110 protein-coding genes, 4 tRNA genes and 1 riboswitch (2 of these 115 cut by a window edge) are annotated in these 112,180 nt (G+C 70.2%); of the genes, 79 read left to right on the top strand and 35 right to left on the bottom strand.

What is annotated here, in order from left to right; translation table 11 throughout:
• The 8 genes in view from SY2F82_RS10480 to nuoN are tightly spaced (at most 15 nt apart) and all read left to right on the top strand, a layout consistent with a single transcriptional unit that may run on beyond the window.
• Positions 1–359, top strand: partial view of an NADH-quinone oxidoreductase subunit G gene (locus tag SY2F82_RS10480; RefSeq protein WP_200418750.1) — the 3' end only. It extends 2,146 nt beyond the left edge of the window; only the last 359 of its 2,505 coding nucleotides appear in the window; the start codon falls outside the window, past its left edge; it ends in the stop codon at positions 357–359.
• Positions 356–1,720 carry an NADH-quinone oxidoreductase subunit NuoH gene (gene nuoH, locus SY2F82_RS10485; protein ID WP_200418751.1) on the top strand — a complete coding sequence of 455 codons (1,365 nt, stop codon included), beginning with the start codon at positions 356–358 and terminating at the stop codon, positions 1,718–1,720. Before SY2F82_RS10480 ends, nuoH begins: the two co-directional genes overlap by 4 nt.
• Positions 1,713–2,354 (top strand): NADH-quinone oxidoreductase subunit NuoI, encoded by a 642-nt coding sequence (nuoI, locus tag SY2F82_RS10490; RefSeq protein ID WP_200418752.1) that lies wholly within the window; start codon positions 1,713–1,715, stop codon positions 2,352–2,354. Before nuoH ends, nuoI begins: the two co-directional genes overlap by 8 nt.
• A complete protein-coding gene (locus SY2F82_RS10495) occupies positions 2,351–3,190 on the top strand; it encodes an NADH-quinone oxidoreductase subunit J (protein WP_200418753.1) in 840 nt (279 codons plus the stop codon). The genes nuoI and SY2F82_RS10495 overlap by 4 nt, the downstream gene beginning before the upstream one ends.
• The gene (gene nuoK, locus SY2F82_RS10500; protein WP_023547474.1) at positions 3,187–3,486 is read left to right on the top strand and encodes an NADH-quinone oxidoreductase subunit NuoK; all 300 of its coding nucleotides are present in this window, start codon (positions 3,187–3,189) and stop codon (positions 3,484–3,486) included. The genes SY2F82_RS10495 and nuoK (SY2F82_RS10500) overlap by 4 nt, the downstream gene beginning before the upstream one ends.
• Before the next feature lie 15 nt (positions 3,487–3,501).
• Entirely contained in the window at positions 3,502–5,448 is a 1,947-nt protein-coding gene (gene nuoL, locus SY2F82_RS10505; RefSeq protein WP_200418754.1) for an NADH-quinone oxidoreductase subunit L, read from the top strand.
• Positions 5,449–5,453: 5 nt separating this feature from the next.
• Positions 5,454–7,025, top strand: coding sequence for an NADH-quinone oxidoreductase subunit M (locus tag SY2F82_RS10510; RefSeq protein ID WP_200418755.1), 1,572 nt, complete (start codon positions 5,454–5,456; stop codon positions 7,023–7,025).
• The gene (gene nuoN / locus SY2F82_RS10515) at positions 7,022–8,671 is read left to right on the top strand and encodes an NADH-quinone oxidoreductase subunit NuoN (protein ID WP_200418756.1); all 1,650 of its coding nucleotides are present in this window, start codon (positions 7,022–7,024) and stop codon (positions 8,669–8,671) included. Before SY2F82_RS10510 ends, nuoN begins: the two co-directional genes overlap by 4 nt.
• Before the next feature lie 67 nt (positions 8,672–8,738).
• On the opposite strand, the gene SY2F82_RS10520 is transcribed toward nuoN, so the two are convergent.
• Entirely contained in the window at positions 8,739–9,341 is a 603-nt protein-coding gene (locus SY2F82_RS10520; RefSeq protein WP_200418757.1) for a Uma2 family endonuclease, read from the bottom strand.
• 197 nt (positions 9,342–9,538) lie between these two features.
• On the opposite strand from SY2F82_RS10520, the gene recQ reads away from it, so the two are divergent.
• Positions 9,539–11,527, top strand: a complete 1,989-nt coding sequence (recQ, locus tag SY2F82_RS10525; protein ID WP_200418758.1) for a DNA helicase RecQ — start codon at positions 9,539–9,541, stop codon at positions 11,525–11,527.
• 27 nt (positions 11,528–11,554) lie between these two features.
• Here recQ and SY2F82_RS10530 read toward each other — a convergent pair whose 3' ends face one another.
• From SY2F82_RS10530 to fahA, 7 genes are all read right to left on the bottom strand, one after another.
• The gene (locus tag SY2F82_RS10530; RefSeq protein WP_200419402.1) at positions 11,555–14,311 is read right to left on the bottom strand and encodes a fumarate reductase/succinate dehydrogenase flavoprotein subunit; all 2,757 of its coding nucleotides are present in this window, start codon (positions 14,309–14,311) and stop codon (positions 11,555–11,557) included.
• 32 nt (positions 14,312–14,343) lie between these two features.
• Positions 14,344–15,111 carry an ABC transporter ATP-binding protein gene (locus tag SY2F82_RS10535; RefSeq protein ID WP_200418759.1) on the bottom strand — a complete coding sequence of 256 codons (768 nt, stop codon included), beginning with the start codon at positions 15,109–15,111 and terminating at the stop codon, positions 14,344–14,346.
• On the bottom strand, positions 15,095–15,970 hold the full coding sequence (locus SY2F82_RS10540; protein WP_200418760.1) for an ABC transporter permease: 876 nt from the start codon (positions 15,968–15,970) through the stop codon (positions 15,095–15,097). The genes SY2F82_RS10535 and SY2F82_RS10540 overlap by 17 nt, the downstream gene beginning before the upstream one ends.
• The gene (locus SY2F82_RS10545; RefSeq protein ID WP_200418761.1) at positions 15,967–17,310 is read right to left on the bottom strand and encodes an ABC transporter substrate-binding protein; all 1,344 of its coding nucleotides are present in this window, start codon (positions 17,308–17,310) and stop codon (positions 15,967–15,969) included. Before SY2F82_RS10545 ends, SY2F82_RS10540 begins: the two co-directional genes overlap by 4 nt.
• Positions 17,311–17,325: 15 nt before the next feature.
• Positions 17,326–17,553: a ferredoxin family protein gene (locus SY2F82_RS10550; RefSeq protein WP_200418762.1), complete on the bottom strand. Its 228-nt coding sequence runs from the start codon at positions 17,551–17,553 to the stop codon at positions 17,326–17,328.
• Positions 17,554–17,603: 50 nt separating this feature from the next.
• A complete protein-coding gene (locus SY2F82_RS10555; RefSeq protein ID WP_200418763.1) occupies positions 17,604–18,395 on the bottom strand; it encodes a GntR family transcriptional regulator in 792 nt (263 codons plus the stop codon).
• A gap of 147 nt (positions 18,396–18,542) precedes the next feature.
• Complete coding sequence (gene fahA / locus SY2F82_RS10560) at positions 18,543–19,763, bottom strand: fumarylacetoacetase (protein WP_200418764.1); 1,221 nt, start codon at positions 19,761–19,763, stop codon at positions 18,543–18,545.
• Between the two features lie 251 nt (positions 19,764–20,014).
• Between fahA and SY2F82_RS10565 the strand changes: the two genes are divergently transcribed.
• The 3 genes from SY2F82_RS10565 (at position 20,015) to SY2F82_RS10575 (ending at position 23,640) form a co-directional block, all read left to right on the top strand.
• Positions 20,015–21,259 (top strand): ATP-grasp domain-containing protein, encoded by a 1,245-nt coding sequence (locus SY2F82_RS10565; protein WP_200419403.1) that lies wholly within the window; start codon positions 20,015–20,017, stop codon positions 21,257–21,259.
• A 95-nt stretch (positions 21,260–21,354) separates the two neighbouring features.
• Positions 21,355–22,557: an FAD-dependent oxidoreductase gene (locus SY2F82_RS10570; RefSeq protein ID WP_200418765.1), complete on the top strand. Its 1,203-nt coding sequence runs from the start codon at positions 21,355–21,357 to the stop codon at positions 22,555–22,557.
• 270 nt (positions 22,558–22,827) lie between these two features.
• On the top strand, positions 22,828–23,640 hold the full coding sequence (locus tag SY2F82_RS10575; RefSeq protein ID WP_200418766.1) for an HAD family hydrolase: 813 nt from the start codon (positions 22,828–22,830) through the stop codon (positions 23,638–23,640).
• 48 nt (positions 23,641–23,688) lie between these two features.
• On the opposite strand, the gene SY2F82_RS10580 is transcribed toward SY2F82_RS10575, so the two are convergent.
• A complete protein-coding gene (locus tag SY2F82_RS10580; protein WP_374707143.1) occupies positions 23,689–24,204 on the bottom strand; it encodes a transglycosylase SLT domain-containing protein in 516 nt (171 codons plus the stop codon).
• Between the two features lie 4 nt (positions 24,205–24,208).
• A riboswitch (cyclic di-AMP (ydaO/yuaA leader) is annotated at positions 24,209–24,407 on the bottom strand.
• An 871-nt stretch (positions 24,408–25,278) separates the two neighbouring features.
• Here SY2F82_RS10580 and SY2F82_RS10585 point away from each other — a divergent pair.
• From SY2F82_RS10585 to SY2F82_RS10600, 4 genes are all read left to right on the top strand, one after another.
• On the top strand, positions 25,279–26,289 hold the full coding sequence (locus tag SY2F82_RS10585) for a polyprenyl synthetase family protein (RefSeq protein WP_200418767.1): 1,011 nt from the start codon (positions 25,279–25,281) through the stop codon (positions 26,287–26,289).
• A gap of 307 nt (positions 26,290–26,596) precedes the next feature.
• The gene (locus SY2F82_RS10590; RefSeq protein WP_200418768.1) at positions 26,597–27,850 is read left to right on the top strand and encodes an outer membrane lipoprotein carrier protein LolA; all 1,254 of its coding nucleotides are present in this window, start codon (positions 26,597–26,599) and stop codon (positions 27,848–27,850) included.
• Positions 27,851–27,889: 39 nt separating this feature from the next.
• Entirely contained in the window at positions 27,890–28,888 is a 999-nt protein-coding gene (locus SY2F82_RS10595) for an ABC transporter ATP-binding protein (RefSeq protein ID WP_200418769.1), read from the top strand.
• On the top strand, positions 28,875–29,750 hold the full coding sequence (locus tag SY2F82_RS10600; RefSeq protein ID WP_200418770.1) for an ABC transporter permease: 876 nt from the start codon (positions 28,875–28,877) through the stop codon (positions 29,748–29,750). Before SY2F82_RS10595 ends, SY2F82_RS10600 begins: the two co-directional genes overlap by 14 nt.
• Before the next feature lie 57 nt (positions 29,751–29,807).
• On the opposite strand, the gene SY2F82_RS10605 is transcribed toward SY2F82_RS10600, so the two are convergent.
• A complete protein-coding gene (locus SY2F82_RS10605) occupies positions 29,808–30,350 on the bottom strand; it encodes an NUDIX hydrolase (RefSeq protein ID WP_200418771.1) in 543 nt (180 codons plus the stop codon).
• A gap of 2 nt (positions 30,351–30,352) precedes the next feature.
• Positions 30,353–30,892 carry a DUF6668 family protein gene (locus SY2F82_RS10610; RefSeq protein ID WP_200418772.1) on the bottom strand — a complete coding sequence of 180 codons (540 nt, stop codon included), beginning with the start codon at positions 30,890–30,892 and terminating at the stop codon, positions 30,353–30,355.
• A 250-nt stretch (positions 30,893–31,142) separates the two neighbouring features.
• Here SY2F82_RS10610 and SY2F82_RS10615 point away from each other — a divergent pair, with 250 nt between their 5' ends.
• Positions 31,143–32,816, top strand: a complete 1,674-nt coding sequence (locus tag SY2F82_RS10615) for a hypothetical protein (RefSeq protein WP_200418773.1) — start codon at positions 31,143–31,145, stop codon at positions 32,814–32,816.
• A 12-nt stretch (positions 32,817–32,828) separates the two neighbouring features.
• Here SY2F82_RS10615 and rarD read toward each other — a convergent pair whose 3' ends face one another.
• Entirely contained in the window at positions 32,829–33,815 is a 987-nt protein-coding gene (gene rarD / locus SY2F82_RS10620; RefSeq protein WP_200418774.1) for an EamA family transporter RarD, read from the bottom strand.
• A gap of 137 nt (positions 33,816–33,952) precedes the next feature.
• Positions 33,953–34,807, bottom strand: a complete 855-nt coding sequence (locus tag SY2F82_RS10625; protein ID WP_200418775.1) for an SDR family oxidoreductase — start codon at positions 34,805–34,807, stop codon at positions 33,953–33,955.
• A gap of 92 nt (positions 34,808–34,899) precedes the next feature.
• Between SY2F82_RS10625 and SY2F82_RS10630 the strand changes: the two genes are divergently transcribed.
• Entirely contained in the window at positions 34,900–35,310 is a 411-nt protein-coding gene (locus tag SY2F82_RS10630; RefSeq protein WP_200418776.1) for a helix-turn-helix domain-containing protein, read from the top strand.
• 13 nt (positions 35,311–35,323) lie between these two features.
• Here the strand turns inward: SY2F82_RS10630 and SY2F82_RS10635 are convergent, their stop codons facing one another.
• The 5 genes from SY2F82_RS10635 to SY2F82_RS10655 form a co-directional block, all read right to left on the bottom strand.
• Positions 35,324–36,403, bottom strand: a complete 1,080-nt coding sequence (locus tag SY2F82_RS10635) for a 2-oxoacid:ferredoxin oxidoreductase subunit beta (protein ID WP_200418777.1) — start codon at positions 36,401–36,403, stop codon at positions 35,324–35,326.
• A complete protein-coding gene (locus tag SY2F82_RS10640) occupies positions 36,396–38,324 on the bottom strand; it encodes a 2-oxoacid:acceptor oxidoreductase subunit alpha (protein WP_200418778.1) in 1,929 nt (642 codons plus the stop codon). The genes SY2F82_RS10635 and SY2F82_RS10640 overlap by 8 nt, the downstream gene beginning before the upstream one ends.
• Before the next feature lie 280 nt (positions 38,325–38,604).
• Entirely contained in the window at positions 38,605–39,264 is a 660-nt protein-coding gene (locus tag SY2F82_RS10645; RefSeq protein ID WP_308437764.1) for a response regulator transcription factor, read from the bottom strand.
• Between the two features lie 357 nt (positions 39,265–39,621).
• A complete protein-coding gene (locus tag SY2F82_RS10650) occupies positions 39,622–40,971 on the bottom strand; it encodes a sensor histidine kinase (protein WP_200418780.1) in 1,350 nt (449 codons plus the stop codon).
• Between the two features lie 140 nt (positions 40,972–41,111).
• Complete coding sequence (locus tag SY2F82_RS10655) at positions 41,112–42,308, bottom strand: sensor histidine kinase (RefSeq protein WP_200418781.1); 1,197 nt, start codon at positions 42,306–42,308, stop codon at positions 41,112–41,114.
• 361 nt (positions 42,309–42,669) lie between these two features.
• On the opposite strand from SY2F82_RS10655, the gene SY2F82_RS10660 reads away from it, so the two are divergent.
• The 12 genes from SY2F82_RS10660 (at position 42,670) to SY2F82_RS10715 (ending at position 54,059) form a co-directional block, all read left to right on the top strand.
• Complete coding sequence (locus SY2F82_RS10660) at positions 42,670–43,071, top strand: NADH-quinone oxidoreductase subunit A (RefSeq protein WP_103841246.1); 402 nt, start codon at positions 42,670–42,672, stop codon at positions 43,069–43,071.
• Positions 43,062–43,703 carry an NADH-quinone oxidoreductase subunit B gene (locus tag SY2F82_RS10665; protein WP_200418782.1) on the top strand — a complete coding sequence of 214 codons (642 nt, stop codon included), beginning with the start codon at positions 43,062–43,064 and terminating at the stop codon, positions 43,701–43,703. The genes SY2F82_RS10660 and SY2F82_RS10665 overlap by 10 nt, the downstream gene beginning before the upstream one ends.
• On the top strand, positions 43,700–44,896 hold the full coding sequence (locus SY2F82_RS10670) for an NADH-quinone oxidoreductase subunit C (protein WP_200418783.1): 1,197 nt from the start codon (positions 43,700–43,702) through the stop codon (positions 44,894–44,896). The genes SY2F82_RS10665 and SY2F82_RS10670 overlap by 4 nt, the downstream gene beginning before the upstream one ends.
• The gene (locus tag SY2F82_RS10675) at positions 44,893–45,861 is read left to right on the top strand and encodes a complex I subunit 1 family protein (protein WP_200418784.1); all 969 of its coding nucleotides are present in this window, start codon (positions 44,893–44,895) and stop codon (positions 45,859–45,861) included. The genes SY2F82_RS10670 and SY2F82_RS10675 overlap by 4 nt, the downstream gene beginning before the upstream one ends.
• Before the next feature lie 110 nt (positions 45,862–45,971).
• Positions 45,972–46,529, top strand: a complete 558-nt coding sequence (locus SY2F82_RS10680) for a 4Fe-4S binding protein (RefSeq protein ID WP_236041415.1) — start codon at positions 45,972–45,974, stop codon at positions 46,527–46,529.
• The gene (locus SY2F82_RS10685) at positions 46,526–47,158 is read left to right on the top strand and encodes an NADH-quinone oxidoreductase subunit J (protein WP_200418786.1); all 633 of its coding nucleotides are present in this window, start codon (positions 46,526–46,528) and stop codon (positions 47,156–47,158) included. The genes SY2F82_RS10680 and SY2F82_RS10685 overlap by 4 nt, the downstream gene beginning before the upstream one ends.
• Positions 47,158–47,523, top strand: a complete 366-nt coding sequence (nuoK, locus tag SY2F82_RS10690) for an NADH-quinone oxidoreductase subunit NuoK (protein ID WP_200418787.1) — start codon at positions 47,158–47,160, stop codon at positions 47,521–47,523. The genes SY2F82_RS10685 and nuoK (SY2F82_RS10690) overlap by 1 nt, the downstream gene beginning before the upstream one ends.
• Entirely contained in the window at positions 47,520–49,511 is a 1,992-nt protein-coding gene (locus SY2F82_RS10695; protein WP_200418788.1) for an NADH-quinone oxidoreductase subunit L, read from the top strand. Before nuoK (SY2F82_RS10690) ends, SY2F82_RS10695 begins: the two co-directional genes overlap by 4 nt.
• Before the next feature lie 6 nt (positions 49,512–49,517).
• On the top strand, positions 49,518–51,092 hold the full coding sequence (locus tag SY2F82_RS10700; protein ID WP_200418789.1) for an NADH-quinone oxidoreductase subunit M: 1,575 nt from the start codon (positions 49,518–49,520) through the stop codon (positions 51,090–51,092).
• Positions 51,089–52,588 carry an NADH-quinone oxidoreductase subunit N gene (locus SY2F82_RS10705; protein ID WP_200418790.1) on the top strand — a complete coding sequence of 500 codons (1,500 nt, stop codon included), beginning with the start codon at positions 51,089–51,091 and terminating at the stop codon, positions 52,586–52,588. The genes SY2F82_RS10700 and SY2F82_RS10705 overlap by 4 nt, the downstream gene beginning before the upstream one ends.
• 218 nt (positions 52,589–52,806) lie before the next feature.
• Positions 52,807–53,670 carry a zinc metalloprotease HtpX gene (htpX, locus tag SY2F82_RS10710; RefSeq protein WP_200418791.1) on the top strand — a complete coding sequence of 288 codons (864 nt, stop codon included), beginning with the start codon at positions 52,807–52,809 and terminating at the stop codon, positions 53,668–53,670.
• Positions 53,667–54,059, top strand: coding sequence for a YccF domain-containing protein (locus SY2F82_RS10715; protein ID WP_200418792.1), 393 nt, complete (start codon positions 53,667–53,669; stop codon positions 54,057–54,059). The genes htpX and SY2F82_RS10715 overlap by 4 nt, the downstream gene beginning before the upstream one ends.
• 95 nt (positions 54,060–54,154) lie before the next feature.
• Here SY2F82_RS10715 and SY2F82_RS10720 read toward each other — a convergent pair whose 3' ends face one another.
• Positions 54,155–55,417 (bottom strand): APC family permease, encoded by a 1,263-nt coding sequence (locus SY2F82_RS10720; RefSeq protein WP_200418793.1) that lies wholly within the window; start codon positions 55,415–55,417, stop codon positions 54,155–54,157.
• Between the two features lie 183 nt (positions 55,418–55,600).
• On the opposite strand from SY2F82_RS10720, the gene SY2F82_RS10725 reads away from it, so the two are divergent.
• Complete coding sequence (locus tag SY2F82_RS10725) at positions 55,601–55,867, top strand: GlsB/YeaQ/YmgE family stress response membrane protein (RefSeq protein WP_200418794.1); 267 nt, start codon at positions 55,601–55,603, stop codon at positions 55,865–55,867.
• Positions 55,868–55,950: 83 nt separating this feature from the next.
• Here SY2F82_RS10725 and SY2F82_RS10730 read toward each other — a convergent pair whose 3' ends face one another.
• Complete coding sequence (locus SY2F82_RS10730) at positions 55,951–56,439, bottom strand: YajQ family cyclic di-GMP-binding protein (RefSeq protein WP_200418795.1); 489 nt, start codon at positions 56,437–56,439, stop codon at positions 55,951–55,953.
• A gap of 224 nt (positions 56,440–56,663) precedes the next feature.
• Here SY2F82_RS10730 and SY2F82_RS10735 point away from each other — a divergent pair.
• The 4 genes from SY2F82_RS10735 to SY2F82_RS10750 all read left to right on the top strand — a co-directional run bounded on the left by SY2F82_RS10735 (position 56,664) and on the right by SY2F82_RS10750 (position 60,092).
• Positions 56,664–56,745 (top strand) — tRNA-Tyr (locus SY2F82_RS10735).
• A gap of 453 nt (positions 56,746–57,198) precedes the next feature.
• Complete coding sequence (locus SY2F82_RS10740; RefSeq protein WP_200418796.1) at positions 57,199–58,782, top strand: alpha/beta fold hydrolase; 1,584 nt, start codon at positions 57,199–57,201, stop codon at positions 58,780–58,782.
• Positions 58,783–58,982: 200 nt separating this feature from the next.
• A complete protein-coding gene (locus SY2F82_RS10745) occupies positions 58,983–59,654 on the top strand; it encodes an ester cyclase (protein ID WP_200418797.1) in 672 nt (223 codons plus the stop codon).
• Positions 59,655–59,879: 225 nt separating this feature from the next.
• The gene (locus SY2F82_RS10750) at positions 59,880–60,092 is read left to right on the top strand and encodes a hypothetical protein (protein WP_200418798.1); all 213 of its coding nucleotides are present in this window, start codon (positions 59,880–59,882) and stop codon (positions 60,090–60,092) included.
• Positions 60,093–60,141: 49 nt separating this feature from the next.
• On the opposite strand, the gene SY2F82_RS10755 is transcribed toward SY2F82_RS10750, so the two are convergent.
• The 3 genes from SY2F82_RS10755 to SY2F82_RS10765 form a co-directional block, all read right to left on the bottom strand.
• The gene (locus tag SY2F82_RS10755) at positions 60,142–60,516 is read right to left on the bottom strand and encodes a nuclear transport factor 2 family protein (RefSeq protein ID WP_236041341.1); all 375 of its coding nucleotides are present in this window, start codon (positions 60,514–60,516) and stop codon (positions 60,142–60,144) included.
• An 11-nt stretch (positions 60,517–60,527) separates the two neighbouring features.
• On the bottom strand, positions 60,528–61,184 hold the full coding sequence (locus tag SY2F82_RS10760; RefSeq protein ID WP_200418799.1) for an SDR family oxidoreductase: 657 nt from the start codon (positions 61,182–61,184) through the stop codon (positions 60,528–60,530).
• A gap of 122 nt (positions 61,185–61,306) precedes the next feature.
• Positions 61,307–62,581, bottom strand: a complete 1,275-nt coding sequence (locus SY2F82_RS10765; protein ID WP_200418800.1) for an amidohydrolase family protein — start codon at positions 62,579–62,581, stop codon at positions 61,307–61,309.
• Positions 62,582–62,782: 201 nt separating this feature from the next.
• Between SY2F82_RS10765 and SY2F82_RS10770 the strand changes: the two genes are divergently transcribed.
• From SY2F82_RS10770 to SY2F82_RS10795, 6 genes are all read left to right on the top strand, one after another.
• Positions 62,783–62,855: transfer RNA gene (locus SY2F82_RS10770), tRNA-Thr, on the top strand.
• Between the two features lie 46 nt (positions 62,856–62,901).
• Positions 62,902–62,974 (top strand) — tRNA-Met (locus SY2F82_RS10775).
• 89 nt (positions 62,975–63,063) lie between these two features.
• The gene (gene rpmG, locus SY2F82_RS10780) at positions 63,064–63,228 is read left to right on the top strand and encodes a 50S ribosomal protein L33 (protein WP_067397031.1); all 165 of its coding nucleotides are present in this window, start codon (positions 63,064–63,066) and stop codon (positions 63,226–63,228) included.
• Between the two features lie 183 nt (positions 63,229–63,411).
• On the top strand, positions 63,412–63,867 hold the full coding sequence (locus SY2F82_RS10785; RefSeq protein ID WP_200418801.1) for a MaoC family dehydratase N-terminal domain-containing protein: 456 nt from the start codon (positions 63,412–63,414) through the stop codon (positions 63,865–63,867).
• A 5-nt stretch (positions 63,868–63,872) separates the two neighbouring features.
• The gene (locus tag SY2F82_RS10790) at positions 63,873–64,301 is read left to right on the top strand and encodes a MaoC family dehydratase (protein WP_200418802.1); all 429 of its coding nucleotides are present in this window, start codon (positions 63,873–63,875) and stop codon (positions 64,299–64,301) included.
• Positions 64,302–64,396: 95 nt separating this feature from the next.
• On the top strand, positions 64,397–65,452 hold the full coding sequence (locus SY2F82_RS10795) for a UDP-N-acetylmuramate dehydrogenase (protein WP_200418803.1): 1,056 nt from the start codon (positions 64,397–64,399) through the stop codon (positions 65,450–65,452).
• A gap of 44 nt (positions 65,453–65,496) precedes the next feature.
• Here the strand turns inward: SY2F82_RS10795 and SY2F82_RS10800 are convergent, their stop codons facing one another.
• Positions 65,497–66,561, bottom strand: coding sequence for an adenosine deaminase (locus SY2F82_RS10800; protein WP_200418804.1), 1,065 nt, complete (start codon positions 66,559–66,561; stop codon positions 65,497–65,499).
• Positions 66,562–66,692: 131 nt separating this feature from the next.
• Positions 66,693–67,919 carry a pyridoxal phosphate-dependent aminotransferase gene (locus SY2F82_RS10805; RefSeq protein ID WP_200418805.1) on the bottom strand — a complete coding sequence of 409 codons (1,227 nt, stop codon included), beginning with the start codon at positions 67,917–67,919 and terminating at the stop codon, positions 66,693–66,695.
• 259 nt (positions 67,920–68,178) lie between these two features.
• On the opposite strand from SY2F82_RS10805, the gene SY2F82_RS10810 reads away from it, so the two are divergent.
• From SY2F82_RS10810 to SY2F82_RS10855, 10 genes are all read left to right on the top strand, one after another.
• Positions 68,179–68,251, top strand: a tRNA-Trp gene (locus tag SY2F82_RS10810).
• Positions 68,252–68,361: 110 nt separating this feature from the next.
• Positions 68,362–68,649, top strand: coding sequence for a preprotein translocase subunit SecE (gene secE / locus SY2F82_RS10815; protein ID WP_055493151.1), 288 nt, complete (start codon positions 68,362–68,364; stop codon positions 68,647–68,649).
• Positions 68,650–68,729: 80 nt separating this feature from the next.
• Positions 68,730–69,569, top strand: coding sequence for a transcription termination/antitermination protein NusG (gene nusG / locus SY2F82_RS10820; RefSeq protein WP_200418806.1), 840 nt, complete (start codon positions 68,730–68,732; stop codon positions 69,567–69,569).
• A gap of 220 nt (positions 69,570–69,789) precedes the next feature.
• A complete protein-coding gene (rplK, locus tag SY2F82_RS10825) occupies positions 69,790–70,224 on the top strand; it encodes a 50S ribosomal protein L11 (protein ID WP_023547415.1) in 435 nt (144 codons plus the stop codon).
• Positions 70,225–70,317: 93 nt separating this feature from the next.
• Entirely contained in the window at positions 70,318–71,043 is a 726-nt protein-coding gene (rplA, locus tag SY2F82_RS10830; RefSeq protein ID WP_200418807.1) for a 50S ribosomal protein L1, read from the top strand.
• A 162-nt stretch (positions 71,044–71,205) separates the two neighbouring features.
• Positions 71,206–72,075 carry a hypothetical protein gene (locus SY2F82_RS10835; protein WP_200419406.1) on the top strand — a complete coding sequence of 290 codons (870 nt, stop codon included), beginning with the start codon at positions 71,206–71,208 and terminating at the stop codon, positions 72,073–72,075.
• A gap of 393 nt (positions 72,076–72,468) precedes the next feature.
• Positions 72,469–72,999, top strand: coding sequence for a 50S ribosomal protein L10 (gene rplJ, locus SY2F82_RS10840; RefSeq protein WP_103841197.1), 531 nt, complete (start codon positions 72,469–72,471; stop codon positions 72,997–72,999).
• Positions 73,000–73,116: 117 nt separating this feature from the next.
• Positions 73,117–73,506 carry a 50S ribosomal protein L7/L12 gene (gene rplL, locus SY2F82_RS10845; RefSeq protein WP_103841195.1) on the top strand — a complete coding sequence of 130 codons (390 nt, stop codon included), beginning with the start codon at positions 73,117–73,119 and terminating at the stop codon, positions 73,504–73,506.
• A 1,248-nt stretch (positions 73,507–74,754) separates the two neighbouring features.
• A complete protein-coding gene (gene rpoB / locus SY2F82_RS10850; RefSeq protein ID WP_200418808.1) occupies positions 74,755–78,243 on the top strand; it encodes a DNA-directed RNA polymerase subunit beta in 3,489 nt (1,162 codons plus the stop codon).
• Between the two features lie 97 nt (positions 78,244–78,340).
• Positions 78,341–82,240, top strand: coding sequence for a DNA-directed RNA polymerase subunit beta' (locus SY2F82_RS10855; RefSeq protein WP_200418809.1), 3,900 nt, complete (start codon positions 78,341–78,343; stop codon positions 82,238–82,240).
• A 69-nt stretch (positions 82,241–82,309) separates the two neighbouring features.
• On the opposite strand, the gene SY2F82_RS39490 is transcribed toward SY2F82_RS10855, so the two are convergent.
• The 6 genes from SY2F82_RS39490 to SY2F82_RS10885 form a co-directional block, all read right to left on the bottom strand.
• Positions 82,310–83,854, bottom strand: a complete 1,545-nt coding sequence (locus tag SY2F82_RS39490; protein ID WP_200418810.1) for a M48 family metalloprotease — start codon at positions 83,852–83,854, stop codon at positions 82,310–82,312.
• Between the two features lie 27 nt (positions 83,855–83,881).
• Positions 83,882–84,424: a Pycsar system effector family protein gene (locus SY2F82_RS10865; protein ID WP_200418811.1), complete on the bottom strand. Its 543-nt coding sequence runs from the start codon at positions 84,422–84,424 to the stop codon at positions 83,882–83,884.
• On the bottom strand, positions 84,421–85,749 hold the full coding sequence (locus tag SY2F82_RS10870) for a PE-PGRS family protein (RefSeq protein WP_200418812.1): 1,329 nt from the start codon (positions 85,747–85,749) through the stop codon (positions 84,421–84,423). The genes SY2F82_RS10865 and SY2F82_RS10870 overlap by 4 nt, the downstream gene beginning before the upstream one ends.
• Positions 85,750–85,786: 37 nt before the next feature.
• Positions 85,787–87,919 carry a hypothetical protein gene (locus SY2F82_RS10875; protein ID WP_200418813.1) on the bottom strand — a complete coding sequence of 711 codons (2,133 nt, stop codon included), beginning with the start codon at positions 87,917–87,919 and terminating at the stop codon, positions 85,787–85,789.
• Positions 87,916–88,821 carry a hypothetical protein gene (locus SY2F82_RS10880; protein ID WP_200418814.1) on the bottom strand — a complete coding sequence of 302 codons (906 nt, stop codon included), beginning with the start codon at positions 88,819–88,821 and terminating at the stop codon, positions 87,916–87,918. Before SY2F82_RS10880 ends, SY2F82_RS10875 begins: the two co-directional genes overlap by 4 nt.
• 204 nt (positions 88,822–89,025) lie before the next feature.
• A complete protein-coding gene (locus SY2F82_RS10885; RefSeq protein WP_200418815.1) occupies positions 89,026–89,733 on the bottom strand; it encodes a Crp/Fnr family transcriptional regulator in 708 nt (235 codons plus the stop codon).
• 568 nt (positions 89,734–90,301) lie between these two features.
• On the opposite strand from SY2F82_RS10885, the gene rpsL reads away from it, so the two are divergent.
• The 6 genes from rpsL (at position 90,302) to SY2F82_RS10915 (ending at position 96,684) form a co-directional block, all read left to right on the top strand.
• On the top strand, positions 90,302–90,673 hold the full coding sequence (rpsL, locus tag SY2F82_RS10890) for a 30S ribosomal protein S12 (RefSeq protein ID WP_003948652.1): 372 nt from the start codon (positions 90,302–90,304) through the stop codon (positions 90,671–90,673).
• Between the two features lie 2 nt (positions 90,674–90,675).
• Entirely contained in the window at positions 90,676–91,146 is a 471-nt protein-coding gene (gene rpsG, locus SY2F82_RS10895; protein WP_003998848.1) for a 30S ribosomal protein S7, read from the top strand.
• A gap of 39 nt (positions 91,147–91,185) precedes the next feature.
• Positions 91,186–93,312 (top strand): elongation factor G, encoded by a 2,127-nt coding sequence (gene fusA / locus SY2F82_RS10900; RefSeq protein ID WP_200418816.1) that lies wholly within the window; start codon positions 91,186–91,188, stop codon positions 93,310–93,312.
• A gap of 157 nt (positions 93,313–93,469) precedes the next feature.
• Complete coding sequence (tuf, locus tag SY2F82_RS10905; RefSeq protein WP_103841183.1) at positions 93,470–94,663, top strand: elongation factor Tu; 1,194 nt, start codon at positions 93,470–93,472, stop codon at positions 94,661–94,663.
• 185 nt (positions 94,664–94,848) lie between these two features.
• Positions 94,849–95,202 carry a hypothetical protein gene (locus SY2F82_RS10910; RefSeq protein WP_200418817.1) on the top strand — a complete coding sequence of 118 codons (354 nt, stop codon included), beginning with the start codon at positions 94,849–94,851 and terminating at the stop codon, positions 95,200–95,202.
• A gap of 75 nt (positions 95,203–95,277) precedes the next feature.
• Positions 95,278–96,684, top strand: coding sequence for a S9 family peptidase (locus SY2F82_RS10915; RefSeq protein ID WP_200418818.1), 1,407 nt, complete (start codon positions 95,278–95,280; stop codon positions 96,682–96,684).
• An 80-nt stretch (positions 96,685–96,764) separates the two neighbouring features.
• Here SY2F82_RS10915 and SY2F82_RS10920 read toward each other — a convergent pair whose 3' ends face one another.
• The 3 genes from SY2F82_RS10920 to SY2F82_RS10930 all read right to left on the bottom strand — a co-directional run bounded on the left by SY2F82_RS10920 (position 96,765) and on the right by SY2F82_RS10930 (position 98,906).
• The gene (locus SY2F82_RS10920) at positions 96,765–97,112 is read right to left on the bottom strand and encodes a hypothetical protein (protein WP_200418819.1); all 348 of its coding nucleotides are present in this window, start codon (positions 97,110–97,112) and stop codon (positions 96,765–96,767) included.
• Positions 97,113–97,225: 113 nt separating this feature from the next.
• The gene (locus SY2F82_RS10925) at positions 97,226–98,218 is read right to left on the bottom strand and encodes a helix-turn-helix domain-containing protein (RefSeq protein WP_200418820.1); all 993 of its coding nucleotides are present in this window, start codon (positions 98,216–98,218) and stop codon (positions 97,226–97,228) included.
• A gap of 193 nt (positions 98,219–98,411) precedes the next feature.
• Positions 98,412–98,906: an ATP-binding protein gene (locus SY2F82_RS10930; RefSeq protein WP_200418821.1), complete on the bottom strand. Its 495-nt coding sequence runs from the start codon at positions 98,904–98,906 to the stop codon at positions 98,412–98,414.
• A 114-nt stretch (positions 98,907–99,020) separates the two neighbouring features.
• On the opposite strand from SY2F82_RS10930, the gene SY2F82_RS10935 reads away from it, so the two are divergent.
• Both SY2F82_RS10935 and SY2F82_RS10940 read left to right on the top strand, forming a co-directional pair.
• The gene (locus tag SY2F82_RS10935; RefSeq protein WP_200419407.1) at positions 99,021–99,896 is read left to right on the top strand and encodes a helix-turn-helix transcriptional regulator; all 876 of its coding nucleotides are present in this window, start codon (positions 99,021–99,023) and stop codon (positions 99,894–99,896) included.
• Positions 99,893–100,102, top strand: a complete 210-nt coding sequence (locus SY2F82_RS10940; RefSeq protein WP_200418822.1) for a DUF397 domain-containing protein — start codon at positions 99,893–99,895, stop codon at positions 100,100–100,102. The genes SY2F82_RS10935 and SY2F82_RS10940 overlap by 4 nt, the downstream gene beginning before the upstream one ends.
• 45 nt (positions 100,103–100,147) lie before the next feature.
• Here the strand turns inward: SY2F82_RS10940 and SY2F82_RS10945 are convergent, their stop codons facing one another.
• Positions 100,148–101,944, bottom strand: coding sequence for an Ig-like domain-containing protein (locus tag SY2F82_RS10945; RefSeq protein ID WP_200418823.1), 1,797 nt, complete (start codon positions 101,942–101,944; stop codon positions 100,148–100,150).
• An 803-nt stretch (positions 101,945–102,747) separates the two neighbouring features.
• On the opposite strand from SY2F82_RS10945, the gene rpsJ reads away from it, so the two are divergent.
• The 20 genes from rpsJ to rpmD form a co-directional block, all read left to right on the top strand.
• Positions 102,748–103,056, top strand: a complete 309-nt coding sequence (rpsJ, locus tag SY2F82_RS10950) for a 30S ribosomal protein S10 (protein ID WP_003948644.1) — start codon at positions 102,748–102,750, stop codon at positions 103,054–103,056.
• A gap of 18 nt (positions 103,057–103,074) precedes the next feature.
• Positions 103,075–103,719, top strand: a complete 645-nt coding sequence (gene rplC, locus SY2F82_RS10955) for a 50S ribosomal protein L3 (protein WP_200418824.1) — start codon at positions 103,075–103,077, stop codon at positions 103,717–103,719.
• Between the two features lie 8 nt (positions 103,720–103,727).
• Complete coding sequence (gene rplD / locus SY2F82_RS10960; RefSeq protein ID WP_200418825.1) at positions 103,728–104,381, top strand: 50S ribosomal protein L4; 654 nt, start codon at positions 103,728–103,730, stop codon at positions 104,379–104,381.
• The gene (gene rplW / locus SY2F82_RS10965) at positions 104,381–104,800 is read left to right on the top strand and encodes a 50S ribosomal protein L23 (protein ID WP_200418826.1); all 420 of its coding nucleotides are present in this window, start codon (positions 104,381–104,383) and stop codon (positions 104,798–104,800) included. The genes rplD and rplW overlap by 1 nt, the downstream gene beginning before the upstream one ends.
• A 40-nt stretch (positions 104,801–104,840) precedes the next feature.
• Entirely contained in the window at positions 104,841–105,677 is an 837-nt protein-coding gene (gene rplB, locus SY2F82_RS10970) for a 50S ribosomal protein L2 (RefSeq protein WP_200418827.1), read from the top strand.
• 12 nt (positions 105,678–105,689) lie between these two features.
• Positions 105,690–105,971, top strand: a complete 282-nt coding sequence (gene rpsS, locus SY2F82_RS10975) for a 30S ribosomal protein S19 (protein WP_039656232.1) — start codon at positions 105,690–105,692, stop codon at positions 105,969–105,971.
• A 43-nt stretch (positions 105,972–106,014) separates the two neighbouring features.
• A complete protein-coding gene (gene rplV, locus SY2F82_RS10980) occupies positions 106,015–106,362 on the top strand; it encodes a 50S ribosomal protein L22 (RefSeq protein ID WP_030601197.1) in 348 nt (115 codons plus the stop codon).
• Positions 106,362–107,180, top strand: coding sequence for a 30S ribosomal protein S3 (rpsC, locus tag SY2F82_RS10985; RefSeq protein WP_055706471.1), 819 nt, complete (start codon positions 106,362–106,364; stop codon positions 107,178–107,180). The genes rplV and rpsC overlap by 1 nt, the downstream gene beginning before the upstream one ends.
• A 5-nt stretch (positions 107,181–107,185) precedes the next feature.
• Positions 107,186–107,605 carry a 50S ribosomal protein L16 gene (rplP, locus tag SY2F82_RS10990; protein WP_103837549.1) on the top strand — a complete coding sequence of 140 codons (420 nt, stop codon included), beginning with the start codon at positions 107,186–107,188 and terminating at the stop codon, positions 107,603–107,605.
• On the top strand, positions 107,605–107,829 hold the full coding sequence (rpmC, locus tag SY2F82_RS10995) for a 50S ribosomal protein L29 (protein WP_018564811.1): 225 nt from the start codon (positions 107,605–107,607) through the stop codon (positions 107,827–107,829). Before rplP ends, rpmC begins: the two co-directional genes overlap by 1 nt.
• Positions 107,829–108,113, top strand: a complete 285-nt coding sequence (gene rpsQ / locus SY2F82_RS11000; RefSeq protein WP_200418828.1) for a 30S ribosomal protein S17 — start codon at positions 107,829–107,831, stop codon at positions 108,111–108,113. The genes rpmC and rpsQ overlap by 1 nt, the downstream gene beginning before the upstream one ends.
• A 334-nt stretch (positions 108,114–108,447) precedes the next feature.
• Entirely contained in the window at positions 108,448–108,816 is a 369-nt protein-coding gene (rplN, locus tag SY2F82_RS11005) for a 50S ribosomal protein L14 (protein ID WP_003998823.1), read from the top strand.
• A gap of 2 nt (positions 108,817–108,818) precedes the next feature.
• The gene (gene rplX / locus SY2F82_RS11010) at positions 108,819–109,142 is read left to right on the top strand and encodes a 50S ribosomal protein L24 (RefSeq protein WP_200418829.1); all 324 of its coding nucleotides are present in this window, start codon (positions 108,819–108,821) and stop codon (positions 109,140–109,142) included.
• A complete protein-coding gene (rplE, locus tag SY2F82_RS11015; RefSeq protein WP_030345436.1) occupies positions 109,142–109,699 on the top strand; it encodes a 50S ribosomal protein L5 in 558 nt (185 codons plus the stop codon). Before rplX ends, rplE begins: the two co-directional genes overlap by 1 nt.
• Positions 109,700–109,704: 5 nt before the next feature.
• Positions 109,705–109,890 carry a type Z 30S ribosomal protein S14 gene (locus SY2F82_RS11020; RefSeq protein ID WP_003956452.1) on the top strand — a complete coding sequence of 62 codons (186 nt, stop codon included), beginning with the start codon at positions 109,705–109,707 and terminating at the stop codon, positions 109,888–109,890.
• Between the two features lie 213 nt (positions 109,891–110,103).
• A complete protein-coding gene (rpsH, locus tag SY2F82_RS11025) occupies positions 110,104–110,502 on the top strand; it encodes a 30S ribosomal protein S8 (RefSeq protein WP_103837545.1) in 399 nt (132 codons plus the stop codon).
• A gap of 24 nt (positions 110,503–110,526) precedes the next feature.
• Positions 110,527–111,066: a 50S ribosomal protein L6 gene (rplF, locus tag SY2F82_RS11030; protein ID WP_200418830.1), complete on the top strand. Its 540-nt coding sequence runs from the start codon at positions 110,527–110,529 to the stop codon at positions 111,064–111,066.
• A 3-nt stretch (positions 111,067–111,069) separates the two neighbouring features.
• Positions 111,070–111,453 carry a 50S ribosomal protein L18 gene (gene rplR, locus SY2F82_RS11035; protein WP_028420764.1) on the top strand — a complete coding sequence of 128 codons (384 nt, stop codon included), beginning with the start codon at positions 111,070–111,072 and terminating at the stop codon, positions 111,451–111,453.
• Between the two features lie 39 nt (positions 111,454–111,492).
• Positions 111,493–112,098 (top strand): 30S ribosomal protein S5, encoded by a 606-nt coding sequence (rpsE, locus tag SY2F82_RS11040; protein WP_009190144.1) that lies wholly within the window; start codon positions 111,493–111,495, stop codon positions 112,096–112,098.
• A gap of 2 nt (positions 112,099–112,100) precedes the next feature.
• A protein-coding gene (gene rpmD, locus SY2F82_RS11045; RefSeq protein WP_009190145.1) for a 50S ribosomal protein L30 crosses the window boundary here: on the top strand, positions 112,101–112,180 show its 5' portion. The gene runs 103 nt beyond the window's last position; 80 of the gene's 183 nt are visible here — the first part of the coding sequence; its start codon is at positions 112,101–112,103; the stop codon falls past the right edge of the window.

Below are 112,180 nucleotides of genomic sequence, written 5' to 3' on the forward strand. Positions count from 1 at the left end.
CCCGCCCGGCCGCCGGGGAGGCCGTGCTCGCCGGCCACCGGCTGCTGCTCGACCAGGGCCGTCTCCAGGACGGCGACGAGGCGCTCGCCGGCACCCGGCACGCGGCACGCGCGCGTGTGTCCGCCGCCACTGCCGCCGAGGCGGGCGTCGAGGACGGCGAGCTGCTGGCCGTGCGCGGCCCGTCCGGGACCGTCGAACTCCCGCTGCAGATCACCGAGATGCCCGACCGCGTCGTCTGGCTCCCGATGAACTCCACGGGCGGCGGCGTCCCCTCCGACACCGGGGCGCAGCCCGGCACCCTCGTCCGCATCGGCCCGGCGACGCCCGCCGCCGAAGCCCCCAAGGAGGTGGAGGCATGAGCCCGTACCTCGCCGCTGAAGACCTCTCGATGTTCGGCCACGACCCCTGGTGGCTGGTCGTCATCAAGGCGGTGTTCTGCTTCGCCTTCCTGATGGTGACCGTGTTGTTCTCCATCGTCTGGGAGCGCAAGGTCGTCGCCTGGATGCAGCTGCGCATCGGCCCCAACCGGCACGGTCCCTGGGGCATGCTCCAGTCGCTCGCCGACGGCGTGAAGCTGATGCTGAAGGAAGACCTCATCGTCAAGCGCGCGGACAAGGTGGTCTACATCCTCGCGCCGATCGTCGCGGCCATCCCGGCCTTCATGGCGATCGCGGTGATCCCCTTCGGGCCCGCCGGCAACGAGATCTCGATCTTCGGGCACCGCACCACGATGCAGCTCACCGACCTGCCGATCGCGATGCTCTACATCCTCGCGGTCGCCTCGGTCGGTATCTACGGCATCGTGCTGGCGGGCTGGAGCTCCGGTTCCACCTATCCGCTCCTCGGTGGCCTGCGCTCCTGCGCGCAGATGATCTCCTACGAGATCGCCATGGGTGCCGCCTTCGCCTCCGTGTTCCTCTACTCGGGGTCGATGTCGACGTCGAGGATCGTCGAGGCGCAGCACGACCGCTGGTACATCCTGCTGCTGCCGGTGTCCTTCATCATCTACATCGTCACGATGGTCGGCGAGACCAACCGCGCCCCCTTCGACATGCCGGAGTCCGAGGGCGACCTGGTCGGCGGCTTCAACACCGAGTACTCGTCGATCAAGTTCGCGATGTTCATGCTCGCCGAGTACGTCAACATGGTGACGGTCTCGGCCGTGTCCACCACCCTCTTCCTGGGCGGCTGGCGCGCCCCGTGGCCGATCAGCACGGTCTGGGAGGGCGCGAACCACGGCTGGTGGCCGCTGCTCTGGTTCGTCATCAAGGTCCAGCTGCTGCTGTTCTTCTTCATCTGGCTGCGCGGCACGCTCCCCCGCGTCCGCTACGACCAGCTGATGAAGCTCGGCTGGAAGGTCCTCATCCCGGTCTCCGTGGTCTGGCTGATGCTCGTCGCGACCGTACGGGCGCTTCGCAACGAGAACTACGGTTTCGCCGACATCGCGCTGTACGTCGCGGGCGGAGTCCTCGCGCTGCTCCTGGTGTCGTTCGTCATCGACATGTTCCGCGCGAAGGCCAAGGAGGCCGAGCAGCCCGCCGAGGAGCCCGCCGCCTTCGACCCGATGGCCGGTGGATTCCCCGTGCCGCCGCTGCCGGGACAGACGCTGCCACCGGTGCCCAGGCGCCGCTCACGCCGGGAGCGGGAGCTGATTGTCAGTGGTGGACCGGACACTGTGAGTGACGGATCTTCGGATGGAAAGGAGGCGTCCGATGGCTGACGAGCCCAAGGACACCAAGCCGGGTTTCCAGAACCCGGTGGCCGGCTTCGGCGTGACCTTCAAGGCCATGTTCAAGAAGCGGCTCACCGAGCAGTACCCGGAGCAGAAGAAGACCACGGCTCCGCGGTTCCACGGCCGGCACCAGCTCAACCGCCATCCGGACGGCCTGGAGAAGTGCGTCGGCTGCGAACTGTGCGCCTGGGCGTGCCCCGCCGACGCGATCTACGTCGAGGGCGCGGACAACACGGACGAGGAGCGCTACTCCCCGGGCGAGCGGTACGGGCGGGTGTACCAGATCAACTACGCCCGCTGCATCCTGTGCGGCCTGTGCATCGAGGCCTGCCCCACGCGCGCGCTGACGATGACCAACGAGTTCGAGTTGGCCGACTCCAGCCGCGCCAACCTCATCTACACCAAGGAGCAACTGCTCGCCGGCCTCGAAGAGGGCATGGTGGACACGCCCCACGCCATCCACCCGGGGATGGACGAGCAGGACTACTACCGGGGCCTGGTGACGGAGGCCGCGCCCGGCACCGTGCGCCAGGTCGCCGTCTCGAAGGGCGAGGTCCCGCAGGAGGCCGTCTCCACCTTCGGCGAGGGCGAGCCGGCGTCGAAGAAGGTGATCGGCGGATGACTGATCTCGCGGCCTACTCCACCTCCACCGGAGAGGCCTTCCAGTTCTGGGTCCTCGGCACCGTCGCGGTGCTCGGCGCCCTCGGCACCGTCTTCATGAAGAAGGCCGTGCACAGCGCGCTGTGCCTCGCGGGCACCATGATCGTCCTGGCGGTGTTCTACCTCGCCAACGGCGCCTACTTCCTGGGGATCGTGCAGATCGTCGTCTACACCGGCGCGATCATGATGCTGTTCCTGTTCGTGGTGATGCTCGTCGGCGTCACCGCGGCGGACTCCCTGAAGGAGACCATCAAGGGGCAGCGCTGGCTGGCCCTCCTGTGCGGGCTCGGCTTCGGCATCCTGCTGTTCGCGGGCATCGCCAACGCCTCCCTGAAGGACTTCGCCGGCAGCGGCAGGGCGAATGCGGGCGGCAATGTGGAGGGTCTGGCGGCCCTCATCTTCACCAAGTACGTGTTCGCCTTCGAAATCACCGGTGCCCTGCTCATCACGGCCGCCGTCGGCGCCATGGTGCTCACCCACCGCGAGCGCACCGAGCGCGCCCGCACCCAGCGCGAACTCTCCGAGCAGCGGGTACGGGAGGGCAAGCACGTTCCGCCGCTGCCGGCCCCCGGCGTCTACGCCCGGCACAACGCGGTGGACATCGCGGGTCTCCTGCCGGACGGCACCCCGTCCGAGCTGACCGTCAACAAGACGCTGCGCGCCCGCGGCCAGATCCGCGACGTGTCCGACGAGGCGATCAGCGATCTCAAGGCGCTGGAGCAGCACGCCGCCGAGCGCCTGGAGCGCACCGAGGAGAAGCGGCCGGCGCTCAAGAGGACCGAGGAGGCGTCGAAGTGAACCCGGTCAACTACCTGTATCTCGCAGCCCTGTTGTTCACGATCGGCGCCACCGGCGTACTGATCCGGCGCAACGCGATCGTGGTGTTCATGTGTATCGAGCTGATGCTCAACGCGTGCAACCTCGCGTTCGTCACCTTCTCCCGGATGCACGGCAATCTCGACGGCCAGATCATCGCCTTCTTCACGATGGTCGTCGCCGCCGCGGAGGTCGTCGTCGGGCTCGCGATCATCGTGTCGCTGTTCCGTACCCGCCATTCGGCCTCGGTCGACGACGCCAGCCTGATGAAGCTGTAAGGGGTCGGGAGAATCGTGGAGAACCTGATTGCGCTGCTGATCGCGGCGCCCCTGCTCGGAGCGGCCGTGCTGCTGTGCGGCGGCAGAAGGCTGGACGCGGTCGGCCACTGGCTCGGCACGGTGCTCGCCGCCGTCTCCTTCGTGTTCGGTGCCGTCCTCTTCACCGACATGCTGGGGAAGGCCGCCGACCACCGGACCGTCACCCAGCACCTGTTCAGCTGGGTCCCGGTGGGCGGTTTCCAGGCCGACGTCACCTTCCGGCTCGACCAGCTGTCGATGACGTTCGTCCTGCTGATCACCGGAGTCGGCTCGCTCATCCACCTGTACTCGGTCGGGTACATGGAGCACGACGAGCGCAGGCGCCGCTTCTTCGGCTATCTGAACCTCTTCCTCGCGGCGATGCTGCTGCTGGTGCTCGCCGACAACTACCTGCTGCTGTACGTCGGCTGGGAGGGCGTCGGTCTCGCCTCCTACCTGCTGATCGGCTTCTGGCAGCACAAGCCCAGCGCGGCGACCGCGGCGAAGAAGGCGTTCATCGTCAACCGCGTCGGCGACATGGGCCTGTCGATCGCCATCATGCTGATGTTCACCACGTTCGGGACCTTCGCCTTCGGCCCGGTCCTCGGCCACGTCGGAGACACGTCCGAGGGCAAGCTCACCGCGATCGGCCTGATGCTGCTGCTCGCCGCCTGCGGCAAGTCGGCCCAGGTGCCGCTGCAGTCCTGGCTCGGTGACGCGATGGAGGGCCCGACCCCGGTCTCGGCCCTGATCCACGCCGCGACCATGGTGACCGCGGGCGTCTACCTGATCGTCCGCTCGGGAGCGATCTTCAACGCGGCGCCCGACGCCCAGCTGGCCGTCACCGTCGTCGGTGCCGTCACGCTCCTGTTCGGTGCGATCGTCGGTTGCGCGAAGGACGACATCAAGAAGGCGCTGGCCGGCTCGACCATGTCGCAGATCGGCTACATGGTGCTCGCCGCGGGCCTCGGCCCCATCGGCTACGTCTTCGCGATCATGCACCTGGTCACGCACGGCTTCTTCAAGGCCGGACTGTTCCTCGGCGCCGGCTCGGTCATGCACGGCATGAACGACGAGGTCGACATGCGCCGGTACGGCGGCCTCAGGAAGTACATGCCGGTCACCTTCGTCACCTTCGGCCTGGGCTACCTCGCGATCATCGGCTTCCCGGGCCTGTCCGGTTTCTTCTCCAAGGACAAGATCATCGAGGCGGCCTTCGCGAAGGGCGGCACCGAGGGCTGGATCCTCGGCGGCGCGGCCCTGCTGGGCGCCGCCATCACGGCGTTCTACATGACGCGGGTGATGCTGATGACGTTCTTCGGCGAGGAGCGGTGGCGCCACGCCCCGACTCCGTCCCCGGACGAGCCGAGCGTGGAGCCCGCCGCCGAGACCCGCGGCGAGCACGCGGAGCCGCACCCGCACGAATCGCCGGGCGTCATGACGATCCCCATGATCGTGCTGGCGGTCGGCTCCGTCTTCGGCGGCGCGTTCTTCAGCATCGGCGACCGCTTCCTGCACTGGCTGGAGCCGGTCACCGGGCACAGCGAGGGGCATTCGCCGGTCAGCGCCTGGACGGTCACCGGAGCGACCATGGTGTGCCTGGTCATCGGCGTGGCCATCGCCTGGGCGCAGTACGGCCGTAAGCCCGTTCCGGCCGTCGCCCCGCGCGGTTCCCTGCTCACCCGGGCCGCCCGGCGCGACCTGCTCCAGGACGACTTCAACCACGTCGTCCTCGTCCGGGGCGGGGAACACCTCACGCGCTCCCTGGTGTACGTGGACCACACCCTGGTCGACGGCGTCGTCAACGGCACGGCGGCCTCGGTCGGCGGCCTGTCCGGCCGGCTCCGCCGACTGCAGAACGGCTACGCACGGTCGTACGCCGTCTCGATGTTCGGCGGTGCGGCGGTGCTCGTCGCCCTGACCCTGCTGATGAGGGCGGTCTGATAGCGATGTCCTTTCCCCTGCTGACAGCGACGGCGGTGCTCCCGGCCGTGGGGGCGATCGCCACGGCCGCGGTCCCGGCCGCGCAGCGCACCGCCGCCAAGTGGCTGGCGCTGGTCGTCTCGCTCGCCACGCTCGCGCTCGCCGCGATGATCACGTTCCGCTTCGAACCGGGTGGCGCCCGGTACCAGTTCACCGAGTCCCAGGCCTGGATCAAGGACTTCGGGGTGCGGTACGAGCTGGGCGTGGACGGCATCGCGGTGGCACTCATCGCGCTCACCGCGCTGTTGATCCCGTTCGTGATCCTGGCGGGCTGGCACGACGCGGACCCGCTGGAGACCGGAAGCCGGCGCTGGCGGCCGACGCAGGGCTTCTTCGCCCTGATCCTGGCCGTCGAGGCGATGGTGATCATCTCGTTCGAGGCCACCGACGTCTTCCTCTTCTACATCTTCTTCGAAGCCATGCTCATCCCGATGTACTTCCTCATCGGTGGCTTCGGGGACCGCGCCCACGAGCAGGGCGAGAAGGCGGCGTCCACGCAGCGGTCGTACGCCGCCGTGAAGTTCCTCCTCTACAACCTGGCCGGCGGCCTGATCATGCTGGCCGCGGTGATCGGCCTGTATGTGCAGGCGGGCAATTTCTCCCTCCCGGAGATCGTGCAGGCGCGGGCCAACGGCTCGCTGCACATGGCGACCAGCACCGAGCGCTGGCTGTTCCTCGGCTTCTTCTTCGCCTTCGCGGTGAAGGCGCCGCTGTGGCCGCTGCACACCTGGCTGCCCAACGCCATGGGGGAGGCCACCGCCCCCGTCGCCGTGCTGATCACGGCGGTCGTCGACAAGGTGGGCACGTTCGCGATGCTGCGCTTCTGCCTCCAGCTGTTCCCGGAGGCCAGCAAGTGGGCGACACCGGTCATCCTCGTCCTGGCCCTGATCAGCATCCTCTACGGGGCGCTGCTGGCGGTCGGCCAGCGGGACATCAAGCGGCTGGTGGCCTACGCGTCGATCTCGCACTTCGGCTTCATCATCATGGGCATCTTCGCGATGACCAGCCAGGGCCAGTCCGGGGCGACGCTGTACATGGTCAACCACGGCATCTCGACGGCCGCCTGGATGCTGGTGGCGGGCTTCCTGATCTCGCGCCGCGGCTCGCGTCTGATCGCGGGGTACGGGGGCGTGCAGAAGGTCGCGCCCGTGCTCGCCGGCACGTTCCTGATCGGCGGCCTGGCGACGCTGTCCCTACCGGGGCTCGCGCCGTTCGTGAGTGAGTTCCTGGTGCTGGTCGGCACGTTCACGCGCCATCCGGTGATCGGCATCATCGCCACCTTCGGCATCGTCCTCGCCGCGCTCTACACCCTCGTCCTGTACCAGCGGACGATGACGGGCCCGGTGAAGGCGGAGGTCGCGGCGATGCCGGACCTGAGGGTCCGCGAACTCGTGGTGGTCGTCCCGCTGATCGCGCTGCTGATCTTCCTGGGCGTCTACCCGAAGCCGGTCACCGACCTGGTCAACCCGGCCGTCCAGCACACCATGTCCGACGTACACCAGACCGATCCCAAGCCCGCAGTGGAGGCGGCCAAGTGAGCGCAACAGCCGTCCACAGCCTGTGGACAACCGCGGCCGACCCGATCGCGAAGATCCAGGCGCCGAAGATCGAGTACGGGCAGTTGTCGCCGACCCTGATCGTCATCGGTGCCGCGCTCGTCGGGGTGCTGATCGAGGCGTTCGTGCCGCGCAAGTCCCGTTACTACGCTCAGGTGTTCGTGTCCGTCGTCGCGCTCGCCGCCGCGTTCGCCGCGGTGGTGGCGCTCGCGGCCGACGGATACGGCACCACCAAGGCCCACATCGCGGCGATGGGCGCACTCGCCGTCGACGGACCGTCCCTGTTCCTGCAGGGGACGATCCTGCTGGCGGGCCTGCTCGGCGTGTTCACCTTCGCCGAGCGGCGCCTCGACCCGGCGGCGCACGGCAACCGCGTGGACTCGTTCGCCGCGCAGGCCGCGTCCGTGCCGGGCAGCGAGAGCGAGAAGGCCGCCGTGAAGGCGGGCTTCACGACGACGGAGGCGTTCCCGCTGCTGCTGTTCGCGGTCGGCGGCATGCTGGTCTTCCCCTCGGCGAACGACCTGCTGACCCTCTTCGTCGCCCTGGAGGTCTTTTCGCTGCCGCTGTACCTGCTGTGCGCGCTCGCCCGGCGCAAGCGGCTCATGTCGCAGGAGGCCGCGGTCAAGTACTTCCTGCTCGGCGCCTTCGCCTCCGCCTTCACGCTGTTCGGCATCGCCCTGCTGTACGGCTACGCGGGCTCGGTGTCGTACGCGCGGATCGCCCAGGTCGTCGACGGCACGGTCACGAACGTCGACCCGGCGCTCGCCAACACCATGGGCAATGACGCGCTGCTGCTCGTCGGCGCCGCGATGGTCGTGATGGGCCTGCTGTTCAAGGTGGGAGCGGTGCCGTTCCACATGTGGACGCCGGACGTGTACCAGGGTGCGCCGACACCGGTGACCGGCTTCATGGCGGCGGCGACCAAGGTGGCGGCGTTCGGCGCGCTGCTGCGACTGCTGTACGTGGTCCTGCCGGGCATGCGCTGGGACTGGCGGCCGGTGATGTGGGCGATCGCGATCGTCACCATGCTGGGCGGCGCGATCGTGGCGATCACGCAGACCGACATCAAGCGGATGCTGGCGTACTCGTCGATCGCGCATGCGGGATTCATCCTGGCGGGTGTGATCGCCACCACGCGGAGCGGCGTGTCCTCGGTCCTCTTCTACCTGGCCGCGTACTCGTTCGTGACGATCGGTGCCTTCGCGGTCGTCACCCTCGTCCGCGACGCGGGCGGCGAGGCGACCCACCTGTCCAAGTGGGCCGGGCTCGGCCGCAGGTCCCCGCTGGTGGCGGCCGTCTTCGCGGTCTTCCTGCTGGCCTTCGCGGGCATCCCGCTGACCTCGGGCTTCGCCGGGAAGTTCGCGGTGTTCAAGGCGGCGGCGGAAGGCGGGGCGATCCCGCTGGTCGTGATCGGTGTGATCTCGTCCGCCGTGGCGGCGTTCTTCTACATCCGCGTGATCGTCCTGATGTTCTTCAGCGAACCGCGCCCCGAGGGCCCGACGGTGGCGGTCCCCTCACCGCTGACGATGACGGCGATCGGGCTCGGCGTGGCGGTCACCGTGGCGCTGGGTGTGGCACCGCAGTACTTCCTCGACCTGGCGAACCAGGCGGGGGTGTTCGTGCGCTGAGGCGCCCGCGCCGATTGCGCGACGGCCCGGCACCCGCTCGGAGGGTGCCGGGCCGTGCTGCTCAGGGTTACTGCCCGTCCTCTGGGCGTGCTTTGATCTCGGCGAGGTCCAGGTCGACCGGGAAGGGCACACTCACCTTCATCCGCTCACGAAAGATACCCACGCTGGTGTAGGTGCCGGTGGTCGGCTCCAGCTCAAAGGCGTGCACGGCCGCGCGACCCTTTTCGTCCTCGACGCGCCAGTAGTGGGGGATCTTGGCGCGGGCGTACTTCAGGGGCTTGGTCTCGCGGTCGCGGGCTACGGAGTCCGCCGAGACCACCTCGATAGCCAGCAGTACCGCTTCGGCTGGGAATCGGGTCTGGCCGGATTCCTTCCACGCTTCCCTGCGGAGCACGATCACATCCGGCTCGGGCCTGTTCTGCTGGTCGATGTCGATGGTGAATTCGCGGAAGACCTCGAAGTCCGCTGGGGCCAGTGAACGCAGCTGCCACTTGAAGAAGTCGACAGCGCGCTCGTGAAAGGCGGTCTGAGGACTCACGAAGACCAGGCTCCCGTCGATCAATTCCGTGTGCGGAGGCAGATTCGGAAGCCGGTCCAGGTCGTCGGCGGTCCAGCCGCCCTCCGGCGGGATCGGCCAGGTGGGCGTGGACGCCTTCGGTGCGACGCTCATCAGTGCTCCCATGGGACGGAGTCTCGCCGGTCCATTCAGACTATCGACCGCAAACGGGCAGGTCTCCCACGCACGTGTGAACGATGGCCGTGTCCTTGACCGAGCCGGCCAGGGGTCCTGTGGATAACTCGGAGGCTGTCGGCCCTGGCCCCTATCGTGGACGCAGTGGTCGAAGGACGACCGAGGGGGAACGGGCGATGGACGGGACGGCTGTGATGACCGAGGTGGGCGCGCCGGCGGTGGACGGTGGGAGCGAGGCGCTGGCCACGCTGCACCGGGTCTTCGGGTACGACGCCTTCCGCGGCGAGCAGGAAGCGGTCATCGAGCATGTGGTGGCCGGCGGCGACGCGGTCGTGCTCATGCCGACCGGCGGCGGCAAGTCGCTGTGCTACCAGATTCCGTCCCTGGTCAGACCCGGTACGGGAGTCGTGGTCTCCCCGCTCATCGCTCTCATGCAGGACCAGGTGGACGCCCTGCGGGCGCTCGGTGTGCGCGCCGGGTTCGTGAACTCCACGCAGGACTTCGACGAGCGGCGCGTGATGGAGGCGCAGTTCCTGGCCGGCGAGCTGGACCTGCTCTACCTGGCACCGGAGCGGCTGCGTCTGGAGTCCACCCTCGACCTGCTCTCCCGCGGCAAGATCTCCGTCTTCGCCATCGACGAGGCGCACTGCGTCTCCCAGTGGGGCCATGACTTCCGCCCCGACTACCTGGCGCTGTCGCTGCTCGGCGAGCGGTGGCCGGACGTCCCGCGGATCGCGCTCACGGCGACGGCCACGCGGGCGACGCACCAGGAGATCACCCAGCGGCTGAACATGCCGCAGGCCCGCCACTTCGTGGCCAGCTTCGACCGGCCCAACATCCAGTACCGGATCGTGCCGAAGGCCGACCCCAAGAAGCAGTTGCTGGCGTTCCTGCGCGAGGAGCACGCGGGCGACGCGGGCATCGTCTACTGCCTCTCGCGGAACTCGGTGGAGAAGACGGCCGAGTTCCTGACCCGTAACGGCATCGAGGCGGTGCCGTACCACGCGGGTCTGGACGCGGGCACCCGTGCGGCGCACCAGTCCCGGTTCCTGCGCGAGGAGGGCCTGGTGGTGGTCGCGACGATCGCCTTCGGGATGGGTATCGACAAGCCGGACGTGCGGTTCGTCGCCCACCTGGACCTGCCGAAGTCGGTCGAGGGCTACTACCAGGAGACGGGCCGCGCGGGCCGCGACGGACTGCCGTCCACGGCCTGGATGGCGTACGGGCTCAACGACGTCATACAGCAGCGCAAGCTCATCCAGTCCGGGGAGGGCGACGAGGCGTTCCGTCGCCGGGCCCAGGCGCACCTGGACGCGATGCTGGCGCTGTGCGAGACCGCCCAGTGCCGCCGCGGCCAGCTGCTCGCCTACTTCGGCCAGGACCCCCGGCCAGGCGGCTGCGGCAACTGCGACACCTGCCTGGAGCCGCCGGACACCTGGGACGGGACGATCGCGGCGCAGAAGGTGCTGTCCACGGTGTGGCGGCTGCACCGGGAGCGGCGGCAGAAGTTCGGCGCGGTGCAGATCGTCGACATCCTGCTGGGCCGGCGCACGGCCAAGGTCATCCAGTTCGACCACGACCAGCTGTCCGTGTTCGGCATCGGCGAGGAGCTGACCGAAGGCGAATGGCGCGGCGTCATCCGGCAGTTGCTGGCGCAGGGGCTGCTCGCGGTCGAGGGCGAGTACGGGACGCTGGTGCTGACCGAGGCCAGTGGGGCGGTACTGCGGCGGGAGCGCGAGGTGCCCCTGCGCAAGGAGCCGAAGAAGCCGGCGGCGGCTCCCCGGTCGTCGCCCTCCGCCCGGTCCGACCGCAAGCCGAAGGCGGCCGCCGCCGAGCTGCCCCCGGAGCTGGCCCCCGCGTTCGAGGCGCTGCGTGCCTGGCGCGCCGAACAGGCGCGGGAGCAGGGCGTCCCGGCGTACGTCATCTTCCACGACGCCACGCTGCGCGAGATCGCCACCGCCTGGCCCACGTCGGTGACCGAGCTCGGCGGTATCAGCGGAATCGGCGAGAAGAAGCTGGCCACCTACGGGGAGGGGGTGCTCGGCGTGCTCGCCTCGCTGGGCGGACCGCCGGCCGCCCAGCAGGCCGCGGCGCCGTCCGGCGGGACGGCGCCGGATGACTGGCCCGAGCCGGACGACGAGCCGGAGCCCGACGACTGGATATGAGGCGACGGCGTACGAGCCGTCCGGAGCTCACAGCGCACGTGCCGCGTACGCCCTGACGTCCGCGTCCGAGTCCGTCGTGGCCGTGGCGAGGGCCGCGCGGGCGCCGTCCGTGCGGGTGTGCCGGGTCAGCGCCAGGACGGCCGCCTTCCGGACGTCCGCGTTGGGGTCGGCGAGGGCCTTGGCGAGGGCGGGGACGGCCACCTCGGGGTCGGCGGCGGTGAGCGCGGTGGCGGCGCCGGCGCGGACCTGCCAGGCAGAGTCGGACAGGGCGGCCGTGGCGCGGTCGGCGAGTGGTGGCGGGCAGCCGACGGCGGCCAGCGCGCCGTAGGCGGCCGCACGGACCAGCGCGTCGGGGTCGCCGGTGAGGGCGGCGAGAGCGGACAGGACACTGTCCGCTCCGGTCGGCCCTCCGCCACCGGGGCCTGCCGCGTCCACCGTGCCCATGGCCTTGGCGAGCGCGACGCGAACCTCGCGTGACGGATCGGCGGTCGCCGCGCGCACCAGCGGCGCGACAGCGTCGACCGAGACGAGGGCGCGCACGGCCTCGATGCGAACTGTCGTGTCGGAGTCGGCGAGAGCCTCCGCGAACAGGTCGGCGTCGCCGAGCCGCAGCGCCCGCAGGACGTCCAGCGCAGCTGCGCGGACGACGGGGTCGGGCTCGGACACGGCAGCGGCGAGGCGGTCGCGCAGAGCAGGCTCGGGTGGCAGCGTCTCCACGAGTTCGCGCAGTGAGGCCGCCGCGGCGGCGCGCACGTCGGCATCGGCGTCGGAGAGCAGGCCGGCGAGGGCCGGCCCGGTGCATGGCGGCACCGTCTCGGTCAGGACCGTGACGGCGGTGCGGCGGACAGAAGGGTCGGGGTCGGCCAAGTAGGGCCCAAGGGCGTCGAGTTCGGGCTGCTCCTCCGCAAGGGCGAGGAGGTCGAGCAGGCGGGGTGAGGTCGGCGCGTCGGGGCCGGCCACGGGGCGGACATCCTCGTCGCCCGCCGCCGCCGACGTCCGTACCGCGGTGGGCGCCACCTCCCGCGCCCCGGCCGTCGCCACCTGCTCGGGACGCACCTCGCCGAGTCGTCGGGAGGCACCGCCCACGGGGGCGAAGCCCTCCACCGGAACCAGGTAGGGAGCCACGGGACGTGCCGTGAACTCCATCGCACCAGAGGGGGACTTGTGCAGATCGAGATGGTGGAACCAGGACGCGTCGTCGCGTTCCGGATGGTCGATGCGGTCGTGGTAGAGGCCCCAGCGGGACTCCGTGCGGGCCAGGGAGGCGCGGGCCGCCATCTCCGCGCAGTCGCGGATGAAGGTCACCTCCGCGCAGCGCATCAGTTCGTGCGGGCTGCGGGCGCCCATGGAGGCGATGTCGGCGTGCATCCGCTCGAACGCCTCCAGCGCCAGGGACAGCCGGGCACCGGACTTCGGCGGGGCCACGTAGTCGTTCACGAAGCGGCGCAGCTTGTACTCGACCTGGGTCTGCGGCGGGCCGTCCGGGTTGCGCAGCGGGCGGTAGATCAGCTCGTGCGCCTCGCGGAGCTGGTCGTGCGGCAACTCGCCTTCGTAGGCCTGGTACTGCGCGGCGTCCTCACCGGCCAGCTCGCCGAACACGAACGCGCCGATCATGTAGTTGTGCGGCACACAGGCCAGGTCACCGGCGGCGTACAGGCGGGGGACCGTCGTCCGGGCGTGGTCGTCGACGCGGACGCCCGAGGCCGAGTGGCCGCCGCACAGGCCGATCTCCGAGATGTGCATCTCCACGTCGTGGGTGCGGTAGTCGTGGCCGCGGCCCGCGTGGAAGGTGCCGCGCGTCGGGCGTTCCGTCGAGTGCAGGATCGACTCCAACGCCGAGATCGACTCCTCCGGAAGATGGCTCAGCTTGAGGTACACCGGGCCCCGGTCCGAGGCCACCTCCTGCGCGAACTCCGCCATCATCTGCCCCGACCAGTAGTCGGAGTCGACGAAGCGTTCGCCGTGCCGGTTGACCTGGTAGCCGCCGAAGGGGTTGGCCACGTAGGCGCAGGCCGGGCCGTTGTAGTCCTTGATCAGCGGGTTGATCTGGAAGCACTCGATGCCGGTCAGCTCGGCGCCCGCGTGGTAGGCCATCGCGTAGCCGTCGCCGGCGTTCGTCGGGTTCTCGTAGGTGCCGTAGAGGTAGCCGGAGGCGGGCAGGCCGAGACGGCCGCAGGCGCCCGTGGCCAGGATCACCGCACCCGCGCGGACGGTCACGAAGCGGCCGGTGCGGGTGTTGAAGCCCGCCGCGCCCACGGCCCGGCCCCCGGACGTCAGCACCCGTACGGGCATCACGCGGTTCTCGATCCGGATCCGCTCCCGCATCTCGCGCCGCCGCAGCTGCCGGTACAGGACCTTCTTGACGTCCTTGCCCTCCGGCATCGGCAGCACGTAGGAGCCCGACCGGTGCACCTGGCGGACCGCGTACTCGCCGTGCTCGTCCTTCTCGAACTTCACCCCGTACGACTCGAGCCGCTTCACCATGGCGAAGCCGCGGGTCGCGGTCTGCCGGACCGTGGACTGGTCGACGATGCCGTCGTTGGCGCGGGTGATCTCGGCGACGTAGTCGTCGGGCTCGGCGCGCCCGGGGACGACCGCGTTGTTGACGCCGTCCATGCCCATGGCGAGCGCGCCGGAGTGCCGGACGTGCGCCTTCTCCAGCAGGAGCACGTCCGCGCCGTGTTCGGCGGCCGTCAGTGCCGCCATGGTGCCGGCCGTGCCGCCGCCGATGACGAGGACGTCACAGGAGAGTTCCTCGGCGTCGATGAGGGCGGGGATCTCCATCGGGGTGTCCACCAGGGCTGCCTTTCGCGTGCTCAGGAACCGAGTGAGGAGAGGACGTCACGGCGCAGGGCGAGCCGCGCCGGGTCGGCGTGCGCCGCACGGTCGCGCGGACGCGGCACGTCCCGTACGGCGAGGAGCCGGCCCGTGCCGAGCAGCGCCAGCCGGTCGCCGAGGTACAGGGCCTCGTCCACGTCGTGGGTGACGAAGACGACGGTGGCGCCCGTGCCGCGCAGCACCTCCACCAGCAGGTCCTGCATGCCGGCGCGGGTCTGTGCGTCGAGTGCGCCGAAGGGCTCGTCCATGAGGACGGTGCTCGGGCCGGCGGCGAGGGCGCGCGCCAGCTGTGCGCGCTGGCGCTGGCCGCCGGACACGCGGTGCGGCAGGTGCCGTGCGCGGTCGGCAAGTCCCACCCGGTCCAGCCAGGCGTCGGCCTGGGTGCGGCGCTCGGTGCGCGGAACGCCCTTGACGGCGAGGGGAAGTTCGACGTTCGCGCGCAGGGTGCGCCAGGGCAGCAGGGCGTCCTCCTGGAACACCAGTGCCCGGTCCGCGGCGGGCCCGTTGAGGGGACGGCCGTCCTGCTCCACCGTCCCGGCGAGCGTCGGCAGCAGCCCGGCCAGCGTCCGCAGCAGGGTCGACTTGCCGCAGCCCGAGGGGCCGACGACGGTGAGGATCTCGCCGGGGGCGATGTCCAGGTCGACGCCCTCGAGGGCCGGTGCGCCGGGGCGGCCGAGCGTGGCTGCCCGCAGGGTGAGGCCGGCACCGGTACGGGACGGCGACACGACGTCAGACGAGCTGGTCATCGGGGACCTCCGCAACGGTTGTCTCGGTACTGCTCGGCATGGGCGCGGAGACGGCCGAGCGCTCCCGGGGAACGCGGTCCGCGGTGGCGTAGGAGGTCCGCGGGAGCCAGCGGGTCAGACGGCGCCCGAGCAGCTCCACCGCCGTGGACGTCACCCAGCCGAGCAAGCCGATCGTCACCATGCCGACGAAGACGTCCGGGTAGTCGACGACCGTGTAGTCCTGCCAGGTGCGGTAGCCGACGCCGTACTGGCCGGAGATCATCTCGGCGGAGATCACACAGATCCACGACACGCCGATGCCGACGGACAGGCCGCCGAAGATGCCGGGCAGCGCGCCCGGCAGGACGACAGAGCCGAGGATCCGCCACCGGCCGCCGCCCATGGTCCGCACCGCCTCCTCCCACACGGGGGTCAGCGCGCGGACCGCGTGCCGGGTCGAGACCAGCACGGGGAAGAAGGCGGCCGTGCAGGTGATGAAGACGATGCCTTGTTCGTTGCTGGGGAAGAGCAGGATCGCGACGGGAACCAGCGCGATCGCCGGGATCGGGCGCACCACCTCCAGCAGCGGGCCCAGCAGGTCCTCGGCGACGCGGGAGCGGGCCACGAGCACGCCCGTGGCCACCCCGAGGACCGCCGCCAGCAGGAAGCCTGTGAGGATGCGGGTCAGGCTGTCGGCCAGGTCCGTCCAGTAGTCGCCGCCGGAGAGCCGGCCGGCGAAGGCGCGGGCCACGTCGGTGACCGTGGGGAACTGCGAGAAGCGCAGCCACACGTTGACGTGCAGGCTGGTCAGCAGCTGCCACAGACCGAGGGCGGCGGCCAGGGACGCCACCCTCAGCGCATAGCGGCGGTACCGGCTCATGAGGCCCGCCCCAGGGCGTCGGCGTACGAGATCGTGCGCGCCCCCGGGTGCGCCGCCACGTACGCCTGCGCGGTGGCCGGCGCGACGAAGGGGAGCAGTCGGCTGCCGTCCACCACCCACACCGCCCTGTCGGCGAACCACAGGGTGCCGGTGGTGGCGTCGGGCACGTACGCGGCACGGATGTCCGAGCGGTGCTGCGCCACGTACTTCAGCAGCTCCTCGGGGGACTTGAAGGTCCGCGTGGTCTCCGCGTCCTTGGGCCACACCTCGCTCGCGGCCGGCGGAGGCGTCGCGGCGAGATCCTTCGTGTACGCCGAGCCGAGTGCCTTCTTCGCGTACTGGTCGTCGACGAAGGAGTCCACGTCGATGTCACCCGTCAGCTTCTCGGACTTCAGGATCGACACGTCCTGCTTCAGCGCGGACACCAGCTGTGGCCTGACGGCCGGGTCGAAGGTGGAGATGCCGTGGGCGCCGTTGTAGAGGTAGACGACCTCGGCGGGCAGGCCGGTGGCCTTCGCGACCTTCTCGGCCGCGGCCACGGGATGGGCGTTCAGGTAGTCGGTCGCCTGCGCCTGCGCCTTGAGGAAGGCTTCCAGGACGGCCGGACGCTGCTTCGCGAAGTCCTCGCGCGCGGTGACGCCGTGGAACGTCGGAAGGTCGAGCTGCGCACCGTCGTACAGCGCCTTCGCCTTGCCCTGGTAGGCGAGCAGGCCCGGCCAGGCCACGAACTGGCTCAGCGCGTCCGCACTGCCGGCGTCGAGCGCCGAGGCGCCCACCGCGGGCTGCTGGTTGAGCTTCTCGATGCCCTTGTCCGGGTCGATGCCGGCGCGCTGCAGGGCGCGTACGAGGGTGCCGTCCGCGGCGGAGCCGACGCTCGTGGAGACCTTCCTGCCCTTCAGGTCCTGCAGGGAGGAGAGCTTCGAATCAGGTGCGGTGACGATGGTGTTGAGGCCGCCGCGCAGGTTGTAGCCGGTGACGGAGACCAGGTGGGTGGGGCGGCCGAGCTGCTTTCCGCGGGCGGCGTTGATGAGGAGCGGGAAGTCGCCCATCGAGCCGATGTCGATCTTCCCTGCGGTCATCTGGGCGGTGATGGGGGCTCCGGTCGCGTAGTCCTGCCAGACGACCTTGTAGGTGTGGCCGTCGTGCAGGGCGCCCAGCTGCTGCTCGAAGTAGCCCAGGGAGCGCAGGAGGGTGCCCGCGGTGACGGTGTTGATGGTCTTGGACTGGTAGCCGACGGTGACGGTGATCGTGGAGCCGGTGCCCGCCTGCGCGCTCGTGCCGCAGGCGGCGAGCGGGAGGAGGAGGGCGACCGTGGCGAGGGGGACTGCCGTGCGTTTCATGGGGGTTCGGGCCTCTCAGCGGAGCAGGTAGGGCATGTTGACCGTGACCGCTCCGGTGGGACAGCGGGCCGCGCACGGTCCGCAGTACCAGCACTCGTCGACGTGCATGTACGCCTTGCCGGTGCCCTCGTCGATGGCGAGGGAGTCCAGCGGGCACATGTCCACGCACAGGGTGCAGCCGTCGATGCACTTCGACTCGTCGATGGTCACGGGCACGTCGGCCCGCTGGGGCGCCAAGGGCATGGCTGTCTCCAGGAAGGTGCCCGGACAGGGCGGAAGGGGGCGAACAGGGGTTACAGAGACCGGTGCAGCAGACCGCTCATGGTGATGCGGTCGCCGCGGAAGCGGATGAACTCCAGGTCGACGGGCCGGCCGTCGGCGAGGTGGGTGAGGCGTTCCAGCATCAGTACGGCGGCGCCGCGGGGGGCCTGGAGCACGGCGGAGGAGTGCGCGTCCGCGTTCACCGCTTCCAGGGTGATCTCGGCGTGGCCGAGGCGCTGGCCGGTGATGGCTTCCAGAAGGCGGAAGACGTCGGTGTTCTCCAGGTCGGCGTCGAGGAGGGCGGTGCCGATGTCGAGGGGGATGTAGGTGAGGTCCAGGGAGAGGGGGAGGCCGTTCAGTCTGCGCAGGCGTTCGATGTAGAGGACGTCGGCGCCGGGTTGGACGTGCAGGCGCTCCGCCACGGGGGCGGGCGCGGGTGCGGGGCCCAGGGTGCGGACCTCGTTGGTGACGCGGCCGTGTTCGTGCAGGGTTTCCGCCAGGCCCATCAGCCGGTCCAGTCCATGGGGGTACTTGCGGGCGGCGACGATCGTGCCGACTCCCGGCAGCCGGTCCACCAGGCCCTCGGCGCGGAGGAGGTCGAGGGCCTGGCGGACGGTGTTGCGGGAGGCGCCGTAGTCGGTGCCGAGGGTGGTTTCGTGCGGGAGCGTGCCGTCCGGGAAGCCGCCGGTGAGGATCTGGTGGCGGAGGAGATCGGCAAGCTGCCTGGCCTGGTCCGCACGCAGCCGACGACGCGTGCGGTGGGCGGCGACGGTGGTCGCGGCGCCTTGACCGGCGTGGTCTCGGATGCGGTCGGTGGGTGGCATGTCCGGAACCATACCGAGGCGGTAGGGAAAGCTGTGTTGCCGAATTGTTGCGCCATGTGCCGGGGCGTCACGTATGCCGCTGACCTGGGGTTCCGTTGGGCGGTGGGGCAAGATCTGCCACTGCCGGGTGAGCGGGCGCGGCGGTGGCTACGACACCGTGGTCGGCACCACCCGCCCCGTCACCTCCCCGAGACCCACCCGCGTCCCACCCGGACCCGGCGCCCACGCGGTCAGTGTCACGACGTCCCCGTCCTCCAGGAACGTCCGTTTCCCGTCCGGAAGTTCGAGAGGGTCCCGACCGTTCCACGTCAGTTCCAGCAGCGAGCCGCGTTCGTGCTCTGTCGGACCGCTCACCGTGCCGGAGCCGTAGAGGTCGCCCGTGCGCAGGGACGCGCCGTTCACCGTCATGTGCGCCAGTTGCTGGGCCGCCGTCCAGTACATGGTGGAGAACGGCGGCTCGGAGACCACATGACCGTTGATCGCCGCGGAGATGCGCAGGTCGTAGCCCCCCGGTTCCTCCTGCGAGTCGTCCAGGTACGGCAGCAGCGGATGCGTGCGCTCGGGCGGGGCCACCCGGGCCTCCTCCAGCGCGTCCAGCGGGGTGATCCACGCCGAGACCGACGTGGCGAACGACTTGCCGAGGAACGGCCCGAGCGGCACGTACTCCCAGGCCTGGATGTCCCGCGCCGACCAGTCGTTGAGCAGGCAGAGCCCGAACACATGGTCGCGGAAGGCCGTGAGCGGCACCGGTCGCCCCAGCCGCGACGGCACGCCCACCACGAAGCCCACCTCCGCCTCGATGTCCAGACGGACGGACGGCCCGAAGACCGGCGCCGGGTCCGTGGGAGCCTTGCGCTGCCCCGACGGCCGCACGACATCCGTGCCCGACACGACCACCGTGCCCGACCGGCCGTGATAACCGATCGGCAGGTGCTTCCAGTTGGGGGTCAGGGAGTCCGCCGCGTCCGGGCGGAAGATCTGCCCGACGTTACGGGCGTGGTTCTCGGAGGCGTAGAAGTCGACGTAGTCCGCGACCTCGAAGGGCAGGTGCAGCGTCACCTCGGAGAGCGGGTGCAGCAGCGGCTCCACGGTCTCCCGGTGCGCGGGCACCGTCACCCACGCCGTCAGCGCCCGTCGCACATCCGACCAGGTGGTGCGGCCCGCGGCCAGCAGCGGGTTCAGGGACGGACGCGCCAGCAGGGAGGCGTACGGGGAGCCGAGCGCCGTGGCCGCCGCGCCCGCGTCGAGCACGTGGTCGCCCAGGCGCACGCCGACGCGCCGCTCGTCGGAGCCGGCAGGGGAGAAGACGCCGTAGGGGAGGTTGTGCGGGCCGAAGGGGTCGCCCTCGGGGACGTCGAAGGGGGGCATGGGATGCTGCCTCGCTTTCGTGCACTTCGGATGTGCCGTGCATGGGGGTGCGTTCCACTGCGTTCCATGTGGTCGCCGCACACGTTACGGGTGAGTCATCTGTCTTGGGCAGTGTCTAAAGAGTTTGCAATGTCCGTATTGGTCTTGTCGGAGGGGGTAATTCCGGCTTAGCGTCCTTTGGGGGACACGGACGGGGTGGGTCCGGTCCGTAGGGGGGACACGTGGGGGGACCCGTGGCCAGGAGCACCGGTGTGCCGTTCGACGCGGACCGCGACGTGCCGGGGCTCATCGTCAAGTTGGGCGGCTATCCGCTGCACCACGGCGGGGTCGGGGCGATCCGCAGCCTCGGCCGGCTCGGCATACCGATGTATGCGATCACGGAGGACCGCTACACACCGGCTGCGGCCTCCCGCTATCTGCGGCGCGCCTTCGTGTGGCCGACCACCGGGACCGAGAAACCGGAGCGGCTCGTGGAGGGCCTGCTGCGCATCGGGCGCCGTATCGGTCGGCCGACAATCCTCGTCCCGACCGACGAGGAGGCAGCGGTCCTGATCGCCGAGCACCAGGACGCCCTGACCGGAGCCTTCCTCTTCCCGAAGGTGGATGCGGGGCTCCCGCGCCGCCTCGCCAGCAAGCAGGGCCTGCACGAACTGTGCGTGGAACACGGCATCCCGAGCCCGCAGGCCGCCTTCCCGCAGTCGTACGACGACATCCTGCGCTTCGCGGACAAGGCCCGCTTCCCACTCGTGGCGAAGAACCGCGAGGCGTTCGTGCGCCGCGAACGGCCCGCGGTGGGCGGCACGACGAAGATCGCCACCCGTGAGGGGCTGCTCAGGCTCGCCCGCGACTGGGGCGAGCACCCGGGCGTGATCCTCCAGGAGTACCTGCCGCGGGAGCAGGCCGAGGACTGGATCGTGCACGCCTACTTCGACCAGGACTCCACCCCGCTCGCCCTGTTCACCGGCGTCAAGGTGCGCTCCTGGCCGCCCCACGCGGGCATGACGGCGAACGCGTACGTCGTGGACAACCCCGAACTCGCCGATCTCGCCGCACGTTTCATCAAACAGATCGGCTTCACCGGCATCGTCGACCTCGACCTGCGCTTCGACCGGCGCGACGGACAGTACAAACTGCTCGACTTCAACCCCCGCATGGGCGCCCAGTTCCGGCTCTTCGAGAACGAGTCGGGTGTGGACGTCGTCCGCGCCATGCACCTGGACCTGACCGGCCGCACCGTACCGGAGGGGGAGCAGCGCGCCGGCCACCGGTACATCGTGGAGAACATCGACCTGCCCGCCCTGCTGGCCTACCGCCGCAGCGGCTACACGACACCGCACGCACCGGCCCGTGCGAGCGGCACGGAACTGGCCTGGTTCGCGGGGGACGACCCGCTGCCGTTCGTCACGATGCTCGCGCGCTTCGTGCGGCCGGGCGCGAAGCACCTGTATCAGCTGTGGCGGACCAACCGCCGCGGCAGCACGACCCGTACGTCGTAGGCGTACGGCCGGTACGTCGAGGCGTACGGCCGGTACGCCACCGGCGTACGCGCTCCACCACGAAGTAGGCACGCAGCGTCCTGGGGAGGGACTTCGTGATCCAACCGGTAGCAGTCATCGGCGCCGGGCCGTTCGGCCTGTCCACCGCCGCCCATCTGCGCGGGCGCGGTATCCCGGTCCGCGTCTTCGGCGAACCCATGGTCAGCTGGCGCGACAACATGCCCGCGGGCATGCTCCTGAAGTCCACCCCGGTCGCCTCGAACATCGACGCGCCCCAGCGCGGCCACACCCTGGCCGACTACTGCGACGCGGCGGGCATCCCCCGGCTGGTGACGGACGAGGACATCATTCCGGTCGAGACGTTCATCGCGTACGGGGAGTGGTTCCAGCAGAAGCTGGTGCCCGAACTGGAGCGGGTCCGGGTGGTCTCCGTGGACCGCCGCAAGGGCGGTGGCTTCGATCTCAAGCTGGACTCGGGCGAGTTGTTCACCGCTCGGGCGGTCGTGGTGGCGACCGGCCTGTCGGGCCTCGCGCACCTCCCGCCGGAGCTGGCCGCCGCGGCAGCCGACGGCCCCACGCCCACCGGTCCGGTCTCGCACAGCTCCCAGCACCACGACCTCAGCAGGTTCTCCGGCAAGGAGCTGCTGGTCGTCGGCGCCGGCCAGTCCGCGCTGGAGACGGCGGCGCTGGCGGCCGAGGCGGGCGCACGGGTGCGCGTGGTGGCGCGCGGGCAGGGCAGGGTCGCCTTCGGCGCGCCCCCGTGGGACCAGCCGAAGCTGCGCCCCGAGTCGCCCTTCGGCCGTGCCTGGTCCCTGTGGGCGCTGAGCTACTACCCCCACCCGTACCGCTTCCTGCCCGCCCAGACCCGCCACTACCTGGTGCGCCGCGTCCTCGGCCCGCTCGGCGCGTGGTGGCTGCGCGACCGCTTCCAGGAGAACGTGCAGGTGCGCGAGGTCGTCGGCATCCTCAGCGCGTCCGTGGCGGACGGCGGCCCGACCCTGACGGTCCGGACCCACACGGGCCGCACGGAGGAGATGACCGCGGACCACGTCGTCGCCGCGACCGGCTACCGCGTGGACATCTCCGCGATGGACTTCCTGGGCCATGAGCTGCGCACCCGCCTGGCGGTGAGCCGAGGCACCCCGAAGCTCGGCGCGGGCTATGTGTCCTCGGTCCCGGGCCTGTACTTCACGGGCCTGCCGGCGGCGGCCTCCTACGGACCGGTGATGAGGTTCGTCTGCGGCACGGAGTTCGCGTCGCCGCGCCTGGCGAAGCACCTGGCGACGGCCCACGGCTGACCCCGGCCGGCCACCGGACCACCGCGTGGCCCTTCCCCCTCGGAAGGGCCACGGTTGTCGGGACGGATGCCGAGCGGTTCTCAGCAGTGAGGACCGGAGGGCGGCCGGTCTCGAGGGGCGCCCGGAGGCCGGCCGGTTCTCGGCAAGGGACCGGAGGTCGGCCGTGGGTCAGTCGTAGGTCGGCCGTGGGTCGGCCGGTTCACGACGGGTGGCCGTACGTCGACTGGTTCGCGGTGAGTCGCGGGGGTGTTCCATCCGTATTCTCTGATCATGGCCGCACCCCTCGCATATTCACTCATCGCCACTGACCTGGACGGGACGCTGCTGCGCGGTGACGACACGCTCTCCGACCGGTCGAGGGACGCGCTGGCGCGGGCCGCCGCGGCCGGCGCGCAGCACCTCGTGGTGACGGGGCGTCCGGCCCCCAGGGTGCGGCCGCTGCTCGACGACCTGGGCGGCAGGGGGCTCGCGGTGTGCGGACAGGGCGCGCAGGTGTACGACGTCGGCGCGGACCGTCTGCTGTTTTCCGTCACCCTGGACCGGGAGCTGGCCGAGACGGCGCTCGGCAAGATCGAGGCCGAGGTGGGGCAGGTGTACGCGGCCGTGGACCAGGACGGCGTGGACGGGCTCACTCTCATCGAACCCGGCTACCGGATGCCGCACCCCACGCTGCCCGCGGTGCGGGTCCAACGGCGCGACGACCTGTGGTGCGCGCCCATCAGCAAGGTGCTGCTGCGCCATCCCGCCCTGACCGACGACGAGTTGGCGACGGCGGCGCGCAGCGCGGTCGGTTCGCTGGCGACGGTCACCATGTCCGGGCCCGGCACGGTCGAACTCCAGCCATGCGGCATCACCAAGGCGACGGGGCTCGCGCTCGCCGCCGAGTTTCTGGGCCTGGGGCCGTCCCGGACCATCGCGTTCGGCGACATGCCGAACGACATCCCGATGTTCGACTGGGCCGCGCACGGCGTCGCCATGGCGAACGCCCACCCCGAACTCAAGGCGGTCGCCGACGAGATCACGAAATCGAACGAGGACGACGGCATCGCCGTCGTCCTCGAACGACTCTTCGGGGGGCGCTAGACCTCGGCCTCGGCCTCCGCCTCAGCCCGGTACGCGCGGCGCGCAGCGTCAGTAAGCGCTGTGGACGTTGTCGATGGAGCCGTACCGGTGGGCGGCGTAGTTGCAGGCGGCCGTGATGTTCGCCACCGGGTCATAGATGTTCCAGGACGTGCCCGGCACGTGGTACGCGCGGAAGGTCGGGTCGATGACCTGGAGGAGGCCCTTGGACGGGATGCCCATCCGGGCGTTGGAGTCCCAGAGGTTGATGGCGGACGGGTTGCCCGACGACTCACGCATCACGTTGCGGTAGATGCCGTAGTAGGAGCCGGGGATCCTGTGCTGCCGCATGACGACCAGCGACTGACGGATCCAGCTGTCGAGGTGTCCGGCGCGCGTCGTCACCGTCTTGGCGGCGGCGGTCGTGGTCGTCGCGGAGGCGGGGGTCGCGGCGGAAGCGCTGGTCGCGCCCAGGACCGGAAGGGCCAGAACGGCGGCACCCGTCCCCGCGACAGCGAGGGCACGGGTGAGGCGCGCGGCCTTGGAGCGGCGGTCCCGACGGCGTGCGGGCAGGGCGAAAGCGGGCATGTCGTAGTCCTCTCCGGCGCCTGCGAGGTGAGCTGTCGGGTTCGGGCTGGGAGGTGCCCGGCCGTGTCCTCGGTGTCGAGGAATCGGCTTCACCCCAAGCCGTTCCGGCGCTGTGTCCGGTCCGGCGACTTACCTGGGTCCCCCGCTCCTGCCGTGGTGGTCAATGGATCGCGGGCGGCGGCAGGATTCGGCGTTCCGCTCGGATCGATTGGGAAGGTATGCGAGAGCACATGTCGGGAACAAGCCTGGAAGTCACACTCCGAGGCAAATGACCATGAAATGCGGGAATAGGGGATGTGATCCATTTTGTTGAACAGAGTTCAACTTGGCATAAGCAAAGGGGAAGTTGAGATTCCGCATGCTCCGCCCCGCCCGTCGGTGGCGTGAGCTAATTCACTCGCGCTCTCCTTGTCCGGCATACCCAATCCAGGGCCTTGGGGCGGCAATTCGGACAAAAGGTTCGGCGGGGGCCTTCAAGTGGCGGTCTGTATCGGGGCGGAATGTGGCAATTCGGACAAGGCTCGGGTCCACGGGGATCGTCACCCCGGACCGGAGGGTGTGACCGACGTCACTCGTCATGCCATCTGGTCATGTCATCTCGTCGCGCCCCATGGATCTGTACGCGCGCGTGCCTCGAGGTTCCGCGCGTCCCCGTTGAGGCCGAGTGTGCGCCCGGCCGGGTGATGGCGCCGGACGGGGCGGCCGGGGGCCGCGTGGCCCTGCGGGAGGCCTTGAGGGTGCCGCGCTGCTCCGGAGGCGGGACACGAGGGGGCGTTTCCGGGGACCGGTGCGCGTCGCCGGCCGCCGGGAGGGGCGGCTTTCCGCTGTGTCGCTCCAAACCCGCTCGTATCACCTGATCAAGAACATGCCTCTCGCGATCCGATACCGCCCGGCCTGGAACAGCGGGCACTCGTGGTGATCGAAACCCGACCGGATACGCTGACTTGAGTGATGGCGGCGACAGATCGACAAACTCGGTGAGCCGAGTCGTCCAGGCGACGCCATCGATCAAGTGACCGACCTCGATACCGACCGTGTGATCGTCAGCAGACGTCAGCAGACAGGAGACCTCACGTGACCGTCGTCGGGCCGTTCGGGCTGAGCGTGCGGGACCAGGCTCTGGAAGCCGATGTCCAGGCCGGATTGGCCGCTGTCGAGGAAGGGCTGCTCGACGCCACGAAGAGCGAGGTGCCCTTCATCACCGAGGCCGCGCAGCATCTCGTGCGCGCGGGCGGGAAGCGGTTCCGGCCGCTGCTCGTCATGCTCGCGGCACAGTTCGGTGACCCGTACGCGCCGGGGGTCGTCCCCTCGGCCGTGGTCGTGGAGCTCACCCACCTGGCCACGCTGTACCACGACGACGTGATGGACGAGGCCGATGTGCGGCGCGGAGTGGCCAGCGCGAACAGCCGCTGGGGCAACTCGGTGGCGGTCCTCACCGGCGACTTCCTGTTCGCCCGCGCGTCCCACATCCTGGCCGACCTCGGCCCGGAGGCGGTCCGTATCCAGGCGGAGGCGTTCGAGCGGCTCGTCACCGGCCAGATCCTGGAGACGGCGGGCCCGCGGGACGGCCGTGACCCGGTGGAGCACTACCTCGACGTCCTCTCCGGCAAGACGGGCTCCCTCGTGGCCGTGGCGTGCCGCTTCGGCGCGATGATGTCGGGCGCCGACGAGACGGTCGTGGACGTGCTGACGCAGTACGGCGAGCGTCTCGGCGTGGCGTTCCAGCTGGCCGACGACGTCCTGGACATCGCCTCCGACTCCCACGAGTCCGGCAAGACGCCGGGGACGGACCTGCGCGAGGGCATCGCGACGCTTCCGGTCCTGCGCCTGCGCGAGCGCGCCCAGCGGCACGGGCTGCCGGAGGACGTCGCCCTGTGCGAGCTGCTGGACTCGGACCTCACGGACGACGCCCGCCATGCCGACGCCCTCGCCCGCCTCCGGGTCCACCCGGCCCTCGAGCAGGCCCGGCGCGACGCCGTCCGCTACGCGGAGGACGCCCGCTCGGCCCTGGCCCCGCTGCCGGACTGCGGCGCGAAGGCGGCCCTGACGGACATGTGCGACGCGGTGGTGCACCGGGCGGGGTGACGCGCCAGGCGCCCGGAGCCCCGCGCCTCACGTGTGCCAGGTCACACGTCTTCCGGCGCGCCCGCACGACCCCTACGGGTGGGACGCCGTGTCCCGCCCGTCATGTCATACCCCAGGCGTACGCGGAGTTGGCCCCGCGGGCTGACGCTTCCCTCCCGGTGATTTGGTCATATGGAGAGGACCACCTCACAGGAGTCCGGGTGAAAATGGCGGCGTAGGGGGTGGGCGCACCTCCCTGCTCGAGCGAAGTCGAGAGCTCGGGGAGAGTGCACGGACAGCCGCCGCCGACGACGGAGGTAAGGCACACATGGCACCGTACGAATCCGACGACAGCACACCCGCCGGGGAGGTCGAGGACGTACGCGACGGGCGGCGCAGGGCCGCACGGTACGTCGTCCCGGTCACGGTCGTGGGCGTGGCGGCGGCGACCATCGGGCTCGTCCCGGCGTTCGCCGGTTCCGGGGACCCCGACCTGCCGAAGATCAGCGCGCAGCAGCTCATCGAGAAGATCGCCACGTCGGACGTCCAGCAGATGTCCGGCACGGTGACGATCAGCACGGACCTGGGCCTGCCCAACCTGGGCGGCCTCGAGGACAGCCTGGCCTCCGGCGCGCTCTCCCAGGGCGGGCAGGGCAAGGGCGACTCGGCCGCCGACCCGAGCTCCAAGCTGCTGGAGCTGGCCTCCGGCACCCACACCGTGCGGGTCGCCGCCGACGGCCAGGACAAGCAGAAGCTCTCACTCATCGAGAAGGCCGCCGAGTACAGCGTCATCCGCAACGGCGACCAGGTGTGGGCGTACGACAGCGCGTCCAACCAGGCGTACCACGCGACCGGCGCGGGCGAACACAAGAGCGGCGAGGCCGCGCCGAAGGACGTGCCCGCCACGCCCAGGGACTTCGCCGACCAGGCACTGAAGGCGGCCGACAAGACCACCTCCGTGACGGTCGACGGCACGGCCCAGGTCGCGGGCCGGGACGCCTACAAGCTGCTCGTCCGGCCGAAGCAGTCGGGTACGACGGTCGGCGCGATCAGCATCGCGGTGGACGCGAAGACCGGGCTGCCGCTGAAGTTCACGCTGACCCCGGCGAAGGGCGGCGCGGCGGTGCTGGACGTGGGCTTCACCCAGGTCTCGTTCGCCAAGCCGGCCGCGTCGACGTTCGACTTCACCCCGCCCAAGGGCACGAAGGTCACCCAGGGCGACGACCTGAAGGCCGGGCACGAGGAGGCCGGGCGCGAGAAGGCCGGGCACGAGGCGCAGCACAAGGACACCGGCGGAACGCCCTGGGGCGGCAGCGCGTCGAAGACCCTCGGCGAGGGCTGGAACGCGATCTACGTGTTCGACACCGGCAGCAAGGGCGGGGTGCCGTCCGGATCGCCGTCCGGTGACGGCGCGGCCTCCGGCTTCCTGAACTCGCTCGGCGAGCACGTCACCGGCAAGTTCGGCTCGGGCACGGTCTTCTCCACCCGCCTGGTCAACGCCCTGATCACGGACGACGGCAAGGTGTACGCGGGCGCGGTCACCAAGGACGCACTGGTGAAGGCGGCCGACGCGGGGAAGTGACCCCGTACGGCGTACGGACGAAGGGGAGCAGCAGAACCCATGGAGGAACTGCCCGCCGCGGAAGCGGAGTCGAACGACTCACCGGCGCGGGCGGCGAGTGACCCGGAGGCCCCGGTCATCGCCACCCGCGCCCTCACCAAGCGCTACCGCGGCGGGCAGCTCGCCGTGGACGGGCTCGATCTGACCGTCCCGGCGGGCAGCGTCTTCGGCTTCCTCGGGCCGAACGGCTCCGGCAAGACCACCACCATCCGCATGCTGATGGGGCTGATCGAGCCCACCTCGGGCTCGGCACGCGTGCTGGGGCAGCCCATGCCCCGGGCCACGCGCGCCGTGCTCCCGCACGTCGGCGCCCTCATCGAGGGCCCGGCGCTCTACGGCTTCCTCTCCGGCCGTGACAACCTCCTGCGCTACGACGCCGCCGACCCCACCGCCGACCCGTGCACCCGGCGGACCCGTGTCGCGGCCGCCCTCGACCGGGTCGGCCTCACGGCGGCCGCGGGCAAGAAGGCGAAGGCGTACTCCCTGGGGATGAAGCAGCGCCTCGGTCTCGCGGCCGCCCTGCTCCAGCCCCGCAGGCTCCTCGTCCTGGACGAGCCGACCAACGGCCTCGACCCGCAGGGCATGCGGGAGATCCGCGCCCTGGTCAGAGAACTTGCCTCCGACGGCACGACCGTCTTCCTCTCCTCCCACCTGCTGGACGAGATCGAGCAGGTCTGCACGCACGCGGCGGTGATGGCGCAGGGCCGGCTGATCGCGCAGGGCGCGGTGGGAGACCTGGTGGCCGGGGCGCGCGGACGCCTCGTCGTGACCACCCCGGACGTCACCGAGGCGGCACGTGTCCTGAAGGAACAGGGCGTGGCCGATGTGGTGGTGGAGGAGAACCGGGTGACGGCCGAGCCTGAAGACCGGGAACTTTCCGATGTGAACGCCGCGTTGGTCACGGCGGGAGTCCGCGTACGCGGCTTCGGCGTCGAACGTGCCTCCCTGGAGGACGCGTTCGTGGCGCTGACCGGGGAGGGGTTCGATGTCGCAGGCTGAGGCAGCCGGCGGGCCGCGCCGGACGAGCCCGCTGTGGACCTTCGGACTGCTGCGCAGCGAACTGGTGACCACGTTCCGGCGCTGGCGCACGCTCGCCCTGCTGGCCGTGCTCGCCGCCGTGCCGATCCTGGTCGGGATCGCCGTGAAGATGGAGACGAGCGACGGGTCCGGCGGTCGGGGCGGGGGCGGCGGCCCGGCGTTCATCGCGCAGATCACCAACAACGGCCTGTTCCTGGTGTTCACCGCGCTCGCCGCGACACTCCCGTTCTTCCTGCCGATGGCGATCGGCGTCATCGCGGGCGACGCGATCGCGGGCGAGGCGAACTCCGGCACCCTGCGCTACCTGCTGGTCGCCCCTGCGGGCCGTACCCGCCTGCTGCTCACCAAGTACGCCACGACGATCGCCTTCTGCCTGATCGCCACCCTGGTCGTCGCCGTCTCGGCGCTCGCGGTGGGCGCCCTGCTCTTCCCGCTGGGCGACCTGACGACGATCTCCGGTACGCGCATCAGCTTCGCCGAGGGCCTCGGCAGGGCCCTGCTGATCGCCCTGGTCGTCGCCGCGTCCCTGATCGGCGTCGCGGCCCTCGGACTGTTCATCTCCACGCTCACGGGCAGCGGCATCGCGGCGATGGCGACGACGGTGGGGCTGCTCATCACGGTCCAGATCATGGACCAGATACCGCAGTTGCACGCGCTCCAGCCGTACTTCTTCTCGCACTACTGGCTGTCCTTCGCGGACCTGATGCGCGACCCGGTCTACTGGCACGACCTGATACGCAACCTGGGCCTGCAGGCCCTGTACGCGGCGGTCTTCGGCTCGGCGGCATGGGCGCGGTTCACGGCGAAGGACATCACGGCGTAGGCGCGGGCCGCAGGGGCCGGCCGCGCCATCACGGTCCACCGTCCCCGCCACCCCGGGTCAGCCGCCCGGGCGGGGCCCGAGGTCGAGCAGCAGGGCCATCACGCCCACCAGCGTGGCGCTGCTGACGATCTCACCGCGTTCGATCATCGCCCGTACCTCCGGCAGCGGGATCCACTCCAGGCGGTCGGACTCGTTGCGCTCGGTCGGCTCGCCCACGCGCGTGGCGTCGTCCGTGCGGAACACGAAGTGCCGGGAGTCGGTGACCCCGGCCGCGGGCTGGGCGCACATCAGCGGTCGCAGCGAGCCCGGGCGCCATCCGGTCTCCTCCTCGAGTTCGCGCCCTGCCGCCGCGGCGGGCTCCTCGCCGTCCTCGACGAGGCCCATGGGCAGCTCCCAGGCCCATGTGTCGGTGACGAAGCGGTGCCGCCACATCATGAGCACGCGCTGTTCGCGGTCGACGGCCGCGGCGACGGCGACGTCCCGCAGCCGGACCACGTGGTACTCACAGCGTGTTCCGTCGGGCTGTGCGACGTCGAGCGCCCGCAGCCGCACCCAGGGCGTCTCGTACAGCGCCCGCTCGCCGTGCACGGTCCAGCGCATGCTCAGCGCACCCCCGATCCGCCGCCCGAGGGCGTGAACGGGCCGACCAGACGGGCCAGTCGGTCGCACTCGCGGGGTGGCCGGCCGCCCAGGTCGCCGGTGCGCCAGGCCGGTACCCAGGGCACGCGATGGACGCCGATCATCGACTCGATCGCCTTGACACGCTGGGCGAGCGGGCGCGGCAGCCGGCCCGGCGCGTCCGCGACCAGCACGACGGCGTCCAGGGCGAGGCCGGGCGGGGCCGCGCCGCGCCGGAAGACGTCGAGGCACTGCAGGGCGGACCCCAGGCCGGTCGCGTGGGTGCGGGCGACCAGCAGCACCGAGGAGGGTTCGCCGTGCTCGGGACGGGGCCAGCCGCGGCCCGCGTCGAAGCCGCCGAAGACGGTGGCGAGCGTCGAGGTGCCGGCGCCGCCGTGAGTGGCCACCCAGGCGAACCGGCGTGGGCTCGCGCTGCCGTAGGACGGCGGCCGTGCGCCGTCGACCACCGGCCCGCGGACCCAGATCTCCGGCCCACCGGGCCCCTGCCGCGCGATCGCCTGCATCGCCTCTCCTCGGTCGCTCCTCGCCCCTCGATCTTCACCTGCGGTGCGCGGGTTCGGTAACCGGGCTCCGGTTCCTGGGACGAGGCTGTGACGCGGCGGTGACGCGGGGACGAGCACGGAGGCGGGAGACTCAAGGGGGTGTGCCGTACGTCCCCGCACCCAGGGCCGGGGACGCAGACGAGGGGAGCCGACGCCGAATGGAGGCGGAGGACATCGGCGCCTTTCCCCGACCGACCCGAGTGAGGGAACGATGTCTCGACTCAGCCGCGGACAGAAGCGGGGCCGCTCCTTCGCGGGGGCCGCATCCGACGGGGGTGCGGGGTCCGGGGTGCCGCCGATCGAGGTCCGGGTGCCGGTGGAGGCCCGCGACGGGGCACCGGGCCCGGGGGCGACGGTGGGCGGGACGCCGGTGGCCGCGGGACCCGGGGAGCCGGTCCAGCAGGCCGTCCTGGACCACCTCCACCGCCTGGCCCGCGCCACGGGCCACCCGGTTCTCGCCTCGGTGCACGACGAACGGATCGGCTACGTCGTACCGATCCGGGTGCACGTCGACGGGTCCAGCGAGTTCGCGGGGGAGCCGGTACGCAGGGGAGCGGCGCCCGTGGCCGCGGAGCACGGTGGTACGGCTCAGGTGGCGCCCGGGGAGGCCGGGCCGCGCGACAGGGCCACGCACGACCTGCGCGCGGTGGACGCCCGGCAGCCGACCCCGGGCAGCACGGCCCCGACGGCCCTTCGGGGGGTCGTGCAGGACCCGTACGCGCCGTCGGAGTCCCCGGCGCCCCCGCCGAGCACGCCACCGGCCGAGATCGAGTCCGACACTCGCGTACTGCGTGCCCTGCGGGAGCCCGCCGAGCCCGCTCCCGCAGCCGCGCTCGCACCGCGCGCGGCTGCCGCGGAGTCCGCTCCTTCTCCCACCCAGGGCAAGCAGCCCGCCGCAGCCGCCTCCGCGCCCCCCGGCCGTACCGTCGCCCCGTTCGCTTTGCAGGCCGTGCCCGAGCAGGTCGCCTTCATCACCGCGACGTCCGGGCCTGCCCAGGCCCTGCCGGGTGCCCCGAACCACGGCGGCACCCCGCCGTCGCCCGCACCGCCGGTCCCCGGCACCGTCTCGCCGCCGACGGGAACGTTCGGCCCACCGCCGGTCATGCCGGCCGCGCCGTCCGTCGCCCCCGCCGCTCCCGCGGTCCCCGAGCCCACCACCCGGCCCGAGCCCGCCCTCTCCTCCGCGCGGACCCCCGAAGTCGCCGCGCCTCCCATCACGGAAGCGGAACCCGCCCCAGCCCCCGACGCCCACTCCGCCCCCGACCGGGAACCCGTCCCCGACCCCGCCCCGGTCCCCGAGACCGCCCCCGTCCCCGCCGACCTGGACGACGAGGTCAAGGAGCCGCCCGTGCGGGAGTTCGACTCCGTGGCGGAAGCCGTGCTCGGGGATGCGCCGGCCGGCGGCGCGGACGGGCCTGTCGCCGAGGCCACGGCCCGGATCAGCGCGGCCGTGAAACAGGGCCGTCTGGAGGAGGCGTCCGGACTGGCCGAGCAGGCCGTCACCGAGTCGGCCGCGACCCTCGGCGACGAGCACCCCGACGTCCTGCACCTGCGCGAACTCACCGCCTATATCGCCTACCTGGCGACGGACCCCCTGCGCTCCTTCCACCTGTCGCTGGACCTGGCCCGCATCCGGCACCGCCTCGGCGACCCGCGCGGGGCCTACGGCAACGTGCAGAGCGCGGCCGCCGCCTGGCGCGCCGTACGCGAACCGGTCCAGGGGCTGGACCTCGGCCGCGACCTCATCGCCGTATGGAGCGAACTCGCGGCCCAGGACGGCCCCGCCGCCGACGACCTCGACCAGCTCGAGAAGGCCCGCAGCCGCATGGGCCGCTTGGCCGAGCGCGCCCGCAAGGCGTCCGGCGAGCGGCCTGCCGCCCAGTAGGCGTTACGGCGGCTACGGCGTGGCGTCCACCGGGTCCGCGTCCGCGGCCCCGCTCACCGTCGCGGTGGCGGCGCGCGCACCCGGGATCGCCCCGCCGAGCGTCCGCGCGGCCCGCCGCGCGGTGCGCAACGCGTCCGCCGTCAGCAGCGACAGCGCCAGCCAGACCAGCGCGAAGCCCGCCCAGCGCTCGGGCGGCATCGCCTCGTGGAAGTAGAGGATGCCCAGGAGGAACTGGAAGACGGGCGCCAGGTACTGCAACAGCCCCAGAGTCGACAGAGGGACCCGTATCGCCGCGGCGCCGAAGCAGACGAGCGGCAGGGCGGTGACCACCCCGGTGGCCGCGAGCAGCGCCGCGTGCCCCGCCCCATGGGACGTGAACGTGGACTCTCCGTGTCCCGAGAGCCACAGCAGATACGCCAGCGCCGGCACGAACTGCACGGCGGTCTCCGCGGCCAGCGACTCGATGCCGCCGAGGCTGACCTTCTTCTTCACCAGCCCGTAGGTGGCGAAGGAGAACGCCAGGCACAGGGAGATCCACGGTGGACGGCCGTAGCCGATGGTGAGGACGAGCACGGCGGCGAAGCCGACTCCGACCGCCGCCCACTGCACCGGCCGCAGCCGTTCCTTCAGGAGCAGTACGCCCATGGCGATGGTGACGAGCGGGTTGATGAAGTAGCCGAGCGAGGCCTCCACCACGTGGCCGCTGTTCACGGCCCAGATGTAGACGCCCCAGTTGACGGTGATGACGGCCGCGGCGACCGTGATCAGCGCGAGCCGGCGAGGCTGCCGGAGCAGTTCGCCCGCCCAGGCCCAGCGGCGCATCACCAGCAGGACGAGGGCGACCAGGACGAGGGACCACGCCATCCGGTGGGCGAGGATCTCCATCGCCCCGGCGGGCTTGAGCAGGGGCCAGAACAGCGGGACGAGTCCCCACATCCCGTACGCGGCGAAGCCGTTCAGCAGACCTGTCCGTCGCTCACCCTTCGACTCCCCGGCCACGGGCCCTCCCTCACGCTCTCGGCTGCCCGGTGCAGCCTCCACGAAGGTAGCGCCAGGACCCCCGCCTGTCATGCCCGTATCGGCATACGGTCATGACAGGCCGGGGGTCGGGAAGCTCAAGGGCCCGAAGGGGGAGTTCAGCCCTTGAGCGCGGCGGTGATCGCCTCGGCGAGCGGGGTGGTCGGACGGCCGGCCAGGCGGGAGAGGTCGCCGGTGGTGACCTCCAGCTCGCCCTTCTCGATGGACGCGTCCACGCCGGCGAAGACCGCGGCGAGCGGCCCGGGCAGCCCGGCGCCCTTCAGGATCCCCTCGTAGGCCTCGACGGAGACGGCGTTGTACGTGATCTCCTTGCCGGTCTGCTTGCTCAGCTCGGCGGCGTAGTCGGCGAAGCCCCACGCCTCGTCGCCGCCCAGCTCGTACGCCTTGTTCTCGTGGCCCTCGCCGGTCAGCACGGCGACCGCGGCGGCCGCGTAGTCGGCGCGCGAGGCGGAGGAGACGCGGCCCTCGCCGGCGGCCTGGACGACGGCGCCGTGCTCGAGCACGGGGGCGAGGTTCTCGGTGTAGTTCTCGTGGTACCAGCCGTTGCGCAGCAGCACATACGGCACGCCCGAGGCCAGGATCGCCTGCTCGGTGGCACGGTGGTCGTCGGCGAGGGCGGCCTTCAGACTGCTGGGCGCGCCGGTGTAGGCGAAGAGGGCGACTCCGGCGGTCCTGGCGGCGTCGAGGACCACCTGGTGCTGCTGGACGCGGCCCTTGTCGAACTCGTTGCCGGAGATCAGCAGCACCTTGTCGCCGGCCGAGAACACGCCGTCGAAGGTCTCCGGGGCGTTGTAGTCGGCGACCGCGATCCGCACGCCGCGCTCCGCGAAGTCGGCGGCCTTCTCCGGGGTGCGGACGACCGCGGTGATCTGCTCGGCCGGAACCTTCTCCAGCAGCTGCTCCACCACATGACGGCCGAGGTGTCCGGTGGCTCCCGTGACGACGATGCTCATGACTTGGATCTCCTTGTGGGGTGCTTTCTGACACTCACCCTAGGAGGTGCGCTAACTAAGCGAAAGTACCCACTTTGAAGTAAGGTACTGGCATGGCAGTAAGTGATGAGGTCGTCGGCAGACGTGACGCCGCCGAGGCGATGTGCCCCTACCGCCTCGTCCTGGAACACGTCACCAGCCGCTGGGGCGTGCTCGTCCTGATCGAGCTCCTCGACCGCCCCTACCGCTTCAGCGAGTTGCGCCGGGCGATCGGGCGGACCGCCCGCGTCAGCGAGAAGATGCTCACCCAGACCCTGCAGACGCTGGAACGCGACGGCCTGGTGCACCGGGACGCCAAGCCTGTGATCCCGCCGCGTGTCGACTACTCCCTCACCGACCTGGGCCGCGAGGCCGCCGAGCAGGTGCGGGCGCTGGCGCTGTGGACCCATGACCGCATGGCGGACGTGCAGAGGGCCCGCCAGGCATACGACGAGGCCCGGGCGCTGTCCGCCCGGGCCTCGTGAACGGCGGTACCGCTCAGCCGACGACGGTCCAGGTGTCGCCGCCGGCGAGCAGGGCGGCCAGGTCGCCCTTGCCGTTCTGCTCGATGGCGGCATCGAGCTGGTCGGCCATCGCCGTGTCGTAGACGGGCCGCTCCACGGACCGGAACACGCCGATCGGGGTGTGGTGCAGGGTGTCCGGGTCGGCGAGGCGGGAGAGCGCGAAGGCCGTGGTGGAGGAGGCGGCGCGCGCGTCGTGGACCAGGATGTCCGCCTCGTTCTCCGGGGTGACGGTGACGACCTTCAGGTCGCCGGTCTGCCGATCCCGTACGACACCGCGCGCGCCGTTCGATCCGAACCGGATCGGCTGCCCGTGCTCCAGCCGGATCAGGGCCTCCTCGGCGCTCTGCTTGTCCTTGAGCGCGTCGAAGGCGCCGTCGTTGAAGATGTTGCAGTTCTGGTAGATCTCGATCAGCGCCGTGCCCGGGTGGGCGGCGGCCTGGCGCAGCACCTCGGTGAGGTGCTTGCGGTCGGAGTCGATCGTGCGGGCCACGAAGGACGCCTCCGCGCCCAGCGCCAGCGAGACCGGGTTGAACGGCGCGTCGAGGGAGCCCATCGGGGTCGACTTGGTGATCTTGCCGACCTCGGAGGTGGGGGAGTACTGGCCCTTGGTCAGGCCGTAGATCCGGTTGTTGAACAGCAGGATCTTCAGGTTCACGTTCCGGCGCAGCGCGTGGATCAGGTGGTTGCCGCCGATGGACAGTGCGTCACCGTCACCGGTGACCACCCACACGCTCAGATCGCGCCGCGAGGCCGCGAGACCGGTCGCGATCGCGGGCGCCCGGCCGTGGATGGAGTGCATGCCGTACGTGTTCATGTAGTACGGGAAGCGGGACGAGCAGCCGATCCCGGAGACGAAGACGATGTTCTCCCGCGCGAGGCCCAGCTCCGGCATGAAGCCCTGGACGGCGGCGAGGATCGCGTAGTCACCGCAGCCGGGGCACCAGCGCACTTCCTGATCGGACTTGAAGTCCTTCATGGACTGCCTGGCCACGGCCTTGGGGACGAGCGAGAGCGCCTCGATCGTGCCCGTGCCTTCCGTGGTCGTCTCAGCCATCGATGGCCTCCTTGAACGCCGCGGCGAGCTGCTCCGCCTTGAACGGCATGCCGTTGACCTGGTTGTAGGAGTGGGCGTCGACCAGGTACTTCGCCCGGATCAGGGTGGCGAGCTGGCCGAGGTTCATCTCGGGGATCACCACCTTGTCGTAACGTCCCAGCACCGCGCCCAGATTCCGTGGGAACGGGTTGACGTGCCGCAGATGGGCCTGCGCGATCGACTCCCCGGCCGCACGCAGCCGACGTACGGCCGCGGTGATCGGCCCGTACGTCGAGCCCCAGCCGAGCACCAGGGTGCTCGCGCCGTGCGGGTCGTCCACCTCCACATCGGGTACCACGATCCCGTCGACCTTCGCCTGGCGGGTGCGGACCATGAAGTCGTGGTTGGCGGGGTCGTAGGAGATGTTGCCCGTGCCGTCCTGCTTCTCGATGCCGCCGATGCGGTGCTCCAGACCGGGCGTGCCCGGGAGCGCCCACGGGCGGGCCAGGGTCTGCGGGTCGCGCTTGTACGGCCAGAACACCTCGGTGCCGTCGTCCAGGGTGTGGTTCGGGCCCTGCGCGAACTGCACCCTGAGGTCGGGCAGCTCGTCCAGCTCGGGGATGCGCCACGGCTCCGAGCCGTTGGCCAGGTAGCCGTCGGACAGGAGGAAGACCGGGGTGCGGTAGGTCAGCGCGATCCGGGCCGCCTCCAGGGCCGCGTCGAAGCAGTCGGCCGGGGTGCGCGGGGCGACCACCGGGACCGGGGCCTCGCCGTTGCGGCCGTACATCGCCTGCAGCAGGTCCGCCTGCTCGGTCTTGGTGGGCAGACCGGTGGACGGGCCGCCGCGCTGGATGTCGACGATCAGCAGCGGCAGCTCCAGCGAGACCGCGAGGCCGATGGTCTCGCTCTTGAGCGCGATGCCCGGCCCGGAGGTGGTGGTCACGGCCAGCGACCCGCCGAAGGCGGCACCGAGGGCCGCGCCGATGCCGGCGATCTCGTCCTCGGCCTGGAAGGTGCGCACACCGAAGTTCTTGTGCTTGGACAGCTCGTGCAGGATGTCCGAGGCCGGAGTGATCGGGTACGAGCCCAGGAACAGCGGCAGGTCCGCCTGGCGGGAGGCGGCGATCAGGCCGTACGCCAGTGCCAGGTTCCCGGAGATGTTGCGGTAGGTGCCCACCGGGAACGCCTTGACGGCCGGGGCCACCTCGTAGGAGACCGCGAAGTCCTCCGTCGTCTCCCCGAAGTTCCACCCCGCCCGGAAGGCGGCGATGTTCGCGGCGGCGATGTCCGGCTTCTTCGCGAACTTCGTCCTCAGGAACGTCTCGGTGCCCTCGGTGGGCCGGTGGTACATCCAGCTCAGCAGGCCGAGCGCGAACATGTTCTTGCTGCGCTCTGCCTCCTTGCGGGTGAGGTCGAAGTCCTTCAGCGCCTCGACGGTGAGGGTGGTCAGCGGCACGGGGTGGACGTTGTAGCCGTCGAGCGAGCCGTCCTCAAGGGGAGAGGCGGCGTAGCCGACCTTCTGCATCGCGCGCTTGGTGAACTCGTCGGTGTTGACGATGATCTCCGCGCCGCGCGGCAGGTCGCCCACGTTGGCCTTCAGGGCCGCCGGGTTCATCGCCACCAGCACGTTCGGGGCGTCGCCCGGGGTGAGGATGTCGTGGTCGGCGAAGTGCAGCTGGAACGACGACACACCCGGCAGCGTCCCGGCAGGGGCGCGGATCTCGGCGGGGAAGTTCGGCAGTGTGGACAGGTCGTTGCCGAAGGACGCCGTCTCCGAGGTGAAACGGTCGCCGGTGAGCTGCATACCGTCACCGGAGTCCCCCGCGAACCGGATGATCACCCGGTCCAGCCGGCGTACGTCCTTCGTGCCCGCCGGTTTGCGCTGTTCTCCTACGACGGTTCCGTCCGCCTGTCCCGCTGGACTGCTGACCTGGCTGGTCACTGAACTGGACCTCCCTCGAGGCGGCTGTCCGGGAGCGGCCGTCCCACCGGCCCTCCCAGGATCAACCCTACGTCGGTAAGGGTCGCCTTCCCTCGGCCGTTCGCATGATGGACACCATCGTGAGACGGTCGGGCGCCCCGACTTGTCATCATTTGTTCGCTCGCCCCCCGGGTGCTGCTCGTGAAAAGGCTCCCTGCTCGTCCTTGGGCCGGACTGGACGCGGCACCGGAGCCCGGTGGTGTCCGGATCCGGCAGCGCCGCCTGACACAGTCTCAGCTGTTCAGGAGTTGAGATAGGTGAGCACGGCCAGAACACGCCGGTGATCCCCGTCACTCGGGGACAGACCGAGCTTCAGGAAGATGTTGCTGACGTGCTTCTCGACGGCTCCGTCGCTCACGACGAGCTGCCGGGCGATCGCGGAGTTCGTCCGCCCCTCGGCCATCAGCCCGAGAACCTCCCGCTCCCGGGGGGTGAGCGCCGCCAGCACGTCCTGCTTACGGCTGCGCCCGAGCAGCTGTGCGACCACCTCGGGGTCCAGTGCGGTGCCTCCCTCTGCGACCCGCACGACGGCGTCCACGAACTCGCGCACCTCGGCGACCCTGTCTTTGAGCAGATAGCCGACGCCGCGACTGGAACCGGCCAGCAGTTCGGTGGCGTACCGCTCCTCCACGTACTGCGACAGCACGAGGACACCGAGTCCGGGATACGCCCGGCGCAGCTGGACCGCGGCCCGGACGCCCTCGTCCGTGTGGGTCGGCGGCATCCGCACGTCGGCGACGACGACATCGGGCAACCCGTCCTGGTCCGCCAGCTCGGTGATGGTCTTGATCAGCGCCTCCGCGTCCCCGACACCGGCGACGACGTCATGCCCACGGTCGGTCAGCAGCCGGGTCAGTCCCTCCCTGAGCAGCACAGAATCCTCGGCGATGACGACCCGCACCCTGTCCTCCACGATCCCCCGGCCCCCACAACCTGTCTCCGACCCGCACGACAGGCTCCAGCATTCCAGGATCGGGGCTTGCGCGGGGTGGCCGGCGGGGGAAAGGGGGGTGTGTCAGGCGGATGGGCGGGGTGGGGGTGGGGCTCGGCCCTCTAGCAGTGCTTCGGGGGCGCGGCGACAGGCCGATGGGCGAGGCCTGGGGGCGCGGCGTCGAGTCGGGCAGTGGGGCGGGGCGGTGTCCCGGGCAGGGGTCCAGGGGACGCAGTCCCCGGCGGGGGAGCCGGGGGCGGAGCCCCGGGGAGGGGACGGGTAAGGGCGGCGGGGGCGGAACCGTTCGGTGCCGCACCGCCGGGGGCCCTACGCCCGCCAGGGCAACTCCGCGGTGATCCGCGTGGGCCCCCCGACCGGCGAATCCACCACCAGCACCCCGTCCACCGCATCGAGCCGCCCCGCCAGTCCTGCCAGCCCCGACCCGCCGGAGGCGTCGGCACCCCCGACCCCGTCGTCGGACACCTGCAGCAGAAGCCGGTCCTCCGCCTGCCACACGTCCACCGCCGCCCGCGACGCCCGCGCATGCTTGCTGACGTTCTGCAGCAGCTCCGACACCGTGAAGTAGGCGATCCCCTCGATCGCCGCCGCCGGCCGCGACGGCAGGTCCACCTCCACCTCCACCGGCACGGCGCACCGCGACGCCACCGCCGACAGTGCGGCATCGAGGCCGCGGTCGGTGAGGACCGCCGGATGGATCCCACGGGCCAGGTCCCGCAGCTCCTGCAGCGCCGTCTTCACCTCGCCGTGCGCGTCCTCCACCATCCGCGCCGCCGCCTGCGGATCCTCCGTGAGCTTCTCCTTCGCCAGCCCCAGGTCCATGGCCAACGCCACCAGCCGTGCCTGTGCCCCGTCGTGCAGGTCCCGCTCGATGCGCCGCAGATCCGCCGCCGCCGTGTCCACCACCGCCCCGCGGTCCGACTCCAGCTCCACCACCCGGGTCGCCAACCGCGACGGCCCCAGCAGCCCGTGCACCAGCAGCCGGTCCACGGTCGTCAGCCCCCGGACGATCCAGGGCGTGGCCAGTGTGATCAGCAGCCCCACCAGCGCGGTCACCGTGATCTCGAACGGGCTGTCGAGGTACACGTGGTGCGTCTCGTCGCCGTACAGCTGGATCCCGCCCTGACCGACGTACACCGGGAACACCCAGAACCACAGCGGATACGTCAGCAGCGCCCACCCGCACGTCCAGAAACTCACCCCCACCGAGAACGAGAACACCGCCCACGGGAAATGCAGCACCGAGTACAGCATGTGCCGCCACGACGTCCCGCTCTTGAGCATCGCCCCCATCCACGCCATCGCCCCGTGCCCGTTCATCCGCAGCGGCTCGGGAGCGGCCACCTCCAGCCCCAGCAGCCCCCGCGCCCTGGCCCGCTCCAGCGCCCCGAACCCGCGGCACCCGGCGAGCGCCGCCGCGAGCACCGGGATGCCCAGGAACGTCACCAGCAGCCCGGCCCCGATCGAGAACATCGTGACGCCGTAGGTGAACATCGCGATCCCGATCGGCAGGTTCAGCAGCAGGTAGCAGAACTCGCCCCAGCTGCGCGCCTCGATCGGCGCCCGCAGCGCCACCGGAAGCCGGTGCGGCCGCCCCCCGGCTCCCTCGGATCCAGGGCCGCCCCACTCTCCGTACCCCTGCCCGTACTGCGTGGCCATCGGCTCGTCCGTTCTGCTGGTCGTCCACCCCGGTTCGTGCCTCCACCCTCCTGTGTCCGCGCCCGCCCGGCCATGCAGCGCGTCGGCGTCTTCATCCGGGGGTTTTCCCCACCCCGGACACGCCCCGGGACGTCTCTCCGCTACCTTCGCCGCCGTCCCTCGTCCCCGCGGTCCCGCCACGGCAGCTCCGCCGTGATCGTCGTCGGACCGCCCACCGGCGAGTCGACGACGAACAGGCCGTCGACCGCGTCCAGTCGCTCCGCGAGCCCTGCCATGCCCGTGCCGCCCTCGAGGCGCGCGCCCCCGCGGCCGTCGTCCGACACCTGGATGAGCAGCCGTTCGTCCGCCCGCCACACCTCCACGGAGGCGGACCTGGCCCGGCTGTGCTTGCTGATGTTCTGCAACAGCTCGGAGACCGTGAAGTAGGCGATGCCCTCGATCGCCGCGGCCGGTCTCGCATCGAGGTCCACGGTGACCTTCACCGGCACCGTGCAGCGCGTGGCGACCGACGACAGCGCGGCGTCGAGGCCGCGGTCGGTGAGGACCGCCGGATGGATGCCGCGGGCGAGGTCCCGCAGCTCCCGCAGAGCCAGCTTCACCTCGCCGTGCGCCTCGTCGACCATCGCCGCCGCCGAGTCCGGGTCCTCGAGCAGCTTCTCCTTCGCGAGGCCGAGTCCCATCGCCAGGTTCACCAGGCGCGCCTGCGCCCCGTCGTGCAGGTCGCGCTCGATGCGCCGCAGGTCGGCCGCCGCCGTGTCCACGACCACCCCACGGTCGGACTCCAGTTCGGCGATACGCCGCTCCAGCTCGTCGGAGGGGGACAGCAGACCGCGCACCATCGCCCGGTCCACATTGCTGAGCCCGCGCGCGAGCAACGGCAGAACCGGCCACAGTACGAACAGCGACATGAACGTCACCGTGAAGCTCAGGATCCCCCAGGGCAGCCGGACGAAGTCGTACAGGAGAGTCCGCCAGCCCACCGGGTCCTTCAGCGTCATCGACAGCCACTGCACCATCCCGCCGCTCTTGCGCAGCGTCAGCGGAGTCGGCTCCTCCACCCGCACCCCGAGCAGCGCCCTGGCCCGCGCCCGCTCCAGCTTGCCCAGCTGCCGCGCGCCCAGCAGGCCGGCCGCGAGCAGCGGGATACCGATCACGGTCACCGTCAGCGCCCCACCTGTGGACAGCACCGTGACCACGTAGGTGAACCCGATCAGCGACATCGGCAGGTTCGCCAGGAGATGTGCGATCTCCCGCCAGGTGGCCCCGTCGAGGGCCAGGCGCACCGGCGGCGGCCGCTCGCCGTCCAGCAGTCCCTGGCTCTTACTGCGTTCGGTCATGTCCCCCCGACCTCATTCGTTCATGGCCCCGGCCAGTCGGCCGGCCGACCAGCCGACCAGCCGGCCGACCAGCCGGCCGACCAGGCTGCCGCGCCCCGCGCCGTCGCACCATGAGGCCGACCGCCATGGCCGCCTCGGGGTGTCTCCACCCTCCGCCGATCCGGCCGTCGCGAGAGGTGATCCGAGCCGTGCCAGGGGTACGTGATGCGAGCCGTACGGCGAGTGAGGTGCGTACCAGGGCATCTCGAGGAGCGACGGGCTGCTTACCCTCTCTTTAGCAGGGCCTAGACTCCCGTGCGTACAGATCGTCGAATCACAGCAATTTCACCAGGGTCACGAGGTCAGGGAGCGAGGGGCTGACGTGCCGCATCCGACCGCCGTCGCTGTCGTGGCGGCGGACTACTTCCAGTCCTACTCCGTCGTCGGGCTGCTCGCCGTCGTCGGCGTGCTCTTCGTCGCCGTCGCCTTCGGCGCGGGCAGGCTGCTGCGCCCCGTCGTGCCCACGCCGGAGAAGCTGCTGACGTACGAGTGCGGCGTCGACCCCGTCGGCGAGGGCTGGGCCCACACGCAGGTCCGCTACTACGTCTACGCGTTCCTGTACGTGATCTTCGCGGTGGACTCGATCTTCCTCTTCCCGTGGGCCACGGTCTTCGCCGATCCGCGGTACGGAGCGACCACCCTCGTGGAGATGTTCGTCTTCCTCGGCTTCCTGGCCGTGGGACTGCTCTACGCGTACAAGAAGGGGGTCCTGACATGGACGTGAACCCCTCGACCACCGAGGCCACGGAGGCCACCGAGGCCACCGGTCCTGTGCTGCTTCCGGAGCCCAAGAGGCTGGGCGCACTGGCCCGCCTCGCCCCGGAGCCGATGAAGGTGATCCTGAACTGGGGACGCCGCTACTCGCTCTGGGTCTTCAACTTCGGCCTCGCCTGCTGCGCGATCGAGTTCATCGCCGCGTCCATGGCCCGCCACGACTTCATCCGCCTGGGAGTCATCCCCTTCGCGCCGGGCCCGCGCCAGGCCGACCTGATGGTGGTGTCCGGCACGGTCACGGACAAGATGGCCCCGGCCGTCAAACGCCTGTACGAGCAGATGCCCGAGCCGAAGTACGTCATCTCGTTCGGCGCATGTTCGAACTGCGGCGGCCCGTACTGGGACTCCTACTCCGTCACCAAGGGCGTCGACCAGATCATCCCGGTGGACGTGTACGTCCCCGGCTGCCCCCCGCGTCCCGAGGCACTGCTCCAGGGCATCCTCAAGCTCCAGGAGAAGATCGCGCGCGAGTCGCTGGGGGAGCGGTACGGCTCCTCGCGGCCGTCCACCGCGGCCCTGCAGAGCGGCCTGGTCCAGCCGCCGTCCTCGGCCCCCGAACAGGATCAGCGGGAGGGGCGATGACCGCCGTCGGCTGGCTGCCCGCGTCCGCCGAGGATCTCTTCGGCCCCGAGGCCACGGCCGAGGAGTCGTACGAGGTCCTGACCGTCGACGTGACCCCGACGGGCTGGACCGAGGCGCTCCGGGTCGCGCGCGACGAGCTGGGCTGCACGTACTTCGACTGGCTGAGCGCGGTCGACGAACCGGGCACGGGCCTGCGCGTCTCGGCCCACGTGGTGGCCCTTTCCCCGGTCCGCCGCCTCCTGGTCCGTACGACCGTCCCGCACGAGGCCCCGGTCCTGCCCACCGCCGTGGACGTCTACGCGGGCGCCGCCTGGCACGAACGCGAGACCCACGAGATGTTCGGCATCACCTTCGAGGGCCACCCGGCGCTGGACCACCTGCTCCTGCCCGAGGGCTTCGAAGGCCACCCGCTGCGCAAGGACTTCGTGCTGGCGGCCCGGGTCGCCAAGGCATGGCCCGGTGCGAAGGAACCGGGCGAGTCCGACCATGGTGGCCCCAAGCGCCGCCAGATGCTGCCCCCGGGCGTCCCCGACCCGAACGAGTGGGGCCCCCTCAAGGGCCAGCTCCCCCCGGCCCCCGCCCGCCCGGCCCGAGCCGCAGGCCGAGCGGCGGGCGAACGCCCCGTACGCCGCACCCGCACGGCAACGGAGGGCTCCGCGAGCCAGGCCCCCGCCGCAGGCGAGCCCGCGGAGACGGCGCCGCCGCGGCGTGCCCGCAGCGCGTCGCAGGGTTCGGCCTCGCAACGGGCCGAGGGCGGTGCCGAGCCGGCGGCTCCCTCCGCTGGGCCGCGCCGTGCGCGGAGTGCCTCCGAGGGTTCGGCTTCCCAGCGCGCCGAGGCCCCGGCAGCCGAGGGCACGCCCCGGAGGCCCGCCCCCGCCCCCCGCAGCTCGGACGCCCCCTGGCACCACGCCCGCCCGGCCTTCGACGAGCCGGAGCCCGCCGCCCCGGAGCGTCCGGCGAAGCCCGCGACCGAACCGGACAAGCCCGCGACCGAACCCGCGAGCCCCGCGCCCCGAGCTGCGGAGGCCGACACCGCTCCCGCGGCGGAGCCCGACGCGACCGGCGGCGAAGCCCACCGTGGCGAAGCCCGTCCCGGCGACACCCGGCCCGACGGCGCGCAGCAGACCCCCGAGTCCCCGAAGTCCCCGAAGAAGTCCCCGAACCCCGACGACCCCACAGGAGGCACGCAGTGAACGGCGCTCTCGACGTCGGCCTGCGACTCCTCGTCGTGTTCGTCGTCTTCCTCACCTTCCCCCTGATCGTCGGCCAGACCGAACACAAGGTCATGGCCCATATGCAGGGCCGCCTCGGCCCCATGTACGCGGGCGGCTTCCACGGCTGGGCCCAGCTCGTCGCCGACGGCGTGAAGTTCGCGCAGAAGGAGGACGTCGTCCCGGCGGGCGCGGACCGCCGTATCTTCCAGCTGGCCCCCGCCGTGGCCCTGCTGCCGTACCTCCTCGTCCTCCTCGCCATCCCGATCGGCCCGAGCGAGGGTGCCGTCGGCCAGGTCGTCGACGCGGGCATCTTCTTCGTCCTCGCGGTCATGGGCGTCGGCGTCCTCGGCTCCCTCATGGCGGGGTGGGCCTCCGCCAACAAGTTCTCCCTCCTCGGCGGCCTCCGCACCGCCGCCCAGCTCCTCGCCTACGAACTCCCCATGCTGCTCGCCGCCGCCTCGGTGGCCATGGCGGCGGGCACCGTCTCGCTCCCCGGCATCCTCGACGCCTTCCACTGGTGGTGGCTGCCCTGGCAGATCGTCGGCGCGATCGTCTTCTTCGTCGCCGGCCTCGCCGAGCTGCAACGCCCGCCCTTCGACATGCCCGTCGCCGACTCGGAGATCATCTTCGGCGCGTACACCGAGTACACCGGCCTCCGTTTCGCCCTGTTCCTCCTCGCCGAGTACGCCGGGATCATCGTCCTGTGCGGACTGACCACCGTCCTCTTCCTGGGCGGCTGGCACGGCCCATGGGGCGCCGACGGCCTCGGCTGGCTCTGGACGCTGCTGAAGACCGCGATCCTCGCCTTCGTCGTCATCTGGCTGCGCGTCACCTACCCCCGGCTGCGCGAGGACCAGCTCCAGAAGCTCTCCTGGACCCTCCTCATCCCCCTGTCCCTCGCCCAGATCGCCCTCACCGGCATCGTCAAGGTGGTGATCTCCTAGTGTCCCGCCCGTCGCCCGACCACCGCCCCGCAACGACGCCCTCCGGGCGGCCCCGCCTGTCGATCCCCGGCTCCGGTCTCGCCAAGGGCCTGGCCGTCACCCTCCGCACGATGACGAAGAAGTCCGTCACCGAGCAGTACCCCGACGCCCAGCCCGCGCTCCCGCCCCGCAGCCGCGGTGTCATCGGCCTGTTCGAGGAGAACTGCACGGTCTGCATGCTGTGCGCCCGCGAGTGCCCGGACTGGTGCATCTACATCGACTCCCACAAGGAGACGGTCCCGCCCGCCGCCCCCGGCGGCCGTGAACGCAGCCGCAACGTCCTGGACCGCTTCGCCATCGACTTCTCCCTCTGCATGTACTGCGGCATCTGCATCGAGGTCTGCCCCTTCGACGCACTGTTCTGGTCCCCGGAGTTCGAGTACGCCGAGACCGACATCCGCGACCTCACCCACGAGCGCGACAAGCTCCGCGAGTGGATGTGGACCGTGCCGGCCCCGCCCGCCCTCGACCCGGGTGCCGAGGAGCCGAAGGAGATGGCGGCAGCCCGCAAGACCGCCGAGAAGCTGGCCGCCGCGCAGGCCGAGCCCGCAGATCACACAGAGACCGCAGACCACGCAGGGCCCACAGATCACGCAGAGCCCGCCGAGCCGCAGAGAGGAGAGTCGTGAACACCCCCTCCGCCGCGCTGACCACCGCCGCCGCGGCCTCGCACGGCTTCCTCTCCCCGACCGGCGTCGAGATCGCCTTCCTCCTCGTCGGTCTGGTCACCTTCGGCGCCGCCCTGGTCACCGTCACCACCCGGCAGCTGGTGCACGCCGCCCTGTGGCTCGTGGTCACCCTTGGCGGGCTCGCCGTCGAGTACCTCCTGCTCACCGCCGAGTTCATCGCCTGGGTGCAGGTCCTCATCTACGTCGGCTCCGTCGTCGTCCTCCTCCTGTTCGGTCTGATGCTCACCAAGGCCCCCATCGGCCGCTCCCCGGACGCCGACTCCGGCAACCGCTGGGCGGCGCTCACCGTGGCCGTCGCCGCTGCGGCCGCCCTGGTGTGGGTGGTCGTCGACGCCTTCCGCACGACCTGGATCGACCTGGGCGGCGCCGCCTCCGGCTCCACCAAGGTCACCGGCGCGAGCCTCTTCCAGAACTGGGTCCTCCCCTTCGAGGCCCTCTCCGTCCTCCTCCTCGCCGCACTGGTCGGCGCGATCGTCCTGTCCCGCAAGGCGAAGGCGGAGGCGGCGGCCACCCCCGCGAACGCCCCGGCCACCCCGGACACCCGGAGCGAGAAGGAAGGCGTCCGCTGATGCACCTCGCCTATCCCGCCGTGCTCTCCGCCCTCCTGTTCTGCGCGGGCCTGTACGGCGTCCTCGCCCGCCGCAACGCGATCCTCGTCCTGATGTCGGTCGAGCTGATGCTCAACGCCGTCAACCTCAACCTCGTCGCCTTCGACGTCTGGCTGAGCCGTGCCGCCCGCGAGACGCTGCACTCCGGACAGGCCCTGACCCTGTTCACCATCGCCATCGCCGCCGCCGAGATCGGCATCGGCCTCGCCATCGTCCTCGCCGTGTACCGCAACCGCGGCACCTCGGACATCGACCGGCTCCGCGACACCGCCGAGGGCCACGACGGCGAGACCCCTGCGGCTGAGAAGGCTGAGGCCACCGCGTGACCACGACCACCCTCGCCGTCCTCGTACCCCTCCTTCCGTTCCTCGGAGCGGCGGCAGGCCTGCTCCTCGGCCGCACGGTCCCCGGATCGGTCCGCCCGCTCGCCGTCCTGCCGACCCTCGCCTCACTCGTCCTCGCCGTGCTGGTGGCCGCCCGCCAGGGCGGAGGCCGGGCCCTCGATGCCGCCACCGAGCTCACCCCCACCGGCTCGGTCCCGATCGAACTCGCCCTGCACATCGACGGCTTCGCCGCCCTCGTCGCCGTCCTGGTCGGCACCGTCGCCACCTGCGTGCAGCTGTACTCGACGGGCTACCTGCGCGACGACCCGCGCTACCCCTCCTACGCCGCTCTCGTCTCCCTGTTCACCTCCGCGATGTTCCTCGTCGTCTACTCGGGCGACCTGATCGTGCTGCTGGTCGGCTGGGAAGTCATGGGCATCTGCTCCTACTTCCTCGTCGGCCACTACTGGGAGACCCCGGAGGCCCGCGCCGCCTCCCTCAAGGCCTTCCTGGTCACCAAGCTCGGCGACGTCCCCTTCCTGATCGGGCTGTTCGCGCTCGCCACCGATGCCGGCTCCTTCCGCATCACCCACGTCCTCGGCACCGTCGCGAGCGGCGGACTGCACCACCCGACCGTGGTCGCCCTGCTGCTCCTGGCCGGCGTGGCGGGCAAGTCGGCGCAGTTCCCGCTGCACACCTGGCTCCCCGACGCGATGGCGGGCCCGACGCCCGTCTCCGCGCTGATCCACGCCGCGACGATGGTCGCCGCCGGTGTCTACTTCATCGCCCGGCTCCTCCCGGTCTTCCAGGCCTCCTCGGCCGCCATGGTCGTCCTCGCCGTGATGGCCGCCGTCACCATGGCCGGCTCGGCACTCGCCGCGCTCGCCCAGGACGACATCAAGCGCGTCCTCGCCTACTCGACGATCGGCCAGCTCGGCTACATGACCGGCGCCCTCGCCGTCGGCGACCGCGGTGCCGCCGTCTTCCACCTCCTGTCCCACGGCGCCTTCAAGGCGCTGCTGTTCCTCGCCGCCGGCGTGATCATCCACGCCGCCGGAACCAACTCGCTGGCCGCCATGTCCCGCATGAGGGACCTGCGCGACCGCATCCCCGACGCCTTCTGGACGATGACCGTGGCGCTCCTCGCGCTCGCCGCGATCCCCCCCTTCTCCGGCTTCTTCTCCAAGGAGTCCGTCCTTGGCGCCGCCGAGCACGTCGCCACCGGCCACACCGAACACGCCCCCGGAGCCGCGGGCTGGATCGTGCTCGTCACCGGTCTGGTCACGGCCCTGCTCACCGCCGCGTACGCGACCCGGCTGTGGCTGCTCGCCTTCCGCGGCCACGGAGCCAAGGCCCCCGACCACGGCAGGCAGCCGCTGGTCATGAACGCCGTGCTGTGGGTGCTCGCCGCCCCGTCGATCGCGTTCGGCCTCGCCTACCGCGTCCTGCCCGACTGGTTCGACGGACGCTCCCTGACGCCGACGCTCACCACTTCCGTCCTCGGCACGGGCCTCGCCCTGGTCGGCGCACTCGTGACCTACGGCGCCTGGCGGCACACCACCGCACTCGCGGACCGCGTCCCGCTGGGTGCCGTCGCGGCCCACCCCGATGCGGACGCCGGGCTGGTCGAGGCCGAGGCGATCGCAAGCCATGTGCCCGCGTACGGCGACATCGCCTACGCGCCCGACCCCGCGGACCCGGGGCGCCTCCTGCTCGGCCCGTTGCACCGCCACGCGGCCGAGGGCTTCCACCTGGACGCCGTCTACGACTGGCTCTTCGTCCGTCCCGTCAGGGCCGGGGCGAGCCTCGTGCAGTTCCTGGACCGGGAGGTCGTCGAGACCTACGTACGCGGCGCGGGCGCCGTCCCCCGCCTGCTCGGGGCCGCCGTGCGGCGCGCCCAGACCGGCAACGTGCAGACCTATGTGAGCGCGCTGCTCGCCGGCACCGTCGTCCTGGCGGTGGCCGCCCTCCTCGTCGCCACGGGAGCGTGAGCCGGCGTGATCGATATCAGCGAGTCCGTGATGCAGTTCCTTCTGGCATTCGTCGTCGTCGCGCCGCTCATCGGCGCGCTCGCCGCCCTCCTCCCGGCCCCGCCCGGGCTGAAGGGGAAGTCGCCCGGGCAGGCCGTGCTGCGGCACGGCGTGACCGTCACCGGCGCCGTGCTCATCGCCGCGATCGCCCTCGCGCTCGGCTTCGACCACGACCACCCGTCGACGATGCAGGCCAGCACCGACATCAGCTGGATCCCCGCACTCGACGTGCGCATCCACCTCGGCATCGACGGCATCTCCCTCCCCCTTCTGGTGCTGACCGCGCTGCTGACCTTCCTCTGCGCGCTCTACTCGTACTTCAAGATGCCTTCGGGCCCGTCCCCCAAGGCCTTCGTCGCCCTGCTGCTCGTCCTCGAGTCCGGCACCCTCGCGACCTTCGCCGTCCTCGACCTGCTGCTGTTCTTCCTCGCCTTCGAGATGGTCCTCATCCCGATGTACTTCCTCATCGCCCGCTGGGGCGGCGAGGGCCGGACCCGGGCCGCGTGGCGATTCATCCTCTTCACGCTGCTCGGCTCCGTCGTCATGCTGCTCGGCCTGCTCCTGATCGGACTCAAGGCGGGCACGTTCGACATGGTGGCACTCGCCACTGACAACGGCCGGTCGCTCACCACATCCGTGCAGGTCATCGCCGTTCTGGCGGTGGGGATCGGGCTAGCGGTCAAGGCACCGATGTGGCCGCTGCACAGCTGGCTGCCCGACGCCCACACCGCGGCACCGACCGTCGGCTCGGTCCTGCTGGCCGGCGTGCTGCTGAAGATGGGCACGTACGGGTTCGTGCGGATTCTCCTTCCGGTGGCGCCCCACGGCTTCCACACCTTCGCGCCCTACCTGGCCGCCTTCGCCGTCGTAGGGATCATCTACGGATCCCTCGCCTGCCTCGCCCTCGCCAAGCGAGGCGCGAAGGGCGACCTCAAGCGGCTCATCGCCTACTCCTCCGTCGGCCACATGGGCTTCGTACTGCTCGGCATCGCGACGACCACCCCGACCGGTGTCAACGGCGCGCTGTTCGCCAACATCGCCCACGGCCTCATCACCGGCCTGCTGTTCTTCCTGGTCGGCGCGCTGAAGGACCGCACCGGCACCACCGACCTCGACGCCCTGGCCGAGAAGACCGGTGCCGCCCTCTACGGCAAGGCGCCCCGCCTCGGCGGCCTCCTGGCCTTCGGCGCCGTCGCCTCGCTCGGCCTGCCGGGCCTCGCCGGGTTCTGGGGCGAGATGCTCGCGATGTTCGGCGCGTTCAAGCCCGCCGCCGACCTCAGCCGCCCCGCCTTCCTCACCTTCATGGCGATCGCCGCGTTCGGCACGCTGCTCACCGCCGCGTACATGCTCATCGTGGTGCGGCGCGTGTGCATGGGAGCCGTACCCCAGGAGACTCCCGAGCTCGCCGACGTCCACACGTACGAATTCGCGGCCTGGACGCCGCTCGTCGTCCTCACCGTCCTCGCCGGCCTGTGGCCCAGGGCACTCCTCGGCCTGACCGACCCGGCCGTGCAGCAGCTCCTCGCAGGAGGCACCCGATGAGCTCCCTCGTCCAGTCCGTCGACTGGCTGGCGATCGCACCGCCCACCCTCGCGGCGGCCGTCGGACTCCTCGTCCTCGTCGCCGACCTCTTCATCGACGAGCGGCACAAGGCCCTCCTCGGCTGGGCGTCGATCGCCGGACTGGCCGCCGCGATCCTCATGCTGCTGCCCCTCCTGGACGGCGACCGCGCCACCTTCTGCCTGACCGGCAGCCCGCAGGTGTGCAGTTACACGGCGGACCGTTTCACCCTCGTCATCCAGTTCCTCGTCCTCGGCGGCGCCCTCCTCGCCGCCCTGCTGTCGGTCACCGCGCTCAAGGACGCCAGGAAGGACGTCCCCGAGGGGGAGTTCTGGTTCCTGCTGCTGTCCTCCGCCGCCGGTGCAGCCCTGCTGCCCGCCTCCCGCGACCTGGCCACCCTCGTCGTCGCCCTGGAGGTCGCCTCCCTGCCCGCGTTCGCCCTCGTGGGCATCCGGCACGGCGACAAGAAGTCCTCCGAAGCCGCCCTGAAGTTCTTCCTGTCGTCGGTCACCGCGACCGCGGTCAGCCTCATGGGCATCAGCTTCGTGTACGCCTCCACCGGCACCCTGTACCTCACCCAGGTCGCCGACCGGATCCAGCACGTGAACGGGCAACTCCACACGCTCACCCAGACAGGCGTCGTCCTCACCCTCGTCGGCTTCGCCTTCAAGACGGCCGCCGTCCCATTCCACTTCTGGGTGCCCGACACCTATGTGGGCGCGCCCCTCCCGGTCGCCGCCTACCTGTCCGTCGTCGGCAAGGCGGTCGGCTTCTCCGGCCTGATCCTCGTCACCGTCGTCGCCCTCCCGTCCTACTCCGACGCCTGGGGCCCCGCACTGGCCGCACTGGCCGCCCTCACCATGACCGTCGGCAACGTCGGCGCGCTGCGGCAGCAGGCCACGCGCGCGTACAGCGCCGTACGCCTGCTCGCCTGGTCCTCCGTCGGCCAGGCCGGCTACCTCCTCGTACCGATCGCGGCCGCCGGCTACTCCAAGGACGCCCAGAAAGCGATCGGTTCCACCGTGGCGTACGCCCTCATGTACGCCGCGGTGAACCTCGGCGCCTTCGCCGTGGCGGCCCTCGTGGGCCGTACCAGGGCCCTGAACCGCCTCACCGACTACCGCGGACTCCACGCCTCGAACCCCCTCGCCGCGCTGCTCCTGGCGTTCTTCCTGCTGTGCCTGGCAGGGCTGCCGCCCGGCGTCATCGGCCTCTTCGCGAAGGTCACCGTCTTCTCCGCGGCCGTCGACGCCGGGCTCGGCTGGCTCGCCGTGGTCATGGCGGTCAACGTGGTGATCGCCCTCTTCTACTACCTCCAGTGGACGGCCCTGCTCTTCCGCGCCCCCGAGGGGGAGCAGGAGAAGCACCGCGTCCCGGCCCCGCTCACGGCCGCCCTCACCCTGACGGCCGTGCTGGGCGTCGCCCTGTCGGGAGCCCCCCAGTTGGTCCTCCGCTTCTCGGCCACCGCGCTCTTCTGACCGGGGCACGCACGCGCGTGGGCACCCGGCATCCGGCACACACGCGTGCCGGATGCCGCCGCCTCACCCGGACGGCCCATGCACTCCGGAGCCCGCGCACAGGGAACTAGCGCCGCCCGCCTGGCGTTGACCAGTGCGGGAAGGTCCACTGAGAAGTGGAGTCGACAAGCAGTTCGCAGACAAAGGGTTCCCCTGCCGCACCACTTGGAGGGCGTACCGTGCACCGCCGGCACAACGGGCTCAGGACCGCAGTACTCCTCGGGGGACTGTCCGCACTCATCATCGTCATCGGCAGCTTCTTCGGGCGTACGGGCCTGATCGTCGCGCTCCTCGTCGCCATCGGCACGAACGCGTACGCGTACTGGAACAGCGACAAACTGGCTCTACGCGCGATGCGCGCCCGCCCGGTGAGCGAGTTCGAGGCCCCCGCCCTGTACCGCATGGTCCGCGAGCTCTCCAACCAGGCCCGCCAGCCCATGCCCCGCCTCTACATCTCGCCGACGGAAGCGCCGAACGCCTTCGCGACCGGCCGCAACCCGCGCAACGCGGCCGTGTGCTGCACCGAGGGCATCCTCCGGCTCCTCGACGAGCGCGAGCTGAGGGGCGTCATCGGACACGAACTCAGCCACGTCTACAACCGCGACATCCTCATCTCGTCGGTCGCCGGCGCCCTCGCCTCGGTGATCATGTTTCTGGTGAACTTCGCCTGGCTGATCCCGGTCGGCCGCTCCGACGACGACGACGGCCCGGGCCTGCTCGGCTTCCTGCTGATCATGCTCCTGGGCCCGCTCGCCGCATCCCTCATCCAGCTCGCCATCAGCCGCTCCAGGGAGTACGAGGCGGACGCGTCCGGCGCCCAGCTCACCGGCGACCCCCTGGCCCTCGCGAGCGCCCTGCGCAAGCTGGAGACGGGCACTCAGCAGCTGCCGCTGCCGTCCGAGCCGCGGATCGAGACGGCGAGCCACATGATGATCGCCAACCCCTTCCGCCCCGGCCAGGGGCTGTCCAAGATGTTCTCCACCCACCCGCCGATGGCGGAGCGCATCGCCCGGCTCGAGCAGATGGCAGGTCGCTACCGGTGAAGACAATCCTGAACGTCATCTGGCTGGTGCTGAGCGGCTTCTGGCTGTTCCTCGGCTACTTGTTCGCGGGCGTCCTGCTGTGCGTCACGATCATCGGCATTCCGTTCGGCATCGCTGCCTTTCGTATCGGTGTCTACGCCCTGTGGCCCTTCGGCCGTACGACGGTCGAGCGCCGGGACGCGGGCGCGCCGTCCTGCATCGGCAACGTCCTGTGGCTCGTCCTGGCCGGCTGGTGGCTGGCCCTCGCCCACATCGTCACGGGCATCGCCCTGTGCGTCACCATCATCGGAATCCCGTTCGGCATCGCGAACTTCAAGCTGATCCCGGTCTCGCTGCTGCCGCTGGGCCGCGACATCGTGCCGACGGACCAGCCTTTCGCGACGCGCTGACGGGCGCGCGGCAGCAGGGACGGACTCCGGATCGCCCGTCTGCGGCGCGGGCCGGCGGCTGTCGTCCGGCCACCGCCCGCAGCCCGGCCCGGCGGCTACCGCCCGGGCACCCACCGTCGTACGGCGTACGCCACCACGCCCAGGCCCAGCACAGCCGCCCCCACGGCCGTGGACACCCCGGGCAGCGCGAACGCCAGCGTGACGCAGCCGAGGAGCCCGACCGCCGGTGCGACGCGCGAAGCCGGCGCCGAACTCAGGGTCCACGCGGAGGCGTTGGCGATCCCGTAGTAGGCCAGCACCCCGAAGGACGAGAACCCGATCGCGCCCCGCACGTCCACCGTCGCGGCGAGCGCGGCCACCACGGCACCGACGGCCAGCTCGGCCCGGTGCGGCACCTGGAACCGCGGATGCACGGCGGCCAGGGCGCCCGGCAGATGCCGGTCGCGGGCCATGGCCAGCGTGGTCCGGGAGACGCCCAGGATGAGCGCCAGCAGCGAGCCCAGCGCGGCCACCGCGGCGCCGACTCGCACCACCGGCACGAGACCGGGCACGCCCGCCGCCCGCACCGCCTCGGCCAACGGCGCCGCCGTCCGCCCCAGCCCGTCGGCACCCAGCACGGACAGCACAGCGACAGCCACCGCCGCGTACACCACCAGCGTGATGCCCAGCGCCAGCGGGATCGCGCGCGGGATGGTGCGTGCCGGGTCCCGCACCTCTTCGCCGAGGGTGGCGATCCGCGCGTACCCCGCGAACGCGAAGAACAGCAGCCCCGCCGCCTGCAGCACCCCGCCGGCCCCGCCGGAGCCGCCCGCGTCCAGCCGTGAGGCGTCGGCCGCACCGGACCCGAGACAGACGACGACCACGGATGCGAGGACGGCCAGGACCAGCGCCACGATCAGCCGCGTCAGCAGGGCCGACTTCTGCATGCCGCCGTAGTTCACGGCGGTCAGTGCCACCACGGCCGCGACCGCGACCGCGTGCGCCTGCCCCGGCCAGACGTACGCGCCCACGGTCAGCGCCATCGCCGCGCAGGAAGCCGTCTTGCCAACGACGAACGACCAGCCCGCCAGATAGCCCCAGAACGCCCCGAGCCGCTCGCGTCCGTACACGTACGTGCCGCCCGAGGCGGGATACAGGGCGGCCAGCCGTGCCGAGGAGGTCGCGTTGCAGTAGGCGACCACGGCGGCGACCGCCAGCCCCACCAGCAGCCCGGACCCGGCGGCTCGCGCCGCGGGGGCCAGGGCCGCGAAGATCCCCGCCCCGACCATCGATCCGAGCCCGATGACGACGGCGTCCCCGACCCCGAGGGTCCGTCGCAGCCCCACGCCACCGGACGCCTGTGCCCCGGACTGTGTCATGGACGGAACCCTACTGAGCCCTGCAACCGGCGGCCGTCGTGGAGGCGTCCTCCCCGACAACGACGCGCCACGAACTCAGGAACGAGCGCGTGACCAGCAGAAACACACAACGTCGACGCATGACACAGCCTGGCCGGAGCAGGAACACAGCACAGGCACAGCGCGGAGAGGCAGGTTCACGGCATGGGCATCGTCAGCTGGATCATCCTGGGGCTGTTGGCAGGCGCCATCGCCAAGTTCCTGCTGCCGGGCAAGGACCCCGGCGGCTTCATCGGTACGACCCTCATCGGCATCGCGGGTGCCTTCATCGGCGGCTGGATCTCCGCCCGCTGGCTGCACCACCCGATCACCAAGCACTTCTACGACGGTGCCACCTGGGCGGCCGCGATCGGCGGCTCGCTCGTGCTGCTGATCATCTACCGCGTCCTGTTCGGCGACTCCCGCCGCTGAACGCGCCACCGAAGCCGCGGCCAGCAGCACAGAAGGGTGGGCACCCCGCGCTCCGGGTGCCCACCCCGCTCGTGGAAGAGGTCCTACCGGTAGTTCACGAACTGCAGGGCGAAGTCGAAGTCCTTGCCCTTGAGCAGCGCGATCACGGCCTGGAGGTCGTCCCGGCTCTTGGAGGTGACGCGCAGTTCGTCGCCCTGCACCTGGGCCTTGACGCCCTTGGGACCCTCATCGCGGATGATCTTCGCCACCTTCTTCGCGTTCTCCTGGGTGATGCCCTCCTGGATCGACGCGAAGATCTTGTACTCCTTGCCGGAGAGCTGCGGCTCACCGGCGTCCAGCGACTTCAGCGAGATGCCGCGCTTGACCAGCTTGGTCTCGAAGACGTCGAGGACGGCCTTCACCCGGTCCTCGGAGTTGGCCTGCATCAGGATCTTGTCGCCTGACCAGGCGATCGAGGCGCCGACGTTCTTGAAGTCGTAGCGCTGGGAGATCTCCTTGGCGGCCTGGTTGAGGGCGTTGTCGACCTCCTGCCGCTCGACCTTCGAGACGATGTCGAAACTGGAGTCGGCCATGTCCTGTGGCTCCTTGTATCGGGATGGAAAGGGCTGCGTATCGGCGTGCGGGAGCGCGGCCGCCAGGCCCGGCGTCGACCGGGCCGCATCCGCATAAGCCTAGCCACCCCCTCCCCTCGAGGTAGCCGATCTATCGGGTGGCGAAGCACCCCTCCGCATCAGGTATCGTTTACGTCGTTGCCAGGGAGCACCGCCGAAAAGCGGCCTCCAGGGCGGCAATCCCCGGCGGTGTGCCCGAGCGGCCAAAGGGAGCAGACTGTAAATCTGTCGGCTATGCCTACCCAGGTTCGAATCCTGGCGCCGCCACGCTAGTGGCAATCGGCCCTTGACCAGTGAGTTTGGTCAGGGGCCGATCTTGTTGCAAGCCGCTGACTCTGCCCGGGCCTCCCCGTGGTTCCTCGCCCGTCTGGCACGCATGTGGTACGGCGCTTCGTGACCTTGATCATCCTCAACGCCCCGCCACCCACCCGCGTCGCATTCGGTGCGGCAACCGACCTGGCGCCGGGACTCACCCACGCCCGAGCAGCTCTCGTCGGCCGCATCCCCCTCGCTCCACCGCTCGTAAAACGGCACCCCGTCGAGGGCCCCATCGCGGCTCGCTCGAACGGATCATGTCAGGGCGTGTCAGGGCGTCGGCGCCGGGAGAACGTGGTCGGCTGGGCGCCGGTGTCCCACGTCGACAACCTGCGCCAGGCGGTCGAGGCCGCTCGTGGAGCGCGCCCGAGGGGACACCTCCTTGTGGAAGGAGCAGCCCCATTGGTGTCCTGGCAGAGCGTTCGAGCGAAGGGTCGGGTCCTCGCTTTGCGGCGATTGTGTCGCGGACGGCCGGTCAAGCGCATCAACCATGTGGCCCGCAGGGCCGTATCTCGCGACGGGGGACGGTTCCTCCTGTCGGTCTGCTTGATCACGGGTGCTTTCGGCTCTGGTAGCGCGACGGCCGCTGGTGGCCTCGGCTCTTCGGTCAAGCGCTGCGACACGGCGCCGACCAGCATCGCTGTCAGCGACCACTGGCTCAGATTCACGGTGCCGCCCGGGCTGATGCCGGACCCGCAATTCGACGGGCAGCCGGCAAGGATCCAGGTCCACCGCGTCCGGCCGGTGTACGCCCATGGCAAGTGCTCAAGCGTGGCCAACCGGGCCACAGTGCTGATCCACGGCCGCAGCTTCCCCGGCCCGCCGGTATTCGACCTGCGACACCGCGCCCCCGGCGGCGGGACGCTCAGCACGCAGAGGGTCCTCGCCCGGGCGGGAATCGACACCTTCGCCCCCAGCCTGCTCGGCTTCGGCCGCTCCACACGGTTCAACACGGGCCTCGACGATCCGGGCAACGCCAGCCTCAGGCCCTTCCTTCCGGACGGCAGCTGCGCCCACCCCGAGGGCTGCGACCGCAGCCACATCCCGATCTTCCCGCTCGACCAGCAGGGGACACTGCTGTTGCACAACCCGCTCGACGGGCAGCGGCGCGCGCACTCAAGCAACCATCGCTTCGGCCGCACCGATCTGTGGGTTCGCGACATCCGCCAGGTCATCGACGACGCCATCGCACGAGCGAAGCCGTCGGACGGCAAGGTCACCCTGATCGGCTGGTCGTTCGGCGGGCAGCTCGTCGCCCGGACGCTGTATGCGGCCAACCCGGTCCTTCCCGACAGCGCCGCCGTCATCGCGAAGGTCGACCGCGCCGTGTTCCTGGATTCGTTCTTCGGCACACCGACCGAGGACGTAATGCCACCAGGGGGCTTCACGTCCTTCCCGCTGGCCCTCAACCCCCTGGCGCAGATCGGCGGGGCCTGGGTGATGCCGCCCGGGCGTGACGCTGCCTGCACCGGGCACATCGTCCCCGACAGTCCGGAGCAGTTCCGGGCGCAGAACGTGGAGGAGGACCGCCTGGGGAGCACCTGGGGAGGGGACGACCCCGACCACCCGACCGGCTTCGTCCGCTCGCCGACGTTCTCCAGCTACGGATGGAACACCACCGTCGCACAGCAGCTGACCACACCCGCTCTGGTCATCCACGGTCTGGACGACACGCTCGCTCCACCGAGCAACTCCACCGCCATCTACAGCAATCTTCCGGTGGCGAACAAGGTGCTGGTGCAGGTTCAGTGCGCGAGCCACGCCCTGCACCTTGAGGGCTGCTCCGGCCCGCGGTGCACACCGGAGGCGGGAACGCCCTATGGCGGGCGTCCTGGCCGCCCCTGGTTCGGCCCCCATGCCACCTTCCAGGCAGCGGCGGTCGAGTGGATCAAAAACGGGACCTTCGACGGCGCCGCGCGCGGACACTTCATCGTCAACGAGAGCGGCGTGGCGCACCCGGCCGGAGTCACGAGCGCGCCCACACGCTGAGATGTCGGTTCCGGTTCGGACGTGTGGCTGGTCTGGCGACCCCGGCCGGAGCCCCTCGACGAGACCAGGACTTTCCCCGCCGGCCGAGGAAGGCTGCCGTGGCAAAGCCACGAAGCTACCAGCCGGTTGATTGCTCCGTGGTGTCCGAGCCAGGACACCGTGGCCGAAACAGACCGATCACATGAATCGAGGAATCACAAATGGAGCGCCGTGCCATGTTCAAGGGCGGAGCCGCCGCATTCGGCGCGCTCGCCATTACCGCCGTCACGAGCGGCGGCAGCCTGACGGAAGCCGCCCAGGCGTATCCGGGCCTGCTCCCGGACCCGGCCGCGGCCCCGGTGCCGAACTCCGGGCGGCCTCACTGCGCTGTGGCGCACGACCCGCTCCCGGACCCGGCCACGACCCCCGTACCCAACCCGCCCTTCCCCTGCAATTTGACCCGCGCGGAGCGGCAGCACCTGGAAACTTTCGACGAGGCGGACTTCGTGGTCTTCTCACACCAGGACTGGGCCCGCTTGGGTGAAAGCCACGCGAAGAACGTCCGCGTGCACTGGCCCGACGGGCACTACACCGACGGCCTGGACAGACACATCGAGGACGCCAAGGCGTTGTTCGTGTGGGCGCCCGACCTATCGATCGAGTCGCACCCGCTGCGGGTGGCCAAAGGCGAGCTGACCGCGGTCACCGGGGTGGCTCATGGCACCTTCTCCCGCCCGATGCCGGACGGGAAGGGTGGCTTCATCCAGCCGACCGGCAAGAGGTTCTCGATCAACTTTGCCACCGTCGCAATCTGGAACCGGCAAGGCACCATGGACGAGGAATTCCTGTTCTATGACCAACTGACCTGGAATCGGCAGATCGGCCTCGCCTGACATTCGAGCCCGACATGTGCTGATGGATCATCGAACAGGTGCCGTTTCTCTTGCGGAGCACGCGTGTGCCGCGGGACCAGCTCTCGACCGGTGTGCCGTCGGACAGTTCCGCGGTCATGCGGTTGAGTGCCCACGGCACGCCCCGGACGGCATCAGTCCGCATCCCCACATCGGCCCGACCGGCCGCTTCCTCCCCCCGGGGCCGGTTCCTCGTACGCTGAATCCATGTCGTCGCCCCGCAGGACCTGCCCCGAGTGCCGTCGGGACATCGCCGTCGTCGCGGGGCGGTTCGCGCGCCACGATCCGCCGGGGGCGCGGGGCAGCGGCGCGCTCGTCTCGTGTCCCGGGTCCCGTCGGCTCGCGCAGGCCGACGCCGCGCAGCCCACCCTCGACGGGTACGTCGTGCCGGAGTTCCCCGGTCAGCTTCCGCTCTTCTGAGGCCGGTCTCCAGGCCCGCCCTCCGCACCCCTCCGCCGACCGACGCCCGTCAGGGCTGCCGGACGTCCATCCGGCTCACCAGGCCCTCCGCGTCGAAGCTGTACACGTGCTCGACGGTGTCCGCCGCCCACTCGTCGCCGGTCTCCGTGCGTCTCCCGGGCCGTACGGTGGCGACGACCGCCTCGCCGTCGTCGTCCGGGCGCAGGCCCTCCAGGCGTACCAGCGGGTGGCCGGAGGCGAACTGGCGTGCCCAGTACGCGCGTACCTCCTCGTGGCCGTGGAGTCGTACGCCGTCCAGGACGTTCGGCCAGTCGACGTCCGGGGACAGACAGTGCGGGACGAACGCGTCCCGTTCGTCGGTGGCGAACACCTCGTACATCCGCGTCAGCAATGCCGCCCGCGACGGCGCGATCCCCTCCGGCATCCCCGCCCCGCTCAGTTTCCGGCCACCGACTTCACCGCCACGGACACCGGGGTCGAACCGCTGATCAGCTCCAGCGTCAGACCGGCCGTCGCCGGGGTGTCGACGAGTTCCGCCAGGACCGCCGCCACGTCGTCGCGTGGGATCGCGCCGCGTCCCGTGTGCGCCTCCAGGCGGACCAGGCCCTTGCCGGCGTCGTCCGTCAGGGAACCGGGGCGCAGGATCGTCCAGTCCAGGGACTTGTGGGCGCGTACGTAGGCGTCGGCCTCGCCCTTGGCGCGCAGGTACACGTCGAAGACCTCGTCGCCCGGGTGTTCGGGGTCGGCGCCCATCGACGACACGACGACGAACCGGCGCACGCCCGCCCGTTCCGCCGCGTCCGCGAACAGGATCGCCGCGTCGCGGTCCACCGTGTGCTTGCGGTCCGCGCCGCTGCCCGGGCCGGCACCCGCCGCGAAGACGGCCGCGTCGGCTCCCCGCAGGTGTGCCGTGACCTCCTGAACCGACGCCGACTCCAGGTCGCACACGATCGGCTCGGCGCCCGCCTCCCGCAGATCGTCCGCCTGTTCCGCCCGGCGGATGACCCCCGCGACCTCGTCACCGCGCGCGGCGAGCAGCCGCTCCAGCCGCAGCGCGATCTGACCATGACCTCCAGCGATGACAATGCGCATGTTTCCGACCGTACGCCCCGACGGGGCCTTTTGCCCCACGACTCCCACGACTTCACGCACAGCGGAGCGCGCCTTCCCGCCAGGTGCAACGACCGCACGTCAGGGCCGAGTTGTCCCCGCCGTCACGACGGATCCGCCCGGCCCTGCCGGGGCAGCTCCAGCGCCACCGCGGCCGAGTCGCAGTACTCCCGCACCGCGCTCGTACGAGCCACCAGGCGCCCCCGGTGGATCACCACCCGGCTGTAGGCCAGCGACAGGGCTCCGGCCAGCCCGTCGGCGCGTACCGCGAGCAGTTCCGCCGGGAAACCCGCCTCCACGCGCACCTCCGGCAGCCCGAGGGCCGCCCGCGCCGACGCGGTCACCATGTCGTACGCGTCCTCGGCGGACACCCCGTACCGCGACGCCAGCAGGTAGGCCGCCTCCAGCGGGTCTCCGCGCCCGACCGGGTTCGCCGGGTCCCTCAGTGCGCCGCTGCCCGCCGCGACCCGCACCCCGGCCGACCGCAGCAGGCGCACCGGAGCCGTGCCGCGCCGGCCGACGGCGCCGCAAACGCCCTGCGGCAGGCAGACCACGGTGACCTGGGCGGCGGCGAACCGGTCTGCGACGCGGGCGGCCGTCCCCGCCGGGAGGCGCCCGAGGCCGCCGCACGGTCCGAGCGTCACCCCTTGCCGCAGACCGCCCGCCATCGCCGCGAGCCGGGACAGCCGCACCGGATCGCGGGCGTCCGTGTGCAGGTCGACCGGGCAGCCGAACTCCGAGGCGATCTCCAGGACCGCCTCCACGTACCCGGTGGGATCGGGGTCCGCGTCCGGGCAGCCGCCCACCACCGTTGCGCCCATCTTCACCGCGTCCCGCAGCATCGCGAGCCCGTCCGCACCGGCGAGCCCGGTCAGCGCCCCCGGCATCGCCACCGCGGTCAGCTCGGCGAGCCCGCACAGCGAGCGCCGCGCGCGCAGTACGGCGGCCAGCGCGTCCAGCCCCGGTACGTCACCGATGCGCACGTGGGAGCGCAGGGCCGTCGCGCCGTGCCCGAGTTGCAGCAGTGCGGCCTCGGTGGCGCGACGCTGGACCTCCTCCGGATGGGGCGCCTGCGGTCCGGCGCCGCCCGAACCTCCCGCGTCGCCCGTGCCGTCGGCGGACAGGGCCGTGTCGCAGTGGGCGTGCGGCTCGGCGGGGGCCGGCAGGAGGAGATAGCCGCGCAGGTCGACGCGGGCGCCGACGGCGCCGGTCGCCAGGCTGCCGGGCGTGCCGACGGCCTCGATGCGACCGCATCCGAGTCGTACGTCCACCGTCCGGCCGTCGGTGAGTCGGGCCCCGCACAGCAGCAGGGTGGCCGCGTCGGCGGGTACCGAGGGCGGGGGCGGGAAGCGGGGCGGCTGCGGTCGGCTGTCGGGCATCGCGCTCCTGTGGTCCACGGCACCAAAGGCAAGATCACGCAGGGTGGGTCGAGCCTAGAGTTGCGACCCGGCCGGGGCGGGGAGGAGCGCAATAGTCGTACCGGGGGTGTGGTGCGTGGGGGCACCGGGAACAGTCCGGACGGGGTGCCGCGAAACGGATTTGGGCGAACGGCAGGCGACCGTGTAATGTCTTCATCGCTCGCCCCAATAGCTCAGTCGGCAGAGCGTCTCCATGGTAAGGAGAAGGTCTACGGTTCGATTCCGTATTGGGGCTCTGATGGGAGAGGATCCCGCCGCGAGGCGGGGCCCGATCGCATCGCAGCGGTGTAGCTCAGTCGGTAGAGCAAGCGGCTCATAATCGCTGTGTCACCGGTTCAAGTCCGGTCACCGCTACTCACAGTAGCCGATTGCGGGGTCGGTCCTTCGATCGGCTACTCTTTCTTGCGTTAATTTCGTCTACCCGTTCGTCAAGGAGCACTCACGTGGCTGCCACCGACGTCCGCCCGAAGATCACGCTGGCCTGCGTGGAGTGCAAGGAGCGGAACTACATCACCAAGAAGAACCGGCGCAACAACCCGGATCGTCTTGAACTGAAGAAGCACTGCCCGCGTTGCAACGCGCACACCGCGCACCGCGAGACGCGCTGATCCGGACTCATCAGCGAGGCCGCCCCCTACAGCAGGGGGCGGCCTCGTGTCGTTTCGGCCCGCGCGGCGCACGGTCGTTGTCAGATGCGACGATGTGGGCGGTCCGCAGGCCCGGACCGTCTCCGGACCGGGCGGCTCGTCCAGCGCGGTCAACCACAGCACACACCAGGAGGTGCCGAGCCCATGGCGCTCGACCAGTCCTTCGTGGGGCGGTCCTACCCGCCCACCGACCCCTATGAGGTCGGCCGGGAGAAGATCCGTGAGTTCGCGGAGGCGATCGGGGACGCCAACCCGGCCTACACGGACCCGGAGGCCGCCAAAGCGCTCGGTCACCCCGATGTGATCGCCCCGCCGACGTTCGTGTTCGCGATCACGTACAAGGCCGCGGGCCAGGTCGTCGAGGACCCGCAGCTCGGCCTGGACTACAGCCGGGTCGTACACGGCGACCAGAGGTTCGTCTACACCCGCCCGGTCCGCGCCGGCGACCTGCTCAGCGTCACCACGACCATCGAGTCGATCAAGAGTCTGGCCGGCAACGACGTCCTGGACATCCGCGGCGACGTCCACGACGAGGTCGGTGAGCACGTGGTGACCGCCTGGACCAAGCTCGTCGCCAGGGCGCCGGAAGAGGGGGAGTGACCCGGATGACCGCGAAGATCGCGTACGACACCGTCGAGGTCGGCACCGAACTGCCGGCCCAGACCTTCCCCGTGACCCGCGCCACGCTCGTGCGGTACGCGGGCGCCTCCGGGGACTTCAACCCGATCCACTGGAACGAGAAGTTCGCCAAGGAGGTCGGTCTGCCGGACGTCATCGCGCACGGCATGTTCACCATGGCCGAGGCGATTCGGGTGGTGACCGACTGGGCGGGCGACCCCGGCGCGGTCGTCGAGTACGGGGTCCGCTTCACCAGGCCCGTCGTCGTCCCCAACGACGACCAGGGCGCCCTCGTCGAGGTCAGCGGCAAGGTCGCGGCCAAGCTCGACGACAACACGGTCCGCGTCGACCTCACGGCGACCAGCGGCGGCCAGAAGGTGCTGGGCATGTCGCGAGCGGTCGTACGGCTGGCCTGACCCGCGGCCGGAGCGTTCGGTAAGGGGCGCTCGCCATTGTCGGCGCCCCTTACGTCGTGCCGGGGCTGTCGGTGCCGTCTCGTAGTCTTGGGCGCGTGCAGGAACTCCACGACGCCCCGCTCGCCCCGCTGACCACCTTCCGGCTGGGCGGCCCCGCGCACCGCCTGATCACCGCCACCACCGACGCCGAGGTGATCGAGGCCGTCCGCGAGGCCGACGACTCCGGTACGCCGCTGCTGTTGATCGGCGGCGGATCGAACCTGGTCATCGGCGACAAGGGCTTCGACGGCACCGCCCTGCGCATCGCGACGAAGGGCTACTCCCTCGACGGCACGAAGCTGGAGCTGGCCGCGGGCGAGGTGTGGACCGACGCCGTCGGCCGCACGGTCGAGGCCGGGCTCGCCGGTATCGAGTGCCTCGCCGGAATCCCGGGCTCCGCGGGCGCGACCCCGATCCAGAACGTCGGGGCGTACGGCCAGGAGGTCTCCTCCACGATCACCGAGGTGATCGCCTACGACCGCAGGACCCGCCAGACGGTCACGATCCCGAACGCCGAGTGCGCGTTCTCGTACCGCCACAGCCGCTTCAAGGCCGAGCCCGACCGGCACGTCGTCCTGCGCGTCCGCTTCGAGCTCCAGGACGCGGACGGATTGTCCGCGCCCATCCGGTACGCCGAGACCGCCCGCGCCCTCGGCGTGGAGCCCGGCGACCGAGTGCCGCTGGCCGACGCCCGCGATACCGTGCTGAAGCTGCGTTCTGGGAAGGGCATGGTCCTGGACCCGGAGGACCACGACACCTGGTCGGCGGGCTCCTTCTTCACCAACCCGATCCTCACGGACGAGGACTTCGCCGCGTTCCGCACCCGCGTGAAGGAGCGGCTGGGCCAGGACGCGGAACCGCCCGCGTACCCGGCGGGGGAGGGGCACACCAAGACGTCGGCGGCGTGGCTGATCGACAAGGCGGGCTTCACCAAGGGGTACGGCACCGGGCCCGCCCGTATCTCCACCAAGCACACCCTGGCCCTCACCAACCGGGGCGGCGCCACCACCGAGGACCTGCTCGCGCTGGCCCGCGAGGTCGTGGCGGGCGTGCGCGAGGCCTTCGGGATCACGCTGGTGAACGAGCCGGTGACGGTCGGCGTGCGCCTCTGAGCCGACCGGTCGGGCGCGACGGGCCGTAGCGGCCGTAGCGCTGCTCAGGCCGCGGACGAGCCGGGTGCGCTCAGCCAGTCGTCGACGCCGGCCAGCAGTTTCGCCTTCACGTCCTCCGGGGCCGCCGAACCCCGCACCGACTGGCGGGCCAGTTCCGCCAGTTCCTCGTCGGTGAAGGCGTGGTGGCGGCGCGCCAGTTCGTACTGGGCCGCGAGGCGGGAGCCGAAGAGCAGGGGGTCGTCGGCGCCCAGGGCCATCGGGACGCCCGCCTCGTAGAGCGTCCGCAGCGGGACGTCCTCCGGCTTCTCGTACACCCCGAGGGCCACGTTCGACGCCGGGCACACCTCGCAGGTCACGCCCCTGTCGGCGAGGCGCCGGAGCAGGCGCGGATCCTCCGCGGCCCTGACGCCATGGCCCACACGGTTCGCGTGCAGGTCGTCCAGGCAGTCGCGCACCGAGGCCGGGCCCGTCAGCTCGCCCCCGTGCGGGGCCGACAGCAGGCCGCCGTCGCGGGCGATGGCGAAGGCGCGGTCGAAGTCCCGGGCCATGCCCCGCCGTTCGTCGTTCGACAGGCCGAAGCCGACCACGCCCCGGTCGTGGTAGCGGACCGCCAGGCGGGCCAGCGTGCGCGCGTCCAGAGGGTGCTTCATGCGGTTCGCGGCGACCAGGACCCGCATGCCGAGACCCGTCTCCCGCATCGCCGTCTCCACCGCGTCCAGGATGATCTCCAGCGCCGGGATCAGACCGCCCAGGCGCGGAGCGTACGACGTCGGATCGACCTGGATCTCCAGCCAGCCGGAGCCGTCCTTGATGTCCTCCTCCGCGGCCTCACGCACCAGGCGCTGGATGTCCTCGGGCTCCCGCAGGCACGAGCGCGCCGCGTCGTACAGCCGCTGGAAGCGGAACCAGCCCCGCTCGTCCGTCGCCCGCAGTCTCGGCGGTTCCCCGCTGGTCAGGGCTTCGGTGAGCGCCTCCGGCAGGCGCACGCCGTACTTGTCGGCCAGTTCCAGCAGGGTGGCGGGCCGCATCGACCCGGTGAAGTGCAGGTGCAGATGGGCCTTCGGCAGCCGAGAGAGATCACGCTCAGCAGCATCACGTACGTGCTCCATCCCAGGATCCTGCCGTACGCCCCCGCCGCCCCGGTAGCGCTTTCCCCGAACGTGGTCTTGCTCGCACACGCGAACGGGCCGCCTCCCCGGGGGGAAACGGCCCGCACACGCGCGTGAAGGACGCGGGGACGTCAGTCCCGCGCCTCCGCCAGCAGCTTCTGGATCCGGCTCACGCCCTCGACCAGGTCCTCGTCCCCGAGCGCGTACGACAGCCGCAGGTAGCCCGGAGTGCCGAACGCCTCGCCCGGGACCACCGCGACCTCGGCCTCCTCCAGGATCAGCGCGGCCAGCTCCACGGTGTCCTTCGGGCGCTTGCCGCGGATCTCCTTGCCGATCAGAGCCTTCACCGACGGGTAGGCGTAGAAGGCGCCCTCCGGCTCCGGGCAGAGCACGCCGTCGATCTCGTTCAGCATCCGCACGATGGTCTTGCGGCGCCGGTCGAAGGCCTCGCGCATCTTCGCGACGGCGTCCAGGCCGCCCGACACGGCGGCCAGCGCGGCCACCTGGGCGACGTTCGCCACGTTCGAGGTGGCGTGCGACTGCAGGTTCGTCGCCGCCTTCACGACGTCCTTCGGGCCGATGATCCAGCCGACCCGCCAGCCCGTCATGGCGTACGTCTTCGCCACGCCGTTGACCACGATGCACTTGTCGCGCAGCTCGGGCAGGAGCGCGGGCAGCGACACGCGGGCCGCGTCGCCGTAGACCAGGTGCTCGTAGATCTCGTCCGTCAGCACCCACAGGCCGTGCTCGACGGCCCAGCGGCCGATCGCCTCGGTCTCGGCCTCGGTGTAGACCGCGCCGGTCGGGTTGGACGGGGAGACGAACAGGACGACCTTCGTCTTCTCGGTGCGGGCCGCCTCCAGCTGCTCGACGGAGACGCGGTAGCCGGTCGTCTCGTCCGCGACGACCTCCACCGGGACACCGCCGGCCAGCCGGATCGACTCGGGGTACGTCGTCCAGTACGGCGCCGGGACGATCACCTCGTCGCCCGGGTCGAGGATCGCGGCGAAGGCCTCGTAGATGGCCTGCTTGCCGCCGTTGGTGACGAGGATCTGCGAGGGGTCCACCTCGTAGCCGGAGTCGCGCAGCGTCTTCGCGGCGATCGCGGCCTTCAGCTCGGGCAGGCCGCCGGCCGGCGTGTAGCGGTGGTACTTCGGGTTCTTGCAGGCCTCGACGGCCGCTTCGACGATGTAGTCCGGCGTCGGGAAGTCGGGCTCACCGGCGCCGAAGCCGATCACCGGGCGCCCGGCGGCCTTGAGGGCCTTCGCCTTGGCGTCCACGGCGAGGGTGGCGGACTCGGAGATCGCCCCGATCCGGGCGGAGACCCGGCGCTCGGTGGGAGGGGTTGCAGCGCTCATGAGGCCCATGGTTTCAGACAGGAAACGCGCCCGGCACGGGGGTTTCACAGACTGAACAGGAATGGATCGACGGCTGAACAAGTGTCCGGATTCGCGCCCCGGACCGGCCGATCTTTCACAGGCAAGACACCTACGGGCGCTTTCTGTTCGACGCCCGGCCGCGGAACACGTACACTCTCACCTCGTTGGCCTTCAGCGGTCGCGACCGGCGGTGCACACCGAGCACCCGGCCGGATGCGGTACGTTGGGGTACACACAAAGGGTCGTAGCTCAATTGGTAGAGCACCGGTCTCCAAAACCGGCGGTTGGGGGTTCAAGTCCCTCCGGCCCTGCTACACACTCCTTCACCAGGAAGTGTGCGGACAGTACGTACGTATTGCACTAGCCGTGCGGCTCCACCGGGCGCGGCACGGCCACGACCCGGGAAATCAGGTGAGGACGAGTGACGGACGCCGTGGGCTCCATCGACATGCCTGACGCCCAGGACGAGGTGCAGGAGTCGAAGAAGAAGGCCCGTAAGGGTGGCAAGCGAGCCAAGAAGGGCCCGCTGAAGCGCCTTGCCCTTTTCTACCGCCAGATCATCGCGGAACTCCGCAAGGTCGTCTGGCCGACCCGTAACCAGCTGACGTCGTACACCACCGTGGTGATCTTCTTCGTCGCGATCATGATCGCCCTGGTGACCCTGATTGACTATGGGCTCAACCACGCCGCCAAGTACGTCTTCGGCTGAGCCGAGAGCGAAGGACGCCGTCGTGCCCGGCGTCCCTTTCGCATGTTCCACCCCTATGTATCCAGGAAGAAGCAGCCACCGTGTCTGACCCGAACCTGAACGACGCCATGGAGCCTCGCGGGGAGGCCGTCGAGTCCGTGGATGACGAGCTCGACATCGTCGAGGGCGCGGACGAGGTCGACGAGGCCGAGGCTGCCGAAGCCGCCGCGGGCGAGTCGGCCGAGGAGACCGCCCTGCACGTGGAGGGCGAGGACGAGGCCGCGTCCGAGGACGCCGAGGCCGAGGGCGAGCCGGAGTCCGAGCTCGACCCGGTCGAGAAGCTGCGCGAGGAACTGCGCTCGCTGCCCGGCGAGTGGTACGTGATCCACACCTACGCCGGCTACGAGAAGCGGGTGAAGGCGAACCTGGAGCAGCGTGCCGTCACGCTGAACGTCGAGGAGTACATCTACCAGGCCGAGGTCCCCGAGGAAGAGATCGTCCAGATCAAGAACGGCGAGCGGAAGACCGTCAAGCAGAACAAGCTGCCCGGTTATGTGCTCGTCCGCATGGACCTGACGAACGAGTCCTGGGGCGTCGTCCGCAACACGCCCGGTGTCACGGGCTTCGTCGGCAACGCCTACGACCCCTACCCGCTGTCCCTCGACGAGGTCGTCAAGATGCTCGCCCCGGAGGCCGAGGCCAAGGCCGCCCGCGAGGCCGCCGAGGCCGAGGGCAAGCCGGCCCCGCAGCGCAAGGTCGAGGTCCAGGTGCTGGACTTCGAGGTGGGCGACTCGGTCACCGTCACCGACGGCCCGTTCGCCACGCTGCAGGCCACCATCAACGAGATCAACCCCGACTCGAAGAAGGTCAAGGGCCTGGTGGAGATCTTCGGCCGCGAGACGCCGGTCGAGCTCTCCTTCGACCAGATCCAGAAGAACTAGTTCCGTCTGGTTCCTCTGGCGCACCAGCCACCGGCCAGGTCAGACCGGCTCCCGCTGTGGGGCCGTCTGACCTGTCGGTTTTTGGCCGCGCACCGGTACCCGTTATCGTTGTGCGGTATGCCTCCATCCGGATGATCCGGGCGATCGAGCCCAAGGTGATCCGGGCGATCACGCCCAAGGATGGCGGCGGAAAACTCTCACTAAGGACCCGGAGAGAGCTATGCCTCCCAAGAAGAAGAAGGTCACGGGGCTCATCAAGCTCCAGATCCAGGCCGGTGCCGCCAACCCGGCCCCGCCGGTCGGTCCGGCGCTGGGTCAGCACGGCGTCAACATCATGGAGTTCTGCAAGGCCTACAACGCCGCGACCGAGTCGCAGCGCGGTTGGGTCATCCCGGTGGAGATCACGGTCTACGAGGACCGTTCCTTCACCTTCGTGACCAAGACTCCGCCGGCCGCCAAGATGATCCTCAAGGCCGCGGGCATCGAGAAGGGCTCCGGCGAGCCGCACAAGACCAAGGTCGCCAAGATCACCGAGGCGCAGGTCCGCGAGATCGCCCAGACCAAGATGCCCGACCTCAACGCGAACGACCTGGACGCGGCCGCGAAGATCATCGCCGGCACCGCGCGCTCCATGGGCGTCACGGTCGAGGGCTGAACCCCACCTTCGTAGAACCATGCGGCCACGGCCGCACGTGGCAGGGCCTGCTCGGCCCGTACCACGACTCCTTCAGAACCCACAGGAGCAGTTGTGAGCAAGCGCAGCAAGGCTCTCCGCGCTGCGGACGCCAAGATCGACCGGGAGAAGCTGTACGCCCCGCTCGAGGCCGTCCGTCTCGCCAAGGAGACCTCCACGACCAAGTTCGACGGCACCGTCGAGGTCGCCCTGCGTCTGGGCGTCGACCCGCGCAAGGCCGACCAGATGGTCCGTGGCACCGTGAACCTCCCGCACGGCACCGGTAAGACCGCCCGGGTCCTGGTCTTCGCGACCGGTGACCGTGCCGAGGCCGCTCGTGCCGCGGGCGCCGACATCGTCGGCGCCGACGAGCTGATCGACGAGGTGTCGAAGGGCCGTCTGGACTTCGACGCCGTCGTCGCCACCCCGGACCTCATGGGCAAGGTCGGCCGCCTCGGCCGCGTGCTCGGTCCCCGTGGTCTGATGCCGAACCCCAAGACCGGCACCGTGACCCCGGACGTCGTGAAGGCCGTCAACGACATCAAGGGCGGCAAGATCGAGTTCCGCGTCGACAAGCACTCGAACCTGCACTTCATCATCGGCAAGACGTCCTTCGACGACACCAAGCTGGTGGAGAACTACGGCGCGGCGCTGGATGAGATCCTCCGTCTGAAGCCGTCGGCCGCCAAGGGTCGCTACATCAAGAAGGCCGCGGTCAGCACCACGATGGGCCCCGGCATCCCCGTCGACCCGAACCGCACCCGCAACCTCCTCGTCGAGGAGGACCCGGCCGCGGTCTGAGCCTTCGAGCTCGCCCCAGTCGGTCACGGGCCCCGCACCTTCGAGGTGCGGGGCCCGTCGGCGTCTGAGAGATGGGGCACATGCCGTTTCGCCGGAGGTGCATGCCGAACCCCCTGGCCCGGAGTTAGCGTGAAGATCACGGAGCGCACCAGGGGGGAACGTATGAAGGACGGCATCTTCAGGCGCGGGATCCTCCCGGTCGCGGTGGCTCTGACCCTGTCCGCCCTGACGGCGTGCAGCCACTTCGGCGACGGTGACTCCTCCCGGCGCTCGGCGGAGCCGTCCGGCGGCCGGGCCGCCCACGTCGACCCACGGTCGTCGGCGGCCCTGCGAGCCGTCGAGAAGGCCACCGAGAAGGCCGGCTCCGCGCGGGTCGAGTCCACGACGTCCATGGGCGGGATGCTCGCCCTGGAGACGGGCGGCCTGCTCGGCTGGGCCGGCGAGTCGGTGGGCACGCTCCGGATCACCTACACGGGCGGACAGCTCGCCGAGACGATGCGCGCGTTGGGCAGTACGTCGATGGAAGCCCGGCTGCTGCCCGACGCCTACTACGCGAAGGTGGGCGACGCGTTCGCCCGGCGCCTGCACGGCCGGCACTGGATCAGGTACGCCTACGACGACCTGGCGTCCCTGCCGGGCGGCTCGGGAGCGTATCTCACGGACCAGCTGCGCAACACCGCGCCGCTGCAGCCGGTCAGGCTGCTGCTCGCCTCCGGGGACCTGCGCAGGGTCGGCGAGGAGTCGGTGCGCGGCCGCCGCACCACGCACTACTCGGGCACGGTCACCCCGGCGTCCCTCACGGGAGACCTCAGGGAGCAACTGGAGCAGGCCGGCGTCACCGAGGAGACGGTCGACGTCTGGGTCGACGACCACGACCTGCTGGTCAAGAAGACCGAGCGGGGCGAGCTGTCCAGCGGTCGGATGTCCTCGACGGCGTACTACCGGGACTACGGCACGAAGTTCTCGACGAAGAAGCCGCCGGGGGCGGACACGGCCGACTTCAAGGACCTGATGAAGACGCAGGGCTCATGACGGACGACCGCGGACGACTGCCGACCGTGGGCAACTGCGACCGTGGGCAACTGCCGACCGTGGATCTCGTCGGCGGTGCGGGGAGGCTCCCCGGGGGAGCCGAGCCGCAGGAGCCGATTTGCTTGACGGCGATCCGGTCCCGTACTCTCCTACAGAAGCCAAAGACCGCTGGTCGTTGCCGTGCGCTCGAACGAGGGCGCGGTGGCCGAAGGATCCGCTGAACTGCGGACGACCCGCGCAGGTGACAGTGGAAGAGCTCCCGGAGTACGTGCGTCGTGACGTGCGTGCGGCCGGTCGAGTCCGCCCCGAGCGCCTGCGCCGGGGCGTTTCGTTTTCCCCAGTCCTCCTTCGGGTCCGCGCGGTCCGAATCACCCGGAAGGAGGCCGAGGCTCTATGGCGAGGCCCGACAAGGCTGCCGCGGTTGCGGAGCTGACGGACAAGTTCCGCAGCTCCAACGCCGCCGTGCTGACCGAGTACCGCGGTCTCACCGTGGCGCAGCTCAAGAACCTGCGCCGGTCGCTCGGTGAGAACGCCCAGTACGCCGTGGTGAAGAACACGCTGACCAAGATTGCGGCCAACGAGGCCGGGATCACGCTGGACGACCAGCTCTTCGCTGGTCCGACGGCCGTCGCCTTCGTCACCGGTGACCCGGTGGAGTCGGCGAAGGGTCTCCGTGACTTCGCCAAGGACAACCCGAATCTCGTCATCAAGGGCGGTGTCCTTGACGGTAAGGCGCTGTCCGCCGACGAGATCAAGAAGCTTGCGGACCTCGAGTCCCGCGAGGTTCTGCTCAGCAAGCTGGCCGGTGCCTTCAAGGCGAAGCAGTCCCAGGCTGCCTCCGTCTTCCAGGCGCTGCCGTCGAAGCTCGTCCGCACCGTGGACGCGCTGCGCGCCAAGCAGGCCGAGCAGGGCGGTGCCGAGTAATTCGGCTCGCTTTCTGATCCTGGCCGTCTGACGCGGCGAGGGTCGCAGCGGGCCGACGTACGCCCGCCTTATCCAGTACATCCGGCACCTGCCGATTTGAGTGGAAGGACCGCCATCATGGCGAAGCTCACCCAGGACGAGCTGCTTGCCCAGTTCGAGGAGATGACCCTCATCGAGCTCTCCGAGTTCGTGAAGGCCTTCGAGGAGAAGTTCGACGTCACCGCCGCCGCTGCCGCGCCGGTCGTCGTCGCCGGTGGTGCCGCTGGTGGCGCCGCTGCCGAGGCCGAGGAGGAGAAGGACGAGTTCGACGTCATCCTCACCGGCGCCGGCGACAAGAAGATCCAGGTCATCAAGGTCGTGCGCGAGCTGACCTCCCTGGGCCTGAAGGAGGCCAAGGACCTGGTCGACGGTGCGCCGAAGCCGGTTCTCGAGAAGGTCAACAAGGAGGCCGCGGACAAGGCCAAGGAGTCCCTCGAGGGCGCCGGCGCCTCGGTCGAGGTCAAGTAAGACCTCCCGCGGGTCCACCAGGACTCCGGGTCCGCACAGGACCCGAGGGGGCCGTACGGAGCGACGCTCCGTACGGCCCCCTTTCGCATGTGCCAACACCCTCGTGGCCGGTGCAGCCCGCCGACGGCGACGGCTGCCGCTGCCAGGCCGGGACGGTGGTCCGGAGACGGCGGTCCGGAAACGACGGCGGCCACCGCCCGGCTCCGGGCCCGGGGGTGCTCTCAGGCCCCGGCCCCGGGGGTGCCCCCGGCCCTGGGGCCGGGTCACGGCCTCGGCCCGGGTCGCGGCCCCGTCCCGGCCACGGAGCGACGCGGCCACTGCCCGGCTTGGGAGGCGCCGCCCGACCCCGGCCCCGGGGCGGGCCCCGGCCCCTGAGCCGGGCCCCGGCCACGCCTCGGCCCGGGTCACGGCCCCCGCCACGCCCCGGCCTGGGCCACGCCCCGGCCCCCGCCACGCCCCGGCCTGGGCCACGCCCCGGCCTGGGCTCCGGCCCTGAGCCCGGGCCACGCTCCGGCCCTGGCCCGGCCCAGGGAGCTGGCGCCTGGGGCCCCTGTCGGGCGGTGCCGGGGCGGGGGCCGGGGTCACCCGGATGCACGCCCCGGATGCGGTGCGCCCCTCGCCGAGCCCCTCCGAACAGCATTCACCCGGACGCCGTAACCCCCCGCCACCGATCCCTCGCACGCCTCACCCTCAAGGCTGTAACGCGAAGGCACCGAGGTGCGATCATCCATCCGGGTGGTCGCTCTTCGGCGTTCCGGGGGGTCCGGTGGCGGCTGCCTTGCGTGCGTCGCCGTGGGGGGTATGGTGATCTTCGGTCGTGCCTCCCGAGGGCCCCGGTGACAGGTCGAACGTGACGATGGCAGCACCCGGTTTGGGCAAGGGGGGCCTTGACGAACCGCACGCAGCGCGCAATTCTCAGGACGCGTCGTCACAACGATCCGGATCCGAGGCATGGATCGACGACGAAGAGGGCAGTATCGATGTGCATCGAAGGCGTGGCGTGCCGCAGGTGTTGAGGGACAACGAGGGCCTCCAGGGGATGCCTGAAAACCCGCACTGGACATCAGTGTGCCTTGTGGCTACACTGACCCTTTGCGCTGCCTGTTAGCTGCCTCCTGCCCGTCACCAGGAGCACGCCCCACGCTTGAGCACCGAGCATAAGAGTCTCTGACCTGAGGCTTTCCATCTCTGTGCCCGGCGGGGACCGGGACGCGCGTAGTGAGTCCGAGCCCTCGGAAGGACCCCCTCTTGGCCGCCTCGCGCAACGCCTCGACCGCGAATACGAACAACGGCGCCAGCACCGCCCCGCTGCGCATCTCCTTTGCAAAGATCAAGGAGCCCCTCGAGGTTCCGAACCTTCTCGCGCTGCAAACCGAGAGCTTCGACTGGCTGCTCGGCAACGACGCATGGAAGGCTCGCGTCGAGGAGGCTCTGGAGAACGGTCAGGACGTCCCCACCAAGTCCGGCCTCGAGGAGATCTTCGAGGAGATCTCCCCGATCGAGGACTTCTCCGGGTCGATGTCGCTGACGTTCCGGGACCACCGCTTCGAGCCGCCGAAGAACTCGATCGACGAGTGCAAGGAGCGCGACTTCACCTACGCCGCGCCCCTCTTCGTCACGGCCGAGTTCACCAACAACGAGACCGGTGAGATCAAGTCCCAGACGGTCTTCATGGGCGACTTCCCGCTCATGACGAACAAGGGCACTTTCGTCATCAACGGCACCGAGCGTGTCGTGGTGTCGCAGCTGGTCCGTTCCCCCGGTGTCTACTTCGACTCCACCATCGACAAGACGTCCGACAAGGACATCTTCTCCGCCAAGATCATCCCGTCCCGGGGTGCCTGGCTGGAGATGGAGATCGACAAGCGCGACATGGTCGGTGTCCGCATCGACCGCAAGCGCAAGCAGTCCGTCACCGTCCTCCTGAAGGCGCTCGGCTGGACCACCGAGCAGATCCTCGAGGAGTTCGGCGAGTACGAGTCCATGCGCGCCACCCTGGAGAAGGACCACACCCAGGGCCAGGACGACGCGCTGCTCGACATCTACCGCAAGCTGCGCCCGGGCGAGCCCCCGACGCGTGAGGCCGCGCAGACGCTGCTCGAGAACCTCTACTTCAACCCCAAGCGCTACGACCTCGCGAAGGTCGGCCGCTACAAGGTCAACAAGAAGCTGGGTACGGACACCCCGCTGGACGCGGGCATCCTGACCGTCGAGGACATCATCGCGACGATCAAGTACCTGGTGAAGCTGCACGCCGGTGAGACCGAGACGGTCGGTGACAACGGCCAGAAGGTCGTCGTCGAGACCGACGACATCGACCACTTCGGCAACCGCCGCCTGCGCAGCGTCGGCGAGCTCATCCAGAACCAGGTCCGCACGGGTCTGGCCCGTATGGAGCGCGTCGTGCGCGAGCGCATGACCACGCAGGACGTCGAGGCGATCACGCCGCAGACCCTGATCAACATCCGGCCGGTCGTCGCCTCCATCAAGGAGTTCTTCGGCACCAGCCAGCTGTCCCAGTTCATGGACCAGAACAACCCGCTCTCCGGGCTGACGCACAAGCGGCGTCTGTCCGCCCTGGGCCCGGGTGGTCTGTCCCGTGAGCGGGCCGGCTTCGAGGTCCGTGACGTGCACCCGTCGCACTACGGCCGCATGTGCCCGATCGAGACGCCCGAAGGCCCGAACATCGGTCTGATCGGCTCGCTCGCCACCTACGGCCGCGTGAACGCGTTCGGCTTCGTCGAGACCCCGTACCGCAAGGTCGACGAGAACGGTGTCGTCACCGAAGAGGTCCACTACCTCACGGCCGACGAAGAGGACCGGTTCGTCATCGCCCAGGCCAACGCGCCGCTGACCGACGACCTCCGGTTCGCCGAGGCCCGAGTCCTGGTGCGCCGCCGTGGCGGTGAGGTCGACTACGTCGCCCCCGAGGACGTGGACTACATGGACGTCTCGCCGCGCCAGATGGTGTCGGTGGCGACCGCCATGATCCCCTTCCTCGAGCACGACGACGCCAACCGTGCCCTCATGGGCGCGAACATGATGCGTCAGGCCGTGCCGCTGATTAAGTCGGAGTCCCCGCTCGTCGGCACCGGCATGGAGTACCGCTCCGCCGTCGACGCCGGCGACGTCGTCAAGGCCGAGAAGGCCGGTGTGGTCCAGGAGGTGTCCGCGGACTACATCACCACGGCCAACGACGACGGCACGTACATCACGTACCGCCTGGCCAAGTTCGCCCGCTCCAACCAGGGCACCTCGGTCAACCAGAAGGTCATCGTCAACGAGGGCGACCGCGTCATCGAGGGCCAGGTCCTCGCCGACGGTCCGGCCACCCAGAACGGCGAGATGGCGCTCGGCAAGAACCTGCTGGTCGCCTTCATGCCCTGGGAAGGCCACAACTACGAGGACGCGATCATCCTCAGCCAGCGCCTGGTCCAGGACGACGTCCTCTCCTCGATCCACATCGAGGAGCACGAGGTCGACGCCCGTGACACCAAGCTCGGCCCCGAGGAGATCACCCGGGACATCCCGAACGTCTCCGAGGAGGTCCTCGCCGACCTCGACGAGCGCGGCATCATCCGCATCGGCGCCGAGGTCATCGCGGGCGACATCCTCGTCGGCAAGGTGACCCCGAAGGGTGAGACCGAGCTGACCCCCGAGGAGCGCCTGCTGCGCGCGATCTTCGGTGAGAAGGCCCGTGAGGTCCGTGACACCTCGCTGAAGGTGCCGCACGGCGAGACCGGCAAGGTCATCGGCGTGCGCGTCTTCGACCGCGAGGAGGGCGACGAGCTGCCGCCGGGCGTGAACCAGCTGGTCCGCGTCTACGTCGCGCAGAAGCGCAAGATCACCGACGGTGACAAGCTCGCCGGCCGCCACGGCAACAAGGGTGTCATCTCGAAGATCCTGCCCATCGAGGACATGCCGTTCCTCGAGGACGGAACTCCGGTCGACATCATCCTCAACCCGCTGGGTGTGCCGTCCCGAATGAACCCGGGACAGGTCCTGGAGATCCACCTCGGCTGGCTCGCCAGCCAGGGCTGGGACGTCTCCGGCCTGGCGGACGAGTGGGCGCAGCGCCTGCAGGCGATCGGCGCCGACCAGGTCGAACCGCGCACCAACGTCGCCACCCCGGTGTTCGACGGTGCCCGCGAGGACGAGCTGGCCGGTCTGCTGCAGCACACGCTGCCGAACCGCGACGGCGACCGCATGGTCCTCCCGTCCGGCAAGGCCAGGCTGTTCGACGGCCGCTCCGGTGAGCCGTTCCCGGACCCGATCTCGGTCGGGTACATGTACATCCTGAAGCTGCACCACCTGGTCGACGACAAGCTGCACGCCCGCTCGACCGGTCCGTACTCGATGATCACCCAGCAGCCGCTGGGTGGTAAGGCCCAGTTCGGTGGCCAGCGCTTCGGCGAGATGGAGGTGTGGGCTCTCGAGGCCTACGGCGCCGCGTACGCCCTCCAGGAGCTGCTGACCATCAAGTCCGACGACGTCACCGGCCGCGTGAAGGTCTACGAGGCCATCGTCAAGGGCGAGAACATCCCCGAGCCCGGCATCCCCGAGTCCTTCAAGGTGCTCATCAAGGAGATGCAGTCGCTCTGCCTGAATGTGGAGGTGCTGTCCAGCGACGGTATGTCCATCGAGATGCGCGACACCGACGAGGACGTCTTCCGCGCTGCGGAGGAGCTCGGCATCGACCTGTCCCGGCGCGAGCCGAGCAGCGTCGAAGAGGTCTGACGGGAGTCCGGCGGGCCTCCTGACCAGGAGGCCCGCCGACCCCCAGGCCCCCGTTTCAGACCAAAGACTTAACGACCCTGAGAGGGATTGACGCATAGTGCTCGACGTCAACTTCTTCGACGAGCTCCGGATCGGCCTGGCCACCGCTGACGACATCCGTCAGTGGAGCCACGGCGAGGTCAAGAAGCCCGAGACCATCAACTACCGCACCCTCAAGCCCGAGAAGGACGGCCTCTTCTGCGAGAAGATCTTCGGCCCCACCCGGGACTGGGAGTGCTACTGCGGCAAGTACAAGCGCGTCCGCTTCAAGGGCATCATCTGTGAGCGCTGTGGCGTCGAGGTCACCCGCGCCAAGGTGCGCCGTGAGCGGATGGGCCACATCGAGCTGGCCGCCCCCGTCACGCACATCTGGTACTTCAAGGGCGTCCCGTCGCGCCTGGGTTACCTGCTCGACCTCGCTCCGAAGGACCTGGAGAAGGTCATCTACTTCGCGGCGTACATGATCACGTACGTCGACGAGGAGCGCCGTCAGCGCGACCTGCCCTCGCTGGAGGCCCACGTCTCCGTCGAGCGCCAGCAGATCGAGCAGCGCCGCGACGCCGACCTGGAGGCCCGCGCCAAGAAGCTCGAGGCCGACCTGGCCGAGCTGGAGGCCGAGGGCGCCAAGGCCGACGTGCGCCGCAAGGTGCGTGAGGGTGCCGAGCGCGAGATGAAGCAGCTGCGCGACCGTGCGCAGCGCGAGATCGACCGCCTCGACGAGGTGTGGACCCGGTTCAAGAACCTCAAGGTCCAGGACCTCGAGGGCGACGAGCTGCTCTACCGCGAGCTGCGTGACCGCTTCGGCACGTACTTCGACGGCTCGATGGGTGCCGCGGCGCTGCAGAAGCGCCTGGAGTCCTTCGACCTCGAGGAGGAGGCCGAGAAGCTCCGCGAGATCATCCGTACCGGCAAGGGCCAGAAGAAGACCCGTGCTCTGAAGCGCCTGAAGGTCGTCTCCGCGTTCCTGCAGACGTCCAACAGCCCCAAGGGCATGGTCCTCGACTGCGTGCCGGTCATCCCGCCGGACCTGCGTCCGATGGTGCAGCTGGACGGTGGCCGCTTCGCGACCTCCGACCTGAACGACCTGTACCGCCGTGTCATCAACCGCAACAACCGTCTGAAGAGGCTCCTGGACCTCGGTGCCCCGGAGATCATCGTCAACAACGAGAAGCGCATGCTTCAGGAGGCCGTTGACGCCCTCTTCGACAACGGTCGTCGCGGCCGCCCGGTGACCGGTCCCGGTAACCGCCCGCTGAAGTCCCTCAGCGACATGCTGAAGGGTAAGCAGGGCCGCTTCCGTCAGAACCTGCTCGGCAAGCGTGTCGACTACTCGGCGCGTTCCGTGATCGTCGTCGGTCCGCAGCTGAAGCTGCACCAGTGCGGTCTGCCGAAGGCGATGGCGCTGGAGCTGTTCAAGCCGTTCGTGATGAAGCGCCTGGTCGACCTGAACCACGCGCAGAACATCAAGAGCGCCAAGCGCATGGTGGAGCGCGGCCGTACGGTCGTGTACGACGTCCTCGAAGAGGTCATCGCCGAGCACCCGGTTCTGCTGAACCGTGCTCCCACCCTGCACCGCCTCGGCATCCAGGCCTTCGAGCCGCAGCTGGTCGAGGGCAAGGCCATCCAGATCCACCCGCTCGTCTGCACCGCGTTCAACGCGGACTTCGACGGTGACCAGATGGCCGTGCACCTGCCGCTGTCCGCGGAGGCGCAGGCCGAGGCGCGCATCCTGATGCTGTCCTCGAACAACATCCTCAAGCCGGCCGACGGCCGTCCGGTGACGATGCCGACCCAGGACATGGTCCTCGGTCTGTTCTTCCTCACCACCGACGGCGAGATGCGTGACGTGAAGGGCGAGGGCCGCTCGTTCGCGTCCGTGGCCGAGGCGATCATGGCGTTCGACGCCGGCGAGCTCTCGCTGCAGGCGCGCGTGGACATCCGCTTCCCGGTGGGCACCATCCCGCCGCGCGGCTGGACCCCGCCGGTCCGCGAGGAGGGCGAGCCGGAGTGGCAGCAGGGTGACAGCTTCACGCTGAAGACCACGCTGGGCCGCGCGCTCTTCAACGAGCTGCTGCCCGAGGACTACCCGTTCGTCGACTACGAGGTCGGCAAGAAGCAGCTCTCCGAGATCGTCAACGACCTCGCCGAGCGCTACCCGAAGGTCGTCGTGGCGGCCACGCTCGACAACCTGAAGACGGCCGGCTTCTACTGGGCCACCCGTTCCGGCGTCACCGTCGCCATCTCCGACGTCGTCGTTCCCGAGGCGAAGAAGGAGATCGTCAAGGGCTACGAGGCGCAGGACGAGAAGGTCCAGAAGCAGTACGAGCGCGGTCTGATCACCAAGGACGAGCGCACCCAGGAACTGATCGCGATCTGGACCAAGGCGACCAACGAGGTCGCCGAGGCCATGAACGAGAACTTCCCGAAGACCAACCCGATCTTCATGATGGTGAACTCGGGTGCACGAGGCAACATGATGCAGATGCGTCAGATTGCCGGTATGCGTGGTCTGGTGTCGAACGCGAAGAACGAGACCATCCCGCGGCCCATCAAGGCGTCGTTCCGTGAGGGTCTGTCCGTGCTGGAGTACTTCATCTCCACGCACGGTGCCCGTAAGGGTCTCGCGGACACCGCTCTGCGTACCGCCGACTCGGGTTACCTCACCCGTCGTCTGGTGGACGTGTCGCAGGACGTCATCATCCGCGAGGAGGACTGCGGCACCGAGCGCGGCCTCAAGCTCCACATCGCGGAGCGCGGCGCCGACGGCGTCCTGCGCAAGGCGGACAACGTGGAGACGTCCGTGTACGCGCGCTGCCTCGCCGAGGACATCGTCGTCGACGGTCAGGTCCTGGCCCCGGCCGGCACCGACCTCGGTGACGTCCTCATCGAGGAGCTCGTGGCCCGCGGCGTCGAGGAGGTCAAGACCCGTTCGGTCCTGACCTGCGAGTCCGCGGTCGGCACCTGCGCCATGTGCTACGGCCGTTCGCTGGCCACCGGCAAGCTGGTCGACATCGGTGAGGCGGTCGGCATCATCGCCGCCCAGTCCATCGGTGAGCCCGGTACCCAGCTGACGATGCGTACCTTCCACACCGGTGGTGTGGCCGGTGACGACATCACCCAGGGTCTGCCGCGTGTCGTCGAGCTCTTCGAGGCCCGTACCCCGAAGGGTGTCGCCCCGATCTCCGAGGCGAGCGGCCGCGTTCGCATCGAGGAGACCGAGAAGACCAAGAAGATCGTCATCACGCCGGACGACGGCAGCGACGAGACGGCCTACCCGATCTCGAAGCGCGCCCGACTCCTGGTCAGCGAGGGCGAGCACGTCGAGGTGGGCCAGAAGCTCACCGTGGGTGCCACCAACCCGCACGACGTGCTGCGCATCCTGGGCCAGCGTGCCGTCCAGGTCCACCTGGTCGGCGAGGTCCAGAAGGTGTACAACTCGCAGGGTGTGTCGATCCACGACAAGCACATCGAGATCATCATCCGGCAGATGCTCCGCCGTGTGACGATCATCGAGTCCGGCGACGCCGAGCTGCTGCCCGGCGAGCTGGTCGAGCGTTCGAAGTTCGAGCAGGAGAACCGTCGTGTGGTCCAGGAGGGCGGTCACCCGGCCTCCGGTCGTCCGCAGCTCATGGGTATCACCAAGGCCTCGCTGGCGACCGAGTCCTGGCTGTCGGCGGCGTCCTTCCAGGAGACGACCAGGGTCCTCACGGACGCGGCGATCAACGCCAAGTCCGACTCCCTGATCGGCCTCAAGGAGAACGTCATCATCGGTAAGCTCATCCCGGCCGGTACGGGCCTCGCCCGCTACCGCAACATCCGGGTCGAGCCGACCGAGGAGGCCAAGGCCGCGATGTACTCGGCCGTGGGCTACGACGACATCGACTACTCGCCGTTCGGCACGGGCTCCGGCCAGGCCGTGCCGCTGGAGGACTACGACTACGGTCCGTACAACCAGTAAGCGAGCAGCACGAACCGAAGGGCGGTCACCCCGAGTGGGGTGGCCGCCCTTCGGCGTTGCCGGAGCCGCTCAGCGGTTGATCGCGAGGTGCGGTTCCAGGGCGCGCAGCCTCTCCTGGTGGCCGGGATGGCTGGAGAGCAGGCGGGTCAGCGCCCCGGGGGCGGCCGGCTGTTCTCCGGCCGAGGCGGCACGGTCGCGCTGCGCCGCCTCCTGGGTCTGCAGGTGCTGCAGTACCTCTGTCATCTCCTGTGCGAAACCGAGCGCGACCGCCTGTTCGTCGGCGCGCAGTTCGCTCTTGCGCGCGGTGTAGGCGAGGAAGTAGGGGGCGACGAGCAGGGAGAGGGCGATGGGCCAGTAGGCGAGCGAGAGCATGAGCGCAAAGCCCGCCAGGACGAGGAACAGGGCGGTGGCCACGAGCATGTTGATCCGGCTGGCGACGTAGACGGCGATGATGGCGAGGAAGCTCGCCACGTTCCAGGCGATCCGGCCGGGCAGCGAATACCAGTAGCCGAGCAGGCCGGCCCAGGAGTGACCGCCGGTGTGGTGGCCGAGTTCGTGCGCGAGTACGGCGGCCAGGTGGCTGCTGGGGACCTCGCCCAGCGCGTACGTCGTGACGCCGACGATGTGGCCCGCGACCGCCGCCGCGTTCAGGTCGTCGCTGTTCTCCACCATCAGTTCGTACGTGTGGGCTTCGATGCCGGCGCGGGCGGTGACCTCGTGCCAGACCGGCTCCAGACGGGCTCGTTCGTCCGGCTCGGGGCGCCGGAGCTTCAGGACGCGGCGGGCGAAGAGCCGCTCGGTGGGCCGGTGGAAGGCGAGTCCGCCCGAGAACAGCCAGGCGGCCACGACGAGCCAGCCGACGATGTTTCCGGCGAGGGCCACGGAGATGCTGGCGACCACGGCGAAGCTCGCCACGAAGCCGGGGATGTACATGATCAGCCGGCCCCAGGCCGTGGCGTCCGCGCCTCGCTGGTGGGCGGAGATGTGTATGCGTGCGCCCTGGTGGCGGTAGTCGAGGTCGTCGGGAGCGGAGGGGCTGGTGGGAGCGGGGGCAGTGGGAGAGGCTTCGGGAGTCGGGGGAGTGAGCGGGGCGGCGGGCCGTGGCGGGTCCGGGGGTACCTCCGGGTACGCGGGCGGAGCACTGCCCGGGTACGGAGGGGCTTCGGGGCGGTGGAGGGCCGCGGCCGTCTCCGTCGGGTACGGAGGGGCTTCGGGGCGGTGGAGGGCCGCGGCCGTCTCCGTGTGGCGTGGGGCCACGGGATACGGGGGAGGCGCGGCCGCTTCGGGGTAGGGAGGTGCCTCGGCCGCTTCGGGGTAGGGCGGGGCCTCGGCCGCTTCGGGGGAGGGAGGTGCCTCGGCCGTTTCGGGGGAGGGAGGTGCCTCGGCCGCTGCCGGGTACTGGGGAGGGATGGCGCCCGGGTACTGGGGCGGTGCGGTGCCCGGGTACTGCGGTGGCCCGCCCGGGCCGCTCGCGTCCTGGACAGGGTCGCCCGGGTAGGCGGGTGGGGCTTCCGGGTACGGCGGGGGTGCCTTCGGGTGCGGGGGCGGTGGGGTGATGTCCGCGCGTTCGGAGCGGGGGGCCGACGGGGACGGCCGGTCCGGTGGCTGGGGCATGGCGGGAGTTCCTTCGGGGTGGGGACGTCAGCCGATGAGGAGTGCGGCGGGCAGCAGCACCGTGCCTGCGCAGAAGGCGATCAGGCCCGCGCGGATCCACTGGTGCTTGCGGGCGGCGATACGGCTCGTCTCGGTGAGAGCCGTCGTGAGTCCGGCGACGGGGTCGCCTTCGGTGTCGGCGAGCGCGGCGGACAGCAGGCCCTCGCGCGCCGCCTGCCGGACGTCGCCGAAATAGCACAGGGGCTGACCGGGGGCCCAACCGCCGCGGCTGTAGCGGGGCAGTACTGCGAGCAGCAGTGCGAGCAAGGAGAGCGCCAGGGCGAACGTTCCGGCCCACCACAGGGTGGTTCCCGCTGCCGAAAGGGACCGCGGGGTCCAGTTCCGCCCGGCCACGAGTCCGCTGAACACGCCCGCGGTCATGCCCAGCGCCGCCACCAGGACGGCCGCCTTGCTGTCGGCCCGCGCGATCTCCCCGCGCATCTCGGAGAGCAGCCGTTCGGCGACCTGGGTGCCGGGACGCGGCGGAGCCTGAGCCGATGTCCGGTGGGCAGTCGCGTCCGGAGTCGTCATGCGGACCCCGCATCCCCGGTGTGCCGCGGAGGCACGGCGGGCCCGGGCGGCTCGGCCGGCGACGGGGGCGTGTCCGGCCGGTCGGGCGGCGCGTACCCCGGGGGCGTGACGGGTGCCGCGGTGGCGTGGGGCGGCGGGGGTGTGACCGGGGACGGGCCGACGGCGGCGTACGGCGGCGGGGGTACGGCGGGCGCGGGGCCGCCCTGAGAGTGCGGTGCCGCGGTCGCGGCCGGTACCGGTGGCTGATCGCCGTACGGCTGCCGCTGCCCGCTCGCTTCCGGCACCGGCGCGTCGTACGGGCCCTGGGCGCCCTGCCCGTCGTACCCGCCCGGCACCGGTGTCGCCCCCGCCGGCAGCGCCGACTGCCCGTGGGGCACGGTCCCCCGGCGGCGGGCCAGGTCATCGACCGCGTGGCGGACCTGCTTGAGGGCCTCGGCCTTCTGGTAGTCCTCCAGCTCGTCGCCGCCGATGAGCTGCAACTGGGTCTGGATGAAGGACAGTTGGTCCTGCTGGATGCTGTTGATGACCAGTTGGGTGTCCTCGGGGTGCTCGGCCAGGTGGAGCGCCCAGGCGCCGACGCCGCCGTGCTGCAGGTGGTACCGGTAGAAGTTGATCTTCGCGGCCACGAGTTCCTGTTGCTGCTGCTGACGCAGGCGCTCCAGCTCGTACTGCTGCCGGGCCTTGCGCAGCTCGAACTCGTGCTCGGGGTCGAGCATCTCGGACTCGTAGCGCAGGGTCCGCTGCCGTCGCCGGTGCGCGATCGCCTCCTCGTCCGGGCGCAGCCGCACCACGCAGCTGACCGCGAGCCCGGTGCCCGCCGCGAAACCGCTTGCCTCGACCGTCTTCTGGACGGCCGCCTCGGCGGTCGCGCTGTCCTCGATGGAGTAGCGGCGGCTGACGGGCCGGGCAAGCTGCTGCAGTTCACGCTTCAGCCGTTCGGGGACGTCGCGCTCGCCGCTGCGCACGAACGCCTCCGGATCCCCGACCCGCCAGGTCAGGTCGGCGGTCACACCGAAGGAGAACGCGTCGTCGTCGCTGGGCAGTTCGAGCTCGAGCTGCACCGGGTGGCTGCCCATGTCCACCTCGTACACCGAGGCGTAGCGACGGGTCGCCGCGTCCGTGCGGCTCGGCCGGTGCGGCGGGACGTAGGTGTCGTACGCGCCGTCCTTGGTGGCGAAGACCAGCGCGTGGTCGATCGCCATGACCGGGCGCCGGCCGGTGTAGTCGAAGCGGGAGATCGGCCGGACGGTGAGCACCGGGTCCTTCAACGTGCTGTGCCGGTCGGCTTCCTGCTGCCACTCCGGCTGACGGCGGAAGTCCGCCATGGGGCAACTCCTCGTGATTGCTGTGGGTCCTCGTGCGTCAGGGGGTGGCGGCGGCCGGGTGCAGCACCGCGAGCAGCCGGTCCGCCACGGGCGGGCGTGGGCCGCCGTCCTCGCCGCGCAGCGTGCGCAGTTCGTGGCTGAGCCGGTCGCGGTCGGCCGCGGTGACGACCAGCGCGGGCAGCAGCAGCTCCAGGGCGCGTGCCGCGTCGGCGCGGTACTGGGCCGCGTACACCCAGGTGCGCAGCGCCTTCAGGGCCTGCCGGGTGTGGGCGCGGTCCCCGAGGGCGGTGCGCCACAGGGTGGCGAGGTCGCGGGCCGAGTCCGCCTGGTACATGCCGGTGTGGGCGTACCACTCCACGAGCGCGTTCTCCTCGGCGTTGTCGCAGGCCCGCACGAACGCGTTCAGCCCGAGGGCCCGCACCGCCGTGGTGTCGTGGTGGAGCAGTCCCACGAGCTCGGAGAGCATCTCTCCGCGGCGTTCGCCCACGGAGAGCAGCAGGGCCGTGGACTCGATCAGGTTGCTGCTCTCGGTGGGGCTGCTGTCGTCGGCGCGGGCCCGGGCGGCGAGCGCGCCGAGTGCCGGGGCCGCCAGGTCCGGGCGAAGCGGTGCGAGCAGCCCGAAGGCGCGGATCGCGGTCCACCGGCGGGCCCAGTGCGCGTCCGTGCACCACTGGGTGAGCAGCCGCAGCACGACGGGCGCGTCCAGCAGTTGCGCGAGGGTGAGCGCGTTCGCCGCGGTCACCCGGGCCCCGAAGAAACGCGAGACGGCCCAGCCGTCGATGAGCAGTGCGATCGCCGAGGGCAGATCGGCGCACGCGAGCAGTGCGGCGGCCGCGGCGGCCCGGGTCCGGACGACGGGGCGCGCGTCGCGGGCCAGTTCCTTGAGCCAGGCGACCAGCGCGGGCCGGGCCGAGGGGTGCCCGGTCCACACCTCGGCCAGCAGCGCGCGCGGGGTGTCCTCTCTCGGGAAGTACGCCGTGAACTGCGGGACCTCCCCCCACTCGGTCGTCTCGTTCCGCATCTCGCCCTCGGCGCCCGCCCGCTCCAGCCGGGTCTCGGCGGCCAGGCCGAACACCGGGATCTCCGGCGGCTCTTCGGGGTGCTGCAGCCGCTGGAAGTGCACGAAGAGGCGGTCGGCGAGTTCGGCGGCCAGGACGTAGGGGGCCCGGTCGAAGACGGCGAGCGCGATCAGGAACGCCTTGTCCCGCAGATCGGTCCCGGCGTCGCTCAGCCGGTCCCGGCACTGCTTCTCCACCGCCGCCTGACCGAAGTCCGCCAGCCGGGCGGCCGCCTCGTCGCTGCCGTCGTACGAGGCGAGTGCCCTGGCGAACTCGGCGGCCTCGCCAGGGTGGTGCCGCCCTCGGGAGTGGCGGGAGAGGAAGTCCCGCACGGGGCCGAGGGACAGCAGGTCCTCGACGTCCGCCCCGCGCAGGCGGGCCACGTGGGCCCGCAGCACGTCCGCCGCCTCAGGGGGTTCCCACCGCATCGGGGTGGGACCCAGCAGGAAGGGCGAGTTCTCGACGGTGACCACCAGATAGCCGTCGGTCTGCCTGAGCTGGTCGCGGGCCGCGTACAGATGGGTGTCCCGCAGCGGCCGGTTGCGGGTCAGGGGCAGATCGCGCAGGACGTGTCCGCCCGGGTGCGTGAGCCGACCGGCCAGGGTCGCCGGGGTCGTCTCCGCGGACAGGGCGCGCACGGCCGGCACGCCCAGCCGGTGCAGCAGCATGCACGCGGCCGCGTGGCGCCCGCTGGCGTGGGCGCCCGACAGCACCAGGACGCGTTCCCGGCGGAGCCGTTCCAGGGCGGCCGGGAAGGCGGGGCTCTCGACGAACACCGCGGCCAGCGCGTCGAGCCGTTCGCGGGGGATCTCCCCGGAGACGGCGGCGTCCGCCGCCGGCGCGTGGTGGTGGATCTCCGTCTTCCCGCCCAGGAAGACGTCTCCGGCCACGTGCCCGCCGGACACCCCGTGCTGGGCGCCGCCGACGAGGCTGCCGCCGAAGGACGCGGCCGAACCGAGGATGAATCCCGGCGCGTGCGCGAACAGCTCCCGCTGCGCGGCCCGCGCCTCCTGCGTCCTTTCCTCGGGCCCGTCATCGGTCTCGGGTGCGGTGGGGTGCGGGTCCTGCTGCGGTACGGCGTCCGAGTCGGGCTCCTGGAGGGCCGCCGTCATGCCGGCTCACCTCCCGTCCGGGTGCCGGGGTGGTTGCCGGCCGGACGGCTCGATCCGCCGAGGTGGATGTCTCCGGTGACCTGCCCGCCGGACACGCCGTGCTGGTTCCCGCCGACGAGGCTGCCGCCGAAACTGGGGGCGCCCCCGGTGAAGTTGAAGACGACGCCTCCTGCGGGAGGCGCGGGCGCGGGTGTCTGCTGCCGGGCGTCGCCCTCCGGGGGCGCGGCGGATCGCCGCTCCGGTGCCGGACGCTCCCCCGAGGCACCCGGCACCGGAGCTCCCCCCGCCCCCGTGTCACCGTGGCTTTCGTGTCCGGCGGACCCGGTCCCGCCGGGCAGCGGCCCGTGCAGCCAGGCGCGCAGCGGTCCGTTCTTGCTGTCCACCGTCACCTGGTGGAAGTCCTCCGCCGGGATGCCGGGGTGACTGTGCCGCACGATGCCGGCGTGCACCGCCTCGGAGACGCACAGCGCGAAGTCGCCGGCACGTTCCCGCAGGGCCGCGCGCAGCAGCTCGGCGTCGAGGAGGCGGCAGGCGTGGTTGAGGTCGGAGCCGACCCACCCGTCGTGTCCGTCCACGGCGACGTATCCGGAGGCGACCACGCCCCGCAGCCGGATCTGCGCGGAGCTGGACGCCATGCGGTTGACCGCCCGGAGCTGGGCGGGGACCTCGGTGAGGAGCGCCCTCAGCAGCGCGGTGACCGAGGCGTTGGCGTCGATCAGCTCCATCACCGAGTCGCCCCGGTCGGCCCGCAGCCGCAGCGTCTCGTCGATGCCGGCGCTCTCCAGGACACGGTCGGTGATGTCGTAGAGCATCCGCCGCAGGTACGCCTGCTCGACGTCGTCCCGGTCGCTGTACTTCTCGATGTCGAGCAGGAGGATCGTCCGGCTCACGGGGTCCGTCATGGTCGCCTTTCGGTGGGAGCTGACGCCTGGGTGAGAAGAGTGGCGCGCCGGGTGGCTCCGGAAAGAGGGCGGATGACGCACTCGAACTGTGACCGTGTGCACAGTGGGGCCCTCGGCGCCGATGTGGTGCCGTGCCGTCGGACACCCCGCGCCGCGGGGGCGTACCGGCGAGCCGCGCGCCTCCCCGGAATCCGCCGACGCGGTTCAGAACTCCGTTCGTGCGATGCGCCGCAGCACGTCCATCCGGACGATCCGCAGGGTCCGCCGGCCCGTCAGCACCACACCCTTCTCCCGCAGCTCCTTCAGCAGCCGCTGGACCATCTCCCGCGAGGCTCCGACGGACCCGGCGAGCTCCTGCTTGCTCAGGGGGACCAGGAGTTCGACGCCCGTCTCCGTGTAGCGGGCGTTGGTGTGGGCGAGTTCGAGCAGGAGGGCGGCGAGCCGTTCCCGCACGCTCATCGAAGCGAACTCCAGGCGCCGCTGGTCGGCCGCGCGCATCCGGTCGGAGGTGAGCCCGAGCAGCGCGTACGAAACGGCGGGGGACCGGGCCAGGAACTCGGTGAAGCGGTTCCGGTCGACCGCCACCGCGCGTACCGGCTCCAGCGCGGTCACGGTCGCGGAGCGCGGCCGCCCCGTCAGCGCGGCGGACTCGCCGACGACGTCACCGGGCCCACGCAGTGCGAGCAGCGCCACGTACCCGTTGGCGGCGGCCGCGGTGACCTTCGTCCAACCGTGCGTGACGAAGAGGACGTACGACGACGGCTCGTGCTGGTGCAGCAGGACGTCCCGTGGCCGGAAGCCAAGCTCGCGGCCCAGACCGAGGAGCCTCTCGCGGTCCTGCTTCTCCAGGCGCGCCAGGAAGGGCACCCGGTCGTCGAGTCCGGTCTCTCCCGGTAAGCCTGCCGTGGTCATGAACTCCCCCGTCCCGGCTGATCCGTACCGCGACCGCTCAACGTACTGAACATGTCCCGGCCATGAACACCGGATCGGTAAACCGGCGACAGGCGCGGGCGGTCGCGGCGACGGGTGCAGCGCATCGGGAGGATGATGGAGGGGCTCCGGAGTTCCGGGGAGGTGCCCGTGGTGCAGCCGCCGTATCCGCCGTGGCAGTCCCAGCAGCAGGGGGCAGGGGGTGTTCGCAGCCGCGGGCAGGGCACAATGGTGTTCAAAGCGGGCAGCGGCCGCCGATTCGAAGATCACGTAGGGGTCGGGGTCTTGACATGCTCCGCACGGCGCTGCCGGTGGGGCCCATTTGTTTTGACCGCAGCGAATGCGATAGGTACGCTCAGACCTTGTGCCTGGGGTGTGCCCTGGCTCTCGTGCGTGCCTTCACACCGCACCGGGAGCCGCGAGCGGCCACCGTAATCTGCGCCCTTTTCGCCTCGCGGCGGGAATCTGCGGGATTCGACACACCCGACCGCGTGGGTCGGCGACGTTCCAGGTTAGCTGTACCCATCGGCACACAGAAACCGGAGAAGTAGTGCCTACGATCCAGCAGCTGGTCCGCAAGGGCCGGCAGGACAAGGTCGAGAAGAACAAGACGCCCGCACTCGAGGGTTCTCCTCAGCGTCGCGGCGTCTGCACGCGTGTGTTCACGACCACCCCGAAGAAGCCGAACTCGGCCCTCCGCAAGGTCGCGCGTGTGCGTCTGACCAGCGGCATCGAGGTCACCGCTTACATTCCGGGTGAGGGACACAACCTGCAGGAGCACTCCATCGTGCTCGTGCGCGGCGGCCGTGTGAAGGACCTGCCGGGTGTTCGCTACAAGATCATCCGTGGCTCCCTCGACACCCAGGGTGTCAAGAACCGCAAGCAGGCCCGCAGCCGTTACGGCGCCAAGAAGGAGAAGTAAGAATGCCTCGTAAGGGCCCCGCCCCGAAGCGTCCGGTCATCATCGACCCGGTCTACGGCTCTCCTCTGGTGACCTCCCTGATCAACAAGGTGCTGCTGAACGGCAAGCGCTCCACCGCCGAGCGCATCGTCTACGGCGCCATGGAGGGCCTGCGCGAGAAGACCGGCAACGACCCGGTCATCACGCTCAAGCGCGCTCTCGAGAACATCAAGCCGACCCTCGAGGTCAAGTCCCGCCGTGTCGGTGGCGCCACCTACCAGGTCCCGGTCGAGGTCAAGCCCGGCCGTGCCAACACCCTGGCGCTGCGCTGGCTGGTCGGTTACTCCCGCGCCCGTCGCGAGAAGACCATGACCGAGCGTCTGCTGAACGAGCTCCTCGACGCGTCCAACGGCCTCGGCGCCGCTGTGAAGAAGCGCGAGGACACGCACAAGATGGCCGAGTCCAACAAGGCCTTCGCGCACTACCGCTGGTAGTCGCTACCCCATCGAGAACCGAGAGAAGACTGAAGCCTTATGGCTACCACTTCGCTTGACCTGGCCAGGGTGCGCAATATCGGCATCATGGCCCACATCGACGCGGGCAAGACGACCACCACCGAGCGGATCCTGTTCTACACCGGCGTTTCGTACAAGATCGGTGAGGTCCACGACGGCGCTGCCACCATGGACTGGATGGAGCAGGAGCAGGAGCGTGGCATCACGATCACCTCTGCTGCCACCACCTGTCACTGGCCGCTGGAGAACGTCGACCACACCATCAACATCATCGACACCCCGGGCCACGTCGACTTCACGGTCGAGGTGGAGCGCTCCCTGCGCGTGCTCGACGGTGCCGTGACGGTGTTCGACGGCGTCGCCGGCGTTGAGCCGCAGTCCGAGACGGTGTGGCGTCAGGCGGACCGCTACGGCGTTCCCCGCATCTGCTTCGTCAACAAGCTCGACCGCACCGGTGCCGAGTTCCACCGCTGCGTCGACATGATCTCCGACCGCCTGGGCGCGCAGCCGCTGGTCATGCAGCTGCCGATCGGTGCCGAGGCCGACTTCAAGGGCGTTGTGGACCTGGTCCGCATGAAGGCCCTGGTCTGGTCCGCGGAGGCGACCAAGGGCGAGATGTACGACGTCGTCGACATCCCGGCCACGCACACCGAGGCCGCCGAGGAGTGGCGCGGCAAGCTGCTCGAGGCCGTCGCGGAGAACGACGAGGAGCTGATGGAGCTGTACCTCGAGGGCGAGGAGCCCACCGAGGAGCAGCTGTACGCGGCGATCCGTCGTATCACCATCGCGTCCGGCAAGGGCACCGGCACCACCGTCACCCCGGTGTTCTGCGGCACCGCGTTCAAGAACAAGGGCGTCCAGCCCCTGCTCGACGCGGTCGTGCGCTACCTGCCGTCCCCGGTCGACATCGAGGCCATCGAGGGCCACGACGTCAAGGACTCGGAGACGGTCATCAAGCGCAAGCCGTCCGACGACGAGCCGCTGTCCGCGCTGGCGTTCAAGATCATGAGCGACCCGCACCTGGGCAAGCTCACCTTCGTCCGCGTGTACTCCGGCCGCCTGGAGTCCGGCACCGCCGTGCTGAACTCCGTCAAGGGCCGCAAGGAGCGCATCGGCAAGATCTACCGCATGCACGCCAACAAGCGTGAGGAGATCGAGTCGGTGGGCGCCGGCGACATCGTCGCCGTCATGGGCCTGAAGCAGACCACCACCGGTGAGACGCTCTGCGACGAGAAGAACCCGGTCATCCTGGAGTCCATGGACTTCCCGGCGCCGGTCATCGAGGTCGCGATCGAGCCCAAGTCCAAGGGTGACCAGGAGAAGCTGGGTGTCGCCATCCAGCGTCTCGCGGAGGAGGACCCCTCCTTCCAGGTGCACACCAACGAGGAGACCGGCCAGACCGTCATCGGCGGTATGGGCGAGCTTCACCTCGAGGTGCTGGTCGACCGTATGCGCCGCGAGTTCAAGGTCGAGGCCAACGTCGGCAAGCCGCAGGTCGCGTACCGCGAGACCATTCGCCAGAAGGTCGATAAGGTCGAGTACACCCACAAGAAGCAGACGGGTGGTACCGGCCAGTTCGGTCGCGTCATCATCTCGATCGAGCCGATCGAGAGCGGCGACATGTCGTACGAGTTCGTGAACCAGGTGACCGGTGGTCGTATCCCGAAGGAGTACATCCCTTCGGTCGACGCCGGCTGCCAGGAGGCCATGCAGTTCGGCATCCTCGCGGGCTACGAGATGACCGGCGTCCGCGTCACCCTGCTCGACGGTGCCTACCACGAGGTCGACTCCTCCGAGCTCGCCTTCAAGATCGCCGGTTCGCAGGCCTTCAAGGAGGCCGCGCGCAAGGCCAAGCCCGTGCTGCTCGAGCCGATGATGGCCGTCGAGGTCACCACGCCCGAGGACTACATGGGTGAGGTCATCGGTGACATCAACTCCCGCCGTGGCCAGATCCAGGCCATGGAGGAGCGTGCCGGCGCCCGTGTCGTGAAGGGCCTGGTTCCGCTGTCGGAGATGTTCGGCTACGTCGGCGACCTCCGCAGCAAGACGTCGGGTCGCGCGAGCTACTCGATGCAGTTCGACTCCTACGCCGAGGTTCCGCGGAACGTCGCCGAGGAGATCATCGCGAAGGCCAAGGGCGAGTAACGCACCCCGTTCACACGCTTTAGGCTTGACACCGACCGCCGGGGTTTCAAACCCCCGTTTCACCCGGGTGGGAGCGACCCCGGCGGCCGGCACCCCAGCAAAGATCACCTGGCGCCGATGAGTAAGGCGTACAGAACCACTCCACAGGAGGACCCCAGTGGCGAAGGCGAAGTTCGAGCGGACTAAGCCGCACGTCAACATCGGCACCATCGGTCACATCGACCACGGTAAGACGACCCTCACGGCCGCCATTACCAAGGTGCTGCACGACGCGTACCCGGACCTGAACGAGGCCACCCCGTTCGACAACATCGACAAGGCTCCTGAGGAGCGCCAGCGCGGTATCACCATCTCCATCGCGCACGTCGAGTACCAGACCGAGTCGCGTCACTACGCCCACGTCGACTGCCCGGGTCACGCGGACTACATCAAGAACATGATCACCGGTGCGGCGCAGATGGACGGCGCCATCCTGGTGGTCGCCGCCACCGACGGCCCGATGCCGCAGACCAAGGAGCACGTGCTCCTGGCCCGCCAGGTCGGCGTGCCGTACATCGTTGTCGCCCTGAACAAGGCCGACATGGTGGACGACGAGGAGATCCTGGAGCTCGTCGAGCTCGAGGTCCGTGAGCTCCTCACCGAGTACGAGTTCCCGGGCGACGACGTTCCGGTCGTCCAGGTCTCCGCTCTGAAGGCGCTCGAGGGCGACCCGAAGTGGACCCAGTCGGTCCTGGACCTCATGAACGCCGTCGACACCTCCATCCCGGAGCCCGAGCGTGACGTCGACAAGCCGTTCCTGATGCCGATCGAGGACGTCTTCACCATCACCGGTCGCGGTACGGTCGTCACCGGCCGTATCGAGCGTGGTGTCCTCAAGGTCAACGAGACCGTCGACATCATCGGCATCAAGCCGGAGAAGACCTCCACCACGGTCACCGGCATCGAGATGTTCCGCAAGCTGCTCGACGAGGGCCAGGCCGGTGAGAACGTCGGTCTGCTGCTCCGCGGCATCAAGCGCGAGGACGTCGAGCGCGGCCAGGTCATCATCAAGCCGGGCTCGGTCACCCCGCACACCGAGTTCGAGGCGCAGGCCTACATCCTGTCCAAGGACGAGGGTGGCCGCCACACGCCGTTCTTCAACAACTACCGCCCGCAGTTCTACTTCCGTACGACGGACGTGACCGGCGTGGTGACCCTCCCCGAGGGCACCGAGATGGTCATGCCGGGTGACAACACCGAGATGAAGGTGGAGCTCATCCAGCCCGTCGCCATGGAGGAGGGCCTCAAGTTCGCCATCCGTGAGGGTGGTCGGACCGTGGGCGCCGGCCAGGTCACCAAGATCGTCAAGTAAGTTCCGCTTGCTTGAGGGTCTGACCCCCTGGGTCAGCTGACCTGAAGAGGCCCGCACGACTTCGGTCGTGCGGGCCTCTTCGCGTTGTCACGACAGGCGGCACCGCCGCCCTGCGTACCAGAGCCCCCGCTCCGCTGAGTACGAGCGCTCATGTGCGTGCCGCCCGCCCGCGATGGGATGGTCCCATGCTGGACACCACACAGGGCGGGCCCGCGCGGCGTGCGTGGGCCGGACCGCTGATCGGGACCGTGCTCACCCTTCCCGGGAGCTTCTTCGCCTTCGTCTTCGGCGGACTCGCACCCATGGCCTGCGACAACTGCGACGGAGCCGAGGCCGAGCGGTTCACCAGGGGCTTCAACACCGCCCACACGGTCCTGCACGGGGGCCTCACCGCCGCGTTCGTCATTCTGCTGATCAGCTGGTGCCTGCCGTGGAACGAACGGAACGTCGTCCCGCGCTGGGTCCTCGCCGCCCTCGCGCCCGGCACCGTCGTGCTCTCCGTGCTCCTCTTCGCGTCGATGGTGCCCTGGCCGAGCTGATCCCCGAGGCTGTTCGGGGGAACGGCAGGTGTCGTACGGAGAGGCGCGACGGGTGCGGTCCTACGTTCTGGCGGCATGGAGAACGCAACGGCCGCCCCCGTGCATGGACCCAGCCGGCGCAGCGCCTTGTCCGGGCTCGCCGGTGCGGCCGGGGCCCTGCTGGCCGCCGGATGCACGGCCGCGGACACCTCGTCGGGACACAGGCCGGTGGCCGGAGCGTCGGCCTCCGCGACGGCCGGCGCCCCGGCCCCCGGTGCGATGACGCTCTTCGCCGATCCGGAGTTCAATTTCAGCGGGCTCCTGGCGCTCGGCGCGGCCGGTCAGCGCAGCAGCGAGGCGGGCGAGGTGCTCACCGCCGTGAACGCGATCAACAAGGCCGGACTCTCCGCACAGACGTACGTCCAGACCTTCAGGAACCTCGGCGACCAACTGATGAAGGCGCCGGAGGGCAGCAGACCCGACCGGGAGACCCGGCGCTTCCGTGCCCTGCGGGCCTCGCAGTACTACGCCCAGGCGCTGTTCTTCGTCCTCGGCTCCAACGACCCCGACAGCGAGGAGGCGCTGTACAGGGCCGGGCGCGGCGCCTGGGACACCTTCTGCGGGCTGTGCGACCCGGCGCCGGTGACGGCGAAGGTCCCGTACGGGAGGACCCCGCTGCCCGTGTGGCTGTTCCGGCCGGACGCATCGGGACGTGCTCGTCCCACCGTGATCCTGACCAACGGCAGCGACGGACAGAACGTCGACATGTGGACGTACGGCGTGTCCGCCGCCCTGGACCGGGGGTGGAACGCCCTCGTGTACGAGGGACCGGGCCAGGGCCGGCTGATCTTCATCGACGGGGTGGTGTTCACCCCGCGCTGGGAGAACGTGGTCAGGCCGCTCGTCGACTGGCTGATCGCCCGCTCCGACGTGGACACCCGCAGGATCGCCCTCACGGGGCTGAGCATGGGGGGCTGCCTGGCTCCCCGCGCGGCGGCCTTCGAGCAGCGGATCGCGGCCCTGGTGGCGATGCCCGGCTGTCTGGAGCCGTGGCTCGGCTTTCCCCCGGAGCTCCGGAAGGTCCTCACCTCGAACAAGGCGGAGACCAACGCCGTCTGGAACAAGGAGGTCGTGCTGGGGCTGTCCCCCGCCGACGCGGCCATGCTGAAGAAACGCTTCGAACCGTTCTCCGCCGAGGCCATGCAGGCGGCCCGCAAGGGCAGGATGTTCACGGACTTCCACACCCCGGCCGACCTCGTCCGGTCGCTGACGATCATGGACGTCGTGGGCCGCATCAAGGCCCCCACCCTGGTCCTCGACTACCAGGACGAGCAGTTCTACCCGGGCCAGGCACCCCAGATGTACGACAGGCTGAGGGCCCCCAAGGACTACGTGAGGCTCACGGCGGCGACGGGCGCCCAACTGCACTGCTCACCGATGGCTCCGCAGCAGCACTGCGAGGTGGTGTTCGACTGGCTGGGGGAGAGGTTGGCGGGGGGCTGACCTGGCCAGGCGACGGTCCCCCAGGGAAGCCCGGCCGCTCACCAGCCGAGGTAAGTGAGCTGGACGACGTAGACCGCAGCTCAATCGCGTACTGCCCTCATGGCCTCGTCCAGGACGGCGCTCAGCTCCCGAAGGGCCTCTCGGGCGACGGCCGCGTCCTCATGCTCCAGGTTGCTCTTGGCGCGGGCGTGCCGGGCGGAGAGGTCGGGGCGGCGGGCGATCTCGATGTCCCTGGCCCAGGCCAGAACCCAGCTCCGCACCGGGCTGAGGGACTGCCACTCAACGGCCTTGGCGAACGCCTCGTCCTTCGTGCGCTGCATCTCCGGCAGGCGCCCGGGATCGACGACGGAGAGGGCGGCCCGCAGGGCGTCCGGGGTCTGCTCGGGGCGCGGGACCAGCTCGTGTCCGTGATCGGCCTGCGTGCTCATGGAGTCCTCCCGGGAGTGCACTGGCCAGGTTGGTCGGCCGGGACGCCTGCGGTACTGCGGTGCGAACATTGACGCTCATTTCTCCAGTTCAGGGGATGCACGAGGGATCGGTATCAGGTTGGAGTGCCGGCCGAGTCGGCTGTTGCTGTGCGGCAGTCGCGGCAGCGTGCTCCTGGCTCGGGCGCGTGGAAGGCGCGGTCGCAGCCGTCGCAGTTCTGGAGGGGGTGCCGGGCGGTCAAGAGCCCTGCCGGTGCGGGGAACGGGGGCGGGGGCGGCATTTGGGCGGTGAGGCGGTGGGCCAGGAGGGCGGCCGGGCGGCGCAGGGCCTCGGGTGGGAGGTCGGTGGTCAGGGCGTGGCGTACGGCGGTCGGGGACACGTCCCGTTGCAGCCAGGCGGCGACTCCTGGGGCCAGGTGGGCCGTGTCGCAGGCGCTGAGCAGCAGGCGGGGGTCCTGGTGGTGCAGGTTGGCGAGGAGGTCGGTGGCCGTCCGGAGGAGAGCGGGGGAGGGGTACGCCGGCTGGGGGACGGGCGGGAGGGGGTGCTTCTTGCGGGGTCCTCGCGGCCTCCCGCTGGAGGTCTGTTCCGCAGGGGCCGAGTCCACGGGTGCGACACATTTACCGGGAGTGTTGCGGTTCAGCGGGTCCACCACGTCCGTGGGGACGACCGTAACGAGTGCCTGGGCAGGCTTGTGGTGGCGCGGTGCCTTCGGCTGGTTGCAGCTGATCGTGCGGGTGACGATCCGGCCGGCGGGGGTGCGTTCGCGTACGCGGCGCAGGTAGCCGTGGGCCTCCAGTTCGCGCAGCCCGGCGGCGATGCGGTTGCGGCCCTCCGGGAAGCGCTCGGCGAGCGTCTTGATGTCCACGGGGGCGTTGCTCGGCAGGGACTGGATGTGCACGGCCAGCGCGATGGCGACGAGCGACAGTTCGGGGTGCTGGGCGAGGTGGTTGCCGATCACTGTGAAGCGGGTGGTGTGGCGGGTGTTGTCGTGGATGACGCCGTAGGTGCTGCGGCGGGCAGGCGTGCGTGGATTCGCCCGGGAGTGGGGTTCGTTCGCGGCAACGGCTGACTGGGCGTGCGGGGGCACGCTAGGGTCGGGGGTACCCATCGGGAAGTCCTTACCTTCCTCGGTGGCCAGGCCCTCGATCGGGATCGCTACTCCCGGCCGGGGGCCGATGCATGTGTGCGGTTGTTTGCGCTGAGAGTAGGGGAGTTGAGGGCCGCGAAATCCAGCCGAGCCGGGGATGTTCACCCGCCCGAGTGAGCGTGGGCCCCGGGCGGAGGGGTGGGGCTTGGCGGGGTCATTTCTTCCCGGAGTTCTTTGGGTGGGAATCGCCTTCGCCACCGCAGCCCGTGGGGGTGGGTTCCGGCTCTGAGCAGCGCAGTTCCGCCCATACGGTCTTGCGCGGGAAGCGGTCCTCCCGTACGCCCCAGCGGTCCGCGAGTGCGTCCACGAGGACCAGGCCCCGGCCGGACTCGGAGCCGGCGGCGGGCTGGCGGAGCTGGGGGAGCCGTTCACAGCGGGTGTCGGTCACTTCGATGCGAAGGGTGTCGCCGACCACGTAGAGCATGAGCCGGAAATCCCGTCCCGGCACCCGGCCGTGGGTCACCGCGTTGGCCGCCAGTTCGGCGACGACATGGCCCGGCGCCTCCAACGGGAGTCCCCAGGTGCGCAGTTGCTCGGTGGCGAGCAGACGGGCGAGACGGGCTCCGCGCGGGGTGGAGGAGAGCAGCACGCTGAAGTTCCGGACGGCGTGGCCGAGTTGGTCGGTGGATTCGGCGATTTCCTGATTCACATCACTCAGAGTGGCCGTACCTGCCTACCGTGAACAGTGACGACGCCGTTGCGTACGGTGACTGTCCGGAGGTTGTCCGGTGGTGTCCGGGCTGTCGGGAGAGGGAGGGGCGGGATGCTCGTCGACGGTGACGCGGGTCGGCTCAAGGGGGAGGCCGACGAGCCGGGATGGGAGGTGGATCCGGACGACGAGTGGGGAGTGGCCGTCGTCGCCACCGTCGGGCGGCAGCTGAAGCTGCGGCGGGAGGCGGTGGGGATGCGGGCAGCCGACTTCGGGAAGGCCGTCGGGTACGGCGAGGACCTGGTCTACAAGATCGAGAGCGGAAAGCGGATCCCCCGGCCCGAGTACCTGGACAGGGCGGACGAGGTGCTGGGGGCGGGCGGGCTGCTCTCGGCGATGAAGGAGGACGTGAAGAAGGTCCGGTATCCGAAGCAGGTGCGGGACTTGGCGCAGATGGAGGCCCGAGCGGTTGAACTGGGCGTGTACGTCGGGCTCAGCATCCACGGTTTGCTGCAGACGCCGGAGCACGCACGAGCGCTGTTCGAGGCATGGCAGCCTGCGTACTCGCCCGAGGAGGTGGAGCGCATGGTGGCCGCCCGCATGGCGCGGCAGTCCATCTTCGAGCGTTCGCCTGCACCCTCGCTCAGCTTTGTCCAGGAAGAGGCCACGCTCCGCCGCCCGGTCGGAGGCACAATGGTGTGGCGCCAGCAGCTCGAACATCTGCTGGAGGTGGGGCGGTTGCGTAACGTCACACTGCAAGTGATGCCGACAAACTCCGAGGCTCACCCCGGACTGAACGGGAAGATCGAAGTGCTGAAGTTCGCGGACGGCACAGCAGTGGGCCGCTCCGACGGCGCGTACAGCGGTCGACCGACCACCGATCCGAAACAGCTCCGGGTCCTTGAGCTGCGGTACGGCACCATCCGGGCTCAGGCTCTCACGCCCCGGGAGTCGCTGGCTTTCATCGAGCAAGTGCTGGGAGAAACATGATCCGCAAGGCGTCCGTCAGAGACAGCTCTGAGCTGGCGTGGTTCAAGAGCAGCTACAGCGACGGCCCTGATGGCAACTCCTGCGTGGAGATAGCGGTAGCGCCCGCCACCATCCACGTCCGCGACTCCAAAAACCCGAGCGGCCCCCGGCTCGCCCTCACGCCGACCGCGTGGGCGGACTTCGTGATGTACGCGTCGAGAGGCTGAGCCGGGCGCCTGGAGCAACCGTGAGGACGGTGTCGGTTACCGAGGTCAGGGCACGGCGTTCGTCGTGACCGATGGCACCGCCCCGGTCTGCGGCGTCGGTGTGGGCGGCTCGGGCTGAGACGGCCGTTGCCGGTCGTGGGCCGTGATGGCCTGTCGCAGCCGGGCCAGGAGGGCTCCGCGGCCCGCGCCGAGTTCGGGGGCCTGGCCGGACGGGGCCTCGGCGATGGCCGACTCGACGGCGATGCGCGTCTTCTCGGGCTCTCGTCGGTAGCGGACGCCGGAAACGTTGGCGCGGTTGGCCACCTGCATCCACGTGATGTCCGGGCACGAGTGCTCGACCCGCAGAAGCTTGCCGAAGAGCCACTCACGCCTGCTCCTGCCGACGAACAGCACCCGCTGGGCGGTGACCACCAGCGTTCCGGAGTCGCGTACGGCGACGTCCTGACCGCCTGCGGAACGCTCCACCATCTCGGCGTCGATCACCCACCACGCCGACTCGCCGCGCTTCCGCTTGCCCCAGTCCGCCGGCCATCCACTGCCGGTTCCTTCGCCGCCCCCCAACTCCGCCGCGAACTCGGCGAGTTCGACCAGTCTCTCGCGCTCCTGCTCCCATGCCCGCAGCTCGCGCTCGTACTGCTCTGCCGCGCGCCTCGCCCTCCGGGCCTCACGGGCGGGTCGAGTGCGGCGGTGGACGTACCAGGCCGCAACGAGCAGTGCGAGGACGAGGAGCACCTTCACCAGCAGCACCAGCCACTCGGCCGTGGTCAGCTGGTCGTCCACCGCGACGTTCAGTTGCTTGGTCGTGGTGTTGCCGTACGCGTCGGTGGCACTGACCCTGACTCGGTAGGTGCCCGCGGTGAGCGCCTTGACGACGGTCGCCGCGTGCCCGGTCGAGGTGAAACCGTCGTGTGCGCCGGAGCCGTACGCCACCGTGACCTTGGCATGTTCCTCGGTGGTCACGGTGAGGGACAGGTCGCCGTGAGCTGCGCGATCGCTGTCCGACGTGACCTTCACCGCCGGGGAAGCGGTGTCGACGACCAGGTTCCGGCCCGCCGTACGGCCGGTCCGTCCGTATGGGTCGGCGACCGTGACGACCGGTGCCGGGTACCGTCCGTCCGCCATCGGTGTGCTGATCGTGGCCAGGCCGTCCCCGTCCGTCGTGAAGGCGCGGTCCACTGCGTCACCGACCGTGAGCCGGCCCTTGCTGCGCGGCGGGGCCGTGACCGTGAACCGCACCTGGTCCGAGCCGCGTGCCCGGTCGGCGCTCAGGCGCGGGGTGAGGGCATCGAGGTCGACGCGCACGCTCCGCTCCGCGCGACGGACGTTGCCCGCCTCGTCGGTCACTGCCAGCCGGGTGGTGTAGCTGCCGTTCGGCAGGACGAGACCCGCGTCCGAGACATGCCCGTCGCTGCCTACGGTGCCGGTGATCCGCTCCTTGCGGCCCGAGACGGTGAGCTCGTACGCCGCACCCGCCTCGGAAGCGAACGCGACCCGAGAAGTCGCGGTCGCCGCGTCCGGATCCGCGACGGAGAAGCCACTGATGGCCGGAGCGTCCGCGTCGATGTCGATCGTGATGTCGTCGGACTCGTCGCTGGTGTTGCCGGCGGCGTCGGTGGCCGTGACGGTGTACGTGTGTGAGCCGCTGGCGGCAGTGAAAGTGACCGTCTGGGCGCTTCCGGTCGCCGTGGCCTTCGCGACGGTGCGACCGGCGGTGCCGTACTCGTCGGTCTCCGCGACCTCGATCCGCGCCCCCCGCTCGGCGGTGACCGTCAGGCTGACCCTGCCGGCTTTGCCCGCGTGCGGCCGGGCGACCTCGGGCTGACGGGGGGCCGTGATGTCCACGGACGCGGAAGGATCGCTACCGTCCGACCCGCCGCAGTACGTGTCGTACCCCAGATCTCCGCACACGTACGAACCGGTGTCCGAAGGACACGAATGCCAGCGGTGGCATCCGTCGCGGTGTGCCTCGGCCGTGACCGGAAGCAGCCCCAGCATCAGTACGGCAGTGCCGATGACCACACTGGTACGCGGCAGCCATCTGCCGGATCCGCGCAGCCTCGATGTCATGTCGTACCCCCACCCCAGCGCATCCCCATGCGCTCCGTGTTCAACAGCTGGCACAGAGTAGAGCGGAGATGAGCAGGGATCCATTGCGGCCGGGACACCGTTACCGAGGTGAAAGCGGCTGGTGGCACCTGGGAGGCTGCTTCGAGGGGGCGGTCAAGGCACTTGGGTTTGACCCACGTCACCCCGGGGGTATTCTCTCCGGCCCGATTGGCCAGGCCCCCGCCCTATATGGCAGACTGTCGGAGTTGCTCGGTCGAGTGTTGATGCTGCGCGCCTCCCGCCGGGAGGACCGGAAGCGAGTCCCACAGTACTCGTCGCCCTAACTGCCTGACGGCAGCGCTGGGGCGGACGTACGGGAATCTTCCGGGAAGCGTGGGCGCGGCGCCGACCAGGCACCCGGTGGGCCCTTCGGTCCCCGTCGGCGCGGTTCGCAGGGCCGTGCGCAATCCCGCAGGGATGTTCGAACAAGGGACATCTGTGTCAGCGGGGGCGCGACACGCCCGACCGCGTGGGTCGGAGGGCGAGGGCAGGGAACTCCGGGTTCCAGAGCGTAAGAGAGACAGGACTACGAAGTAGCCATGGCGGGACAGAAGATCCGCATCCGGCTCAAGGCCTACGACCACGAGGTCATCGACTCCTCGGCGAAGAAGATCGTCGAGACGGTGACCCGCACTGGTGCGTCGGTCGCGGGCCCGGTGCCGCTGCCCACTGAGAAGAACGTGTACTGCGTCATCAAGTCGCCGCACAAGTACAAGGACTCGCGCGAGCACTTCGAGATGCGCACGCACAAGCGCCTGATCGACATCCTCGACCCGACCCCCAAGACCGTTGACTCTCTGATGCGACTCGACCTCCCGGCCGGCGTCGACATCGAGATCAAGCTCTGAGGCCGGTGATCTGAAGAGATGGCTAAGCAGATCAAGGGCATCCTGGGCGAGAAGCTCGGTATGACGCAGGTGTGGGACGACAACAACCGCGTTGTCCCGGTCACCGTCGTCAAGGCCGGGCCGAACGTCGTCACCCAGGTCCGTACGAACGACGTCGACGGCTACGAGTCCGTCCAGATCGCCTTCGGCGAGATCGACCCGCGCAAGGTGAACAAGCCCCTCAAGGGTCACTTCGCCAAGGCCGACGTCACCCCCCGTCGTCACCTCGTCGAGATCCGCACCGCGGACGCCTCCGAGTACACGCTCGGCCAGGAGATCACCGCTGAGGTGTTCGAGGCCGGTACGAAGGTCGACGTCACCGGCAAGAGCAAGGGCAAGGGCTTCGCCGGTGTCATGAAGCGTCACAACTTCAAGGGCCTCGGCGCCGGTCACGGCACCCAGCGCAAGCACCGCTCCCCCGGCTCCATCGGTGGCTGCGCCACCCCGGGCCGTGTGTTCAAGGGCCTCCGCATGGCGGGTCGCATGGGCAACGAGCGGGTCACCACCCAGAACCTGACCGTCCACGCCGTTGACGCGGAGAAGGGTCTGCTGCTCATCAAGGGCGCGGTTCCCGGTCCGAACGGCGGCCTCGTCCTGGTCCGCACCGCGGCCAAGGGGGCCTGAGGTAACCGATGAGCACTGTTGACATCCTTTCGCCGGCGGGCGAGAAGGCCGGTTCCGTCGAGCTCCCCGCGGAGATCTTCGGCGTTGAGAAGGTCAGCATCCCGCTGATCCACCAGGTCGTCGTCGCGCAGCTGGCCGCTGCCCGCCAGGGCACGCACAAGACGAAGACCCGCGGCGAGGTCCGTGGTGGCGGCAAGAAGCCGTACCGCCAGAAGGGCACCGGTCGCGCCCGCCAGGGTTCGACCCGCGCGCCGCAGTTCGCCGGTGGTGGCGTCGTGCACGGTCCCGTGCCGCGCGACTACTCGCAGCGGACCCCGAAGAAGATGAAGGCCGCGGCCCTGCGCCACGCCCTCACCGACCGGGCCCGCAACAACCGCATCCACGTCGTGACCGACGTGGTCGAGTCGGACATCTCCACCAAGGCCGCCAAGGCTCTCCTCGCCAAGATCAGCGAGCGCAAGAACGTGCTGCTGGTCGTCGACCGCGAGAACGAGAAGGCCGTGCTGTCCGCTCGCAACCTGCCCCAGGTCCACATCCTGGAGCCGGGCCAGCTGAACACGTACGACGTGATCGTCTCCGACGACGTGGTCTTCACCCAGGCCGCTTTCGAGTCCTTCGTGTCCGGCCCGAAGGCCACTGACACCGAAGGGAGCGAGGTCTGATGGCTATCCGTCACCCCGCCATTGCCTCGAAGGCCGCCAAGGCCGCCAAGGCCGCGCGCGTCGCCAAGGCGCGTCGTCACGCCGCCGAGGGCAAGAACACCGTCGAGACCCCGCTGAGCAAGTCGTACACGGACCCCCGTGACGTCCTGATCAAGCCGGTCGTCTCGGAGAAGAGCTACGCGCTCCTCGACGAGAACAAGTACACGTTCGTCGTGGACCCGAGCGCCAACAAGACCCAGATCAAGCAGGCCGTCCAGGCGGTCTTCTCGGTCAAGGTCACCGGGGTCAACACGATCAACCGCCAGGGCAAGCGCAAGCGGACCCGCACCGGCTTCGGTCAGCGTGCGGCCACCAAGCGCGCGATCGTGACCCTCGCCGAGGGCGACCGTATCGACATCTTCGGCGGTCCGACCGCCTAAGGGCGGTCCGGATCGTCCGATATCGGACGAGGACTGAGAAATGGGTATCCGCAAGTACAAGCCGACTACGCCGGGCCGTCGTGGCGCCAGCGTCGCCGACTTCGTCGAGGTCACGCGGTCCACGCCGGAGAAGTCGCTGGTCCGTCCCCTGCACAGCAAGGGCGGCCGTAACAATTCCGGTCGTGTGACCGTCCGCCACCAGGGCGGTGGCCACAAGCGCGCCTACCGCGTGATCGACTTCCGTCGTCACGACAAGGACGGCGTGCCGGCGAAGGTCGCGCACATCGAGTACGACCCCAACCGCACCGCGCGCATCGCGCTGCTGCACTACGCCGACGGCGAGAAGCGCTACATCCTCGCCCCGCGCAACCTGCAGCAGGGCGACACCGTGGAGAACGGTCCCGGGGCCGACATCAAGCCGGGCAACAACCTGGCCCTCCGCAACATCCCGGTCGGTACCACGATCCACGCGATCGAGCTCCGTCCCGGTGGCGGCGCCAAGTTCGCCCGCTCCGCCGGTGCCTCCGTGCAGCTGCTCGCGAAGGAGGGCGCCTACGCCCACCTGCGCATGCCGTCCGGTGAGATCCGCCTGGTCGACGTCCGCTGCCGCGCCACCGTCGGCGAGGTCGGCAACGCCGAGCAGTCGAACATCAACTGGGGCAAGGCGGGCCGCAAGCGCTGGCTGGGCGTTCGCCCGACCGTGCGTGGTGTGGTCATGAACCCGGTCGACCACCCGCACGGTGGTGGTGAGGGCCGTACCTCCGGTGGCCGTCACCCCGTGTCCCCGTGGGGCCAGAAGGAAGGTCGTACGCGTTCTCCCAAGAAGGCGAGCAACAAGTACATCGTCCGCCGCCGCAAGACGAACAAGAAGCGCTAAGGACGGGTTGAGATGCCTCGTAGCTTGAAGAAGGGGCCCTTCGTCGACGACCACCTGATGAAGAAGGTGGACTCGCAGAACGAAGCCGGCACCAAGAACGTCATCAAGACCTGGTCCCGCCGCTCGATGATCGTCCCGGCCATGCTCGGCCACACGATCGCGGTGCACAACGGCAAGACCCACATCCCGGTGTTCGTCACCGAGTCGATGGTCGGCCACAAGCTCGGCGAGTTCTCGCCGACGCGCACCTTCCGGGGCCACGTCAAGGAAGACCGGAAGTCGAAGCGCCGCTAGTAGCGGATCGCATTCAGACACGTAAGTAACTGAAGGGACAACCATGGAAGCCAGGGCCCAGGCGCGGTACATCCGCGTCACGCCCATGAAGGCCCGCCGCGTGGTGGACCTCATCCGTGGCATGAACGCCACGGAGGCCCAGGCCGTCCTGCGATTCGCTCCGCAGGCCGCCTCCGTGCCGGTCGGCAAGGTGCTGGACAGCGCCATCGCCAACGCCGCGCACAACTACGACCACACCGATGTCGACAGCCTCTTCGTTTCCGAGGCGTACGTCGACGAGGGCCCGACCCTGAAGCGGTTCCGTCCGCGTGCCCAGGGCCGTGCCTACCGGATCCGCAAGCGGACCAGCCACATCACCGTGGTCGTCAGCAGCAAGGAAGGAACCCGGTAATGGGCCAGAAGGTAAACCCGCATGGGTTCCGGCTCGGTGTCACGACCGACTTCAAGTCGCGTTGGTACGCCGACAAGCTCTACAAGGACTACGTCAAGGAAGACGTCGCCATCCGTCGGATGATGACGTCCGGCATGGAGCGCGCCGGCATCTCCAAGGTGGAGATCGAGCGCACCCGTGACCGCGTCCGCGTGGACATCCACACCGCGCGTCCGGGCATCGTCATCGGCCGCCGTGGCGCCGAGGCCGACCGCATCCGCGGCGACCTCGAGAAGCTCACGGGCAAGCAGGTCCAGCTGAACATCCTCGAGGTCAAGAACCCCGAGACCGACGCTCAGCTCGTGGCCCAGGCCGTCGCCGAGCAGCTCTCCTCCCGCGTCTCCTTCCGTCGGGCCATGCGCAAGAGCATGCAGTCCGCCATGAAGGCCGGCGCCAAGGGCATCAAGATCCAGTGCGGTGGCCGCCTCGGCGGCGCCGAGATGTCCCGCTCGGAGTTCTACCGCGAGGGCCGTGTGCCCCTGCACACGCTCCGCGCGAACGTGGACTACGGCTTCTTCGAGGCCAAGACGACCTTCGGCCGCATCGGTGTGAAGGTCTGGATCTACAAGGGCGACGTCAAGAACATCGCCGAGGTCCGCGCCGAGAACGCTGCCGCCCGTGCGGGTAACCGCCCGGCGCGCGGCGGTGCCGACCGCCCGGCCCGTGGTGGCCGCGGTGGCGAGCGGCGCGGTCGCAAGCCGCAGCAGGCTGCCGGCGCCGAGGCCCCCAAGGCCGAGGCCCCTGCCGCTCCGGCTGAGAGCACCGGAACGGAGGCCTGACCGACATGCTGATCCCCCGTAGGGTCAAGCACCGCAAGCAGCACCACCCCAAGCGCGACGGTGCGGCCAAGGGTGGCACGACGGTTGCGTTCGGCGAGTACGGCATCCAGGCGCTCACCCCGGCGTACGTGACGAACCGTCAGATCGAGGCCGCTCGTATCGCCATGACGCGTCACATCAAGCGTGGTGGCAAGGTCTGGATCAACATCTACCCGGACCGTCCGCTCACCAAGAAGCCCGCCGAGACCCGCATGGGTTCCGGTAAGGGTTCTCCGGAGTGGTGGATCGCCAACGTCAAGCCCGGACGCGTGATGTTCGAGCTGTCGTACCCCAACGAGAAGATCGCCCGTGAGGCGCTGACTCGTGCGGCCCACAAGCTGCCGATGAAGTGCCGGATCGTCAAGCGCGAGGCAGGTGAAGCGTGATGTCGGCCGGTACCAAGGCGTCCGAGCTGCGCGAGCTGGGCAACGAGGAGCTTCTGGGCAAGCTCCGCGAGGCCAAGGAAGAGCTGTTCAACCTCCGCTTCCAGGCGGCGACGGGCCAGCTCGAGAACCACGGCCGTCTGAAGGCGGTCCGCAAGGACATCGCGCGGATCTACACCCTGATGCGCGAGCGTGAGCTGGGCATCGAAACGGTGGAGAACGCCTGATGAGCGAGAACAACGTGACTGAGAAGACTGAGGCGCGCGGCTTCCGCAAGACCCGTGAGGGTCTCGTCGTCAGCGACAAGATGGACAAGACCGTCGTCGTCGCCGTCGAGGACCGTGTCAAGCACGCGCTGTACGGCAAGGTCATCCGCCGTACGAACAAGCTCAAGGCGCACGACGAGCAGAACGCCGCGGGTGTCGGCGACCGCGTCCTCCTGATGGAGACCCGGCCGCTGTCCGCGACCAAGCGCTGGCGCGTCGTCGAGATCCTCGAGAAGGCGAAGTAATAAGCGGGGGCTGAAGCCCCCGCTGACCCCCGCCGGGGACTTCCGCCCGGCAGGCCCCCGGGCCGCCCGGCCGACAGGCCCCGGCAGGGGGTTTCGCCAGACCGAAAAACTCCCGCGGAGCGATCCGCGGGGCCAAACCGCCGCTCGGCGGGGCCCGAAGGGCCTCCGCCGGGGCTGGCCGGTCCGCGAGTGGTTCGCGCGCACAGCGTGGGCGTGCACGCGGCCCCCGGCCGGAATCGGCCAGTAATTCCTGCGGGGGTATCCCCGCAGGACAGTTCCGCCAGGCTCTCCGGCTCACCCCCGGAGGGAACCGGCAGACGATCAGGAGATAGACGTGATCCAGCAGGAGTCGCGACTGCGTGTCGCCGACAACACTGGTGCGAAGGAGATCCTTTGCATCCGTGTGCTCGGTGGCTCCGGTCGCCGCTACGCGGGCATCGGTGACGTCATCGTCGCCACCGTCAAGGACGCGATCCCCGGTGGCAACGTGAAGAAGGGTGACGTCGTCAAGGCGGTCATCGTTCGCACCGTCAAGGAGCGCCGCCGTCCGGACGGCTCGTACATCCGCTTCGACGAGAACGCCGCCGTCATTCTGAAGAACGACGGCGACCCTCGCGGCACCCGCATCTTCGGCCCGGTCGGCCGTGAGCTGCGCGAGAAGAAGTTCATGAAGATCATCTCGCTCGCGCCGGAGGTGCTGTAAGCATGAAGATCAAGAAGGGCGACCTGGTCCAGGTCATCACCGGCAAGGACAAGGGCAAGCAGGGCAAGGTCATTGCCGCTTTCCCGCGCGAGGAGCGCGTCCTGGTCGAGGGTGTCAACCGGGTCAAGAAGCACACCAAGGCTGGTCCGACCGCTCGCGGCTCGCAGGCCGGCGGCATCATCACGACCGAGGCCCCCATCCACGTGTCCAACGTTCAGCTGGTCGTGGAGAAGGACGGCAAGAAGGTCGTGACCCGCGTCGGCTACCGCTTCGACGAGAACGGCAACAAGATCCGCGTTGCCAAGCGGACGGGTGAGGACATCTGATGGCTACCACCACCACTCCGCGTCTGAAGCAGAAGTACCGCGAGGAGATCGCGGGCAAGCTGCGTGACGAGTTCAAGTACGAGAACGTCATGCAGGTCCCCGGCCTCGTCAAGATCGTGGTCAACATGGGTGTGGGCGACGCCGCCCGCGACTCCAAGCTGATCGAGGGCGCCATCCGCGACCTCACCACGATCACCGGTCAGAAGCCGGCCGTCACCAAGGCCCGCAAGTCCATCGCGCAGTTCAAGCTGCGTGAGGGCCAGCCGATCGGTGCCCACGTCACGCTCCGTGGCGACCGCATGTGGGAGTTCCTGGACCGCACCCTGTCGCTCGCGCTGCCGCGCATCCGCGACTTCCGCGGCCTGTCCCCCAAGCAGTTCGACGGCCGTGGCAACTACACCTTCGGTCTCACGGAGCAGGTCATGTTCCACGAGATCGACCAGGACAAGATCGACCGCGTCCGGGGTATGGACATCACCGTGGTCACCACGGCGACCAACGACGAAGAGGGCCGTGCCCTTCTCCGTCACCTCGGCTTCCCGTTCAAGGAGGCGTGAGCGAGATGGCGAAGAAGGCTCTCATCGCGAAGGCTGCTCGCAAGCCCAAGTTCGGTGTGCGCGCGTACACCCGCTGCCAGCGCTGCGGTCGTCCGCACTCCGTGTACCGCAAGTTCGGCCTCTGCCGCGTGTGCCTTCGTGAGATGGCTCACCGTGGCGAGCTGCCGGGCGTGACCAAGAGCTCCTGGTAATCCCCCACTTGGGGATGTCCCAGGGCTCTCGGTAAGCAACTGGGGCGGCAGGACGCCCAGCCCACATGCCTTAGGCTTGTGGGGTTGGGCGTCTGTCGCCGCCCTTACGACTTACTACGCCGTAGGTCCACCGCGCCGCACCCGTCCCGTCTCGGATCGGGGAGAGGGATGGCGCACCAGGAAACCCCGGCGAGAGAGGCCGAAGGCCAATTCATGACCATGACTGATCCGATCGCAGACATGCTCACGCGTCTGCGGAACGCGAACGCGGCGTACCACGACACCGTGACGATGCCGCACTCCAAGATCAAGTCGCACATCGCGGAGATCCTCCAGCAGGAGGGCTTCATCACGGGCTGGCGCGTCGAGGACGCCGAGGTCGGCAAGAACCTCGTCCTCGAGCTGAAGTTCGGCCCCAACCGTGAGCGCTCCATCGCGGGCATCAAGCGGATCTCCAAGCCCGGTCTCCGGGTGTACGCGAAGTCCACCAACCTGCCGAAGGTGCTTGGCGGCCTCGGCGTGGCGATCATCTCCACGTCGCACGGGCTCCTCACCGACAAGCAGGCCGGCAAGAAGGGCGTGGGTGGGGAAGTCCTCGCCTACGTCTGGTAGCGGAAGGGAACGGAGGAAACAGCTATGTCGCGCATCGGCAAGCTCCCCATCGCGGTTCCCGCCGGCGTGGACGTCACCATCGACGGCCGTACGGTCTCGGTCAAGGGCCCCAAGGGCGAACTGACCCACACCGTTGCCGCGCCGATCGACATCGCCAAGGGCGAGGACGGCACCCTGCAGGTGACCCGCCCCAACGACGAGCGTCAGAACAAGGCCCTGCACGGCCTGTCCCGCACGCTGGTGGCGAACATGATCACCGGCGTGACCCAGGGTTACGTGAAGAAGCTCGAGATCAGCGGTGTCGGTTACCGCGTGACGGCCAAGGGCTCGAACCTCGAGTTCGCGCTCGGCTACAGCCACCCGATCACCGTCGAGGCGCCCGAGGGCATCACCTTCAAGGTGGAGACCCCGACCCGCTTCTCGGTCGAGGGCATCGACAAGCAGAAGGTCGGCGAGGTTGCGGCCAACATCCGCAAGCTGCGCAAGCCCGACCCGTACAAGGCCAAGGGCGTCAAGTACGAGGGCGAAGTCATCCGCCGCAAGGTCGGAAAGGCGGGTAAGTAAGCCATGGCATACGGGCAGAAGATCCTCAAGGGCGACGCCTACAAGCGCGCCGCGATCAAGCGCCGTCACATCCGGATCCGCAAGCGGATCTCCGGTACGGCGGAGCGTCCCCGTCTGGTCGTGACCCGCTCGAACCGCCACATCGTGGCGCAGGTGATCGACGACCTCAAGGGCCACACCCTGGCGTCGGCGTCCACGCTGGACAGCTCGATCCGCGGTGGCGAGGGCGACAAGTCCGCGCAGGCCAAGCAGGTCGGCGCCCTGGTCGCCGAGCGTGCCAAGGCCGCCGGTGTCGAGGCCGTCGTGTTCGACCGTGGTGGCAACCAGTACGCCGGGCGCATCGCCGCTCTGGCGGACGCCGCCCGCGAAGCCGGGCTCAAGTTCTGAGCCTGCCGTAGCTAGCGGAGACAGAGAGAGGTAATTCCAATGGCTGGACCCCAGCGCCGCGGTGGCGGTGCCGGTGGCGGCGAGCGGCGGGACCGGAAGGGCCGTGACGGCGGCGCAGCTGCCGCCGAGAAGACCGCGTACGTTGAGCGCGTCGTCGCGATCAACCGCGTCGCCAAGGTTGTGAAGGGTGGTCGTCGCTTCAGCTTCACCGCGCTGGTCGTGGTGGGCGACGGTGACGGCACCGTGGGTGTCGGATACGGCAAGGCCAAGGAGGTGCCGGCCGCCATCGCCAAGGGCGTTGAGGAGGCCAAGAAGCACTTCTTCAAGGTCCCCCGGATCCAGGGCACCATCCCGCACCCGATCCAGGGTGAGAAGGCTGCCGGCGTCGTGCTGCTCAAGCCCGCGTCGCCCGGTACCGGTGTTATCGCCGGTGGTCCGGTGCGTGCCGTGCTCGAGTGCGCCGGTATCCACGACGTGCTGTCGAAGTCGCTCGGCTCCGACAACGCGATCAACATCGTGCACGCGACCGTGGAGGCCCTGAAGGGCCTGCAGCGTCCCGAGGAGATCGCGGCCCGCCGTGGTCTGCCGCTCGAGGACGTCGCCCCCGCGGCCCTGCTGCGTGCGCGTGCCGGGGCGGGTGCGTAATCATGGCGCAGCTCAAGATCACGCAGACGAAGTCCTACATCGGCAGCAAGCAGAACCACCGCGACACCCTGCGTTCCCTGGG

Origin of the sequence: Streptomyces sp. Y2F8-2 (genome assembly GCF_014905555.1) — a bacterium.
In the GTDB taxonomy this organism is placed as follows: domain Bacteria; phylum Actinomycetota; class Actinomycetes; order Streptomycetales; family Streptomycetaceae; genus Streptomyces; species Streptomyces cynarae.

Bases quoted from the DNA above. Each gene is read 5' to 3' on its own strand.
- nuoH (WP_200418751.1), top strand. From the start codon at position 356: ATGAGCCCGTACCTCGCCGCTGAAGACCTCTCGATGTTCGGCCACGAC.
- nuoI (WP_200418752.1), top strand. From the start codon at position 1,713: ATGGCTGACGAGCCCAAGGACACCAAGCCGGGTTTCCAGAACCCGGTG.
- SY2F82_RS10495 (WP_200418753.1), top strand. From the start codon at position 2,351: ATGACTGATCTCGCGGCCTACTCCACCTCCACCGGAGAGGCCTTCCAG.
- SY2F82_RS10510 (WP_200418755.1), top strand. From the start codon at position 5,454: ATGTCCTTTCCCCTGCTGACAGCGACGGCGGTGCTCCCGGCCGTGGGG.
- SY2F82_RS10520 (WP_200418757.1), bottom strand. From the start codon at position 9,341: ATGAGCGTCGCACCGAAGGCGTCCACGCCCACCTGGCCGATCCCGCCG.
- recQ (WP_200418758.1), top strand. From the start codon at position 9,539: ATGGACGGGACGGCTGTGATGACCGAGGTGGGCGCGCCGGCGGTGGAC.
- SY2F82_RS10530 (WP_200419402.1), bottom strand. From the start codon at position 14,311: ATGGAGATCCCCGCCCTCATCGACGCCGAGGAACTCTCCTGTGACGTC.
- SY2F82_RS10535 (WP_200418759.1), bottom strand. From the start codon at position 15,111: ATGACCAGCTCGTCTGACGTCGTGTCGCCGTCCCGTACCGGTGCCGGC.
- SY2F82_RS10540 (WP_200418760.1), bottom strand. From the start codon at position 15,970: ATGAGCCGGTACCGCCGCTATGCGCTGAGGGTGGCGTCCCTGGCCGCC.
- SY2F82_RS10545 (WP_200418761.1), bottom strand. From the start codon at position 17,310: ATGAAACGCACGGCAGTCCCCCTCGCCACGGTCGCCCTCCTCCTCCCG.
- SY2F82_RS10550 (WP_200418762.1), bottom strand. From the start codon at position 17,553: ATGCCCTTGGCGCCCCAGCGGGCCGACGTGCCCGTGACCATCGACGAG.
- SY2F82_RS10555 (WP_200418763.1), bottom strand. From the start codon at position 18,395: ATGCCACCCACCGACCGCATCCGAGACCACGCCGGTCAAGGCGCCGCG.
- fahA (WP_200418764.1), bottom strand. From the start codon at position 19,763: ATGCCCCCCTTCGACGTCCCCGAGGGCGACCCCTTCGGCCCGCACAAC.
- SY2F82_RS10575 (WP_200418766.1), top strand. From the start codon at position 22,828: ATGGCCGCACCCCTCGCATATTCACTCATCGCCACTGACCTGGACGGG.
- SY2F82_RS10580 (WP_374707143.1), bottom strand. From the start codon at position 24,204: ATGCCCGCTTTCGCCCTGCCCGCACGCCGTCGGGACCGCCGCTCCAAG.
- SY2F82_RS10590 (WP_200418768.1), top strand. From the start codon at position 26,597: ATGGCACCGTACGAATCCGACGACAGCACACCCGCCGGGGAGGTCGAG.
- SY2F82_RS10595 (WP_200418769.1), top strand. From the start codon at position 27,890: ATGGAGGAACTGCCCGCCGCGGAAGCGGAGTCGAACGACTCACCGGCG.
- SY2F82_RS10600 (WP_200418770.1), top strand. From the start codon at position 28,875: ATGTCGCAGGCTGAGGCAGCCGGCGGGCCGCGCCGGACGAGCCCGCTG.
- SY2F82_RS10605 (WP_200418771.1), bottom strand. From the start codon at position 30,350: ATGCGCTGGACCGTGCACGGCGAGCGGGCGCTGTACGAGACGCCCTGG.
- SY2F82_RS10610 (WP_200418772.1), bottom strand. From the start codon at position 30,892: ATGCAGGCGATCGCGCGGCAGGGGCCCGGTGGGCCGGAGATCTGGGTC.
- SY2F82_RS10615 (WP_200418773.1), top strand. From the start codon at position 31,143: ATGTCTCGACTCAGCCGCGGACAGAAGCGGGGCCGCTCCTTCGCGGGG.
- SY2F82_RS10625 (WP_200418775.1), bottom strand. From the start codon at position 34,807: ATGAGCATCGTCGTCACGGGAGCCACCGGACACCTCGGCCGTCATGTG.
- SY2F82_RS10630 (WP_200418776.1), top strand. From the start codon at position 34,900: ATGGCAGTAAGTGATGAGGTCGTCGGCAGACGTGACGCCGCCGAGGCG.
- SY2F82_RS10635 (WP_200418777.1), bottom strand. From the start codon at position 36,403: ATGGCTGAGACGACCACGGAAGGCACGGGCACGATCGAGGCGCTCTCG.
- SY2F82_RS10650 (WP_200418780.1), bottom strand. From the start codon at position 40,971: ATGGCCACGCAGTACGGGCAGGGGTACGGAGAGTGGGGCGGCCCTGGA.
- SY2F82_RS10655 (WP_200418781.1), bottom strand. From the start codon at position 42,308: ATGACCGAACGCAGTAAGAGCCAGGGACTGCTGGACGGCGAGCGGCCG.
- SY2F82_RS10665 (WP_200418782.1), top strand. From the start codon at position 43,062: ATGGACGTGAACCCCTCGACCACCGAGGCCACGGAGGCCACCGAGGCC.
- SY2F82_RS10670 (WP_200418783.1), top strand. From the start codon at position 43,700: ATGACCGCCGTCGGCTGGCTGCCCGCGTCCGCCGAGGATCTCTTCGGC.
- SY2F82_RS10680 (WP_236041415.1), top strand. From the start codon at position 45,972: ATGACGAAGAAGTCCGTCACCGAGCAGTACCCCGACGCCCAGCCCGCG.
- nuoK (WP_200418787.1), top strand. From the start codon at position 47,158: ATGCACCTCGCCTATCCCGCCGTGCTCTCCGCCCTCCTGTTCTGCGCG.
- SY2F82_RS10705 (WP_200418790.1), top strand. From the start codon at position 51,089: ATGAGCTCCCTCGTCCAGTCCGTCGACTGGCTGGCGATCGCACCGCCC.
- SY2F82_RS10720 (WP_200418793.1), bottom strand. From the start codon at position 55,417: ATGACACAGTCCGGGGCACAGGCGTCCGGTGGCGTGGGGCTGCGACGG.
- SY2F82_RS10725 (WP_200418794.1), top strand. From the start codon at position 55,601: ATGGGCATCGTCAGCTGGATCATCCTGGGGCTGTTGGCAGGCGCCATC.
- SY2F82_RS10730 (WP_200418795.1), bottom strand. From the start codon at position 56,439: ATGGCCGACTCCAGTTTCGACATCGTCTCGAAGGTCGAGCGGCAGGAG.
- SY2F82_RS10745 (WP_200418797.1), top strand. From the start codon at position 58,983: ATGGAGCGCCGTGCCATGTTCAAGGGCGGAGCCGCCGCATTCGGCGCG.
- SY2F82_RS10750 (WP_200418798.1), top strand. From the start codon at position 59,880: ATGTCGTCGCCCCGCAGGACCTGCCCCGAGTGCCGTCGGGACATCGCC.
- SY2F82_RS10755 (WP_236041341.1), bottom strand. From the start codon at position 60,516: ATGCCGGAGGGGATCGCGCCGTCGCGGGCGGCATTGCTGACGCGGATG.
- SY2F82_RS10760 (WP_200418799.1), bottom strand. From the start codon at position 61,184: ATGCGCATTGTCATCGCTGGAGGTCATGGTCAGATCGCGCTGCGGCTG.
- SY2F82_RS10765 (WP_200418800.1), bottom strand. From the start codon at position 62,581: ATGCCCGACAGCCGACCGCAGCCGCCCCGCTTCCCGCCCCCGCCCTCG.
- SY2F82_RS10785 (WP_200418801.1), top strand. From the start codon at position 63,412: ATGGCGCTCGACCAGTCCTTCGTGGGGCGGTCCTACCCGCCCACCGAC.
- SY2F82_RS10790 (WP_200418802.1), top strand. From the start codon at position 63,873: ATGACCGCGAAGATCGCGTACGACACCGTCGAGGTCGGCACCGAACTG.
- SY2F82_RS10800 (WP_200418804.1), bottom strand. From the start codon at position 66,561: ATGGAGCACGTACGTGATGCTGCTGAGCGTGATCTCTCTCGGCTGCCG.
- SY2F82_RS10805 (WP_200418805.1), bottom strand. From the start codon at position 67,919: ATGAGCGCTGCAACCCCTCCCACCGAGCGCCGGGTCTCCGCCCGGATC.
- rplK (WP_023547415.1), top strand. From the start codon at position 69,790: ATGCCTCCCAAGAAGAAGAAGGTCACGGGGCTCATCAAGCTCCAGATC.
- SY2F82_RS10835 (WP_200419406.1), top strand. From the start codon at position 71,206: ATGAAGGACGGCATCTTCAGGCGCGGGATCCTCCCGGTCGCGGTGGCT.
- rplJ (WP_103841197.1), top strand. From the start codon at position 72,469: ATGGCGAGGCCCGACAAGGCTGCCGCGGTTGCGGAGCTGACGGACAAG.
- rplL (WP_103841195.1), top strand. From the start codon at position 73,117: ATGGCGAAGCTCACCCAGGACGAGCTGCTTGCCCAGTTCGAGGAGATG.
- SY2F82_RS39490 (WP_200418810.1), bottom strand. From the start codon at position 83,854: ATGCCCCAGCCACCGGACCGGCCGTCCCCGTCGGCCCCCCGCTCCGAA.
- SY2F82_RS10865 (WP_200418811.1), bottom strand. From the start codon at position 84,424: ATGACGACTCCGGACGCGACTGCCCACCGGACATCGGCTCAGGCTCCG.
- SY2F82_RS10870 (WP_200418812.1), bottom strand. From the start codon at position 85,749: ATGGCGGACTTCCGCCGTCAGCCGGAGTGGCAGCAGGAAGCCGACCGG.
- SY2F82_RS10875 (WP_200418813.1), bottom strand. From the start codon at position 87,919: ATGACGGCGGCCCTCCAGGAGCCCGACTCGGACGCCGTACCGCAGCAG.
- SY2F82_RS10880 (WP_200418814.1), bottom strand. From the start codon at position 88,821: ATGACGGACCCCGTGAGCCGGACGATCCTCCTGCTCGACATCGAGAAG.
- SY2F82_RS10885 (WP_200418815.1), bottom strand. From the start codon at position 89,733: ATGACCACGGCAGGCTTACCGGGAGAGACCGGACTCGACGACCGGGTG.
- rpsG (WP_003998848.1), top strand. From the start codon at position 90,676: ATGCCTCGTAAGGGCCCCGCCCCGAAGCGTCCGGTCATCATCGACCCG.
- fusA (WP_200418816.1), top strand. From the start codon at position 91,186: ATGGCTACCACTTCGCTTGACCTGGCCAGGGTGCGCAATATCGGCATC.
- SY2F82_RS10910 (WP_200418817.1), top strand. From the start codon at position 94,849: ATGCTGGACACCACACAGGGCGGGCCCGCGCGGCGTGCGTGGGCCGGA.
- SY2F82_RS10915 (WP_200418818.1), top strand. From the start codon at position 95,278: ATGGAGAACGCAACGGCCGCCCCCGTGCATGGACCCAGCCGGCGCAGC.
- SY2F82_RS10920 (WP_200418819.1), bottom strand. From the start codon at position 97,112: ATGAGCACGCAGGCCGATCACGGACACGAGCTGGTCCCGCGCCCCGAG.
- SY2F82_RS10925 (WP_200418820.1), bottom strand. From the start codon at position 98,218: ATGGGTACCCCCGACCCTAGCGTGCCCCCGCACGCCCAGTCAGCCGTT.
- SY2F82_RS10935 (WP_200419407.1), top strand. From the start codon at position 99,021: ATGCTCGTCGACGGTGACGCGGGTCGGCTCAAGGGGGAGGCCGACGAG.
- SY2F82_RS10940 (WP_200418822.1), top strand. From the start codon at position 99,893: ATGATCCGCAAGGCGTCCGTCAGAGACAGCTCTGAGCTGGCGTGGTTC.
- rpsJ (WP_003948644.1), top strand. From the start codon at position 102,748: ATGGCGGGACAGAAGATCCGCATCCGGCTCAAGGCCTACGACCACGAG.
- rplC (WP_200418824.1), top strand. From the start codon at position 103,075: ATGGCTAAGCAGATCAAGGGCATCCTGGGCGAGAAGCTCGGTATGACG.
- rplD (WP_200418825.1), top strand. From the start codon at position 103,728: ATGAGCACTGTTGACATCCTTTCGCCGGCGGGCGAGAAGGCCGGTTCC.
- rplW (WP_200418826.1), top strand. From the start codon at position 104,381: ATGGCTATCCGTCACCCCGCCATTGCCTCGAAGGCCGCCAAGGCCGCC.
- rplB (WP_200418827.1), top strand. From the start codon at position 104,841: ATGGGTATCCGCAAGTACAAGCCGACTACGCCGGGCCGTCGTGGCGCC.
- rpsS (WP_039656232.1), top strand. From the start codon at position 105,690: ATGCCTCGTAGCTTGAAGAAGGGGCCCTTCGTCGACGACCACCTGATG.
- rplV (WP_030601197.1), top strand. From the start codon at position 106,015: ATGGAAGCCAGGGCCCAGGCGCGGTACATCCGCGTCACGCCCATGAAG.
- rpsC (WP_055706471.1), top strand. From the start codon at position 106,362: ATGGGCCAGAAGGTAAACCCGCATGGGTTCCGGCTCGGTGTCACGACC.
- rplP (WP_103837549.1), top strand. From the start codon at position 107,186: ATGCTGATCCCCCGTAGGGTCAAGCACCGCAAGCAGCACCACCCCAAG.
- rpmC (WP_018564811.1), top strand. From the start codon at position 107,605: ATGTCGGCCGGTACCAAGGCGTCCGAGCTGCGCGAGCTGGGCAACGAG.
- rpsQ (WP_200418828.1), top strand. From the start codon at position 107,829: ATGAGCGAGAACAACGTGACTGAGAAGACTGAGGCGCGCGGCTTCCGC.
- rplX (WP_200418829.1), top strand. From the start codon at position 108,819: ATGAAGATCAAGAAGGGCGACCTGGTCCAGGTCATCACCGGCAAGGAC.
- rplE (WP_030345436.1), top strand. From the start codon at position 109,142: ATGGCTACCACCACCACTCCGCGTCTGAAGCAGAAGTACCGCGAGGAG.
- SY2F82_RS11020 (WP_003956452.1), top strand. From the start codon at position 109,705: ATGGCGAAGAAGGCTCTCATCGCGAAGGCTGCTCGCAAGCCCAAGTTC.
- rpsH (WP_103837545.1), top strand. From the start codon at position 110,104: ATGACCATGACTGATCCGATCGCAGACATGCTCACGCGTCTGCGGAAC.
- rplF (WP_200418830.1), top strand. From the start codon at position 110,527: ATGTCGCGCATCGGCAAGCTCCCCATCGCGGTTCCCGCCGGCGTGGAC.
- rplR (WP_028420764.1), top strand. From the start codon at position 111,070: ATGGCATACGGGCAGAAGATCCTCAAGGGCGACGCCTACAAGCGCGCC.
- rpsE (WP_009190144.1), top strand. From the start codon at position 111,493: ATGGCTGGACCCCAGCGCCGCGGTGGCGGTGCCGGTGGCGGCGAGCGG.